This is a genomic window from Nonomuraea sp. CA-141351 (genome assembly GCF_050944675.1).
Classification (GTDB): domain Bacteria; phylum Actinomycetota; class Actinomycetes; order Streptosporangiales; family Streptosporangiaceae; genus Nonomuraea.
Genome location: NZ_CP191982.1, coordinates 3,029,663 through 3,144,478, shown reverse-complemented (window position 1 = coordinate 3,144,478; position 114,816 = coordinate 3,029,663). Strand labels below are relative to the sequence as shown.

Genomic DNA, 114,816 nt, shown 5'->3' with positions numbered 1-114,816 from the left:
GGACGACGTGACGATCACCGGTGCGGGGAACTGGTACACGATCATCAAGGGCCGTGAGGTCCCGCTCGACAGCCCGGCGCCGGACGGCTCGGTGCACACCGGCGTCGGCTTCTACGGCAAGCCCGGTGGCAGCACGAACGTGCACCTGTCGGGATTCGCGATCGAGGGCGACGTGCGGGAGCGCGTCGACACCGACCAGGTGAACGGCATCGGCGGCGCGATGAGCGACTCCACCATCGAGGGCCTGCACATCCGGCACACCAAGGTCGGCATGTGGTTCGACGGCCCGATGACGAACGTCCGGATCACCGGCAACGTCATCGTCGACCAGATCGCCGACGCCATCAACTTCCACACCGGCGTCACCGGCTCGGTCGTGTCGGACAACTTCATCCGCAACAGCGGCGACGACGCGCTGGCCATGTGGTCGGAGAAGAGCGCCGACAGCGGGAACACGTTCGACCACAACACCGTGCAGACACCCGTGCTGGCCAACGGCATCGCCGTCTACGGCGGCAGGGACAACACGATCTCGAACAACCTCGTGGCCGACCCGATCAGGGAGGGCAGCGCCATCCAGATCGGCTCCCGCTTCGGCGCCGAGCCGTTCACGGGACGGCTGCTGATCACCGGCAACACCACGGTGAGGTCGGGGACGTACGAGCTGAACTGGAACATCGGGCTCGGGGCCATCTGGTTCTACGCGCTGGAGAAGGACATCTCCGCGGACGTCCAGGTGGTCGGCAACCACTTCCTGGACAACACCTACAACGCGATCATGCTGGTGAGCGAGTGGTCGGTGAAGGACCTGTACTCGATCACGAACGTGCACTTCAAGGACATCCGGGTCGACGGAACCGGCACGTCGGTGGTGAGCGCCAGGGCGAAGGGGTCGGCGACGTTCGAGAACGTGGACGCGCGCAACGTGGGGGCGGTCGGGGTGAACAACTGCGGGTCGTTCGGCTTCCCGCCCACGGGCTCGGAGTTCACGCTGACGGACCTCGGGGGCAACGACGGAGGCGGCACGACCGGGCCCTGGCTGGCGCCGTGGCTGCTGCCCAACACCATCACCTGCGACGACCGCCCGCCGGTCGTCGCACCCCCGTCCCCGTCGCCCTGGTGACCGGCGGCCCCGCGCCGCAGTCGTGCGGCGCGGGCCCGGTTCATACGGCGTTCACAGCGGCCTGCGCATCGGCTCCAGGCCCTTGACCACGGTGGTCGTGAGGGTGCCGACCTCGCCGATGCCGATCGTCACCGCGTCGCCGTCCTGCAGCGTGAACGGCAGGTCGGGGACCAGGCAGGTGCCGGTGGCCAGCACGGCGCCGTCAGGGAAGAGGTCGGCCCGGAAGAGGTAGCCCGCCAGGTCGTCGAGCCGGCGGTTCAGCTGGGAGGTGGACGCCTTGCCGTCCCACACCGTCTCCCCCGCCCTGGCGATGCTCAGCGTGATGTCCAGCGCGTACGGGTCGGACACCTCCCACGCGGGCCTGATCGCCGGGCCGACCGCGCACGCGCCCAGGTAGATCTTGGCCTGCGGCAGGTAGAGCGGGTTGACCCCCTCGATGGTGCGCGAGCTCACGTCGTCGACCACCGTGTACCCGGCGATCTCCCCGGCCGCGTTCAGCACCAGGCCGAGCTCCGGCTCCGGCACGTCGATCTCCGAGTCCGACCGAACCGCGATGCGCCCGCCGTCGCCCGAGACCTTCCAGGCCACCGACTTGAAGAACAGCTCGGGGCGCTCGGCCTCGTAGACCAGCTCGTACACGTCGGCGGCGCGCTCGCTCTCGAGCACCCGGGCCTCGCGCGAACGCCGGTACGTCACGCCCGCCGCCCAGACCTCCATCTGCCCATCAACCGGCGCGAGCCGCCGCACGGATCCGGAGGCGTGCTCCGGCCCGTCCGCCCCGGCCACCCGCTCCCGCAGCCCCTCGACCGGCAGCCGCAGCAGTTCGGCCACGGTGGTGACGCCGGACAGCTCCACCACCCGCCGGCCGTCGTCGACGCCGACGGCGGGGGCGTCGGTCAGGGGGCTGACGAACCGTACGATGTGCATTGCCTGCTCCTCATTCTCATCAGACGGGTCTGGTGAGAGTCTTCCCTACCCGGTCAGGCCGGCGACGGGCAGGGTTCAGGCCCCCGGTCCCGGCTCATCCGTTGATCGGCTTGCCGAGGGCGCTGCCCGCCAGCCACTCCTCCCACGACTTCGCCCAAGGCGTCGGCCCGTTGCCGAACTGGAGCTTCCGCGATGTCCCCGTGACCTCGATGATGTCCCCCCGCTGTGTGAACTCGTAGAACCAGCGGGCGTTGGCCGGACTGGCGTTCACACAGCCGTGGCTGACGTTGCGGCTGCCCTGGGCGCCGGTCGACCAGGGTGCGGCGTGGAAGAACGTACCGCTGTAGGTCATCCTGACGTTCCACTTGGTGTTGATGCGGTACTCGCCCGGCTTGCCGATGGTGGCCGAGTCCATGACGGTCTCCGCGGCCTTCTCCTGGGCGATCATGATACCGGAGTAGCTGTCGTCCCCCGGCTTCCCCAGACTGACCGGGATGGTCTTGACGACCTCGCCGTTCTCCCGCACGACCGCCTGGTGGTCCGCGTTGCTGACCTTCGTGATGTGCTCGGGCCCCACGGTGAACGTCAGGCTGCGGTCCTTGGTGCCCCACAGGTCACGTCCGGCACGCAGCCCGGACAGATGCGCGACCACCGTGACCTTCTCCCCGACCGGCCAGTACTCCCGCGGCCTGAACTGGACCTCCCGGTCGCTCACCCAGCTCCACGCGCCCTCGACCGGCTTGGACATCCGCACCGCCAGCGACCGCTCGACCGCGGCCCGGTCCTTCTGCTCGGTCACCGGCTGCGACAACAGGAGCTGGACCGGCATCCCGACGCCGACCTTCTCACCGTCCAGGGGCGACATTCCGCTCTCCAGCACCCGCTTCGGCTTGAGCGTGGTGAACTTGGCCTGTGCCGTGACCTGCTTTCCGTCCGTGCCGGTCGCCTGCGCGCTCACCGTGTACGCGGTCGACGGCTTCAACGGCCACCTGGGCCGCCAGGTCCCGTCCGCGCCCGCGCTCCCGCTCACCTCGTGTCCCTTGGCGTCCGCGACGGTCACCTTGGTGACCTTGCCATCGGTGACCTTGACGCCGATCCCGGTGTCCGGGGCGACCTTCTTCGTGCCGTCGGCAGGAGTGATCGACAGCTTGGCCACCGGAGCCTGCTCCTGCTGCTTCTCGGGCGGCGTGTTGGAGCCGCCCGAGCTGCAGCCCGCGGCAAGAAGCAGCACCACCGTGAACGTGCTGACGAATATGGTCCGGACGTTCCGCGTCACCAATGCCTCCCGTGCCTGACAAATTGGGGCATTTCACACTAGACCGCTCATCGATGATCCGGTGCACTTCTGCCCCCAATGACCGGAAGCATGCCGACTTCATTGACCCCGCTTTGACGGCCGTTTAACATCCGCTTTACCTGCCCTTCCGAAAGTTTCAACCTACGTGCGAAAGTTTCAAATGACGAAGCTTTCCAGGCTCCTGTTATCGGGTGGCGGTGGTGGCCGCCGCGACCGCCGCCGTCCTGCCACCCGTCCAGGCCGAGGCAGCGAAGCCGCCCGGCACGTACGTCTCCGGCTCCGGCGGCCCGGGACGGTTCCCCCTCGTGGCCGCCGGCCGGGCGGCGCCCATCGTGGTCAGCGCGAACGACCACGCCGGCGTCGTCCGCGTGGTGGGCGACCTGCAGGCCGACGTCGAGCGTGTCACCGGCGTGCGGCCGGCCGTGGCGAAGGACGAGGTCCCGAGACCGGACGACGTGGTGCTGGTGGGCACCATCGGCAGGAGCCCGCTCATCGACCGCCTGATCAGCGCCGGCAAACTCGACGTCTCGGGCATCGCGGGCAAGTGGGAGACGTCGCTGGAGCAGGTCGTCCAGAACCCGATGCCCGGAGTCCGGCGCGCGTTCGTGATCGCCGGGAGCGACCAGCGGGGCACGATCTACGGCGCGTACGACGTCTCCAAGGAGATCGGCGTCTCCCCGTGGTACTGGTGGGACGACGTGCCCGCCCGCCACCAGGACGCCCTGTACGTACTGCCGGGCCGGCACACCCAGGGCACGCCGAAGGTGAAGTACCGCGGCTTCTTCATCAACGACGAGAACCCCGACCTCGGCACCTGGGCGCCCGCCCACTTCGGCCCCGGCCTGGCCCAGGGCTTCCCCTCGGGGTTCAACAGCAAGTTCTACGCCAAGGTCTTCGAGGTCATGCTCAGGCTCAAGGCCAACTACCTGTGGCCGGCGGTCTGGGGGCGGGCGTTCGCCGAGGACGACCCGGACAACCACAAGGTCGCCTCCGAGTACGGCGTCGTCATGGGCACCTCCCACGAGGCCCCCATGATGCGGGGCATCGAGGAGTGGAACCGCCACGCCGTCGCCGCCGTACGCGATTCGCAGGGCAACATCGTCACCCCCGGTCACGACCCCTACGGCGGGACCGGCGAGTGGAGCTTCCGCCGCAACGGCGAGGCCATCAAGAAGTACTGGGCCGACGGCATCCGCAGGATGAAGGAGCAGGACTTCGAGGGCGTCGTCACGCTCGGCATGCGCGGCAACGGCGACGTGAGCCTGCCGGACGGCGACGGCATCGAGCTGATGCGGAGCATCCTGGCGAGCCAGCGCGAGATCCTCGCCCGCGAGAGCGGCGAGGACCTGGAGAGCATCCCGCAGGTGCAGACCCTCTACAAGGAGGTGCAGAGGTACTGGGAGCGCATCGTGGTCGACACCGGCGGCGTGCTCCCGAGCTATTTGGGACCTCCGGAGAGCCGCCGCATGTGACGTTGCCCAGCCACCTGCCCCGGACGATCACGGGGCGGGTGGACTACGTCATCATCGAACGCTTCGCCCGTTGTCACATTTCTTCCTCTTATTCCGTCTTGTCTGGTGACACACCAACCCAGTCATAGGCGGGGTGACATGAAGGTCAGCTCAATGGCCCAGGCGCTCGACGATCGGATCGGCGGGGCCGGGTTCCTGAAGAAGGCGATGCGGAAGGTCTTTCCTGATCATTGGACCTTCCTGCTGGGGGAGATCGCGTTGTACGCGTTCGTGGTCGTCCTGCTCACGGGCGTCTTCCTCACCTTCTTCTTCAAACCGACCATGGAAGAGGTGCTCTACAACGGCGCCTACGCGCCACTGCGCGGCGTCAAGATGAGCCAGGCGTACGCCTCCGCGCTGGACATCAGCTTCGAGGTGCGCGGCGGCCTGCTGATGCGGCAGATGCACCATTGGGCCACGCTCGTCTTCCTCGGCGCCATCGTCATCCACATGCTGCGTAACTTCTTCACCGGCGCCTTCCGCAAGCCGCGCGACCTGAACTGGCTGATCGGCGTGACACTGTTCGTGCTCGTGATGCTCAACGGGCTGTTCGGCTACTCGCTCCCCGACGACCTGCTGTCTGGCGCGGGGCTGCGCATCCTGCACGGCGTCACGCTGTCGATACCGCTGGTGGGGACGTACCTGGCGGCGTTCCTGTTCGGCGGCGAGTTCCCCGGCGAGGACATCATCTCCCGGCTGTTCAGCATCCACGTGCTGCTGATCCCGGGGCTGCTGCTCCTGCTCATCCCGCTGCACGCGGTGGTGCTGACCTGGCGGCAGACGCACACCCAGTTCAGGGCCAAGGGGCTGAACGACCGGGTGGTGCGCGGCGCGCCGTTCTTCCCCGCGTTCCTGGCCAAGACGACGGTCTTCTTCCTGTGGGTGCTGGCGACGGTGGCGCTGCTCGCGACGGTGTTCCAGATCAACCCCATCTGGTTGTACGGCCCGTACGCGCCCAGCACGGTCAGCGCGGGCTCACAACCCGACTGGTACATGGGCTTCCTCGAGGGCGCGCTGCGGATCATGCCACCGTGGGAGCTCACCGCCTTCGGGTACACGGTGACCATGAGCGTGCTGATCCCGGCCCTGGCGGCGCCGGGGCTGCTGTTCACCGCGATGGCCCTGTACCCGTTCCTGGAGCGGTGGATCACCCGGGACCACGCCGTGCACCATCTCCTGGACCGGCCGCGCGACGTGCCGTCACGGGTGGGCATCGGGGTCGCCGGGATCGTCTACTACGGCGTGCTCTGGATGGCGGGCGGCAACGACGTGATCGCCTCGAACTTCCACATCTCGCTGTACACGACCACCTGGATCTTCCGCGTCCTGTTCGTCGCCGGGCCCGTGATCGGGTACGTGATCGCCCGGCGGATCGCCCTCGGGCTGCAGGGCCGCGACCGCCACACGGTCGCCCACGGGGTGGAGACCGGTGTCATCGTGCGCAGCCCGGACGGCGCCTTCAGCGAGATCGAGCGGCCGGTGACCGAGGACGAGTCCGCCGTGCTCGTGCCATCCGCGCCGCCCGCCCTGCCGGTGGCCGCCAACGGCGACGTGCCGCCCCCGGCCCGGCACCGCGTGCGCGACGCCGTACAACGCTCCTGGTCGCGCTGAGGGTCAGACCCTCTCCACACCCCGGTCCAGCGGCAGGCCGCGGGTCTCCCTGAACGACCTCACCACCACGATCAGCGACACGGCCGCGATGCCCACCACGTAGTACGCGGGCGCGACGGCGCTGCCCGACGCGGAGACCAGCCCGGTCGCCACGAACGGCGCGGTGCCGCCGAACAGGACGTACGCGGCCGTGTACCCGATGGCCGAGCCGCTCGCCCGCACCTTCGCGGGGAACATCTCCACCAGTGCGGGCACGTTCGAGGTGCCGATCACCGACACCAGCATGGCCAGGAGCGACGTGCCGACCATCGCTCCGGCCAGGCTCGACCCCATCAGCCAGAACGCGGGCAGCGGCAGCAGCACGAAGCCCGCGCACGCCACGATCAGCATCGGCCGCCGCCCGAACCGGTCGCTGGCCGCGGCCGCGAACAGGCAGGCCACGCTGTAGGCGAGCATCGACACGACGTTCGTGAGCTGGGCCTCGGCCTTGGAGTAGCCGAGCTCCTCCGACATGTAGGCGATCATGTAGCTGCTCATCAGGTAGTACCCGACGGCGTTGGTGATGCTGTAGCCGAAGAGCGTGGCGATCTGCCGGCCGCAGCGGCGCACGGCCTCGCGCAGCGGCGCCGGCTCCACCGCGTCATGCTGCTCCAGCGACCGGAACACGGGCGTGTCCTCGACCCTGGAGCGCAGGTAGAGCCCGATGGCGCCGAGCGGCGCCGCCAGCAGGAACGGGATGCGCCAGCCCCAGCTCTGCAGCGCCTCGGCCGTGACCGTCGAGGTGATCAGGAAGCCGACGCCGGAGCCCGCCACGCTGGCCAGGCCCACGGTGACCGGCACGGCGGCGGCGAAGCGGGCCCGCCGCCCCTCCGGCGCGTACTCCACGATGAACGCCGACGCCCCCGTGTACTCGCCGCCGGTCGAGAAGCCCTGGGCGCTGCGCAGCAGGAACAGCAGGATCGGCGCCGCCATGCCCCAGGAGGCGTAGGTGGGCAGGAGGCCGATGAGGAACGTGGCGCCGCTCATGGTGAGGATGGTCAGCGCCAGCATCCTGTTGCGGCCGAGGCGGTCGCCGTACCTGCCGAAGAAGGCGGCGCCGAGCGGGCGGGCGACGAACCCGCCGGCGAAGATGGCCCAGGTGGCGAGGAGCGCGGCCGTCGTGTCGTACTCGGGGAAGAACAGCTTGGCGATCGTCGCGGACATCACCGCGTACGCCGCCGAGTCGAACCACTCGACGAAGTTGCCGATCGCGGAGGCCAGGGTGACCTTGCGCCGGACGGCCGCGGAGGCGTGGGGGGTCATTGCTTGCTCCCTATTTCTGGTGACGGAGTCGGAGCTGGGCGCGCTGGATCTTCCCGGTCGCCGATCGGGGGAGCTCGTCGACGAACTCGATCTCTCTGGGGTAGGCGAAGCGCGAGTGGGTGGTCTTGGCGAACTCGCGGATCTCCCGTGACAGCTCCTCACCCGGCCGGTAGCCGGGCGCCAGGAGGACCCACGCCTTGACGGCCTGGCCGCGTACGGGGTCGGGCACCCCGGCCACCCCCACGTCCGCGACGGCGGGGTGCGCGCGCAGCGCCGCCTCGATCTCGTCGGGGCCGACGCGGTAACCGGAGGTCTTGATCACGTCGTCGACGCGGCCGAGGAACCAGTAGTAGCCGTCCTCGTCCACGCGCGCGTGGTCCTTGGTGTGGAACCACTCCCCGCCGAAGACCTCCCTGGAGGCCTCGGGGCGGTTCCAGTAGCCGAGCGGGAACTGCGGGTTGCTCCGGGTCCGCAGGCAGATCTCGCCGACCTCACCCGCGGGCACCGGCCGCTCCTGCTCGTCCAGGAGCGCCACGTCCCAGCCGGGCAGCGGGCGGCCCATCGAGCCTTCCTTGACCGGCGTGCCGGGGAAGTTCCCGATCAGCGGGTACGACTCCGTGGAGCCGTAGTAGTCGAGCAGCGTGACGCCGAACTGGTCGCGGAACCAGCGGATCAGGTCGGGGGTGAGCGGCTCGTTGGCGCAGCAGATCGTGCGGAAGCGCTGCGGGTACCGGCGGCCCGCGTCGGGCACCTGCTCGCGCATCTTGCGCAGGAACGTGGGGTTGACCAGGCCGGTCGTCACCCCGTTGCGCGCCATGCTCGCGAGCAGCCCCTCCGGGTCGAACCCGGCCGCCGGGCGGTAGACCAGGTGTGTGGCGCCGGCTCTGAGCGGTCCCATGAGCTTGGCCATCGACCAGGCCCACTCCCCCGCGCCGTAGAAGACGTCGCCGGGGCGCAGGCCGTGGCAGTGCTCGAACTCGTTGTGGCCGAGCAGCGTGCGGTGCGCGTGCACGATGCCCTTGGCGGGGCCGGTCGTGCCGGAGGTGTAGAAGATCAGCGCCGGGTCGTCGGCCGCGGTGCCGGCGTCCTCGAACTCCGGCGTCAGCAGGCCGATCGCCGGGTCGTCCACGTCGACCACGATCCCGTCGTACCCGCTCGCCCGGCGGACCGCGCCCGCCTCGGTGACCAGCACGGACGCGCCCGAGTCGGCGAGCCGGTAGGCGATCTGGTCGTCGGCCCACAGCAGGGACATGGTCACGAGAACGGCGCCGGTACGCAGGACACCCAGGTAGGTGGCCGGGGTGTCGGTACGCTGCGGGAGCATGACCGCGACGCGGTCACCCGGGCGTACGCCGAGGCCGTGCAGGCAGGCGGCCACCTGTCGGGAGCGGTCCTGCACCGCGCCCCAGCGGATCTCCTCGTGCGCGCCCGTGTGGTCCTCGAAGATCAGCGCGACGTTCTCGCGGGGGTGGCGGTCGGCCACGTCCACGGCCATGTTGTACCGTTCAGGAACGCTCCATCCGGTCACTTGGCGCGTCCCTCCAGAAAACGGGCCATCTCCCGCTGCGGCTCGCCCGTGGCGTACGCGGCGGCGTGCACCTTCTTGGCCGCCGACACGGAGTCGGCCAGGGCCTCCCGCTCCAGCTCCCTGAGCCGTCCCTTCGTCAGCGCCACCGCGCCTGGCGGGAGCGTGGCCAGCTCCTTGGCCTGCGCCACCGAGGCGGCCAGCACGTCCTTCTCCCCCACGAGCCTGGTCAGCAGGCCGAGCCGCTCGGCCTCCGCCCCGTACACCAGCCGCCCGGTCAGCGCGAACTCGGTCGTCTTGGCGCGGCCCAGGACGTTCCACATGGCCCAGATGCCGGTGATGCTCGGAATGCCCGACAGAACCTCGGGCTGGCCCATCCTCGTGCCCGCGTGGCCGATGCGCAGGTCGGCCAGGAGCACGAACTGGAACCCCGACCCGGCCGCCACCCCGTTCACCGCGGCCACGACCGGCTTGTCCAGGTCGAGCACCGCGCGGTAGAGGCGGTCGAAGCCGTCGATCCAGGCGTCGGACGCGGCGTGGTCGTCGGGGTCGATCCCGGCCGTCTCGCCCAGGTCCTGGCCCGCGCAGAAGGCGCGACCCGCCCCGGTGAGGACGACGGCACCCACCTCGGGGTCGGCTCCCGCCTCGCGCAGCAGCTCGATCAGCCTCTCCCGCATCTCGGCGGTCCAGGCGTTCAGCTTCTCCGGGCGGTTCAGGGTGATCACCGCGACGGGTCCATCGCGGTCCAGCAACACACTCACAAGAGTCCCTCCGCAGGTCAACAGGCTTGCGGGGGATACAACCAGGTCTCGCGGGGCGCTGGCCAACATCAATGTGGACTCTTGGCGATATCAGAGCGATATGGTCGAGGTGATGGAGCTACGCCACCTGCGCTATTTCGTCATGGTCGCCGAGGAGCTGCACTTCGGCCGGGCCGCCGAGCGGCTGCACATGGCGCAGCCTCCGCTGTCCCAGCGCATCCGCGACCTGGAACGGGAGCTGGGCGTGCGGCTGTTCGACAGGAGCCCGCACCACGTCGCGCTCACCGAGGCGGGCGCCCTGCTGCTGGAGCACGCCCGCGGGGTGCTGGATCGGGCGGACGCGGCCAGGGAGGCCATGCGGCGCATCCGCCCGGGCGCGTCGGGCGTGCTCAGGGCCGGCGTGCCGCCGGACACGACGCCGATGGCGCTCAGGACGCTGGTCGCCACGTTCACGAAACGCATCCCCGACGTGCTGCTGGAGCTGCACGAGCTGACCACGGCCAGCCAGCTCGCCAGGCTGCGCGCGGAGGAGCTCGATGCGGGCCTCATCCGGCATCCCTGTGACACGGTGGGGCTGGAGTCGAGCGAGGTCGTCCACCGCCGGCTCGGCGTGGTGCTGCCTGCCGATCACCGCGCCGCCGAGCAGGATGTGGTACGCCTGCGCACGCTCGACGGGTCACCCCTGGTGATCTTCCCCAGGGAGATGGCGCCCCAGCTCTACGACCACATGCTGGAGGCGTGCCGGGACAACGGATTCCTGCCCAGCGGGATCAGGCACGCCCGCAACCCCCACTTCGTGCACGGCCTGGTCATGTCGGGGCTGGGGGCGCACCTGAACGAGGAGCCGTACGACGGGCTGCCCGCCGGGCTGGTGTGGCGGCCGATCGACGAGCCCCGGCTGACCTGGTCGACCTCGGCAGTGTGGCTGCCGGTGCAGGGCGGAGAGGTCGTCACCGCGTTCGCCGAGGCGGCCCTGGCGGGGCTGCGCGAGGTGGGGCACGTCTAGTTTTCCTCATCTGGAAAGCGGTTTTCCGTGAACCAGGTGCGCGCGGCGGTTGTCGTACTCAGTGGAACGGTCCCTGCCCGGGATCGTCACTCATGGGGAGACGCGCCGGGGGGATTGATGGACATCTGTGCGAGATCGCGCCCGCCGTTCCTGGCCGGGGCGAAGCGGGTGGCGGTGGGGGCGCTCGCCGCTGCCGTGCTCGTCACGCTGACCGCCGCCACGGGAGTTTCGCAGGCCGCCGCGCGGTCCGACCCCCGGCCGGCACCGTCCGATGGGTTGAGTGTGGCGCTGTTCGGGGCTTCGGAGGTCTCGCCGCCGGGCGCCTCTCTCGCGGTGCTGTCGGGGGCGCCGGAAGCGGCACTGCTGGAACCGGCGCTGCTCGACCCGGTGCTCTCCGCGCCCGGCGACACCGCCCCTGTGGCCCGGCCGCGGCCTCGGGTCGACTGCCGCCACGTCAAGTGCGTGGCGCTCACGTTCGACGACGGTCCCGGCCGCTACACCGACACCCTGCTGCGCCATCTCGCGAAGTATCACGCCCACGCCACGTTCTTCGTCGTGGGCAGCAACGTCGTGGTGTACCCTCGCGTCCTGCGCCGGACCGTCGCGGCCGGGCACGAGATCGGCAACCACACCTGGTCGCACCCCGTCCTGACCAGGCTGTCCGCCGCCGGAGTGCGCTCCCAGCTCGTCCGCACCGACCGGGCGGTCAAGGCGGCCGCCGGCGTCGTGCCCCAGCTGGTCCGCCCGCCGTACGGGGCTTTCAACAAAGCCGTAAGCAGGCAGATCGCCCGGCCCTTGGTGCTGTGGAACGTGGACACCCTGGACTGGCGCTACCGCAACAGCGCCACGGTGGCCCGCAGGGCGCTCAGGCCGGTACGCCCGGGCAGCATCATCCTCTTCCACGACATCCACCGCACGACGGTGGGGGCCATCCCGCACGTACTGAAGAGCCTGGCCAAGCGCGGCTACCGGTTCGTCACCGTCAGCGAGCTGTTCGGCGGCCACGTGCCGCACGTCGCCTTCGGCGCCGCCCCGCCAAAGCTCCTGTGATCTGAACCCTTCTCGCGTCCTGGGCGTATCTCCTGGTGTCAGCGGTGATCGCCGAGCAGAAAGGATGCGACACCGGCAGCAGGGACACCGCGCGGGCCGGCCGGGCTGCCGGCCTGCGCGGGCTGTAAGGGCTGGTCACCTGCTCGGGGCGAGGCTCCAGGTGCGGGCCGTCTGGTCGCGGCTGCCGCTGACGGCGATCGGCCGGCCGTCCAGCAGTCCGGTCGCCACCGACCACACGCAGTCCGTGTGCCCCGTGAACGGTGTGCCGAGCGGCTTTCTCGTATTCAGGTCCCACACCCGCACCGTTCTGTCCTCGCTGCCCGTGACCGCCACCGGGACGCCGCCCAGGTTGCTGATCGCGACCGACCAGACCCAGCCGGTGTGCCCGGCGAGCGGGGTGCCGAAGGGCTTCCTGGTGGTCAGGTCCCAGACCCGTACGGTCATGTCCTCGCCGCCGGTGATCGCCACGGGCGCGCCGCCGAGGGTGCCCATCGCGACGGAGCGCACCCATCCGGTGTGCTCGGTCATCGGCGCGCCGAGCGGCTTCCTCGTGGCCAGGTCCCACACCCGTACGGTCTGGTCGTCGCCGGTCGTGACGGCTACGGGCACGCCGCCGACCTGGCCGACGGCCACCGCCCACACCGCGCCCTCGTGACCCGTCAACGGGGCGCCGTACTGCGTGCCCGTCCGCAGGTCCCACACGCGGGCGGTGCCGTCGGCGGAGGCGGTGACGGCCACGTGCCTGCCGCCGATCCGGCCGGTCGCCACGGACTTGACGTCGCCGGTGTGCCCGGCCAGGATGCGGGACCGGCCGGTGGCGAGGTCCCAGACGCGGGCTGTGTCGTCGTCGCTCGCCGTGATGGCGATGGGCACGCCGTCGAGCTGATCGAGGGTGACCGATCTGACCCATTTCGTGTGGCCGGTGAGCGGTTGGCCGAGCTGCTGTGAGGTGCGGAGGTTCCAGAGGCGGGCGGTCTCGTCGTCCGAGCCGGTCAGGGTGACGGGGATGCCGTTGAGCGTGCCCAGCGCCACCGACCGTACGTCGTTGGTGTGCCCGGCCAGGGGTTTGCCGATCTCCGCGCCGAAGGGGAGGCCGGGCTCTGTCGTACGTACCGGGTCCGGGTTACGTACCCGGTCCGGGTCTCGCGGCCACATCGTCACGGCCACGGCCGCCGCCGCGGCGGCCACCCCGACGGCCAGCACCGCCCGGCGCGGCACCCGCCGTGCGGGCGTGAGACCCGGCGGCCGGGAGGGCGTGAGGTCGGACGGCGTTCCCCCCGGCGGTGTGGTTCCGGGCAGCACCCGCCGGGCAGGCGTGAGATCCGACGGCGCTCCCTCTGGCAGCGTGGCGCCGGGCGGCGCCGGCAGGGGCGGCGTGAGATCCCTGGTCGGCGCGGGCCGGGCCAGTGTGAGACCCCCCGGCGGCGTCGGCCGGGGCGGTGTGAGATCGGGCGTGGTCAGGGTGGCGCCGCCGGTCAAGGCACGGACCAGGTCGTCCGCCGTGAGCCTTCGCGCGGGGTTCTTGTCCAGGCAGACGGTCACCAGCGACCGCAGCGGCTCGGGCACTCCTGACAGGTCGGGCGGGTCGTACAGGAGCGCGTGCAGCACCGCCGCCACCGACTCCCCGGCGAACGCCCGGCGCCCCGTGGCCGCGAACACCATCGTGGCGGCCCAGCTGAACACGTCCGCCGACGGCCCGGCCTGCTCGCCGCTCAGCTGCTCGGGCGCCATGTAGCCGGGCGTGCCGAAGGCCCCGGACTGTGTGACCGCGTGGTCGAGCGCCCGCGAGATCCCGAAGTCGATCACCACGGGCCCCTCGGGGCCGAGTATGACGTTGCCGGGCTTCAGATCGCGATGGACGACCCCGGCGCGGTGGATCGCGGCCAGCGCCGTGGCCGTCGCCACCGCGAGCCGCTCCAACCCGCCGCCCGTTCGCGGGCCGTCGTGCCGGACGGCGCGTTCGAGGGACTCGCCGCGCACATATTCGCTCACGATGTACGGCCGGTCGTCCTGCATCCCCATGTCCAGGACCCTTGCGGTGCAGAAAGGGGCGACCCGGCGGGCGAGGTCCACCTGCCTGAAGAACCTCCGGCGCGCCTCGGGATCCTCAGACAGCCGCGCGTGCAGCACCTTGATGGCGACCTGGTCACCGGACGGGCTCAAGCCCACGTAGACGACACCTTGCCCGCCCTCGCCGAGGAACCCGGTGAGCCGGTAGGCGGCGATCCGCCCGAGGTCTTTTCCCGGTCGTGGACGCGACAATGTCCACCTCTTCACGTCGGCAGGAGTCCCCACACCGGATACTACGATTCGGCAGGCCCTGACGGATTATCCCGGAGGAGGTAGTCCTGGCACCACCTCTCAGACGGGCCGCAGCGCGATGGAGATCCGCCCGCGTGGACGCGAGCGTGGAAGGCATGAATCTCGCAGTGGTCAGCGCCCTGCTGGGCGCGCTCATCGTCGTCCCTCACTCCTCCGGCCTCGAGTGGCAAGCCTGTCAGGGGGCCGAAATGGAGTGCGCGTCCGTCGAGGTGCCGGTCGACTGGGCCGAGCCGGACGGCCGGACGATCAGCGTGCGGGTCGCCCGGCTGCCCGCGACCGGGCGCAGGACCGGCACGGTGTTCAGCATCCCGGGCGGGCCGGGCGGGTCCGGGATCGACGATCTCACGTACTACGGCAAGAGCTTCGCGGGGCTGCGGGAGCGGTTCGACGTGGTCAGCCTCGAGCCGCGGAACGCCACCTCGTTCGGGATCCTGCCGCAGGAGTGCTTCGCCACCGGGCCGTGGCTCACCCGGCCCGATAGCCGGCGGGAGTACGCCGAACTGGGGGCGACCGTCCGCCGGAGCGCGGAGGCATGCAGGAGACGCGACCCCGGGTTCTTCGACCACCTCGACTCGGCGTCCGTCGCGCGGGACATCGACGCGATCCGCGCCGCCCTCGGGGAGGAGCGGCTGAGCTTCGTCGCCACCTCGTACGGAGGCGTGCCCGCCGTCGCGTACGCCCGGCTGTTCCCCGGCAGGGTCAGGGCCATGTACCTGGACGGGGCGGTCAACCACCTCCGGGATCCCATGACGGAGGCGTCGGTGCGGTACCGGACGTACGAGGCGCAGTTCGGGCGGTTCGTGAAATGGTGCGAGGCCGCGGGTGTGTGCGAGCCGGGCGTGGGGGATCGGTGGCGGAAGGTCGTGGCGGCGGCCGACCGGGAGCCGATCCCCGTCAAGGGGCGAGCGGTCGCGTACAGCGGTTTCGACCTGCAGGTCGCCGCGATGCCGAACCTCGTCGGGCCGGGACCGGCGCCCGAGTACCCGCGGTGGCGGCAGCTCGCCCAGGCCATCCGGCAGGCCGAGGGCGGGGACGCCGCAGGGTTCGCCGCGTACGTCGAGGCGGGGGTCGGGAGCCTCAAGCCGCCGTCGTTCGTGGGCATGAACGCCACCCAGTGCGCCGACGGGCTGCGCTTCGGCGGCTACCGGGAGTACCGCGCGGTGCGGGCGCTGGGCGAGCGGGTCTCCCCTGACCTTGCCGGGATGGGGCTGTGGCACCGCCTCGGCTGCGTGGGCTGGCCGACGCCGGCGACGAATCCGCGCGCGCCCCTTCCCGAGGGCCTTCCGCCGTTCCTGGGTGCGGGCTCGTGGACCGACCACGACGACACCGCCGACATCGTGCGACGGGTGCCGGGGTCGGCGACGGTCCGGTACGACGGGCACGGCCACGGGCTCTACCTCACGGGCAACGCCTGCGTCATCGCGCATGCCAACGCGTACCTGAAGGACCTGCGCCTGCCCCCGGCCGGCACCGTCTGCCACCCCTGACCCCGGCCTGTGCCCATCGCGGTCTGCCACCCCGGGCCCCCGGCCCGCGCCCATCACCGTCCGCCACCCCGGGCCCGATGTGATCCACCGCCTCTGCCTCCGCCTCCCCGACGGCCACGGCCGGTGAGGGCGGCCCCCGTGTCCGCCACCCCCAACGGTCATGGCCGGGGAGGGGGCCGCCGGCAACGCAAAGCCGCAAGCCGGTCTGGCGCCGGTCGACCAAGCCAGGCCGGTCGACCAAGCCAGGCCAGGCCGAGGCCGGTCAGGCGAGCAGGCCCGCGACCGCCAGGGCGGGCTCCGGGTGGTCGCCCAGGAGGGCGTTCACCGCTCCGTGGTCCGCCCCGCCTGCCGCCGGAGCCTGCCACGAGCCCTCGCACCCGAGCAGCCCCGCCACCGCGTCGCACGCCGCCGGATGCCCCATGAGCAGTTCGGCCACCGGCCCCGAGGCCACAGGAGCGGCGGTCTCGGCCGCGACAGGGCGGGCCGACCAGGGCGGCACCCAGGTGTCCACGGCGCCCAGCGTGCCGGGGAACGTGCGCCCCGCCTCGCGTACGAGCACCGGCACCAGCTCCCCCGCCTGGTCCCGCAGCGCCGTGATCAGCTTCGGCAGCCACGGCAGCAGCACCCGGTCGGGCAGGCGCCCGAACGCCTTCGAGATCACCTCCACCACGAAGCCCGACAGAGCGGGGACGGGCTCCATGGCCTGGACGAACCCGATGATGTAGAGCGGGAACGACGGCACGACCAGCGGGTTGGCCAGCAGTTCGTCGCACCGCGCCCGCAGCTCGGCCTGCGACAGCAGCCCGAGGTGCGAGCGCGCGGCCCACAGCAGCGCCACCTTGGCCGGCGACTCCGGATGGGACTGCTGAACGGCCAGCTCCAGCTGGGCCCGGTCGCAGCCCAGCGAGATCGCGAGGCTCTCCATCGAGAACAGGAACCCCAGCATGGCCGCGACCTGCCGCACCCCGGTGTCGTCAGCCACGAAGGCGGTCGGCAGCAGGGTGCAGTAATGCGCGTATCCGGAGGTCGCGAACTCCTCGCACCAGGCCGGCAGCTCCGGCTCATGGGCGCGGTAGTGCGCCATCAGCCGCCGGATCCTGCGCAGCACCTCGGGGGCGTCGTCCACGCTCCGCTCGGAAGCGAGCAGCTCCACCGCCCGCGCGCCCAGCTCGTCGGCGAAGCGCCGGCTGCCGAGGAAGATGACCGCGTCCTCGACCGCCGCCAGCGCGACGGCCGCGGTGGCCTTCGGGTCCCATACGGAACGGCGCAGCCGCTGCTCCAGCACCTGCTCGATGGTGACGCCCTCGTAGCCCAGCTCGATGATCGAGCGCTGGTGCTTGCCGAACGCAACGTCCCAGCTCTCCTGGATCGAGCGCTCCCCCAGCCCGCGCTCGCCCATGATGGGGCGCACGGCGTCGGACGGCAGCAGGTAGCGCAGCATCCACAGCAGGTCGGAGCAGGGCACCAGATCGGGGTTGGCGTTGAGGTCGAGCAGCGCCCGCTGGATCGTGCGCTTCTCCAGATCGAGCCCGAGCGGCGCGAGCCGGTCGTACACGTCGCGGGCCAGCGGCGGCAGCGCGTCGTAGCCGACCTCGCCCACGCGGTCGCCGCCGAGCAGGATCTCGCACAGCCGCCGCACGTCGCGGCGGCCCGGCACGACGTCCTTCTCGATGCACGTGACGGCCGCGTCCTGGAAGTCGTACGGGGTGGGCCTGGCCCGGTTGCGCATGCCGGCGAGCAGGATCGAGGTCTCGAAGACGGCGATGGCGTCGGCGGTGCTGGCCAGGTAGCCGTTGCGGCGGGCCAGCCGGACGATGTCGACGCTCCAGCCGAGCAGTTCGGCCTCGTCCAGCTCGTCGAGCGCCGGCGGCTTCGACAGGAACCCGGTCAGCCGGTCGGCCACCTCGCCCGGCGGGACGGGCGCGGGCAGCTTGGCGGCGCGTTTGCGCGCGCCCTTCTGCCCGGCCAGCTGGAACGGGGTCAGCTTGCTGCGGGTCAGCGACTTGGCCCAGGACGCCGCCGCGATCGACACCGAGCCCGAGGCCAGCCCGAACTGGGCCTCGATGGCCGAGTGGCTGGACGGGATGAGCCCATACAGCCACTTCGTCCCGGTGCGTGGGCTGATCTCGAAGGTCGCCGTGGACTTCAGCCCGAACTGCTCGACGCGGCTGGCGGCGTGGAAGGCGCCGCACACGTAGAGGCAGTCGGCGGGATCGGCGCCCGAGGCGGCCAGGTGCTCGCGCATCCTGGTCCACATGTAGCGTTCGCGGTCCTCGTCCACGGTCGTCCTGTCGCCGCCCCGGTCGAGGCGGCGGAACAGGCTGCCGATCAGCACCATGACCTGCCGGTACGTCTCGTAGTCCGCTCCTGCGAGCGGCTGCTCGACGTACTGGTCCCACCACTCGGACCAGTGGCGCACCTTGCCGTGGTGCAGCAGGTGCTCCTCCAGCTCGGCGAAGCGGGGGCGCAGGTCGCCGATCTCCAGGCCCACCGCGTCGCCGTGCAGGCCACCCTCTTCCGTGTGCTCCTTCTTCTCGGGCTCCTCCTTGGGCGCCCATTGGAAGACGTGGTCGGTCGACCTGTCGACCAGCACCAGCTCGACGTCCGGGGTCTCCAGCGCGTACGAGATGGCCTGGTATTCGGCGGACGCCTCCGTGATGGGCGCCACCACGCTGAGCGGCGCCCACGACGCGGGGAAGCCGTCGATATCGGTCGCGAACGCCTGCACCGCCACCGGCAGCCGGCAGTTGCGCAGCTCGGTCAGCAGCGGCTGCAGGTCCTCGCAGAGCTCCAGGTAGATGACCTTCGGCTGCTTCTCCCGCAGTCTGCGGACCATGGCCAGCGCCGAGGCCGGCGAGTGGTGGCAGACCGGGAAGATCTCCAGCTCCTCGCGCAGCGCCCGGTCCACGTCGTCCACCAGCCCCGTCAGGACATCGGACACGACGTCGCCGCCGAACTCCCGCGCCGCCTGCGTCAGCTGCTCCCTCAGCGGTTCGAACGCGCTCATGACAGGGTGGCGATGGCCTCGCGGCCGCCCTCGAGGAACTCCGGCCACTCCCCGCCGTCCTTCTTGCTGCGGGGCTCGACCACGCCGTGCCAGTACTTGTTCAGGATCGCGAGATCCTCGGGGCTGCGCCTGGCCAGCGAGCCGACCAGGGAGCCGGCGAGCGTCTGCGCGCGCAGTGTGCGGTCGCCGAAGAACTGGCTGTGCAGGATGGCGTCCTCCAGCACGCCGATCTGCTCCGCCGTGGACAGCGCCGACTCCAGCTTCTCGTCGTCGCTGGTGGCCGAGGCGGCGGCCGAGCGCAGGTCGGCGAAGCTCTGCAGCAGGATGTCCAGCAGTGTGGGCGGGACGTCCAGCTCGATCTGGTGCCTGCGCAGCAGCTCTTCGGTGCGGAAGCGGACGATCTCGGCCTCGCTCTTCTTGTTCGTCACGACGGGGATGCGGACGAAGTTGAAGCGGCGCTTGAGCGCGGACGACAGGTCGTTGACGCCCCGGTCGCGGCTGTTGGCGGTGGCGATGATGGAGAAGCCCGGCTGGGCGAAGACGATGTTGTCGTCGTCGAGCTCGGGGATGGAGACGTACTTCTCGGACAGGATCGAGATGAGCGCGTCCTGCACGTCGCTGGTCGAGCGGGTCAGCTCCTCGAAGCGGCCGATCACACCCTGCTCCATCGCCGTCATGATCGGCGAGGGGATCATCGACTCGCGGGACTGGCCCTTGGCGATGACCATGGAGACGTTCCACGAGTATTTGATGTGGTCCTCGGTCGTGCCCGCCGTGCCCTGGACCACGAGCGTGGAGTTGCGGCAGATGGCCGCGGCCAGCAGCTCGGCCAGCCAGCTCTTGCCGGTGCCCGGGTCGCCGATCAGCAGCAGGCCCCGGTCGGAGGCCAGGGTCACGATGCTGCGCTCGACGAAGCTGCGGTCACCGAACCACTTCTGCGGGATCTCCCGGTCGAGCCCGTCGGAGCGCTCGGAGCCGAGGACGAACAGCCGGATCATGCGGGGGCTGAGCCGCCACGAGAACGGCTTGGGGCCGTCGTCGATCGACTCCAGATAGTCGAGCTCCTCGGCGTACTTCACCTCTGCGGGGGCGCGCAGCATATCGTCACTCATAAGAGGTCTCCTAAGCGAGGAAGTTCTTGAGCTCGAAGACGAGCTTGCGGATGTGGCCTGAGATCACCGGGGTGCCCAGATCCTTGAATTTCTTGCGGAACCACGGGTCCACGCTCTCCTGGCCCGAGCTGTTGACCGAGCCGACGGGGATGAACTTCACCCCCGAGCGGTAGACCGCCTCGATGCCGTCGTAGAGCGGCTGCGAACGGTCGAACTCGTAGAAGTCGGAGATCCACACCATCACGGTGTTACGCGGATCGGCGATCTTGGGGCGGGCCATGGCCATCGCGACCGGGCCGTCGTTGCCGCCGCCGAGCTTGGTACGCAGCAGCACCTCGAACGGGTCGTGCACCCACGGGGTCAGGTCGATCGCCCGGGTGTCGTACGCGATGAGGTGCACGTCCACCTTCGGCAGCCCGGCGAAGATCGACGCCAGGATGGTGCAGTTGACCATCGAGTCCACCATCGAGCCCGACTGGTCGACGACCACGATCAGGCGGGCCGGGGTGGTGCGGCGGGCGGTCTGCCTGTAGTAGAGCCGGTCGACGTAGAGTCGCTGGTCCTCCGGGCTCCAGTTGGTGAGGTTCTTCCAGATGGTGCGCTCGATGTCGAGGTTGCGGAAGACTCGCTTCGGCGGCACCGACCGGTCGATGACGCCCGCGCTGGTCTGTTCGACCTGGGTACGCAGCACCTCGGCGACCTCGTCCACATATCTGCGGATCAGCGACTTGGCGTTGGCCAGGGCGACGCCCGACAGGTTGGACTTGTCTCTGAGCAGCTGCTCGATGAGCGACATGCTGGGCGTGAGCTGCCTGGCCAGTGCCGGGTCGGCGAGCACCTCGCGCAGGTGCATGCGCTTGACCAGGTCGCCCTCGAGCCCGGCGAGCAACTTGGCCAGCTCTTCGTTGCCGGGGCTGTGGCGCAGCCCGCCTGGCTCACAGCCCATGCCTCGCTCGAACCAGCCCGCGTCCTGCTTCCACGCCTCCAACTGGCCCGCGGTGACGTTGCCCGAGCCTGTGGCGAACACGTTGAGCAGCAGCTTGGAGACCAGTGCCGCCCGGCGGACCTCGTCTCCTTCCTCGTGGTCCTGCTCCGTCATCAGACCCTCGAACTCGGCGGCCAGGCCGGGGAAGCGCTGCACGAGGTTGTCGACCGAGATGCCGGGGTCGAGCAGGGCCGGCGGGAGGCCGAGGTCGTCGACGATGGCCACGCTCGCCCGCTCCAGGGTGGGCTGCTCGTCGGTGCCGAACAGGCGGGACAGCAGGCGCCAGTAGAGCACCTGGCGCCGGGTCTCGTCCGAGGCGGTCTGGGATTCGGTCATTTCCGCAGCAACCGCCCCGCTCGCTCGCGTAGCACGGCGACCACGTCGCCGGCCTTGGCCTCGGCCTTGACGACCTTGGGGTCGGTGGGGCCCATGGCCCAGTCGCCGGAGTGCGCGGCGACGGGCTTCTTCTTGACCGTGGCCTGCACGGCGAGCGGCTGCAGGAGCCATTGCCCACCGTCCCAGCGCATCAGGCCGATGCACGCGGAGGAGGCCGACACCAGCTCGGGCGTGAGCGGCCCGCAGGCCGGCAGCCGGTCGAGGGCCACCGGGAGCGTGTTGCCGCCCAGGTCGAGCGTGTCGTCCTGCATCGTGTAGCCCTCGAGGAACACCGGCTCCGCGATGCGTACGGGATGGCGGTCGAGCGGCGGGGTCGGCGGCGCCTCGGCCGCGGGGAGCTGGATGCGCGCGGTCGCGAACGGGTCGGCCGCCTCGCCGGACTTCGCCCTGTCGTCCTGCCACAGCAGGTCGCCGCCCGGGAGCAGCGGCATGCCGGTGATCTCCAGGCTGAGGTGCCCGGCCAGCGCGCCCATGAGCACGGAGTGGTCGCTCATCAGCCGCCACACCGAGGGACCGGAGATCGTGTCCACCTTGGCGGCCGCCACGCTCGTGCGTACGAGCCTGGAAGGGGCGCCGCCCGCGGGCTCGAGTATGCCGTGGACCTGCACCCGCACCACGGTGGCGTGCTCATGCACGTCGGCACCGAGGATCAGCAGCCGCCCCGAGACCGGCTCGGCGGCGCCGTTCCACGTGCCCTTCTGGGACAGCAGCAGGGCGCGCGTCCACAGGTCGGCCCAGCGGCGCGCGGGCAGCAGGTCCATCGTGGCGACCGGGCTCGACGCCCGCAGCTCCGCCGCCAGGCCGTCGAGCAGCACCGCCAGCCCGCGCAGCTCGGGCGCGGCCAGCAACGCCTCGATCGCCGGGTCGGAGGAGGAGACGAGGTCGTGGTCGACGCCACGCCAGCCGGTGATGGCCAGCTCGCGCAGCCAGCCCCGGCATCCGGCGAGCACGTTGTCCGGCCGCATCTCGCCTTCCGCGGGCTCCCAGGCCGCGCGGGTGCGGCCCAGCGCCGCGTCGAGCCGGGCGAGCAGGGCGTCGTGCACCGCTCCGAACAGCGCCGCCCGCCCGCCGGCCAGCACCGCGAGGTGCTCGTCGCCGATCGATCCCGCGGCCACTTTCTCCGCTGCCTCGCCGATCCGGTCACCGAGCGGGCTGGCGGCCAGCGCGCCCGCAAGGGCGGCCAGCGCTCCGGACGCCTGCTCGCCGAGCCGGGCGAACCCGTGGGTGAGCGCGTCGTCGAACCCCGCCACCAGGTCGAGCGCCTCGCCGACCCCTGTGGGTGCGTCGCCGAGCAGCTCACCGAGCTGTACGTCCAGCATCACCGCACCGCCTTCCCTGCATGGAGCTCGTCCGCCTTTACCGCCGGAAGCCTGGGCATCAGCGCATCGCCCCCATGGCCGGGAACCAGTGCAGCTCGGCCAGCGGCTCCGTGCTGCCGGGCACCTCGAGGTAGCCCAGGTGGCGCAGGAACCGGCTGAACACCACGGCCGCGGGGGTGCGCTCGACCGGCCCGTTGACGCAGGACATCAGGAAGCGGCCCTCCGGCACCTCCACCCCCAGGTAGCGGGCCACCCGGTCGAGGCCGTACTGCAGGACCGCCTCGTCGGCCAGCTGATGAATGTGCTTGCAGGCGTAGCCGTGCAGCGCGCCGCACGGCCGGTTGTTGTTGGTGCTGCAGCTCAGCGCGTGGGTGCCGGCGGTGATCGACGAGACGTAGACCCGCTCGATGTCGGACCCGCTCGACACGACCCCCTGCAACCGCCCGTCGGCCAGCTCGACGAAGGGCACCTTCGCCAGTTTGCGCGGCTCGACAGGCGGCACCACTCGCACCACGCTGCGCTGCTCCCACGCGGCTCTGTCCGCGTCCACGACCTCAGAACCTCCCGCCCCGGCCGGCTCGCGAGCGCAGGCGGAAGTGCCCGCGTCTGCGCGACCGGCTGATCAATTGATCCGGGAACTTACCCGACCCCACCGACAGAACGGGCTCAAATGATCAAAGCCCGTGGTGCGGGCTCACGGCTCGAGGCGCGGGTCGCCGTTGAGTGCTTCGAGCACCGGCTCCCTCGCACTGCTGGATTGTCGATAATATTGTCAACCAGGCTTGGTCTGACGAATTGGGGAGGATCCCGTGGCGCCTGGTTCCCCGCTGGAGGAGACGCTGACCGACCGGCTCAGGGCGGCCGTGCTCGGCGGGGACTTCGTGCCCAACCAGCGGCTGGTCGAGGCGGACGTGTGCGAGCAGTTCGGGGCCACCCGGACGGCCGTGCGCGAGACGTTCAAAGAACTGGCCGGGGAGGGCCTGGTCGAGATCCTACGGAACAAGGGGGCCCGTGTCCGCGCGGTCTCCAAGGCCGAGGCCATCGAGATCACGGAGGTGCGGATGGTGCTGGAGGGCCTGTCCGCCGCCAAGGCCGCCGAACGGGTCACCCCCGAACAGGCCGCGCAGTTGCGGGAGATCGTCGCCGACATGCGCACCGCCGTGGAGTCGAACGATCTCGACCGATATTCCGAGCTGAACGCGTCCCTGCACGCCAAGGTCCGCGAGATCGCCGACCACCGCACGTCGGCGTCGATCATCGAACGTCTCGGGGCGCAGGTGGTGCGGCACAAGTTCCGCCTGGCCCGGCAGCCGGGGCGGGCGGCGGTGTCGTTGCCTCAGCACGAGCTGATCGTGGCGGCCATCGTCGCCCACGACCCCGAGGCGGCGCAGACGGCCATGCAGCAGCATCTACGCAGCGTCGCCAAGGCCCTGGAGGCGACCGACTGACTGACCGCCATCACGCCCCACCGGCATCGGGAGGGTCGCCGACCTCCCGCCCCGCACCCCCACTGACGGCGCCGTCCCTATCGGCCGCACCCACACCGGCCACGCCGTCTCCACCGGCTGCACCCACACCCACCGCGCCCTGTCCATCTGCGGCACTCGTGGGACCTGGGCCGTCGCCCTCTTGACCCGTCCGACCACGCTGGACGCGCCGTTCTCCCGCCCGGCCGTGGTGCCGCCGACGCGGAACTCGTGCCCCGTGTTCACGCCCCTCGGCCCGAACTCGCGTCCTCAGCCGGAGCGCCGGCGTCCATGACGCGGGCGTCACCGGCATCGTCGCCGATGCCCGGGATGGGCTGGATGCCGGTGCGGCTCACCCGTTCCAAGGTGGCGGCCGTGGCGGCGGTCATGGCGTGAGGCACCCCGAGCGACTCCAGCATCCGGGTGGCGGCGTGCATCTCGTGCACCCGCCGCAGGCTGTGCTGCCCCGCGCCTTCCAGCAGTCGTTGCACGAACCGCTCGTCGGCCCCGGTCACCGTCTCCAGCAGGTGATCCCAGAACCACTCCCCCAGCCCGGCCGCCTCGGCAGCGCGCCGAGACTCCATGATCAGCGCGCTCAGCCCCTTCACCAGCACGCTCCGCAGCAGCTTGCGCGCGGCCGCGTCCCCGGGTGAGCCATCGATCGGCGTCACGTCCATGCCACAGGGGCCGGCGAAGGCGGCGAACCGTTCCGAGCCAGGCCCGCTGGCCAGGATCGGGGTCGCGAGCCCCCGCAACGGGATGGGCGCCATGATCGCACCGTCCACCGCCGTGGCACCCGCCGACTCCACGAGCTCGGCGATCCGCCGCTTGTCACCCGGTGCGCTGGTGGAAAGGTCGGCGTAGAGCGCACCGGGCTTGAGGTGCGGGCGGGCCTCCTCACACGCGGCCACGCTGTCGGCGCCGGTGGTCACAGCGATCACGATGTCGGCCCCGCGAACGGCGTCAGCGTTGCACGCCACCAAGAACGGTCCTCCGCCGGACGCCTGCCCCATCACCTGCGCCAGGCCGGGCAGGTGCACCGCGCCGGCCTCGGTCACCCGGTCCTCCGGCACGGACGCCGAAGCCACCCCGCGCACCTTGCCGCCCGGACCAGCCAGGCGCCCCGGCCCGCCTGCGTGGCTAGAGCCTTGCCCGTGCTCACGGCCGGATGCGTGCTCCGAGTAGGGTGCAGGACTCGCGTCGGGTACGGACCCCGAACCGGGAGCACTCTCCGAACCCGGCGCCTCCCCCGACCCGGACGCGCCACCCGACCCCCGCACAGCACCCGAGCCCGGCCCCTCCCCCGACCTGGACACGCCGCCCCATCCCGGCACAGGACCCGACCCGGACCGTCCACCACCGCGTCCTGACGCGGGACCCGGATCCGACGTGAGGGAAAGACCAGGGGCGCGTCCTGCGGCGGGCGCGGGAGAAGGCGTCGGCGAGCGTCCCGCGGCAAGCGAGACCGGCGGCGCCGGAGGGTAGGCGGGGTCATAGACGCGCAGGCGCACTCGCGGGGCGAGGCCGTGGGCGAGGATGCGGCCGACTTCGCCGTAGCCGAGCAGCGCCACCTCGGGTCCGTCCATTGGGCATCCTCTCCACTTCCAGCCGGCCGTATCGTTGACAATATTGTCGTGTAGCCCCCTCCGCCAACCCGAAACCGGAGCTGGGAGCGGATTGCCGATGAAACTGTTGACAATCAGTCCGCCCGGCTCGTAACGTCAGCGCGTGACCTCGGCAAAGACCCGCACCCTCCTGGTGATCAGCGCCCACGCGGGCGACTTCGTCTGGCGCGCCGGCGGCGCGATAGCGCTCGCGGCCGACCGCGGCGAGCGCGCCAAGGTGGTCTGCCTCAGCTTCGGCGAGCGTGGCGAGTCGGCGAAGGCGTGGCGGGCCGGCCGCACGCTCGACGAGATCAAGGCGATCCGCCGCGAGGAGGCGCAGAACGCCGCGGCGACGCTGGGCGCCGAGATCGAGTTCTTCGACGCGGGCGACTACCCCCTGGTGGAGAGCCCGGAGCTGGTCGACCGGCTGGTGCGCGTCTACCGGGAGCTGGAGCCCGACGTGGTGCTGACCCATCCGCCGGCCGACCCGTACAACGGCGACCACCCGGCGGCGGCCCGCATGGCGTTGCAGGCACGCGTGCTGGCGCAGGCCGCGGGCTACGACGCGCCCGGCGAGCCGCTCGGCGCGCCTCCCGTGTTCTTCTTCGAGCCACATCAGCCAGAGCAGTGCGACTTCAAGCCCGACGTGCTGCTCGACATCACTCCCGCCTTCGACAGAAAGCGCAAGGCCATGGAGTGCCTGCCGGCCCAGCAGCACATGTGGGACTACTACACCGACCTGGCCAAGCGTCGCGGGGTGCAGCTACGCCGCAACGCGGGCCCCAACCTGGGCCTGCCGCACTACACCATGGGCGAGGCCTACATGCGGCTGTATCCGCAGGTTACGGACGTGCTCGCGTGAGGCACGTAGTCGTCACCGGCACTCCGCGGGCGAGCCTCGAGCGGATCGACACCCTGGCCGCGTACGGCGTGGCGACCGTGCACGAGGCGCTCGGCCGCACCGGCTGCCTGGGGCCGGGGCTGCGTCCCGCGTGGCCCGGGTCCAGGACGGGCGGCAACGCGGTCACCGTGCTGTGCTGGCCGGGCGACAACCTGATGATCCACGTGGCGGTCGAGCAGTGCCAGGAGGGCGACATCCTGGTCGTCACCACGACCTCGCCGTCCACCGACGGGATGTTCGGGGAGCTGCTCGCCACGTCGCTGCGATCTCGCGGGGTGCGCGGGCTGGTGATCAACGCGGGCGTGCGCGACGTCGCCGAGCTGCGGGCCATGGGCTTTCCCGTGTGGAGCGCGGCCGTCAGCGCCCAGGGCACCGTGAAGGCGACCCCGGGTGCGGTCAACGTGCCCATCACGGTGGGCGGGCAGCTCGTACGGCCCGGCGACACGATCATCGCCGATGACGACGGGGTGCTGGTGGTCCCGCGCGCCGACCTGGAGCGGGGCATCGCCGCGGCCTCCGTCCGGGCCGCCAAGGAGGCCGCCGCACGCGAGGCGTTCGCCAAGGGCGAGCTGGGTCTCGACCGGTACGGCCTGCGCGAACGACTGCCCGCCCTCGGCATCTCGTACGTGACGGCCGACCAGTACGACGGATCGGGGGCGGCGGGACGGGAAGACGCGGGCGAGCAGGAGCACGGTGACCATGGCTCGAGGTGACGGCGACGGAACTCATGCGAACGGCCCCGACGTGACAGCGACGCGTAGAGGCGAAGGGCTCGACGCGACGGTGGCGGGCATGAGGCGGTTGGCTCGCCGCGGTGCTGGCGGGCATGACGCGGTTGGCTCGCCACGGTCCTGGCGGGCATGAGGCGAAGGGCTCGGCGCGGCGGTGGCGGCATGAGGCGGATGGCTCGGCGTGATGGTGGTGGCGGGCATGGGTGGGTTTGACGATGGCGTGCGGTGCATGCTGATGCGTGGCGGCACCTCCAAAGGCGCCTACTTCCTGGCCGACGACCTCCCCGGCGACCCCGGGGAGCGGGACGATCTGCTCCTGCGCATCCTGGGCAGCCCCGACCCGCGCCAGATCGACGGCATCGGCGGCGCGCACTCGCTCACCAGCAAGGTGGCCGTGGTGTCGGCCGGCCCCGAGCCGGGAGTCGACCTCGGCTACCTCTTCCTGCAGGTCGGCGTGGACGAGCCGATCGTGTCCGCAAGGCAGAACTGCGGCAACCTGCTCGCCGGAGTGGGCCCGTTCGCCGTCGAGCGCGGCCTCGTCCGCGCGGGACGCGGCGACACCGAGCTACGCATCCGCCTCCTGAACACCGGCGGCCTCGCCACCGCCCGCTTCCCCACCCCCGGCGGCCGGGTCGACTACCGCGGCGGCACCGCTATCTCCGGCGTCCCCGGCACCGCGGCGGCCGTGGTGCTCGGGTTCGAGAACACCGCGGGCTCCGGCACGGGCCGGCTGCTGCCCACCGGTCGCGAGGTCGATGTGATCGACGGGATCGAGGTGACCTGCGTCGACAACGGCATGCCGGTCGTCGTGGCGGCGGCGGAGGACTTCGGCATCACCGGCTACGAACCCCACGAGACGCTCGCGGCCGACGAGGAGCTGCGCGAGCGCGTGCAGTCGCTGCGCATTCAGGCCGGAAAGCTCATGGGGCTGGGCGACGTCGCCGAGGACGCCGTGCCCAAGACCACGTTGGTGGCCCCGCCCAGGGACGGCGGCGCGCTGTGCACCCGTACGTTCATCCCGGTCAGGCCGCACACCGCGATCGGGGTGCTGGGCGCGATCAGTGTGGTCACCGCCGCGCTGCTGGAGCACGGCGTGGCCGGGCGCTACGCCCGGCTGCCCGAGGGCCCTCGTGTGGACGTCGAGCACCCCACCGGGCACCTGCAGGTCGAGGTGGAGCTCGACCTGTCCACCAGCCCGCCGACCGCGCTGAGGGCGGCGAACGTACGGACCGCGCGCAAGCTCTTCGACGGCACGGTCTTCCCACGCCCCCGGGCGGTCCCTGCCCCCGCGCACTCGCCGCACCCTGGGCCTTACTCGAGCACACGAGTCGACGGAGGATCGCATTTGTGAACGCACTGCTGCACGACATCGCCCACATCGGCCACGTCGAACTGCTCACCCCCGAGCCGGAGCGGAGCCTGTGGTTCTTCACCGAGATCCTCGGGATGACGGCCAACGGCCAGGACGGCGACTCGGTCTACCTGCGCACGTATGACGACTACGAGCACCACAGCGTGACCCTGACGGCGCACCACGCGTCGGGCATCCGCGTGACCGCGCTGCGGGCGAGCAGCCAGGAGGCGCTCGAGCGCAGGGTGCTCGCGATCAAGGACGCCGGCCGCGGCATCGGCTGGCGCGACGGCGAGCCCGGCCGCGGCCCGACATACGCCTTCCACGACCCCGACGGCCACGAGCTGCGTATCTACTGGGAGTCGCAGTGGTACGAGGCGCCCGAGGAGCTGCGTCCCGCGCTGAAGAACCAGCCGCAGGCGTTCCCCGGCCGCGGGGTGGGCGTGCGCCGCCTCGACCACGTCAACTTCCTGGCCGCCGAGGCCGCGGCCAGCGGCGCCTTCGTGCGCGACGTGCTCGGCGCCCGCGTGACCGAGCAGATCATGCTGGACAGCGGCCGGATCTCCGCCCAGTGGCTGCACTTCGCGAACAAGTCCTACGACCTCGTCTACACCGACGACTGGTCAGGCGCCTCCGGCCGGCTGCACCACCTCGCGTTCGCCACGAACACCCGCGAGGACATCCTCAGGGCCGCCGACATCTGCCTGGAGAACGGCGTGTTCATCGAGACCGGCCCGCACAAGCACGCCATCCAGCAGACCTTCTTCCTGTACGTCTACGAGCCCGGCGGCAACCGCATCGAGCTGTGCAACCCGCTGACCCGGCTCATCCTGGCGCCGGACTGGCGGACGATCACGTGGACGGAGGCCGAGCGCGCCAAGGGCCAGGCGTGGGGGCTGAAGACCATCGCGTCCTTCCACACACACGGCACCCCGCCCCTCGCCGCCGAGTGACGACCAGCCGCACTCAAGGGACCACAACGCCCTCGGTCAGGGGCCGGACCGCCGCATGACAGCCGCGCGGCCCGCCGGCTCGCCGCAAGTCGCCGTCAACCGAGCGAGGCGGGTGGCGGGCCGATTTCACTCATTGACGCCCCCGCAGGCAGAGGCTAACGTCGTCTCATAACTTAAAGGAAACTTTCCTAATAGTTTCCTGGCATCCCACCCCCCATAAACCCCCAACGGATGTCGGAGAGCCATGAGACACAGCACCCTGAGCAAGATCCTGGTGGCGTTATTGCTGCCCCTCAGCGCCGTGGCCGTCGCCCCGCCGCAGGCCTCGGCCTCGGTGTACGCCGCCGTGGCCCAGTGGGCGCCGTGGACGGCCTACACGGCCGGCACGCACGTCACGTACAACGGCGTCGAGTACGAGTGCATCCAGAGCCACACCTCCCAGCCCGGCTGGGAGCCCCCGAACGTGCCCGCCCTGTGGAAGGTCTTGACCGGCGGCGGCACCGACACCACGGCCCCGTCGGTGCCCGGCAACCTGCGCTCGACCGGCGTCACCAGCAACAGCGTCTCCCTGGCCTGGGACGCCTCCACCGACAACGTCGCCGTCACCGGCTACGAGATCTACCGAGGCGGCACCCTCATCACCACCGTCACCGGCACCACCCACACCGACACCGGACTGAACGCCAACACCGCCTACACCTACACCGTCCGCTCCCGCGACGCCGCCGGCAACCGCTCCGCCAACAGCAACACGGTCACAGCCACCACGACGGGCGGCGGCGGCACCGACACCACGGCCCCGTCGGTGCCCGGCAACCTGCGCTCGACCGGCGTCACCAGCAGCAGCGTCTCCCTCGCCTGGGACGCCTCCACCGACAACGTCGCCGTCACCGGCTACGAGATCTACCGAGGCGGCACCCTCATCACCACCGTCACCGGCACCACCCACACCGACACCGGACTGAACGCCAACACCGCCTACACCTACACCGTCCGCTCCCGCGACGCCGCCGGCAACCGCTCCGCCAACAGCAATTCCATCACCGCCACGACCACGGGCGGCGGCGGAGGCGGCGGGAACAAGGTGCTCGGCTACTTCGTGCAGTGGGGCGTCTACCAGCGCGGATACCATGTCAAGAACATCGACACGAGCGGCTCGGCGGCCAAGCTGACCCACATCAACTACGCGTTCGGCAACGTGCAGAACGGCCAGTGCACGATCGGCGACAGCTACGCCGACTACGACCGCTTCTACCAGGCGAGCGAGAGCGTGGACGGCGTGGCCGACACGTGGGACGCCGGCGCGCTGCGCGGCAGCTTCAACCAGCTGCGCAAGCTCAAGAAGAAGTACCCGAACCTGAAGGTGCTGTTCTCCTTCGGCGGCTGGACCTGGTCCGGCGGCTTCACCCAGGCCGCGCAGAACCCGACCGCCTTCGCCAACTCCTGCTACAACCTGGTCGAGGACCCGCGCTGGGCGGACGTGTTCGACGGCATCGACATCGACTGGGAGTACCCGAACGCCTGCGGCCTCACCTGCGACACCAGCGGCGCGGCCGCGTTCAAGAACGTCATGTCGGCGCTGCGCTCCCGCTTCGGCTCCGGCAACCTGGTCACCGCGGCCATCACCGCCGACGGCACCAACGGCGGCAAGATCGACGCGGCCGACTACGGCGGCGCCGCGCAGTACGTCGACTGGTACAACGTCATGACGTACGACTACTTCGGCGCCTTCGCGCCGCAGGGACCGACGGCCCCGCACTCACCGCTCACCTCCTACACCGGTATCCCGACCCCGGGCTTCTACTCCGACGCCGCGATCCAGAAGCTCAAGAGCAAGGGCGTGCCGTCGAGCAAGCTGCTGCTCGGCATCGGCTTCTACGGCCGCGGCTGGACCGGGGTCACGCAGGCCGCACCCGGCGGCACGGCGACGGGGCCCGCGCCGGGCACGTACGAGCAGGGCATCGAGGACTACAAGGTGCTCAAGACCCGCTGCCCGGCCACCGGCACGGTGGCGGGCACGGCGTACGCGTACTGCGGCGGTCAGTGGTGGAGCTATGACACGCCGAGCACGATCGGCGGCAAGATGAGCTACTCGAAGAACCAAGGCCTCGGCGGCGCGTTCTTCTGGGAGCTCAGCGGCGACACCACCAGCGGCGAGCTGATCACGGCCATGAGGAACGGCCTGGGCTGACCTACAAGGGGGCCGGCCCGGTCACGGGCCGGCCCTTCTCAGCGCGCGGCGGTCAGCTCGCTCACCTGCTCGGCCGTCAGCTCCACGGTGGAGGCGGCGAGGTTCTCCTCCAGGTGGGCCACTGTGGAGGTGCCGGGAATCGGCATCGTCACCGGCGAGCGGGCCAGCAGCCAGGCCAGGCTGACCTGCGCGGACGTGGCCCCGACGGCCTTGGCGACATGGTCCACGGGACTGCCGGGCGCCGCCAGCGCGCCCTTGGCGATGGGGCTGTAGGGGATAAACCCGATCCCCTGCTCCTCGCAGTGCTCCAGCACGCCTTCGGAGAACCGGTTGGTGAGGTTGTAGCGGTTCTGCACGGTGACGATCTCGACGATGCGCCGCGACCGCTCGAGCTCCTCGACGCTCACCTCCGACAGGCCGACACTGCCGATCTTGCCTTCGTCCTGGAGCGCCTTGAGCTCACCGAGCTGCTCCTCCAGCGGCACCTCCGGATCGATGCGGTGCAGCTGGAGCAGGTCGATCCGCTCCAGTTGCAGCCGGCGCAGGCTCATCTCGACCTCCTGCCGCAGGTACGCGGGCCGGCCCACGACCACCCACTGCGCCGGCCCCGGCCGCACGAACCCGGCCTTGGTCGCGATCAGGAGCTGCTCAGGGTACGGGTACAGCGCCTCCCGGATGATCTCCTCACTGATGTACGGCCCGTACGAGTCGGCGGTGTCGATGAAGTCGACGCCCAGCTCGACGGCCCGGCGCAGCACCCGGACGGCCTCGTCGTGGTCGCGGGGCGGCCCCCAGACCCCGGGCCCGGTGAGACTCATGGCGCCGAAGCCGAGGCGGTGCACGCTCTTGTCACCAATGGCGAACGTGCCGGTGGACTGGAGCTCAATAGACATGCGCAGCACTCCGTCAAGGTCGAAACTTACTCTCCCACCAGCATGCCGGACTCCGTGGCGCCGATCGCCCGGCCCTCCGGCAGGACGAGGAAGCGGAGGAGGCCGGTGTCACCTGCGCTGGTGGCCGAAGCGGGCCGGCTTGACGCCGCGGAGCCGCACCTCCGGGTCGGTCATCGCCTGCGGCGGCGCGGGGCGCTCGATGGCCGGCTCGATCGACGGCTCGGACCCCTCGGCCTCCACGATCCGCCGCACGAGCCGCCCCCGGAGCTGTGCCGCCACCTCCACGTGCGACGGGAAACCCGCCAGGTTCACCAGCTCGTGCGGGTCGTTCTCCAGGTCGTACAGCGCCTGCTCGCGATAGACGGAGGCGGCCGGGTCGTCCCACGGGTGGGCGTCCTCGGCGACGGCGTAGTACTTCCAGCGGGACGTGCGGATCCCGCGCCCCACCTCCGACTCGCTCACCTGGAAGAACACCTCCTCCGGCCACGGAGCCCGGGAGTCGCGGACCAGCGGGAGGAACGAACGCCCCTGGATCTCAGCGGGCACGGGCAGCCCGGCGGCCTCCAGGAGCGTGGGCGGGAGGTCCAGCGTGCTGAGCGGGCGGGACACGGCGCCGCCGCCGTCGAAGCCGGGGCCGCGCAGGGCCAGGGGCACGCGGAGCGAGGCGTCGTGGCAGGAGCGCTTGTACTCGCCGTTGCGGGTCTTGAAGTGGTTGCCGTGGTCCGAGGTGTACGCCACGATCGTGTCGTCCAGCAGGTCCATGCTGCGCAGCGCGTCGAGCAGCCGCCCCAGCCCCTCGTCCAGGCGCTTGACCTGCCCCAGGTACCCGCCCATGTGCTGGTGGGCGGTCCCGCCGAGCGCGGCCAGGTCCGGGGGCATCCAGCGGCCCTGGTGACGCTCCTCGTACCCGTCGGGTGCGGGGTAGTTGTCCACCTCGTTCTGGTGGTGCGGCTCCAGGAAGGACAGGAAGAGGAAGAACGGCTCGTCGTGGTGGTCGGCCACGAATCGGATGGCGGCGTCCACGAGGGCGTCGGAGCGGTAGCCGGGCAGCATCACGGGGTCGTTCGCCTCGTCGTAGACGATCGTGCGGTACGCGTCCGAGGTGTGCTCGAGGGCGTTGGCCGCCAGCCACGACCGGTAGCCGCCGCGCTGGTCCGCGGGCACGGGCTCGCTGCCGGCCAGGTGCCACTTGCCGATGTAGCCGGTGGCGTAACCGGCCGCGCCGAAGTGGTGCGCCAGCGTGCGCTCCTCGGACGGCAGCGGGCGGCCGTTGCGGTAGACGCCGGTCGTGGTCGGATAGCGGCCCGTCTGCAGGGCGGCGCGGGCCGGCGCGCACACCGGCTGCGGGGTGAGCGCGACCGTGGCCTGGGTGCCGTGCCTGGCCATCCGGTCGAGGTTCGGGGTGAAGGGGCCGACGGTGTCCCATCGCTGCTGGTCGGTGAAGAAGACGATCACATTCGGACGCAAGAAAAGGGCTCCTAACGAACTGCTATTTGAGACCGGTCAGCGCGATGCCGCGGACGAAGTATCGCTGGGTGAGGACGAACAGGACGGCGGTGGGGACGAAGAGGATCACCGAGCCGGCCGCCGTGAGGTGCCACAGGGTGAAGTACTCCTGGTTGAACAGGGTGAGCCCGACCGGGATGGTGCGCATCTCGGGTGTCGTGGTGGCGACCAGCGGCCAGAGGAACTCGTTCCACTGGAAGACGAACGTGAACAGCCCGAGCACGGCCAGCGCGGGCCGCGTCTGCGGCAGGATGATCCGCCGGTAGATGCCCAGCTCGGAGGCGCCGTCGATGCGGGCCGCGCTGATCAGGTCGTCGGGGATGGGCTGGATGAACTGCCGCATGAGGAAGATCCCGAACGCGTCCATGAGGAACGGCGTGATCAACCCCTGGTACGTGTTGAGCCACCCCAAGTTGGCCATCAGCACGTACAGCGGGATCATCCGCACGAAGAACGGCACCATGAGCGTGGCCAGCAGCGCCACGAAGAGCGTGTTGCGCAGCGGGAAGCGGAACTTGGCGAACACGTACCCGACGAGCGGGTCGAAGATCAGGTGCGCCAGCGTGATGGCGCCGGCCACGACGAGGCTGTTGACGATGAAGTTGCCGAAGGGCGCGCGGGCGAACAGCTCGGCGTAGTTCCCCCACTGCGGCGAGTCCGGCCAGAGCACGGCGTTCGCCGACAACGTCTCGGCCTCGGTCTGGAGCGAGAGCGAGAGCATGTAGAGCAGGGGGAGCACCGTCACCAGCGAGGCGAGCCCGAGCAGGATGTAGAGCAGCGTACGGCGCATCAGTACACGACCTCTCCGCGCCGCCCCGCCCGGAGCTGGACCAGCGTGAACGTCACGATCACGATCAGCAGCAGCACCGACTGCGCCGAGGAGTAGCCGAAGTCCCTCGTGCGGAAGGCCACGTTGAAGATGTGGAAGACGGACAGGTCGGTGGCGTCACCCGGGCCGCCGCCGGTGATGATGTACGCCTGCCCGAACGCCTGCAGCCCCGAGATCACCGCCATGACGGAGACGAACAGCGTGGTGGGCGCGAGCAGTGGCAGCGTGATGCGCCAGAACCGGCGCCACGCGTCCGCCCCGTCGATCTTGGCGGCCTCGTGGTACGTCTCGGGGATGCCCTGCAGCCCGGCCAGGAAGAGCACCATCGTGTAGCCCACGCTCTGCCAGAGCGTCACGGCGGCGATGGTGAGCAGCGGCGAGGTGTTGAGCCACTGCTGGGCGGGCAGCCCGGCCGCGAGCAGCGCCCGGTTCAGCACGCCCAGCTCAGGGTCGAGGATGTTGCGCCACAGCAGACCGACGATCGCCACGGAGGTCAGGTACGGCACCAGCAGCAGCACCCGGAACACCACCCGGCCCTTGAGCGGCTGGTCGAGCGCCATCGCCAGGGCCAGCCCGAGCACGATCGAGCCCACGACCACCGCCACCGCGAAGGCCACGGTGACCAGGAAAGAGTGCCGCACCGCCGGGTCGGCCAGCGCCTGCGCGTAGTTGCCCAGCCCGGCCCACTGGTCGGCCTGCGGCCCGGTACGCAGGCTGGTGGCCACCACGTTGCCGATCGGCAGGTAGAAGAATGCCGCGAAGAACAGGATGGCGGGGGTGAGGAACAGGTAGGCGGTCCTGGCGTAACGCCCCGCGAGGGTCCGGGGTCTCACCGCAGGAAGCCCTCGGCCGACTTGGTGAACGTCGCGAGCGCCTCGGCGGCCGGCTGGTTCTGGATGAGCACCTGCTGGTACATGACCTTGAGCTGCTCCTCCCACTTGCCGAGCTGCCCGGTGAGCCGCACCTGCTGCGAGGAGTCCTTCGCGTACGGGAGGGCGTCGGCGAAGACCTTGGTGACCTCGTTCGACTGCACCTCGGGCAGCTTCGTCCACGACACGCGCGGCATCAGCATGCCGGTCTCCTTGGTGGCGGCCCGCTCCACGTCGACGGCGGTGACGCGCTTGATGAAGTCCCACGACAGGTCAGGTCTGGTGGCCTTCGAGGGCACGAACATGCTGACCCCGGCCGCCTGCGTGGCCTGCGTCTTGTGCTTGAGCGGCGGCGCGACGCCCAGCTCGATGTCGGGGCTGGTCTTCCTGATCGGATCGAGGTCCCACGGACCGGTGAGGATCATCGCGGCGCGCTTGGCCGAGAACAGCTTCTGCGGGCCCGAGTAGTCCGTGCTCGACACCGGCACCGGGGCCACCTTGTGCTTGTGGACCAGGTCGGCCTGGAACTGCAGCGCGGCGACCGCGTCCTCGACCGGCGTCATGACCTTGCCGGTCGCCGGGTCGTAGGGGGTGACACCGGCCTGGGTCAGCCAGGGCCAGACGTAGGTGTAGTCCTGGTTGAGCGCGACGCCGTACACGCCGTCCTTGGTGAGCTTCTTGGCGGCGGCGAGGAACTCCTCCCAGGTGGTCGGCACCTCCACCCCGGCGTCCCTGAGCATGGCCTTGTTGTAGAAGAGCGTGTTGCAGGTCAGGTGGAGCTGCACGCCGTACACCTTGCCCTGGTACGAGTTGCGCTCGACCGTGACGGGCTGCCAGTCGGAGGGGAAGCCCATCGCCTGGCCGTCGCGGTCGACGTAGTCCTGCAGCGAGCGGGCGTTGCCGGAGACGGCGAACTCCTGCACCCACCCGCCGGGCTCCTCGACCAGGTCGGGCACGGTCCCGGAGGCGAAGTCCGCGAGCAGCCTGGTGCGCAGGTCGGGCCACTGGTACTTCTGCAGGTTGACCTTGACCTTGTTGGCCTGCTCGAACTCGGCGATGACCTTCCGGTAGGCCTGGTAGTCGTGGCCGGCGTTCCAGTAGATGGTGAACGTCCCGGGCGCGGCGGCCTGCGTGGTGGGAGCTCCCGCGCAGGAGGACAGGACGGGCACGGCGGCGGCGGCGCCGGCGAGGCGGAGTAGGTCACGGCGGGAGACAGAGGAGGACATCTCGGAGGTTTCCCTTCTAGGAAGAGCCCCGCCGCAGGAAGGTCCAGGAGCGGACGATCTCGCGGGCGGGTGGCGGCTCCTCGGCCTGGAGGCGGTCGAAGAGCAGGCGTACGACGTCGGTGTAGTCGTGCCTGAGCGGGCCGATGGTGCTGAGCTGCGGATTGCTGATGAGACCCTCGTCGATGTTGCCGGCGCCGACGATCGCGACGTCGCCGGGCACGTTCAGCCCGGCGTCCCTGGCGGCCCAGATCGCGCTGATGGCGGCCCTGTCGGAGGCCGCGAAGATCGCATCGGGGCGGTCCGGTGAGCGCAGCAGCTCGGCGGCGGTCTGGTAGGCCTCCACGCGGTCGTCCGCGCCCGAGGTGATGATCCGCTCGGTCACGCCGTGCCGGTCCAGGGCCGTCGTGTAACCGAGCAGCCGTCCGGCGGGCTTCTCCCGGTAGAGCTCGTGGCGGTGCGCCATGAACGCGATGCGCCGCCTGCCCTGGGCCAGCAGGTGCTCGACCGCCTCCGCGCATGCCTCCGTCTCAGGAGTGCGTACGACGTCGCAGCCCTCCAGCCCGCTCTCGTTGCTCAGCACCACCATCGGCAGCCCGGTGGCGGCGAGCCCGGTGAGCAGGTCGCGGGTGAGGTGGTCGCCGACGACGTTGATCAGAGCGCCGTCGGCGATCCCGCCGCGCAGCACGTCGATGGCGGCCTTCGCACGGGCCTCGGAGTAGACGGCGAGCGTCACCACGGAGTAGCCCCGCGCGTCGGCCATCTCGTGCAGGTCGGTGGCCAGGCGCTCGTCGCTCGGCACGCCGCCGAGCGAGCTCAGCACCAGGCAGACCCGCTGGGTGCGGCGCTTGCGCAGGCTTCTGGCGGCCTGGTTGGGGGTGTAGCCGAGTTGCCTGGCGGCGTCGAGCACCCGCTGCCTCGTCTCGGCGGCCACGGGGCGGTCCCGGCCGCTGAGCACGTAGGAGACGGTCGCCACTGACACGTTCGCCAGCTCGGCCACTTGTCGCGCTGTCGGTCTCATGTTAGTCGAATAACCTAGCATTCCCTATGGGGATAACGGGAAATTGTCTGCCTCTGATGTCGATGGAGAGGCCGAGAGGGGCGATGGTCCTCACACCCCGGCTTCATGGCGTGTTAATCGTTTAGCACCGTATTCCTCGGGCGCCTGCCAGATCAACCCCGTCGCTCCGGGTTCTCCCCAGGGCGTTCCCGGCGGGTGCGGCACGTCGTCGCTGACGGCCGCCATGCCGCAGCGTGGATCGACGACTTCTTGCACAACCAGACGTTCCAGCCGCGCCTGCGCGACGGGCGCATCGGCCTCGGGCATGACATACATTGGCGGTTCGGCGTGCGCATGTGCGCACGATGTGCGCTACGGTAGGTGTCATGCCGTCAGACGAACAGCCCATCCCCTCCGTGTGGGCGAGACCGCGCCGTGAGCGGGAGCAGCCCGCGCTGAGCCGTGAGCAGATCGTGGCCGAGGCCGTCCGGCTGCTCGACGAGGAGGGCATCGACGCCCTGAGCATGCGCCGCCTGGGCAGCAGGCTCAACGCCGGGGCCACCTCGCTCTACCGCCATGTCGCCAACAAGGACGAGCTGTTCGAGCTGGCCGTGGACGAGGTCTACGGCGAGCTGCCCCTGCCGGAGCAGGCCGGCGCCGCCGGGTGGCGGGCGAGCATCGAGGACGTCGCCCGCGCCCTGCGCGCCACGATCCTGCGCCATCCCTGGATCGCCGCCAAGCTCGGCGAGGTGGGCCTGGCCTACCTCGGCCCCAACATGCTCCGGCAGACCGAGCACCTGCTCGGCATCTTCGAGGCCGCCGGCTTCTCGCCCGACGAGGCCGACCAGGCGATGAACACGGTCGTCGCGTACGTGCTCGGCGTGTCCACCGGCGAGGCCGCGATGCTGTCCATGATCGCCCGCAGCGGCCAGACCGAGCAGGAGTGGGTGGAGCGCCTGTGGCCGGCGGCCGAGCGGGCCGTCCAGGACTACCCGCGTCTGCGCGCCCGCTACGCCGCCCAGCGCGGCCAGGACGCCGGCAAGTCCAACCAGGACAACTTCGAGTACGGCCTCCAGCGGGTCCTCGACGGCCTCCAGAGCCGCCTCGGCTGACACCCGTTCCAGCAGCACGAGATCGCCGCTGAATTGTGGATGGACGCTGCCCAGATGGCGAGTTACGCTCCGCTCGCCACAAGATGGGGGGCAATCCATGTCTTACACGCTCTTACGCGGCAATTTCGTGATCCGGTACGCGGATCTCCCGCGACAGGGCCCCGAGCCCGACGGCGACACCGTGAAGTTCCTGCCCGACTCGCCCGCGCTGGTGGAGACGCTGCCACGGACCTCGGGCCGGCCACCGAAGATCAACGCTCGCGGCGTCTCCGTACGCCTGGAGGCCATCGACGCGCTCGAGACCCACTTCGAGGAGACACACCAGGAGCTCGCCGGCGCCAACGCGGCGCGGGACGAGCTGCTGCGCCTGCTCGGCTTCACCAACGTGCGTTACTGGGAGGACCTGCCGAACAAGGTGCAGTCCGCGGATCAGGACTCCATCCGCGGTCACGTGCTCACGAACGGAGTCGACGCGAACGGCCGGCTGATCGGCTTCGTCTACGCGGGCGACCATCCGGGGGCCGACGGATCGTCGGTGTTCCTGGACCCGGCGCTGGTGGACGCGTCCATGAACGGCACGCTGCTGGCCGCCGGGCTGGTCTATCCGGCGTTCTACGCGACGCTGCCCGCGGAGCTGCGTACGCACCTGGCGGAGGTGTCGCAGGCCGCCAGGCGCAAGGCCATCGGCATCTGGCCCCGCTCCGCCGCCGACCCGAACGGCGCCGCCACGATCAGCGGCTTGGCCGACGCGGAACGCCTGGTGATGTGGCCGAAGCTGTTCCGCCGCATCGTGCCGTACCTGGCGGCCGGGTTCACGGACTTCGACGGCTTCGACGCGTGGCTGCGGGCGGACCGGGTCAACCGGGACGACGAGGTGTTCCTGCTGGGCAAGCTCGAACGCGGCAACCTGCACGATGTGTTCAAGGGGGCCGGTCAGCAGATCCAGCTCACGGTCTGGCCCGAGGACTTCATCATCGCCCCGGACCCGGCCGCGCCGGGAACCTCCGTCCAGCCGCCGCTCGTCGCAGCCGGGGACCTCCTGATCATGGCGGCACTCCCCGACCCGGCCGGCGCCGACCTCGGGAACGAGACGGTCACGCTGCTGAACCTCACGCCGGGCCCGATCGACCTCACGGGCTGGGCCCTGTCGGACACCGCCGGCGGCCGCAAGGCGCTGACCGGCACGGTCGAGGGCGGGGCCGCACTGAGGGTGACGCTGGACGGGGCCGTACGCCTGGGCAACCAAGGGGACACCATCGTCCTGGTGGACCCCAAGGGCACCTCGATCGACCAGGTGACGTACAAGGCGGACCGGGTCAAGGCCGGCCGCACGATCGCCTTCGGCCGCTGACACTCACGGCCAGGGCCCACTTCACGGGCCCTGGCCCCACACCCACCCACGCGTCATGCGCGCGCCACTGCAGTGCGCCTCCGGCCCGCCACTCTCGCCGGCCGCCCCATCTTGACGCACCGTGCCACAGTGCGCCTTCCGCTCTCCGCGCCGACCGGCCCTCTGGACGCGTCGCCCAACCGGCCCTCACCGGCTGCGGGCTCGGGCGGGAAGCAAGCGCGACGGCCGTTTGAGCCGCGTCCATGATCCGTGACCGGTCCGGCTCGGCCGGAAGCCGCACGTTCGCGTGGTCCTCCCGCGCCCGTGTTCACGCCGCACGCGAGCTCTTGTGAAGATCCTCGGCCGGACGGTTGACGCCATGCCTCTCCACCACTTACGGTTCCGGCGATCGATGAAATATATCGATATATTTCCGAAAACTTTCGGAGGCGTCATGTTAAGAGGAGTTGTCGCGGTCGCCCTGCTCGGCCTCCCCGCGGTGAACCCGTCCCAGCCACCGGCCATCACCGTGAACGAGCACGTCAGGCACCAGGAGATCGACGGCTTCGGCATCTCCCAGGCGTTCCGGCGCAACGAGCTGCTCAAGGCACTGACGGAGTCACAGCAGCGGGAGGTCCTCGACCTGTGGTTCGACCGCGACAAGGGAGCCGGGCTCAGCATCCTGCGGCTCGGCATCGGCTCGTCCCCCACCGGCAGCCCGTACGACCAGATGGTGTCGATCCAGCCCGATGACCCGGGAGGCCCTGACGCCCCGCCCAAGTACGTCTGGGACGGCGACGACAACAGCCAGGTATGGGTGGCCAAGGCGGCCAAGGCGTACGGGGTGAAGCGCTTCTACGCCGACGCCTGGAGCGCCCCCGGCTACATGAAGGACAACGGCACCGACAAGAACGGCGGCACGCTGAAGCCGGAGTGGCAGCAGGCCTACGCCAACTACCTGGTGCAGTACACGAAGTTCTACGCCAAGGAAGGCATCAAGATCACCGACCTCGGGTTCACGAACGAGCCCGACTGGACGGCCACGTATGCCTCCATGCGCTTCACCCCCGAGCAGGCCGCCCAGTTCGCCAAGGTGCTCGGCCCGGTCGCCAAGGGCGTGAACGTGGTCTGCTGCGACTCGTTCGGCTGGAACCAGGCGAAGGCGTACACGGCCGCGATCGAGGCCGACCCCGAGGCCCGCCGCTGGGTGAAGACCCACACCGGGCACACCTACGCCAGCCCCGTGGACGCCCCGCTCCCGACGAGCAGGAACACCTGGATGTCGGAGTGGAACCCGAACGGCAGCACCTGGAACGAGAACTGGGACGACGGCAGCGGCTCCGACGGCTTCGCGATCGCGCAGGCCGTGCACGACGCGCTCACGCTCGGCAACGTCAGCGGCTACGTCTACTGGCTGGGCGGATCGCGCGGCGCGACCAGGGCGCTGCTGCAGATCGACGACACGGCGAAGACGTACAAGGTGTCCAAGCGGCTGTGGGCGCTGGCGGCGTACAGCAGGTTCATCCGTCCGGGCGCGGTCCGGCTGGACGCGCAGACGGCGGATCCGGCGCTGAAGGTCTCCGCGTTCCGCAACGCCGACGGCTCCCGCGTCATCGAGGTGCTCAACACCGGCACCGCGCCCCTCACGTGGCAGGACGTGCGCGGCCGGGCGACCGCGTACCTCACGGACGGCGCCAACTCGCTCACCCCGTCCCCGGTGACGGGCCGCACGGTGACGCTCCAGCCGCGAGCACTCACCACGATCGTCATCCGCTGACGGACGCCGAGCCGCCCCTCCCACGGCCCCCGACCGACCCGACCGCCGCCGGCGGTTACGGTCCTCCGGGGAAGGACGGGAGGGGCAGCGACCAAGCGTGGGATGCCCGGAGGCCGGGATGGGCGGTCAGCCCCACACCTCCTGCGCCGTCTCGACGATCAGGCGGAGCTTGGCGAACTGCTGGTCGGCCGTGAGCTCGTTGCCCTCCACCGTGGACGAGAAGCCGCACTGCGGTGACAGGCAGAGCTGGTCGAGGTCGATGAACTTGGCGGCCTCGTCGATCCGCCGCTTGAGCGTGTCCTTCGACTCCAGTTCGCCCCGTTTGGTGGTGACCAGCCCCAGCACCACCATCTTCCCGGGCGGCACGAAGCGCAGCGGCTCGAAGCCCCCGGAGCGCTCGTCGTCGTACTCCAGGAAGAACCCGTCCACCTTCAGCTCGCTGAACAGCGCCTCCGCCACGAAGTCATAACTGCCCGAGGCGGCCCACGAGGACCGGAAGTTCCCCCGGCACATGTGCGTGGTGATCGTCATTCCGGCGGGCTTGGCGGCGAGAGCGGCGTTGATCTGCTTGATGTAGCGCAGATGCATGTGCTCGGCGTCGTCGCCCCGGGAGGCCAGCTCCGCCCGCTGGGCAGGGTCGTTCAAGTACGCCAGGCTCGTGTCGTCGAACTGCAGGTACGTGCACCCGAGCGCGCCGATCCTGCGCACCTGCTCGGCGTAGGCCGTGCTGAGGTCGCGCCAGAACTCCTCGACATCGGGGTAGACCTTGGGGTCGATGGCCGCCGGCCCGCCCCGGTAGTGGACCATGCTCGGCGAGGGGATGGTCAGCTTGGGCACCACCGTGGTCGCCGTGTCACGCAGGAACGTGAAGTCGTCGGCGAAGATGGGCTCGTTCAGCCTGATCCGGTCGTGCACACGCAGCGCGGCCGGGGTGAACTCGATGTCGCCCTGCTCGTTGTGGAAGCGGACGGTGATGTTCTCGTCGGCGGCCTGGCCGACCCCGCCCAGCCGGTAGATGAAGTCCATGTGCCACGACGCCCGCCGGAACTCCCCGTCGGTGGCGCTCTGCAGCCCGATCTCCTCCTGCCTGCGTACCACCTCCCGGATGGCCTCGTCCTCGGCCTCCCGCAGCGCGTCGCCCGTGAGGGTCTCGCGGGCGCGGAGCAGCGCGGGCGGGCGGAGCAGGCTGCCGACGTGGTCCGCGCGGAACGGCGGCGAGGTGCGCATTGAACATCATCTCCTGTGATCGTGGAGGTCGGTCCCGTAGAGCTTTCTGAGTGGGGCTTTGAGCAGCTTGCCTGCCGCATTCTTGGGTAATTCGGGCACGAATTGCAGATATTTCGGGATTTTGAAGCGCGCCAGGCGGCCGTCCAGATACGCCAGCAGTTCCCCCGCCTCGACTTCCGAACCATCCCGCACGACGACCAGGGCCTTGCCCACCTCGCCCCACTTCTCGTCCGGCACGCCGATCACCGCGCACTCGGCGATCGCCGCATGTTCGTACAGCACGCTCTCCACCTCGGCGGGATAGATGTTCTCGCCACCGGAGATGATCACGTCCTTGAGCCGGTCGGAGATGCGCACGTAGCCGTCATCGCCGGCGACGCCGATGTCCCCCGAGCGGAACCAGCCGTCCGCCGACAGCACCTTCGCCGTCTCCTCCGGCCGCCGCCAGTAGCCGGGCATGACGTTGGGGCCCTGTACGTACACCTCCCCCGGCTCGCCGGGGCCCGCGGCGGACCCGTCGGGCGTGACCAGCCGGACGTCGGAGAAGAAGCACGGCACCCCGGCCGAGCCCGCCTTGGTGATCGAGTGCTCCGCGCCGAGGAAAAGGGCGCCGGGGGCCGTCTCGGTCATGCCGTACCCCTGGAGGAACGTCAGGCCCCGATCCTGATATATCCGGATCAGCGGCTCGGGTACCGGCGCGCCCCCGCACAGCAGGTGCCGCAGGCTCGACAGGTCGGCCTCCGCCCAGCGCGGCGACCGCGCGAGGAAGCCGAACATCGACGGCACCCCGAACATCACCGTCACCCGCTCCGCCTCGATCAGGTCGAACGTCCTGTCCACGTCGAACGAGGGCTCCAGGATGACACGGCCGCCCTTGAGCACGGTCGGGATCAGTGTCTGGGCCAGCGCCGCGATGTGGAACAGCGGCGCGCTGACCAGCGTGACCTCGTCGTGCGCGAGCGGCACGTCGACCAGCAGGTTGAAGGTGTTCCAGGTCAGGTTGGCGTGGGTCAGCATGGCGCCCTTGGGCTGTCCGGTCGTCCCGGACGTGTACATGATCAGGCACACGTCGTCCTGACGCACCGGCTCGTCGATCGGCTCGGGCGAGCCGGACGCGACCAGCGCCTCATAGCTGGCTGCCGTGATGTGACGCCCCGGGAGCCCGTCGCCGTCCTGCTCCTCGCCCAGCACGAGGACCGAGGCCTGCGCGTCCTCCAGGATGAAGCGCAGCTCGGGCCTGGCCAGCCTGGCGTTCAGCGGGACGAACACCGCCCCCAGCAGCCCCGCCGCGAAGAACGTCTCCACCAGCGCCGGCTGGTTGACCCCGAGGAAGGCGATCCGTTCGCCGCGCCCCACGCCCAGCGCGGACGCCAGCCGGTACGTCCGTTCGCGCAGCTCACCGTAGGTGTGGTCGCGTCCCCGGTACGTCAGCGCAACGCGCTCGGGCGTCATGCGAGCCCTGCGTGCCGGCCACGAGCCAATCCCCTGATTCCGCATCGGCACTCCTTGACGCTCAAGCCATCAAGTTAGGCCACTATGCGATTGCTGTCACCATTCTGCCCAAGTTTCATCGGGTACGCCGTCGAGAAGCCGCTCCGCGATCCGCACCGCCTCCGGCCTGAACCGCTCGTGCAGCGCGTGGCAGACCCGCTGCGCCTTCTCCGCCGGCCAGTCGTGCGGCAGGTACCGCAGCGGCAGGCGCGGGTCGGTCCTGATGATCTGGAGCCAGCCGGTCAGCAGCGTCAGCGAGCGCGCCAGGTCGTCGGGCGCGTCCGGCGCGGGATCGGCCTGGTCCCAGCGCCGCAGGAACTCGCGGTAGCGCTCGCCCAGGCCCGCCAGGTCGTACGCGTCCCTGACCAGCGCCTGCATGTCGGTCGGGTGCCTGGGCTCGGCGGAGAAGACCTTCACGTTCGCGCCGAGGTCCTCGATCACGTGGGCGGCGTCCACGTCGCCGGGCGCGATCCACAGGCCGTTCTGCAGCGGCCCGAACCCGGCCCAGACCAGCCGCGAGCGCAGCTCGTGCCGCTGCCGCTGCCACGACTCGGGCAGCGAGAAGCCGATCAGCGTCCAGCGGTCCTCGTCCGCGTCGTTGACGACGCCGCTGTGCCAGATGCGGCGCTCGCCGTCCTTGAGCACCTCGGTGCTCGTCGGGGTGAGACCGAAGTACATGCGGCGGCCCGAGCGCTGGCGGCGCAGCAGGCCACGGCGGACCATCCGGGTCAGCGTCGAGCGCGTCGCCTCCTCCGAGATGCCGACCTTCGCGAACGCCTCGATGAAGCTCCCCGAGGACACGCAGATGCCGCGGCCGTATACGTGATCTCCGAGGAACGTCAGAATCACCGACTGTGGCCGCATGTGAACCTTCCCCCGAATATTGGGCATTCCATTGACAGCCGTAATATAGCTGCCTACATTCAGGGCCACATCCCAGCTTGGAGGGTCCTGATGCGCAGGCTGCTCCCGTCCCTGGTTTGTCTCGCGTTAGCCGTGGCCGCGTGTGGAGGCGGCGGCTCAAGCGCCGCAGGCTCGATCAAGGTGGGCCTCATCGTCTCCCTGACCGGCAACTACACCCCGCTGGGCAGCGAGGACAAGAAGGCCGTCGAGCTGGCGGTCGAGCAGGTCAACGCGCAGGGCGGGCTGCTGGGCCGCAAGGTGGAGCTGGTCGCGCGCGACGACAAGACCGCTCCTGACCAGGGCATCGTGGCCTACAACCAGATCAAGGGCGAGATCGACGCGCTGATCGGCCCGGTGTTCTCCAACTCGGCGCTCGCGGTCGAGCCGCTCGCCCAGCGCGACAAGATGCCGTACCTGTCGCTGGCCCCGGCGCAGGAGCAGGTGGAGCCGATCAAGTCGTACGTCTTCGTCACCCCCGCCCTGTCCAGCATGTACGCCGAGCGCTACCTGCAGTACATCCAGGCCAAGGGCATCAAGACGGTCGCGGTGGCCTGGGACTCCAAGAGCGCCTACTCGGTCTCCGGCCACAAGTCCATGGTCGCCCTCGCGTCCAAGTACGGGGTGAAGATCGCCGTGGACGAGCCGTACGAGACCACGACCTCCGACTTCAGCCCGCTCTTCACCCACGTGCGCGACTCCGCCGCCGAGGCGCTGGTGTTCTGGGGCTCGGGCGCGCCGGGCGTGACGGCGGCCAAGCAGTACGTGGCCTCGGGGCTCAAGACGCCGCTGTTCCTGACCGCGTCGCAGGCCAGCAAGTTGTGGCTGGAGCCGATGGGCGGCGCGGCCGAGGGCATGACCGTGCAGAGCGCCATCGGCGTCGTCGGCGAGCACCTGCCCGACGGCAAGCAGAAGCAGGTCATCGAGCAGATGGCCGAGCCGTACCAGCAGAAGCACGGCTACCCGCCGCCGCAGTTCGCGCAGGACGGCTACAGCGCGAGCCTGCTGCTCTTCGAGGCGATCAGGAAGGCGAACAGCACCGACAAGGCCAAGGTGCAGCAGGCGCTGGAGAGCATGGACCTGGTCACGCCGAACGGCCGATTCCGCTACTCCCCCACCGACCATTCCGGGCTCTCCCCCGAGTTCATCTCGGTCAACACGGTGCAGAACGGGAAGTTCGTTCCCACCGACTGGGCCAAGGAGCAGCTCGCCAAGACCGTCGGCGCGGGGTAGCGCGTGCTGACGGTCACCGGCCTCTCCCGCTCCTTCGGGGGCGTCTACGCCGTCCGCGACGTCTCGCTGGCCGTCGCGGACGGCGAGGTCTGCGGCGTCATCGGGCCGAACGGGGCGGGTAAGTCCACGCTGTTCAACCTGATCACCGGCCATCTGACGGCCGACCACGGCCAGATCTCGTTCCTCGGGCACCGCGTGGACCGGCTCGCGCCGCACCGGCGGGCCCGGCTCGGCATGTCGATCGTGTTCCAGGCGGCCAGGGTGTTCCGCGGCATGACGGTCAGGGAGAACGTCATGGTCGGGATGCACGGGCGTACCGGTGCCGGGTTCGTGTCGGCGGCGCTGCGGCTGCCGCGGCACCGGCGCGACGAGCGGGAGATCACCGCCGAGACGGACGCCGTGCTGAGCCGGGTGGGGCTGACCGAGTGGGCCGACCGGCCCGCCGGCCTGCTGCCCATCGGGCAGCAGCGGGCGCTCCAGCTCGCCCGCGCCCTGTGCGCGCGGCCCCGGCTGCTGCTGCTCGACGAGCCCGCCTCCGGGCTGCGCGGCCAGGAGCGCGAGCGGCTCGCCACGCTGGTGGAGGAGCTGCGCGCGGACGGCCTGACGATCCTGCTCATCGAGCACGACGTGGCGTTCGTGACCCGGCTGGCCGACCGCGTCGTGGTGCTCGACCTGGGCCGGGTCATCGCGGACGGCTCGCCCGCCGAGGTGCGGGCCGATCCGCTGGTGCTGGCCGCCTATCTCGGACAGGCCTCATGATCGACGTCAGGGACCTGGTCGTCTCGTACGGCACCGCGACCGCGCTCGAACACGTCACGCTCACGGTACGGCGGGGCGAGATGGTCGCCCTGCTCGGCCCGAACGGCGCGGGCAAGTCGACGCTGGCCAACACCCTGGCGGGGGTCCTCCAGCCCACCTCGGGCACGGTCGGGATCGGGGGCAGGCTGGCGCTCATCCCGGAAGGCCGCCAGCTGTTTCCGGATTTGTCGGTCGCGGACAACCTGGTGCTGGGCGGCTGGCGGTCAGGCGAGCGCGACCCCTCGTACGTCTACGACCTGCTCCCCCGGCTGGCCGAGCTGGCCGGGCGGCGAGCGGGGGTGCTGTCGGGGGGCGAGCAGCAGATGGTGGCGTTCGGGCGCGCCATGATGTCGCGTCCTTCAGTGCTGGTGGTGGACGAGCTCTCCTTGGGGCTCGCGCCCACCGTGACCGCCGACCTGGCCGAGCACCTCGCCGAGCTGAACCGGGAGCAGGGGCTGACCGTGCTGCTCATCGAGCAGAACGCGCGGCTGGCGTTCGAGCTGTGCGGGCGGGCGTACGTGCTGGAGTCAGGGCGGGTGGTGACCGAGGGCGAGTGCGCCGAGCTGGCCGACGACCCCCGGGTGGCCGGCGCGTACCTGGGCGGGGCGATCACATGAGCGCCTTCCTCACGTACTTGCTGAACGGGCTCGCCGTCGGGTGCGCGATCGCGCTCATCGCGAGCGGCCTGGTCGTGATCCACCGGGTCACGGGGGTGGTGAACTTCGCGCAGGGCACGTTCGCGGTCGTGGCGGGGCTGTGCACGTCCTCGCTGCTCGGGCTCGGGCTCCCGCACGGGCTGAGCGAGGTGGCCGCCGCCCTGGTCGCGGCGCTCGCGGGCCTGCTGACCGGGCTGGCCGCCATCGGCAGGCGGGGCACCACGCCGCTGTCGTCCCTGATCGTCACGCTCGGCGTGGGCGTGCTCGCGTACGCCGTCGAGATCGTCCTTTGGGGCGACCAGCCGCGTTCGGCGGCCGGGCTCGCGGGTTCGGTGACGGTGGCGGGCGCGCGGATCCAGACGCAGCACCTGCTGGTCATCGGCGTGACGGCGGCCGCGTTCGTCCTGCTCGCGCTCTTCTTCGGGCGCACCTACCTGGGCAAGGCGCTGACGGCGTGCGCGTCCAACCCGTACGCCGCCCGCGTCGTCGGCATCGACACGCGACTGATGGGGCTGCTGGCGTTCGCGCTGGGCGGGCTGCTCGGCGGGATCGCCGGGGTGCTGGTGACGCCGCTGCGGCCGATCTCGTTCGACACCGACGTCACGCTCATCGTGAACGCCTTCGCCGCGGCCGTCTTCGGCGCGCTCACCCGGCCTGTGATCACGCTGGCCGGCGCGCTGCTGCTGGGCGTGGCCGAGACCATGGCCGCGGGGTACGGCTACGGGTCGCACCAGCTGGAGGTGGCGCTGGGTCTCATGATCGTCGTGATGATCGTTCAGGCGAGCCGGCGCTCGGCCCTCTCACAGGAGCCGACATGATGCGACTGGGGGCCGGGCTGCTGGTCGCCGCCGTGACGCTGGCGCTGCCCGCGGTGCTCGACGACAGCGCGCTGGCCGTGTACATCCTGCTCGGCCTGGCCGCGATGGTCACGGTCGGGGTGTCGCTGCTCATGGGGTACGCCGGGCAGGTCTCCCTGGGCCAGGGCGCCTTCTACGCCGTCGGCGCCTACACCGCCGCGCTGCCGGCGCTTCACGGCGCGCCGCCCCTGGCCGGGCTGGTCGCCGCGCCCGTCGTGGCGGCCGCCTCGGCGCTGGTGATCGGCGTGCCGCTGCTGCGGCTGCGCGGACACCATCTGGCATTCGCCACGCTGGCCATGCAGCTCATCCTGCTCTCGCTGGCCGGGCAGCTGGAGATCACCGGCGGGGACATCGGGCTGCAGGCGATCCCGCAGTTCGCGGCCGGGTCGTTCGAGGCGGGCTCCGCGGCCGCGTACGCGTACATGACCTGGGCGGGGCTGGCGCTGGTGATGCTGGTGACGCGCAACGTCATCCACTCCCGGCCGGGCCGCGCCCTGCGCGCGCTGGCCACCAGCGAGACCGCCGCCGCGTCCTCGGGGATCCCCGTCGGGCGGTACAAGCTGGTCGTGTTCGCGCTGTCGGCGGCGTTCGCGGGGCTCGCGGGCGGGATCTACTGCTTCTACACCGGGTACGTGGCGCCGGGGTCGTTCCCGGTGCTCATCTCGATCCAGTACATCGTGATGGCCGTCGTCGGGGGGCTGGGCACGATCTGGGGCGCCGTGGTCGGGGCGGCCGCGATCACGCTGCTCGTGCAGGGGCTGAACAGCCTGGCCGCGCTGCCGGGCATGCCGTCGTACGCGCCCAGCGTGCTGTCGTACGCCGTGTACGCGCTCGTTCTCATCCTGGTCGTGCTCTTCCTGCCGCACGGCCTGCTGCCCGCCCTTTCGGGCCGCCTGTCGCGGAAGCGGGATGCCCTGTAAGGTGCCGATCATGGCTTGTCGCATTTCCGAGCTGGTGATCGGTTGCCGGGATCCGCAACGGCTGGCGGCGTTCTGGTGCGAGGTGCTGGACTTCATCGTGCTCGACACCGAGGACGACGGCGCGGTGGAGATCGGACCACGGGAAGGGTTCGGCGGATTGCAGCCGACTCTGATCTTCAGCCCCACTACCGAGCCCAAGGCGGGCAACCCGCGGCTGCACTTCGACGTCAACGCCACCGACCGCGATCAGGACGCCGAGCTCGAACGCCTCCTGAAGCTCGGGGCGCGCCCGGCCGACGTCGGCCAGACCGGCGAGGAGCCCTGGCACGTCCTGGCCGACCCGGAAGGCAACGAATTCTGCCTCCTGCGAGCCCGCCTGACCTGAGCATCGTCCCGCACCGGCAAACTTTGGCCGCCGTGGGCTCAGGCCCACGGCGGCGGCGGCTCATAGCAGGACGAACGAGAAGTCCCTGTGAGTTCTGCGGTTCAGCGGAATGTCGATCTTGACGCGGCGAGCGATCTCCCCGCGGCTGATGCCCAGTCCCTGGGCGATGAGCCGTTCGGGGCGAAGGGGCACGGGGTCGTCGAAGATGACCGAAACCTGGACGGGCCAGGGGCTTTCAGGAGGGGACGGGGCGAGCAGTTCCCAGCAGGAGTCCCACTCCAGGGCGAACCGGTTGCGCCGGGCGATCAGCGGGTCGAGTAGGACGCGGGCGACGAGGGCAGAGGAGTTGCCGAAGTAGCCCTCCAACAGGATCGGATCCACGTACCGGACCGGGACGCGATCGTGGACGGTGATTTTGCTGGTGCGGTCGCAGGAAACGCAGGCGACCAGGAGCCAGACGTCGAGGAGTTTGCCGTTGGCATTGACGCGGAACTTCCCGTCGCCGGTGCTAGCGAGGCCGGAACGGCAGTCGACGCAGCGGAGCGCGAGCAGGGGGAGGCGCGTGCGCCGAACGGTCCAGGGCAGCACGATATGAGGACGCGTAGACATGATCTCTCTGAAGACCTGACGGAAGGCATGGGGAAAAGAGCCGACGGCGACGTCGGCGACCGATGCACGGGGAAGGTGTCAGGTCTAAAGAGCAGGCGGCGTCACGCGGGGTGAAGTCCTCTCGTGGGTGGGTCGCGAAGAAGGTCCGGTTGCACGGTAGGGGGGACGGGCCGGCGAGGCCACCCATTTCCTGGGGGCAGTATCCTCATTCGCCATGCCTTTGACCCTCTATCCATCGCATTTGCGATAGGCAAGGAGACATGGGCCTGCAAATGAGTGTGCCCCTCTCGTAGTGTGGGCATGCGGAAACCAGGCGGTCTATGGCGAGGAGGGGCCGGTGCAGCCCAAGTCGATCGATCTTCGTACGGATGGCCTGACGACGCTCTCAGGGGAGGTGCGCACGCCGACCACGCTGAGCGTGGCCACGCTGCGGTCGATGCCGCAGCGGGAGACGACGGTGAGCTTCGAATGCCGCACCTCCGGGCTGCGGCGCCACCACTTCACCGGGCCGCTGCTCGTCGACGTCCTCCAGGCCGCCGGGCCGCTGTTCGATCAGGACGAGCGCAAGGACCGGCTGCGCTTCCTCATCTCGGTGCTGGGACGTGACGGCCACCGCGCGGTGCTCTCGTGGGGCGAGATCGACCCCGAGTTCGGCAACACCGCGGCGCTGCTTGCCGTCGCCATGGACTGCCTGGATCTCGATGAGCAGGGCCCGCACCTGGTGATGCCCGGGGACCGCTGCGGCGGCCGGCACATCAGCCAGGTCGTGGAGATCAAGCTCTGCGCCGACGACCGGTTATGGGGATGAGCAGCCGCAGGTGCCAGGTTCACCGGCCCAGTGCAGGGCGATGTACGGTTCGTGCTGACCGTGATAGCAGACCCGCTCGCGGGTGACGCGGTAGTCGGCACTCAGCTCGGGCTCCTCGGGTGACCGACGCGGGACGGGAATGGCCAGGATGCCGATGTCCTGGTCGATGCGGGTGAGCAGGCCGTGGCACGGCCCGCCGAGGCAGATGGCGTTGTGCGTCGCCGCTCGGGAGGTCATGCCGGGTACGCATGGGTCTCGGTCGCCTTGACCGACGCCCAGATCGTCTGGCCGGGGGTCAGGTCGAGGTCGGCGAGGGCGGCGGGGGTGATGTCGGCGAAGGCGGTGATGGGGCCGTCGAGGTGGACGCGTACGTTGTCGCCGTGCCGTTCGATGCCCTCGATGCGGGCCTGCCACAGGTTGCGTGGGCTGCCGTCGGGGCGAGAGCGGTAAAGGGCGACGGCGGCGGGCGGAAAGGCGACGAACGCGGGCCCTTCCAGGTGTTCGGAGGTGTTGAACAGGAGTTCGCCGATCTTGACCCGCGCCCCGTCGGCCCGGCCGCGATACAGGTTGAGGCCGACGAGGCGGGCGACGTAGTCGGTGCGCGGATGGCGGGCCACCTCGGCCGGGGTGCCCTCCTGGACGATGGCGCCGTGCTCGATGACGATCAGCCGGTCGGCCAGCACCATGGCGTCCAGCGGGTCATGGGTCACCAGCAGGGTGGCGCCGTCGAAGTCGGACAGGTGGCGGCGCAGCTGGGAGCGCACTTCCAGCCGGGTGTGCGCGTCCAGAGCGGCCAGCGGCTCGTCGAGCAGCAGCAGGCGGGGCCGTACGGCCAGGGCGCGGGCGAGCGCGACGCGCTGGGCCTGACCGCCGGACAGGTGCCGGGGCTTGGCGCCGGCGCGGTCCGCGAGGCCGACGCGCTCCAGCAGGGCGGCGGCGACACGGCGGGCCTCGGCCTTGGACACGCCCTGACAGCGCGGCCCGAAGGCCACGTTGTCGAGGGCGGAAAGGTGGGGGAAGAGCAGGTATTCCTGGAAGACCATGCCGATCGGGCGGCTCTCCGCGGGCAGGGTGTGCAACGACCGCCCATCCAGGCTGATCTCGCCCTCCGTCAGAGCGGTGAGCCCGGCCAGGGCTCGCAGGGCCGTGGTCTTGCCCGCGCCGTTGGGGCCGAGCAGCGCCACCACCTCGCCCGGGGCGACCTCCAGGGCGATGTCGAGGGTGAAGGCGGGCCGGGTGACGGCCAGGCGGGCGCGCAGCGTCATGGCGAGTTCACCCACCGATCACGCAGGCTGGCCAGGATGATCGCCGAGACGGCCAGCAGGACCAGGCTGAGTACGATGGCCGCTTCCGGCTCGGTCTCCAGCGCCAAGTAGACGGCCAGCGGCATCGTACGGGTCGTGCCGGGGAAGTTCCCGGCGAACGTGATCGTGGCCCCGAACTCGCCCAGCGCCCGCGCCCAGCACAGCACCGCCCCGGCCACCACACCCGGCATGATCAGCGGCAGCGTGACCCGGCGGAAGACCGTCCAGCGCGAGGCACCCAGCGTGGCGGCTGCCTCCTCGAAGCGCTGGTCGGCGCCGCGCAACGCCCCCTCCACGCTGATCACCAGGAACGGCATCGCCACGAACGCCTCCGCGATGACGACGCCGGCCGTGGTGAACGGCAGCGTGATCCCGAACGTGGCCTCCAGCCACTGCCCGACCAGCCCGCGCCGCCCCAGCACCAGCAGCAACGCCACGCCGCCCACCACCGGCGGCAGCACCAGCGGCACGGTGACCAGAGCCCGGACCACCCGGCGCCCGGGAAACGAGACCCGGGCCAGCAGCCAGGCCAGCGGCACGCCGAGGAGCAGGCACACGGCCGTGGCGACAGTGGCGCACACCAACGACAGCCGCAACGCCTCCAGCACATGCGGCTCGGCCAGCCGCTGGAGCAGCGTGGACCAGGGCGCGCGGATCAGCAGCCCGGCCAGCGGCAACACCAGGAAGGCCAGCCCGACCATGGCGGGCAGCACCAGCATCCACGGCAGCCGGCCGGAAACCTGACGGGACGAGTCCCGGGTGGACCCGCCCGGCGGGTTCACCCGGTCAACGCGCTCGGAAGTGGCCATTCCGCTCAGGGTGCCTCGAACCCGGCCTTGATCAGCACGTCCTTGCCCTGCTGCGACAGCACCAGGTCGGCGAACTGCTTGGCCAGATCGCCGGCAGGGGCCTTGGAGAGGGTGGCGATCGGGTAGTCGTTGATCGCCTTGTCCGCCTCGGGGAAGGCGATGCCCTGCACCTTGCCCGCCGAGGCGATCACGTCGGTCTTGTAGACCAGCGCCGCGTCCACCTCGCCCAGCTCCACCTTGGTGAGGGTGGCCTTGACGTCCTGCTCCAGCGTGACCGGCTTGACCGTCAGCCCGGCCGCCTCCAGCGCCTTGACCGCCGCCGCGCCACACGGAACCTGCTCGGCGCACAGCGCGACCTTCACCTTGGGATCGGCCAGGTCCTTCAACTCGTCCACCTTGGCCGGGTTGTCCTTCGGCACGGCGATCTGCAGCTTGTTGCGCACGAAGGTCGTCGGCGCACCGGCCAGCGAGGCGTCCGTGACGGTCTTCATGGTGGCCGGGCTGGCCGCGGCGAACACGTCGGCCGGCGCCCCCTGGGTGATCTGCTGGGCCAAAGTGGCGCTGGAGCCGAAGTTGAACTTCACCGTCGTACCCGGATGGGCGGCTTCGAAGGTCTTGCCGAGCTCGGTGAACGTGCCGGTCAGCGACGCCGCCGCGAACACCGTCACCTCCTTGGCCCCGCCGGCGGCGGACGCCGGGGCGGAGGCCGCGGATGTGGCCGGTTCGCCGGAGCCGCAACCGGACAGCCCGGCGATCGCGAGCGCGACGGGCAGGGCGATCGCCCATCGGGAAAGACGCCTGAACACCAAGGGGGGCTCCTCACAAGCTACTGGCCACGCGCTCGTGGCCGGGAATCTCGACGACGACGTTGGTGGACTTGATCACGGCGACCGCCACCACCCCCACCTCCAGACCGAGCTCGTCGGCGGCCTGGCGGCTCATCAGCGACACCACCCGGAACGGCCCGGCGGCGATCTCCACCTGCGCCATCACCGCGTCCCTGATCACCTCGGTCACGATCCCGCGAAAGCGGTTACGCGCCGAGGAGCGGCCGCCATCGTCGACCGTCTCGATCTGGGAGCGGGCGAAGGCGGCCAGGTCGGCGCCGTTCACCTGCCGATGGCCGTGCTCGTCCCGCTCGGCCGCCAGCCGGCCCGCGTCCACCCACCGGCGGACAGTGTCGGAGCTGACCCCGAGCAACGCGGCGGCCTCGCTGATCCGAAACGTCGTCACAAGCCTCACCTTACCCTTCGCACATTCCAGCCTGAATACCCGACTGCCACTGCAACAGCGGCATGATCTACGGCTCTGCCATGGCATTCACGAGATCAAAGAGCGCCTCATGAGCACCCCACACCGCGCCGGTCAAAGGTACGCGGCCTGACCGCGCGCCCACACATGACGACGCCCCCGGCACGGCGGGCCGGGGGGCGCAATACGTTTGCGTCAGGCAGTCAGCGAGCGGTGTCGAGAAGCCGGGATCGGATGAGCGCGACCAGGAGGTCGGCGGCCGGGGTCAGCACGGCCTCGTCCAGGTCGAAGGTCGGCGAGTGATGTGGTCCGTATGTCCCGGCGCCCACGAGAAGGTATCCGGCGAGTCCGCCGCGCTCCTGGACGTGCCGCATGAACAGCGTCGCGTCGTCGCTCGCACGCAAGGGACGCGGCGGCAGAAGACGCAGACCGCAGCTCGGGGCGAGGGTTTCGATCCCGCTGAGGATCGCGCCGTCGGTGGTCGCGCTGGTCGCCCAGCCGGTTCTGGCGATGTCCACGGTGACACCGTGCATGGCGGCCGCGCCGTGGAGGACGTCGCGGGCGCGCTGCTCCAGGTCGTCGTGTTCGGCGGCGGCGTCGGCCCGGACCTCGGCGCCGAGGACGGCATGGGCGTTGACGATGTTCGCCACACCGGGTGCGTACAGCGTCCCGACGTTGACGCGGGTCGTCGCCGTCGCGTAGCGGGGCAGAGCATGCAGGCCCAGAACGGCGGACGCCGCCGCCAGCAGGGCGCTGCGGCCCTGTTCTGGCGCTCCGCTGGCGTGGGCGGCGACCCCGGTGAACTCCGCGCGCAGCTTCGAGGTCCCGTACAGCTCGGTCGCGGCCGCGACGCACCCGTCCGGGGTGCCGAAGCCGAGGTGGACGGCCAGCAGGACGTCGACGTCGTCGGCAAGCCCGGCGGCGACCATGGGAGCAGCCCCGCGGACACCCTCCTCGGCGGGCTGGAACAGCAGCCGTACGGTGCCGGGGAACCGCCTGTCGGACAGCAGGGCCGCTGCCCGCAGCGCGATGGCCACGTGCCCGTCGTGTCCGCAGGCGTGCATCGCGCCGTCGATGCTCGAGCCGAAGCTCTGGGTTGCGGGGTGGTGACTGCTGGAGCGGCTCTCCTGGATCGGCAGGGCGTCCATGTCCACCCGCAGGGCGACCAGCGGACCCGGGCGGGCGCCCCTCAGTTCCGCGACGAAGGCGGTGTTCCCGTCACGGAAACGGTGCACCGACGCCGCCGGCACACCCTGCGCGGCGGCCCGCTGGACGGCGGCGTCGAGCTCGTCGCGGCCCGGCATACCGGGATGATCGTGTACGTCGACGAGGTCGCCGCCGCCGCGTAGCTGCCAGCCCAGGTCGGCGAGGAGGCCCCAGACCAGGTCCGCGGTCTCGATCTCAAGGAAGCCGATCTCGGGCCGCCCGTGCAGATGACGCCGTACGGCGGTCGCGTCCAGTGGATCAGGCCGGGCCCCGGATCGCGGTCGTGTGCTCACGACGTTCCCCCGGCGAGGGCGTGGACGACAGCGGTCGTGAACTGATCGGTGCTCGCCGTGCCGCCGAGATCGGGCGTGGCGGTCCCCGCACGGAGGACGTGCTCGAAGGCGGACACGAGGCTGGCCGCGGCCGCGGCTTCGCCGAGATGGTCCAGCATCATGGCCGCCGCCCAGAGAGTGCCGACCGGATTGGCGATGCCCATCCCGGTGATGTCGGGTGCCGATCCGTGCACCGGCTCGAACATCGACGGGTACGTCTTGGTGGGGTCGAGGTTGGCGCTGGGCGCGACCCCGATCGATCCGGCCAGGGCACCGGCGAGGTCGGAGAGGATGTCGCCGAACAGGTTGGAGGCGACGATGACGTCGACGCCCTCCGGCCGCAGCACGAGGCGTGCGGCCAGGGCGTCGATGAGGACCTTCTCCAGCTCCACCCCGCTGCCGGCGACCACCTCGGCCACCACTTCGTCCCAGAACGGCATCGTGTGGATGATGCCGTTCGACTTCGTCGCCGAGATCAGCCGGCCCGAGCGTCGCCGGGCCAGGTCGGAGGCGAAGCGTGCGACCCGTTCGATGCCGGCCCGGGTGAACACCGCCTCCTGGACCGCGAGCTCGCCGGGCCGGCCGCGGTTGACCCGGCCGCCGACCTCGCTGTACTCGCCTTCGACGTTCTCGCGTACGACGACCAGGTCGATCGGCGCATCCGAGCGCAACGGCGAGCGGATCCCGGGCAGCGATCGGACCGGCCGGAGGTTGACGTACTGCACGAACTCCCGGCGGATGGGGATGAGCAGACCCCACAAGGTGATGTCATCGGGGATGTCCGGCGCTCCGACGGCGCCCAGCAGGATGGCGTCGGCGGAGGCCAGCTGTTCGAGGCCGTCGACGGGCATCATGCGCCCGTGCGCCCGGTGGTGGTCGCACCCCCACGCGCGGTCGCGCCACTCGATGGTGAACCCGAAGGTTTTAGCCAGGTGGTCGACGCAGCGGACGGCGGCGGGGACGACCTCGGTGCCGATGCCGTCACCCGGGATGACATCGACGACGTAGCGCCGTGTCGCGCCGGTGCCGGTGTGTTCTGGGGAAGTCGTGGTCACGACAGCTTCGTGTCCTTCGTCAGCAGGGTTCGCTCCAGCGGGTCGGTCGGCAGGCCCTGGACGGTGTCCGCCACGCCCATGGTGAGGCTCTCGTGGACGAGCGGGATGAACGCCACGTCGGTGGCCAGGTGGGTGGCGATCTGACCGTAGAGGGCGTGGCGCTTGGTCGTGTCCGCCGTGGTCCCCGCCTTCTTGACGAGCGCATCGACCTGAGGGTTGCAGTATCCGGCGAGGTTGAAGCCGCCCTTGCAGGTCTCGTCCGAGCGCAGAATGCTGATGGGCTCGGGCAGGTCGATGAGGTGGTTGCGGGACAGCAGGGTCGCCTGGAACTTGCCGCCCATGAGATCGTCCTCGACTGAGGCGTAGTCCCCGGTGCGGATCTTCACGGTTATGCCGGCCTCGGCGAGTTGCGCCTGGATCACCTGGGCGAGGTCGGCGAACTCGGGCCGGTCGGAGTAGGCGATGAGCTCGAAGCCGAGGGAGCCGGGGTCGATACCGGCGGCGGCCATGACGGCCTTGGCGGCTGAGGCGTCTCCCTGCACAGGCTGCAGTCCGTCCGGCGTCCAGGGCTCGTCGGGGGTGAACGGTCCGGCCGCCGCGGTGGCGGTGCCCTCGTAGACCCCCTTGACAATGGCGTCGAGTCCGATGGCCTTCTGGATCGCGCGGCGGGCCTCGACGTTGTCGAAGGGGGCTTTGCGGGTGTTGAGGTAGAGGCCGGTGGTGCGGGGCAGCGAAGCCTGCTGCAGAGTGATGCTGTCGTCGCCCTTCAAGGTGGTAAGGCTGGTGACGGGGAGATTGGCGGCCACCGAGACCTCACCGGTACGCAGCTGCGTGACGCGGGTGGAGTCGCTCTCGGTGTAGCGGATCTCGGCGCTGCCGAGGGCGACGTCCCCGCCCCAGTAGTCGTCGTTGGCGGTCAGCGACAGCGACTGGCCCGTTCCGGTGCTGGTGATCTCGAACGGCCCGGTGCAGGTGCCGACCGGGTTCGTGGTGGTGCCGGAGAACGCCTCGGGGGCGAGGATCCCGGTGTTGGGAACGCTGACCCGTAGCGGCAGGAAGAGGTCCTCGTCCGGCGTGTCGATCCGTACGGTCCGGTCGTCGGCGGCGGTGACCGTGGAGATGACGCTGGGAGAGAAACTGCGCGGTGGCGCCGTGGCCTTCAGCAGCCGGTTGAGATCGTCGGCGACGACCTTGGCGGTGAGCGCGGTGCCGTTCTGGAACTTGGTCTCACGGATGGTGAACGTCCAGGACTTGGGCGCCGTCTGCTTCCATTCCGTCGCCAGAGCGGGCTGAGCCTGGTTGTTCTTGTCCACGGCCACCAAGGTCTCCAGGCAGCCGGCGCGGGTGAGGGTGAAGGCGTCGTCGGTCTCCAGGGCGTACCCGGAGTCGGGCGCCCACAGGTCGGCGACCACCAGCTTGGATTTGCCGCCCGCAGGGGCGTCGGCGCTTCCGGAGTCGAACGAGCAACCGGTGAGCACGACGAGAGCTGTCGACAGGCCGGCGAGGGTATTCAGGGGGCGAGCCATGCTGGTGTTCCTCCGGAACGTCGTTGGGGGGAGAGCAAGGGGAGATGGGCACCACGGCATGACCGGCTGACGTCCGTTCGTCCCGGTCGGGGCGGCAGGGCCGATGGATATTTGCAGGTGAGGAAACTCAGCCGGCGGCGGTCAGCCGGGCTGCGATGACCTTGGGTGCGGTCATCGCCACGACGGCGCTGGTGACGCCTTCCCGGCCGATGCCGCTGCGGTGGAAACCGCCGAACGGCATGGCGTCGATGCGGAAGTCGGACGTGTCGTTGATCATTACTGCGCCGGCCCGCAGACGGCGGGCCGTGCGCAGGGCTGCGGTGGTGTCGCGGGTGAAGACCCCGGCCTGCAGACCGGTGGCCGCGCGGTTGGCCTGGTTCACGGCGTCGTCGAGGTCGGCCACGGGCAGCACGCTGACCACGGGGCCGAAGATCTCGTCGGTGACGATGGGGTCGTCGGGGGCGAGGTCGGTGAGGATGGTCGGCTGGTACGTGGCTTCCTGACGGACCGCTCCCGCGCGTACGACCGCGCCGCGGGCGACGGCCTCCTCGACGCGGCGCTCCACGCGCCGCGCGGCTGCCGTGTCGATCAGAGGCCCGACGTCGGTGGTCTCGTCGTGCTTGCTGCCGACGTTCAGGTGAGCGGTCGCATGGGTCAAGTGGCTGAGCAGTTCGTCGTAGTGCTCAGCGACCACGTAGACACGCTGCACCGACAGGCAGTTCTGCCCCGCGCACCCGAACGCCCCTTCGGCTATGGCCTGCGCGGCTGCCACCAGGTCCACGCCGTGGTCGACGATGACCGGGTTGGACCCGCCCAGCTCCATCAGCAGGGTCCGGGCGCCGCCCAGGCGGGCCACCTCGTCAGCGGTGCGGACCCCGCCGGTGAAGGAGATGACGTCGACGCCGGGGTGCGACACCAGCTCGCGCCCGGCGATCGGGCCGCCTGGCAGCACGGCGATCCGGTCGCCGGGAACACCGGCCTCAAGGAGCAACTCGGCGAGGGCAAGTGCGGACAGCGGCGTCGCCTCGTGCGGCTTGACCGCGATGACGTTGCCGGACAGCAGCGCCGGGCCGACCTTGTGCGCCACGAGGTTCAGCGGGTCGTTGAACGGGGTGATGGCAGCGACCACCCCGAGCGGTTCCCTGCTGCTCCACCCGAGCCGGTCCGCGCCACGCGAGGTGTCCTCGAACGGCACGCTGGTGCCCTGCAGGGCGTGTCCCGCACCGGCGGACAGCTGCAGGGTCTCCGCTGCCCGGGCCACCTCCCGGCGGGCATCTCTGATGGTCTTGCATCCCTCGGAGCCCACGATGGCGGTGAACCGTTCGGCGTGCTGCCTCAGCAGTTCGGCAGCGCCGTGCAGGGCCTCCCTGCGTCGCCACAGCGGCCAGTGGTCGGCAGCGGTGCCGGCCCGAAAGGTGTCCACGAGCGCGTCGACGGCTGTGCGTACCTCTGTGGCGGTGCTGTCGGCGACCTCGCCGAGGAAAGCGCCGGTTTCGGGGTCGGTGATGGCGGTGTGCCGCTCCGTTTCCTGCCAGCGTCCGCCGGCGTACGCCTTACCGGGCGGGGTCCAGCGGGTGGTGGCGGGCGGCGTGGCGGCGCGTTCGGTCATGAGGCTCATGCGGGGATCTCCTCAACGGCCAGCCGGCTCCTGCTCTCCGCCGAGCGGTGACAGCGGACGTGGTGGCCGTTTCCGATGTCGACGAGGTCGGGCTGCTCAGTGCGGCAATGGTCGGTGGCCAGCGGACAGCGGGTGTTGAAGCGGCAGCCGGAAGGCGGGGAGACGGGGCTGGGCGGTTCACCCTTCAGCTGATCCGGCGTGCCGGCGTCGACGCGGTGTCCGTGGCCGGAATGCAAAAGCGCCAGGGTGTAGGGGTGCAGGGCGCCCGTGAAGATGCCGTCGTGCGTGGCTGTCTCCACGACCTGCCCGAGGTAGAGGACCGCCACCCGGTCGGCGAGGAATTTGACCACCCTCAGGTCGTGGGAGATGAACAGCATGCTCAGCCCCCGTGAGCGACGCAGATCGACCAGCAGGTTCAGGATGGTCGCCTGCACCGAGGCGTCCAGGGCCGACACGGGCTCGTCGCAGACGAGCAGCTTGGGTTCCAGCAGGAGGGCTCTGGCGATGACCACCCGCTGCAGTTGCCCGCCGGAGCAGTCGCCCGGCCGGCGCTCCAGAAAGCTGTCGTCCAGGCCCACCTCCGCCAGCGCGGTGGCGACCCCGCGCAGGCGCTCCTGCGGCGTACCGATGCGGTGTTGTTGGAGTGGGGCGAGCAGTGATTCCCGCAGCGTCATACGTGGGTCCAGCGCGGCGTGCGGGTCCTGGAAGACCAGCTGCGCCGACCGGCGCAGCTGACGCAGTTGGGCGCCGCGCAGCTTGCCGACCCTCAGTCGATCGACGTCGATCAGTCCGGAGTCGGCTGGTACGAGGCCGAGCAGGAGCCGAGCCAGAGTGCTCTTGCCCGAGCCGGACTCACCGACCAGCCCCAGCACCTCCCCTGCACGGACGCGCAGGGACACGTCGTCAACGGAGTGCACGTGCGGCCGGCGCCCGAAACCGTGTCGCGACAACGGATAGTGCTTGGTGACATGGTCGATGATGGCGATGTCGGAGTTCTGTGCGGGGTCGTTCATGCCGGAACCTGTCCTCGGGCGTCGATGGTGACCCAGCAGCGTGAGTTGCGATGCGTGCCGCAGCACGCGAGATCGGGTTCCTCACTGTCACAGTGGGAGCCCAGTTCCGCGTCGCCGGCCGCGACGGCGCAGCGCGGGCGGAATCGGCAGCCGCGACTGACGGCGCGTGCCGAGATGGCGTTGCCGGGGATGGCGTGCAGATGGCCGGTGTCGTCGGTCTGCAGGGTCGAGCAGCGCAACAAGGCCTGGGTATAGGGGTGCTCGGCGGCGGTGATGACCTCGGCGGCCGGTCCGTCCTCCACGATGCGGCCCGCGTACATGACGGCGATGCGGTCGGCGATGGAGGCGACGGTGGTGACGTCGTGGGAGATGAACAGGACCGACATTCCGGTCTCGGCCTGCAGGGCGGCGATAAGACGGAGAATCTGCGCTTCGACGGTGACGTCCAGGGCGGTGGTGGGCTCGTCGGCGATGAGGACATCCGGGTGGGTGGCCAGCGCCATGGCGATCATGACGCGCTGGGCCATGCCGCCGGACATCTGGTGTGGATGGTCACCGGCGCGGCGTTCGGGATCGGGGATCCCGACGGCGGCGAGCAACTCCACGACCCGGCGGCGGGCGGCCTGCCGGCTCATGCCGAGATGCCGGCGCAGCGGCTCGGCGACCTGGCTGCCGACCGTCGCGGTCGGATCGAGCATGTGCTTGGGCTGCTGGTAGAGCATGGAGATACGCCGGCCGCGGACACCGTCCAACGCCCGCGAGGAGGCGGCGAGCAGGTCCAGCTCGCCCAGCCGCAGGGCCTCGGCGTGCATGTGCAACCCGGTCGGCAGCATGCGCAGCACCGAGTGGGCGGTCATGCTCTTGCCCGACCCTGACTCACCGACCAGGGCCAGCACCTCGCCGGGGTCCAGGGTCAGGCTGACGCGGTCGAGGATGGGCGGGGCCTGTCCGGGCCGACCAGCGTGAACGGTCAGGTCACGGACCTCCAGACGTGCGCTCATGGCTGCTCCGGGGGATGCGGTGGGGCCTCTTGGTCGTCGCCGTGGCGGTAGCCGTCGGCGTGTTCGTGAAAGATCTGGTCGTCCGCCAGCGGACCATGGTGGTGATGCGGGTGAGGGTGAAGGTGGTGCTCGCGCGGTCGGCCCGATGCCGCTGCCTGGAGGTCGTCGGCCTCGGCGAAGTGACGGTCCAGAAGCGCCAGGGCGGCGGACTTGTCACCGCTGGCGATGACGTGCAGCAGTTGCTCGTGTTCGGCCGACAGCTCGGAGCGATCGCTGTAGCTGTCGACGATCATCCGGAAACACAGCTGCATCTCGTTGGCGAGGAGTCCGTACAGCCGATCCAGCCGGGTGCTGCCGGCAGCCTTGACCAGGCGGCGATGAAAAGCGAGGTCCTGGGCGGCCAGTGTGCTCTTGTCCCCGCGGCCGGCGGCGTCCTTCATACGCGCGACGATCACTTCGAGGTCGGCGACCAGGCCCGCGGAGACCCCTCGGGCGGTGACCCGGCGCAGCGCCTCGCGCTCGATCGCTCGGCGGGCGACGAAGATGTCCTCCAGATCCTCGCTGGTCAAGGTGGGGACGAAGACCCCGTGGCGGGGGTAGCTGACCAGCAGACCTTCCTGCACCAGACGCTGCATCGCCTCGCGCAAGGGGCCGCGGGAGACCTCGAAGTACGCCGCGAGCTCGACTTCGTTCATCTGGGTTCCGGGCGGGAACTCCCCGCCGAGGATGCGGTCGCGCAGCAGCCCGGTGACCACCTCCGTCAGCGTGCGCTTCGGGGTCTTGGCCGCCGGGGCCGGGGTCTGAGGGCTCATGGGTCTGCTTCTCCGGGTTTGTGTGCTGTTGCCGCCACTCACGGTGCGCAGTCGCAGGAGCGCGTGAGCGTTTCCAGTCTGACCCCTGCGGGCGTGCAGCGGGGCTCCGCGGATCACGAGGCCCGGCCTGTCCGGGCCCGGCGCGTCTCCAGGCCGCGGCCGGTGAGTGTGACGCTGAGAGCGGCCAGGAAGATCGCGGCACCGGGCGCCAGGACCAGCAGCGGCGAGCGGTCGAGGTACGGGGTGGCCTCGGACAACATCGAACCCCAGTCGGAGGACGGCGGCTGGACGCCGAGTCCCAGGAAGGACAGGGCGCCGACGGTGATGAGCTTGTGGCCGAAGCGCAGCGCCGCGTGGGCCAGCAACGGGGGCAGGGCGTTGGGTAGCAGGTGGCGACGGATGATGAACCACCCCGAGCAACCCAGAGCCTGAGCCGCTTCGATGAAGTCACGGCCGTTGAGTTCCAGCGCGACACCACGGGCCAGCCGGCAGAACGGGGTCCACCCGCCGATGGTCAGGGCGAGCACCAGCGTCAGGTCACCGGTGCCGAGGACCGCGACGAGGAAGAGCGCGACCACCATCTCGGGGAAGGCCAGCAGGATGTCGGTGACGCGCATGACGACGGTGTCGAGCAGGCCACCCCGCCGTGCGGCGAGGAACCCCACGAGAGTGCCGGTGACGGCGCAGATCACCAGCGTGACCGAGGCCACGGCGAGAGAGAACCGGCCCCCGTCCAGCAGCCTGCTGAGCACGTCACGGCCCAGGTGGTCGGTGCCCAGCAGGTGGGCCGCGGAGGCGCCTTCCAGACGGGCGACGAGGTCCTGCTGAGCCGGTGGATAGGGCGCCAGCCACGGTGCCAGCAGCAGGAGCGTGGCGATCACACCGAACAGGATGGACCCGGCCAGCAACGCCGGTGGCCAGGTTCCGCGCCCGCGGCGGGCCGGGGCGGCGGCGGTTTCGGCCGGTGACGGCGCAGCGCCGGATTCGTCGCGACGGGTGTCGTCTCCGAAGACGTCAAGCACGGACACGGCTCGTCCTCGCAGTCGGGTTGATGACGGTGTAGAGAACATCGGTGAGGGTGGTGATGAGCACGGCCAGGCCGACGACCGCCACGACCGCACCCTGAATGAGCGGGACGTCGTTGTTGATGACCGCGTCGTACATCAGCCGCCCCACCCCGGGCACAGCGAAGATCACCTCGACGACGACAGACCCGCCGAGCAGGCCGGCCAGCCAGACCGCGAACAGGGTCAGGACCGGCAGGACGGAATTGCGCAGCCCGTGACGGAGCATGGTCTGGGCGAAGCTCAGCCCGCGGCTGCGGGCGGCGGTGATGTAGGGCGCCTCGAGGACCTCGATCATCGACGAGCGGGCGACCTGGGTGAATACGCTCATCGGCCGTAGTGCCAGGGTCAGGCAGGGAAGCACCATCGACGCCGGCCCGTTCCAGCCGGAGGAGGGCAGCGCGCCGAGCTGCAGGGCGAACACCAGCACCAGGACCGGGGCGAGCCAGTACTCCGGGACGGCCACGAATGCCTGGGTGATGCCGGTGATCGCCCCGTCGAGCGTGGTGCCGCGCCGTACCGCGCAGACGGCTCCCAGCGGGACCGCGACCAACAGGGCGAGCAGAAGGGCGAGCAGGGCGATCGAGGCGGTGACCGACAACGCCCGCATCAGCTGGTGGAGGACCTCCGTGCCGTTGGTGAACGACCGGCCGAGGTCACCCTGCAGCGCCGAGCCAAGCCAGGACAGGTACTGCTGGAGCAGCGGCCGGTCCAGCCCGTACTCGACCCGGAGGCGGGCCAGCGTCTCGGGGTCCTGGACCAGGTCACCCACCCGGGCCCGCAGGATCCGTGCGGTCGGGTCACCGGGCGTGACGTAGGGGATGAGGAACACCAGGAAAGAGGCGACCAGCAGGGTCGTCACGAGGACGGCGAACCGTCTTAGCACGTACAACACTCGGGGACCTCCGGGTCGTCACACGTTCTCGGATCGATCAGCGCACGGCGTCGAGTGCACGGAAGAACGCCCCGGCGGCCGGCAGGAACCACGGCGGGCCGAAGTGACCGGGAACCGGCGGGAACGCCAGACCCTGCCACGGGTTGGCCGTGGGGTCGCCGCCGATGACGTCGGCCATGACCTTGCCCATGTGGGTGGCCATCTGGACCCCGTGGCCGCTGTAGCCGACGGAGTAGTGCATCCCGTCCCGTACGCCGGCGTGGACCATCTGATCCATCGTCATGTCGACCAGCCCGCCCCAGCAGTAGTCCAGCCGGACGTCACGCAGCTGCGGGAACACCTCGATGATGGCCTTGCGCAGGATCTCTCCGCTTTTGAGGTCCGACTGGGCGTCCGACAGAGCGAACCGGGCCCGCCCGCCGAACAGCAACCGGTTGTCCGGCGTGGGACGGAAGTAATACAGCAGGTTCTTGGTGTCAGACGCCATGCGCCGGTGTGGCATGAGCTGGGCGACGAGGTCGTCCGGCAGGGGTTCGGTGACGACGATGAAACTGCCCACCGGCACGATGCGGCGGCGCAGCCACGGGGTCAGCGACCCCGTGTACCCGCTGGTGGCGATGAGCACCTCGGAGGCGGTCAGGGCGCCGCGCGCGGTCTGCACCCGGTGCCCATGGCCCGGGCCGGTGCGGCGGACGCCGGTTACCGCGGCGTTCTCCGCCACCAGGGCCCCGTGACCGACCGCGGCGCGGGCAAGCCCCATGACCAGCTTCCCGACGTGGGCGCCCGCCCCGCTCGGGTCGACCTGCGCACCGTGATAGCGGTCGCTGCCGAGCTCGTCCCGCATGCGGCCGCGAGGGACCAGCTGAACCGAGCGGCCGACGAGTTTCTCGATCATCTGCGCCGAACGCTCCAGAGCGGCGTAGTGCGCCGGTTTGGCGGCCAGCGTGAGCTTGCCGGAGCGCTCGAAGTGGCAGTCGATCTCCTCGTCGGTGACGACCTTCTCGACGGTGTCGATCGCGTCGTCGTAGGCGGTGAACATCTCTGCCGCACGCTCCGGGCCGTACCGCTTGACCGCGGCCGGAAAGGAGACGGCCAGGCCGGTCGTGGCCATGCCGCCGTTGCGGCCGGAGGCCCCCCAGCCCACGGTGTGGGACTCCAGCACGGCGACACTGGCACCGCGGCGAGCAAGATGGAGCGCGGCCGACAGCCCGGTCAACCCGGCACCGATGACCGCGACATCGACGTGCCCGGGGAGCTCGGTGCGGCGGAAGTCGCCGGCCGGTTCGGCGGTGTCGAGCCAGTAGCTGGTCAGTTTCACGACGTCCTCCTCGCGGACCTCAGAGACCAAGCACGGCGGGGACGCCGGACAGGTCGGCGGTTTCGGCGTACTGGTAGAAGGGCGTGGAGGGGTCGTAGCCGCGGTTGACGTAGATCTTGTGCGGGATCCGCAGCTCGTGGGCGGGGATCAGGTCGTACCAGATGTGCGAGGAGACGTGGACGATCTCGTCGCGTTCGCAGCCGAGCTGGTCGAGCATGTACTCGAATGCCTGGTAGCGCGGCTTGTACGCCCTGGCCTGCTCGGCGGTGAACACCTTGTGAAAGGGGGCGCCGAGCTTCTCGACATTGTGCTTCAGCGTCTCGTCGACGGCATTGGAGAAGATCACCAGAGGGTAGGCGTCAGCGAGCTTGGCCAGGGCCGCGGGCACGTCGGCGTGGGGGCCCCAGGTCGGCACGCAGTCCACGATGGCCTCGCCGTCGGAGGGGCGGTAGCCGATGCCCCAGCGTTCGCAGGCGCGCTTGAAGGAGTCCTTGAGCACGTCGGGGTAGAGCTTGAACTCGCCGAGCACCTCGTCCATCCGGTATGCGCGGTAGTCCTTGAGGAAGACCGGCATGTCCTCCTCGGAGATCCGGTCGGCGACCAGCGGCTTGACGGTGAGGTTGAGGTCAAAGCTGGTCAGCGTGCCATAGCAGTCGAAAGTGATGTATTTCGGGCGAACGCTGGTCAGGTCCACGAGCAGTTCCTCCGGTGGGGGTCGGTCCGGTGGGAGTAGGAGCGTCGGTGGTCGGTCCAGTGAGGGCCGGAGCCCGTCGGTGCGACCGGGCCGCCGGCGAAGCGGCGAGACATCACGTCTGGTGCGAGCCGCCCGAGGCAGCTGACCAGCGTGGTGTCTGGAACGCTAAGGACCTAGGTACCCGTTGTCAACAATCAAAGGTTGCCTGCTTGTAACGAGTACGTTTCCTGGCGTTCGTCGATCTTCTGGAGTGCCAGTTGCGCGACTATTTCCTGGTCTTGGCTCTGGCCTTCACTGTTCGTACGTCCTTCAGCGACTCAGAAAGATTGTTGACAACAGTTGACCACCGCTCGCGGTTGTGGACAAGATGTCATTACGCGACAGGCGCCACTCGGCAGCCGGCCGACGCTCTCCCGGCCCCGCGACTCCCTCCCCGCCGGCACGAACGGACTCTCGATGCGAGCTTCCACGACCGCAGACGATCACGGCCACGGCCACTCACACGACGACGCTCCCGCCACCGTGAACGACCACGGGCATGACCACTCCGATCACGATCACGATCACCACTCGGCCGAGGAGTCGGCCACCACCGACCACGGCCACAATCACGGCGACCACGGCCATGGGCACGGCCATGGCCACGGGCACGACCACGGGCATGGCCACGATCACGGGACCGGCCTGTGGGCGCGGATCAAGCACACGGTGGTCCCGCATGCGCACGACGCCAACGAGGCGATCCAGACCGCCGAGGAGTCGGCCAAGGACGGGATCCGCACGGCCTGGATCGGGCTGGCCGGCATGATGGCCACCGCGATCGGGCAGATGGTCATCGTCGCGATGTCCGGGTCGATCGCCCTGCTGGCCGACACCATCCACAATCTGGGGCACGCGGCGACCACGATCCCGCTGATCATGGCCTTCCGGCTGGGCCGGCGCGCGGCGTCGAAGAAGTTCTCCTACGGTTACCGGCGCGCCGAGGACCTGGTCGGGTTGTTCATCTCCCTGGTCATCGTCGCCTCGATCGCGCTGATCATCTGGGAGTCGATCGACGCGCTGGTCAACCCGCACCCGCTGACCAACCTGTGGTGGGTCTTCGCCGCGGGGGTCGTCGGCTTCCTCGGTAACGAGATAGTGGCCGTGTACCGCATCCGGGCCGGCCGTCGTATCGGATCCGCGGCGCTGATCGCCGAGGGCCAGCACGCCCGCGCCGACGGATACACCTCGATCGCCGTCATCGCCGGCGTGGTCGGCGTGTGGCTCGGGTTCGACCGCGCGGACGCCATCGTCGGCCTGCTCATCGCCCTGGCGATCACCGGCATCCTGATCAACTCCCTGGTCATTATCATCCGCCGTCTCATGGACGGTGTGGAGCCGGCGACGATCGACCGGATGCGCACCACCATCGCCGGCGTCGTCGGCGTCGAGACCGTCGGCGACGTCCGCGCCCGCTGGTCCGGTCACCGCATGGAGGGAGACGCCGAGATCGGCGTCGACTCCCGGCTGAGCGTGACCGAGGCCCACGACGTGGCCGAGGACGTGCAGCACTCCCTGATGCACGCGGTCGGCAACCTCGACCGGGTCACCGTCCACATCCACCCCACCGTCGACGGCGTGATGCCCGACGGCCTCCACGAGTTGTCCGGCCACCACGCCTCGAAGGAAGCCCGGGAGGCATACCGGGCCAGGCTCGCCGCGCAGGGCGCGGGCGCACGGTGACACCCATGGACGGCTCGACGGGATGGTCGATCCACCCGCTGGGTGAGCTCACCCTGCCCGGCGCGCAGTCAGTGATGCGGCGCAGCATCGCCGAGGACTTCGGCGACGCCTACGACCCACGGATCCACGCCGACGTCGACGACCCGATGACCCACTACGCCCCGGGAGCCGGCCCCTTCCTCCTGGTGGTGACCGACGACGGCACGGGCGAGGTCCTGGCCACGGGCGGGATCCGCAGCGGGCGGCTGAAGCCCGGCCTCACTCCGCAACACGTCGTCGACCGGTACGAGGACGGCCGGCACGGCCAGCTCGTACGCGTCTACGTCCGCAAGGACGCCCGCCGCCGCGGCATCGCCAGGGCCCTGGTCCGCGCGGTTCTCGACCGTGCGGACCGGGAGGGGCACTACCAGGCCATCGCCCTGCACACCTACCGCCACTCCCCCGGCGCCGTCGCCTTCTGGGAGTCCTTCGGCGCCCTGCTCATCCATGACGACACGCGGGGAGCCACCGGCGCGGTCTTCTACGACCTGCCGCGCTCCCCCCAATGACTTCTGCGCAGTCCCCGTACCCATCCCGACCGCACTGGCCAGACAGGAGAACACCATGTCCAAGCGTCGTGACGTCTTCATCTTCGTTGCCGAGCCCACCAAGATCGAGGAGGCCCGCACCAGCCTCATCGACTGGCTGCGCAGCCTCGAGGGCCACCCCGGGTACCTCGGGGGCTCGGTTCTGCGCGAGTGCGCCGGAGAGCTCATTCCGAACACGCTGGTGATGACGCTGGAGTTCGAGAGCACCGAGGCCGCCCGGGCCCTTTGGCCGAAGATCGAGAACACGATCAACCCGCTCTACCCCGATGACAAGTCCGACAAGTCGATGGACCAGGGTGCCGCGTTCTTCACCGGCGCGGACGACGCAGTGGCGCCGGAGGACCTGAGGTTCACCCGCGGCAACGGCCTGGTGGCCCGGATGCTGCACATCCACGCCGAGGTCGTCGAGGACGTCGTGGCCGCCGCCTGACCTGCACCGTTCCTGCCACCGACCGCAGCCCCCTCCCCGACGTGATGAGGAGCCTTTCTTGACCAGCACCAGCCTGTGGCATCCGCAGACCGCGATGTCCACCATCGAGGAGACCCTCACGGTCATCGCGTCGGGGCAGGGGGCCTCGGTGCGTACCGAGGACGGCCAGGACCTGCTCGACCTGCCGGCCGGTCTGTGGCACGCCAATGTCGGACACGGCCGCACCCGCATCGCCGACGCCGTTCGTCAGCAGATGAGCGTCCTGGAGACGTACCACCTGTTCCAGGGCATGGCCAACCGCCCGGCCATCCGGCTCGCCGAGCGCCTCGCCGGGCTGAGCCCCATCCCCGACGCGAAGGTCTTCCTCACCAGCGGCGGCTCCGACTCCGTCGACACCGCCTGCAAGCTCGCGCGCCGGCACTGGCAGGTGGCCGGGCGGCCCGCCAAGCGCATCATCGTCTCCCGCCGGCACGCCTACCACGGCCTGCACGGGTTCGGTACGAGCATCACGGGCATCCAGAGCAACCGCGACGGGTACGGCAGCGACTCGCTGATCCCCGAGACCGCCCGCGTGCCATGGGACGACCTGGCCGCCACCGAGGCGGAGCTCCTCCGGCTCGGACCCGACAACATCGCCGCTTTCATCGCCGAACCGATCATCGGCACCGGAGGAGTGCTGCTGCCTCCGCCCGGCTACCTCACCGGGCTGGCCGAGATGTGCCGCCGCCTGGACATCCTGCTCATCGCCGACGAAGTCATCACCGGCTTCGGGCGTACCGGGCAGTGGTTCGCCTGTCAGCGCTTCGGCATCGAGCCGGACCTCCTCACCATGGCCAAAGGCATCACCTCCGGCTACCTGCCGCTGGGCGGCGTGCTGGTGTCCCGGCGCATCTGGGAGCCCTTCTTCGCCGAAACCCCCGACGCCCCGACCTTCCGCCACGGCCTGACGTACTCGGGCCACGCCGCGGCCTGCGTCGCCGCCGAGGTGAACCTGAGCATCCTTGAGGAGGAAGGCCTGCTGGCGCGCGTCCTGGACCTCGAGCCCGTCCTGGCTCAGGCCCTCACCCCGCTGCGCGACCACGAAGCCGTCGTCGACGTCCGGGCCGGGGTCGGTCTGCTCGCGGCCGTCCAGCTCGCCCCCGACGTCGACGCACGCCCCGTGCTGCGCGCCGCGCGGGAGCAGGGCGTCCTGACCCGGCTGCTGGCCGACAACTCCCTGCACGTCAGTCCCCCGTTCGTCATCACCGCCGAGGAGATCTCCCGTGCCGCTGACGTCCTCAAGTCCGCTCTCGACCGAGCCCGTACCCTCGAATCCGCCTGAGCCCGCGCAGGCGCCGGCGCTGCGGCCGGCCGACATCGCCCGGCACCGGGACCTCACCGAGACCGCAGCCGCGTCGCTGCCCGACGGCTTCCTGACCGCCGAGTGGACGGCGCCGCGCTCCGGGCGGACCTTCGCCGTCGCCGATCCAGCGCTCGGCCGGCCGGTCGCCGCCGTCGCCGACTGCGAACCGGATGACGCCCTGCTCGCGCTCACCGCGGCGAGTGACGCGTTCCCCGCCTGGGCGGCCACCCCGACACGGCGGCGAGCGGACATCCTGCACCGGCTCTACCAGGCGATGCTCGCCGACGAGGAGCGCCTGGCGGCCCTCATCACCCTCGAGGTCGGCAAGACCCTCGCCGAGGCCCGCGGCGAGGTCCGTTACGCCGCCGAGTACATCCGCTGGTACGCCGAGGAGGCGGTCCGCAGCTCCGGCCGTAGCACCCCGACCCCCGACGGCGGCTGGCACATCGTCACCGTCCCGCGCCCGGTCGGCCCCTGCCTGCTCATCACCCCGTGGAACGTGCCGCTGGCGATGGCCACCCGCAAGGTCGCGCCCGCCCTGGCCGCCGGCTGCACGGTCGTGCTGAAACCGGCCGAGCTCACCCCGCTCACCACGCTGGCCTTCGCGCGACTCGCCCAGGACGCGGGGGTCCCGGCAGGAGTCCTCACCGTGGTCACCACCACGGATCCGGCGGCGGTCTGCAGCACCCTCATCGCCGACCCACGACTGCGGAAGGTGTCCTTCACCGGGTCCACCCCCGTCGGGAAACTGCTGCTGCGGCAGGCCGGCGCGCACGTGCTGCGTACGTCGATGGAACTCGGCGGCAACGCCCCGTTCCTGGTCTTCGACGACGCCGACCTCGACGTCGCGGTCCGTGAGGCGGTCATCGCCAAGATGCGCCTCGGGGGTCAGTCATGCGTGGCAGCCAACCGGTTCCTCGTCCAGGAACCGGTGGCCGACGAGTTCGCGGCCCGTCTCACCGAGGCCCTCACCGCGATCAGGGTCGGGCTGGGAACCTCGGACGTCGACCTCGGCCCGCTCATCGATGACCGCGCGGTCGCCAAGGCCGACCGGCTGGTCGACGACGCCGTCGCGAAAGGGGCGACGCTCCTGGGGCATGCCGGCGTACCCGGCGGGCCCGGCAGCTGGTTCGCCCCGGTGGTGCTGGACCACCTCAGCGCCGACGCTCTCCTGCAGCAGGAGGAGGTCTTCGCCCCGGTCGCGGGCATCCGCCGGTTCCGGACGGAGGACGAGGGGGTGGCACTGGCCAACGACACCCCGTTCGGGCTCGCGGCCTACCTGGTGGCGCGCGACAGCGACCGGATCGCCCGGGTCGCAGGCCGGTTGGACAGTGGCATGGTCGGCATCAATCGAGGGCTGCTGTCCCACGTGGCCGCGCCGTTCGGCGGGATCAAGGAGTCCGGGCTCGGCCGGGAAGGCGGCGCCGAAGGGCTCACCGAGTACCAGAGCCTCAAGTACCTCGCAGCCCCGGCGCTGGCCTCATGAGGCTCGCCGGAACCGCTCGAAGGAGGGCGGCGGTCATCGGGGCCGGAGCGGTGGGGAGCATGGCCGCCTGGCAGCTGGCCGAGCGCGGCCTGGAGGTGCATGCCTTCGACCGCTGGGGCGTCCCGCACCACCGCGGGGCCTCCGGCGGGCAGAGCCGCCGGTTCGCGGTCATCAGCATGGCGGACCAAGACCTGCCGCCGCTGGTTCTCCGGGCCGAGCAGCTGTGGCGCCGGTTGGAGGAAACAACCGGACGACGTCTGCTCGAGCAGACCGGAGGACTGATCCTCGGCCCCACCGGCAGCACCCCCATCCGGCAGGCCATTGCCAGCTGCGAGAACTGGGGGCTGGCTCACCGCATCCTCGACGCACAGGATTTGCGGCAGCGCTTCCCCCAGCACGCCGTCGACGACGAGGACATCGCTGTCCATGACTCCGCGACCGGCTTTCTCCGTCCCGAGCCGGCGATCCTCGCCGCGATCGAACAGTCCGCGACGCTCGGGGCGACGGTGCACCATGACACCGAGATCCTCGACATCGACGTAAGATCCGACACTGTCGGGCTGACCTACCGAAGAAGTGCGGATAGACCTCACAGCGAGACGTTCGACGCGGTGGTCCTCGCCCCCGGCGCCTGGGCGGCCACACTGCTGCCGGACGGACTGCGGGAGGCGATCGGGGTGGCCGGGCTGACCGCCCGTCGGCTGGCGCAGACCTGGTTCGTGCCGGACGACCCGTCGCTGTACGGCGCGGAAGGCTTTCCGGTCTTCGAACGGGTCGCCATGCCGGGCGGTGCCTCCATCTACGGCTTTCCCAGCCTGGACGGCGCCACGGTCAAGATCGGCGTGAAGACCCGCCCGCACCCGGAGGTGGCCGACCCGGCGCGACCGGATCCCCACCTCACCGCCGACCACATGGCGGAGGTCCGCGATGTCGTCGCGCGCTGGCTGCCCCGGCTCAACCCGCGTCCTGTGCAGACCTCGGTACACGTGGAGTCGTACACGAAGGATGGCCGGCCCGTCGTCGGGCTGCTCCCGGGCGCCGCGCACGTCGCGGTCGCCGTCGGATTCTCCGGCGGAGGATTCAAGTACGCACCGGCGATTGGCGAGGCCCTGGGCGACCTCCTTGTCGACGGTGTCACCCAGGCGAGCATCCGGCAGTTCGCCCCGGGCCGCTCCGCGACGGTGTGAGCAGATCTCTCATCACGTGGCAGGTCCCGCCAGGGCCTGCGCTGCGGATCAGGACTGGGACGCCGCGGTGAGCTTCGCGAAGTCGGGGGCGTAGACGGTCATCCAGTGCGGGTGCAGCCGGTAGTAAACCACGTCGTTGTCCCAGTCGAAGGCGTCGTCGCCGTAGAAGTCCTTGAAGTACGCGAGCAGGCCCGGCCAGTCCGCGGCCGGCTCGCCGCCCTGGGGGTTGAGGATCTCCACCGTGCCGTGCGTGAACACGCCCAGGTCCTCACCGCGCATGTGCGCGACGCTGGCGGCGGGGCGGGCGGCGAGGTGGCGGGCCTTGGCGGCGCCGCGCGCCGTGCCGAAGTGCCACTTTCCGTGCAGGAAGTGCCCGTCCACACCGCTGATCCGCGGCTCCCCCTTCGCCGTCACGGTGGACAGGGCGAGGGTGCACATGCCGGTGAGGACCTGGGTGAGCTGCTCCGCGGTCAGTGTGCGCTCGGCGTTGATGATCGAGCGGAGGTGCGAGGTGGAACGGGAGAGGGAGGCGTCGAGGAGAGCCTGGAGCTCTTTGAGGTCTTCTGACGTTTCGCGCATTGAGGTCCTTATCTGTCCGCAGGGCCCGGTCCACGTCCGCCATCGACGCCGACCGATGAAATCATGCTCGACCCAAAACCCGACACCTTGTGTCCTATTTCTTCACCCGTCTTGCGGACGTCACCGGGCTCGGAGTTGAAAGACCTGCGGACAGCCGTTGGCACTGAGAACGATCATGGAGCCTCGCCGGAGGTCAAGTACGGCACGGAGCCCGTGCCCGGAGCCACCCGCGTCCTTGATGTCGGGTCCTGGTAACGATCAGTAATATCGCCTACGCCGGACGCAAGGAGTCGATGGAATAGAGCCATGCCGTTACTCCGACCACGTCACACCAGCGCTGCCGACACAACCGCCTTGCCGTTGCGGACACCGTGGCCAGCAGCCGTGTGGATCCTGCTGATGTTTCTCCTGGTGGGCGGCGTGGTGGCCGGCACCATGTGGTGGTTGCTCGCTGATCTCGCCGCCACTTCGGTCCCCGCACCAACACCGTCCGGTATCCCCATGCCGCAGCCCGCCACGTCCAGCGGCGGGAGCACCGCACGTGGGGAAATCCTGCGCACTGCGCTGGCCGCCGGCGCAGGGGTAGGGGCCGCCATGACCTTGGCTCTGGCCTTCCGCCGTCAACGCCACCAGGAATTGGCGACCCTTGTTACCGCGCATGACGCCACCGAGCGCCGGATAACCGAGTTGTACACCAAGGCCGCTGAACAGCTTGGCAGCGACAAGGCTGCCGTCCGCCTAGCCGGCCTGTACGCCTTGGAACGCCTGGCGGAGGACAACCCTGGCCACCGGCAGACGATCGTCAACCTAATCTGCGCCTACCTACGCATGCCATACACTCCACCGCCCCTGGGGGACTCTGAGAGGGCACGCAAGGCCGCACTGCGTGAAACCCGGCACCGCTACCACGCTGCTCGCAACACCAGAAGAAACCCCGCCGGCACCACCGCAGGACCAGCTACCGACCGCGTAGAAACGGACTTGGAAGGTGAACGCCATGTGCGCCTCACGGCCCAGCAGATTCTGACCAATCGTCTGCGTGACGAACGCCCCGCCGACCGGCGCTGCGACACTCCTCCGGCCGATCCTTACTTCTGGCAAGACATGATCATAAACCTGAGTGGCGCCACCCTCATCGACTTCACTTTCATACAGGGTCACACCGCCGGCGCCAATTTCGAAGGAGCGACCTTCCTTGGGGAGACCTGGTTCAGCGACACCACTTTTCACACGTACGCCACGTTCGACAAGGCGATGTTCTCCGAAATGGTCTACTTCGACGAAGTGTCCTTCTCAGGGCGAGCCAACTTCAAGGGGGCGACTTTCGCCGGGGAAGCCGACTTCGATGAGGCGACATTCTCGGAGGTAGCTCACTTCGACGGAGCGACCTTCGCCGGGGAGACCGGCTTCAACGAGACGACATTCCTCGACGAGGCCTACTTCGACGAGGCGACATTCTCCTACATCGTAGCCTTCGAAAAGTCCAGGTTCCCCAAAACCGTCAGCTTCAAAAAGGCCAACTTCTCGGGCAGCCTCTTCCTCGGGACGACCTTCTCCTCGGACGCCTACTTTGAATCCGCGACCTTCTCCGACTTGACCGTGTACAACCAGGTGACGTTCGCCGGTGCCGCCCGGTTCGACAAGGCGACATTCTCTGAGCACACCAAGCTCACCGAGGTGGTGGTTCGTGATCCGGCTCTTGAACACAAATGGCCGATTGGGTGGCACGTGAAGATAGGGCCGGATACTACCGGACGCTTGATACTCGACGACGGCACCAAGTCGACGGAATCCTGATCGCTGTTCCATACCCACCACGCCCGCACCACCGCCGAACAGGGCGCAACTGGTACGAGGCGGCCGTTCTGGCCAAAGCACGCTACGCCGAGTACCGCGCCGCGAAGGCGGCTGAGATGACGAGGGAGGGCAAGCGATGAGCCCAGGACGCAATTGGCGTGAGGTCAAGGCGGAAGCGCACCGGTTGTACCCCGAGCTGGCCGACCCGCAGCGGCAGGCCGCCGCCGTTGCGCGGCTGGATGCCTACGTTGCCGGCCACCATCTGAAAGAACTGCGCAAGTCTGTCGGCAAGACGCAATCCGATGTTGCGGCTGCTCTCGGGATCTCTCAAGCACGCTTCTCTCACCAAAAGCCCGACCGCCGGTCTACGTGCGACGCCTTCCACAATCCGCCGGCGTGCTCGCCTGCCCGGTACCCTCGGGACTGCGGACGAACACTGGACGAGACGGTTCCGGAGCCATCGGACAGGCACGAGTCCCGCTCGTGTCGTCCCAAGGCCGACCAAGGTGACCCGTTCGTGCAGCGCACAAGACAGCGAACCCCGCCACCGAGGACAGGCACGCGGGGTTTTCGCGTGTCAGAGGTCAGCTGGCCAGGTGGCAGCTGATGACCAGGCGCTGGATCTGGTCGGTGCCCTCGAAGATCTGCATGGTCTCGGTGATGCTTCATCGTGAGCTGGGCGAAGAACGTCAAGGTCGGGACCCGATCCGGCCGTTGACGGAGGACACGCGATTTCGTACGTTTCGCGTGGGCCGTCTCCCGGGCGTCCCGGACCGGAAGGGGTTGCGATGACCGCCGAGCTGGATGCGAACGGGACTCCTCCGGATATCGTGCCCGGGCCGCTCGCCGCCCCGCCGGCGGAGTTCGCCCGCAGACACGAGTCGGCGCCGCTGGAACCGGCGACCATGCCCAGCGGCGATCGCGTCCCGGTGGTCGTCAGGTATGAGGACGTCCGCGCCGTGCTGGGCTCGCCCACCTCCAGCCGTAACCTGCGCCTGCCGGGCTTGCCGCGACTGGTGAGCGGCATCGGCATCGACGACGACCCGGACGCGCTGATCAACCAGGACCCGCCGGAGCACACGCGCTACCGCCGGATCATGCACGGCACCTTCACCCCGCGCCGGATCGAACCGTGGCGGCCCCGCATTGCGGAGATCGCCCGAGACCTCCTCGATGGCCTGGGCGACGATTTCGACCTGGTCCAGGGATACGCGCTGCGGTTACCCAGCCATGTCATCTGCGAGATGCTCGGCGTGCCGATGAGCGACTACGACCGGTTCGTCCGCTGGACAGACATGTTCCTGAGCACGTCCACGGCGACCGAGCAGGCGCGTTACCAAGGCCACACCGAGTTCATGGCCTACGCCGCCGAGCTCGTCGCCCGGCATCGCGCGGAGCCGGGCGCGGATCTCATCGATCTGCTGATCCAGGCCAGGGACGAGGAGGACCGGCTGTCCGAGGGCGAGCTGGTCCAAACCGTGTTCGCTCTCATCACGGCCGGCTACGAGACGACGGCTTCGATGATCGCTCGTGGTGTCTTCCGGCTGCTCCTGCACCCCGCGCAGTGGACCGAGCTGGTCACGGACCCGGACCTGGTGCCCACGGCGGTCGAGGAGGTCCTGCGCTTCGACGGGCCGCCCGCCAGCGCCTTCATGCGCCGGATGACGAAGGACACCGATCTGCCCAGTGGCCCGCTGCCCGCCGGGACGGTCGTCATGCCGAACCTGAACGCGGCCAACCACGACCCGCGGGCGTTTCCCGACCCCGGACGCTTCGACATTCACCGCTTCACCGACCATCCGCCGAACCCGCATCTGGCCTTCGGCTATGGCGCGCATCGGTGCCTGGCGGCCAGCCTCGCCAGGGTCGAGCTGACCGAGGCGGTCAAAGCCCTGGCGATCCAGCGGCCCGCCCTTCGCCTGACCGGCTCGCCCGAATCGGTGACCTGGACCGACGGCCTGGTCTACCGGCCTGCCGTCATGCACGTCACCACGGGCGGATGACAGAACACACCAGCTCTGGGCCTCCATCAGAGAACTCGCCGAGTATCCCGGCCACACCGACCTGGCCTTCACTCTCCGCCGCTACGTACACATGCTGCCGGGATCTCACGAACGTGCCCGAACGGTGATCAGGAACAGGCTCGTCCTGCGCCGCGTCTCACGGAACAATGATCATTCAAGCCCGACGCGCAAACAGCGAACCCCGCCTCCAAGGACAGGCAGCATGTCAGGGGTCAGCTGGCCAGGTGGCGGCTGATGACCATCCTCTGGATCTGGTTGGTGCCCTCGAAGATCTGCATGATCTTGGCCTCGCGCATGTACCGCTCGACCCGGAACTCCCGCGTGTACCCGTACCCGCCGAAGACCTGCACCGCGTCCGTCGTGACCTTCATCGCCGCGTCCGTGGCGACCAGCTTCGCGATGCTGGCCTGCTTGCTGTACGGCAGCCCTGCGTCCCGGCGGCGGGCGGCGTCGAGGTAGGTGGCCCGGGCGCTGTCCACCCCGGCCGCCATGTCCGCCAGCAGGAACCCGATCCCCTGATGGTCGATGATGCGCTTGCCGAACGTCTGCCGCTGCTTCGCGTACGCCACCGCCTCGTCGAGGGCGGCCTGCGCGAGGCCGGTGGCGCAGGCGGCGATGCCGAGCCGGCCCGAGTCGAGGGCGCTGAAGGCGATCTGGAGCCCCTGGCCCTCCTCGCCGATCAGCCGGTCCTCCTCCAGGATCACGCCGTCATAGTGTGCGCTGGTGGTCGGCACGGCGTGCAGCCCCATCTTCTCCTCCGGCCGGCCGAAGGTCAGCCCGTCGGCCGCCCCCGGCGCGACGAAGCAGGAGATGCCCCGCAGGCCCTCGCTCGTGCGGACGAACAGCGCGTAGAAGTCGGCGATGCCGCCGTGGGTGATCCACGCCTTGTTGCCGGTGATCCGGTAGCCGGTCTCGACCCGCTCCGCCTTGCAGGTCAGGGCCCCGGCGTCGGACCCGGCCTGCGGCTCGGACAGGCTGTAGCCGCCGATCAGGCGCCCGGCCAGCATGTCGGGCAGCCACCGCTCCCGCTGCGACTCGGTGCCGTAGGTGGCGACGGGGAAGCAGGCGAGGGTGTGCACGCTGGTGGCGACCGCCACGGACGCCCAGCGCATGGCCAGCTCCTCGACCACCTGCAGGTACACCTCGTACGGCTGCCCGCCACCCCCGAACTCCTCCGGGTACGGCAGCCCGAGCAGTCCCGCCGCGCCCAGCGTGGCGAACAGCCCCTCTGGGTACGTCTCGGCGCGCTCGTGCTCGTCGACCCGGCGCGCGAGCTCCTTGTCGGCGATCTCGCGGGTCAGTTCGATGAGGTCTTTGGCGTCCTGGTCGGGCAGCAGCCGTTCGACGGTCACGATCACTCCTCCCTCAGGCGTGGTGCGGGGCGGGCTCGTCGAGTCGCGCGAGCGCCGCCCCGGCGCGCTCACGGAACTCGGCCACCCGGGCGAGCTTGATGTCCTCGTACCCCCGGATCAGCGCGGGCAGGCCCGCGATCTCCGCGACGGCCTCGGCGGTCGAGGGGGTCAGCCGGGTCAGGGCGGTACGGATGAGGTCACGGTATTCGCTGACCAGCTCGCGCTCGACGCGCCGCACTTGTGCGTAGCCGAAGACGTCGAACGCCGTGCCGCGCAGCACCTTGGCGGCCCGCAGCCCGCGGAACAGGACTCCGGCGGAGCGGCGTACCTTGATCTTGCGCTTGAGGCCCATGGCGCGCAGCAGCGGCGGGTGCAGCAGCACCGACACGACCGCGTCCGCGCCGAACTCGCGCTCCCTTCGCCCCTTCTCCGCCGGGTCGAGGTGCAGGCGGGCGACCTCGTACTCGTCCTTGTAGGCCATGAGCTTGTGCAGGGCGCGGGCGTACGCGAGCCCGATCGCCGTCCCCGCCTCCTCGCCGGCGCGCTCGACCGCGGCGGCCGCCACCCGGCGCACGTCCTCCTCGTACGTACGGGCGTAGGCCGCGTTCTGGTAGCCGGTCAGGTCGGCGACCCGCGTGGCCACCACCTCGTCCAGTCCTTCCGCGGAGGAGACGACCGGCTCCTCCGCGGAAGGGCCGGCCACGGCGGCGCGGCCCCAGCGGAAGGCGGCGAGGTTCTGCTCGACGGCGGCCCCGTTGAGCGTGATGGCCCGCTCGATGGACTCGGCGGAGACCGGCAGGCAGCCGTGCTGGTAGGCGGCGCCGAGGAGGATCAGGTTCGCCGGCATGTGGTCGCCGAACAGCGACTCCGACAGCCCCTGGGCGTCCAGGCACTCGACGCGCTTGGCCGCGGAGGCGACGCGCGCGACCGCGTCTGCGTGGCCGGGCACAGCCACCCGGCCGGTCACCATGGCGGCGGTCGGCACGACGGAGGTGTTCAGGATGGCGACGGTGCGTTCCGGCGCGGCGACGGCGAGGTTCGCCTCGGCCGCCGCTCCCAGCAGGTCGAACCCGATGAGCACGTCGGCGCTCCCCTGCGAGGCACGCAGGGAGCCGTCCACGGGGCGCGCCGAGATCCGCACGTCGCTGACCACGGGGCCGCCCTTCTGCGCCAGCCCGGTCTGCTCGAGCCCGGCCGCGTAGAGCCCGTCGAGGTGGGCCGCCATCTGCAGGATCTGCGAGACGGTGACGACGCCGGTGCCGCCGATGCCGGGCATCCTGATCAGGGCCTCGCTCGGCCTGCTCGCGGGCTCGGGCGCCCCGGCGGGTGGCGGCGTCTCCCTTCGCGGCTTGGTGCCCGGCTCGACCAGCAGGAACGACGGGCAGTCGCCCTTGAGACAGCTCAGGTCGGTGTTGCACGAGGCCTGGTGGATGCGCGTCTTGCGGCCGTACTCGGTCTCGACCGGCTGCACGGACAGGCACGTCGACACCTCACCGCAGTCGCCGCAGCCCTCGCAGACCCGCTCGTTGATCACGACCTTCTGCGTGGGCACGGGCAGCTTGCCGCGCTTGCGCAGCCGCCGCTCCTCGGCCGCGCAGCGGTCGTCGTGGATCAGCACGGTCACGCCGTCGAGCTCGGCCAGCTCCCTCTCCACCGCGGGCAGGTCGTCGCGGTGGCGCACGGACGCGATCCCCGCCAGCCGAACGCCCCGGTACGTCTCGGGCTCCGGCGTGGTGACCACGATGCGCCGCACGCCCTCGAGGGCCAGCTCATGCGTCAGCGCGGGCACGTCGAGCCTGCCCTCGGCGCGCTGCCCGCCGGTCATGGCCACGGCGTCGTTGTAGAGCAGCTTGTACGTCATCCGCACCCCGGCGGCGACGGCGGCCCTGATCGCCAGGGAGCCGGAGTGGTGGAAGGTGCCGTCGCCGAGGTTCTGCACGAAGTGCCGGTCACCGGTGAACGGCGCCAGCCCGATCCACTGCGCGCCCTCGCCGCCCATCTGGGTGATGCCCACCTGGGTGCCGCGGCCGTGGCCGTCCAGGGCGATCATGGCGTGGCAGCCGATGCCGACGCCGACCAGCGTGCCCTCGGCGGTGCGGGTGGAGGTGTTGTGGGGGCAGCCGGAGCAGAAGTAGGGGGTGCGCGCGGCCACCAGGGGCAGCATCACGCGGCCCTTCTTACGGGCCTTCTCACTGGGCCGGGGGGCGAGGTCCTTGCCCAAGCAGGTGGCGACGGCCTTGGCCACGTCCTCGGCGCCCAGGGTGCCGCGGGCGGTGAGCAGCTCCCGGCCCACGACGGCCGGTGCGTGCTCGCTCCCGTACAGGGCCTGCTTGAGCTGCCCCTCCAGGAACGGCACCTTGTCCTCGACCACCAGCACCTTGTCCAGGTCTGACGTCATGGCGGCCAGGTCGTCGTAGGCGAGCGGGAACGGCATCGCGAGCCTGATCAGCCGTAGCCCGTGCTCGTTCATCGCCGCCTCGTCGAGGCCGAGGTCCGCCAGCGCCCGTAGCACCACCGCGTACGTGGTGCCGGAGGCCAGGATGCCGAGCTTGGTATTGCCTTCTCCGGACATCACCCGGTTCAGGCCGTGCGTACGGGCGTACTCGCGGGCCAGGTCGAGGCGGCGGGTGAGCATGTCGTGCTCGGCGTCCAGCGCGGCCGGGCCGAGCAGGATGGGAGCGGGGCCGCGCTCGCGCTTGTCGGGCACCGGGATGCCGGCCCGCAGCGGGCCGAGGTCGACGGTGGCGGACGCGTCGGCGATGTCCGCGACGATCTTCAGCCCGGCCCAGAGCCCGGTGGCGCGCGACAGGGCCACCGCGTGCAGCCCGAACTCGATGATCTCGGCCACCGAGCCGGGCGCGAGCAGCGGCATGGACAGGCTCTGGCACATAGGCTCGCACGAGCTGGGCAGCGTGGACGACTTGCAGCCGGGGTCGTCGCCGATCCAGGCCACCGCGCCGCCCAGGGGCGCCGTGCCGGACACGTTCGCGTGCCTGATGGCGTCGGCGGCCCGGTCGAGACCGGGGTTCTTGCCGTACCAGAAGCCCGTCACGCCGTCGTGCCGCCTGCCCGGCACCTGGTCGAGCAGCTGGGTGCCGGCCACCGACGTGGCGGCCAGCTCCTCGTTCAGGCCCGGCTGGAACACCACGCCCGCCGGCTCCAGGAGCCGCGCCGCCCGCGCCATCTCCAGGTCCACGCCCGCCAGCGGCGAGCCCTGGTAGCCGGAGACGAACACCCGCGTGTCCAGCCCGCGCTCCTCGTCCAGGCGGCGCTGCTCCAGCGTCAGGCGGATCAGGGCCTGGATGCCGGAGATCAGCACCCGGCCGTCGGCCGCCGTGTACTTGTCGTCGAGCGACACGGGAGTCTCGCTCACGCTCACGCGAACCTCCTGGCTTCGTAACTCGCGCGGGGATTGCCCGCTGATTCCCAGCACAGCAATGTGGACATGACATGCGCAAGTATTAGATGAGAAAGTGTGCCGAAGACGCAAACTATGTGAGGGCTTGAGCCTTGATGGCTGATGTTCTTTGCGCCTGATGAAGGGGTTCTCGCATGGCTGACGTAGACGACGTCGACCACCGGGTGCTGCGGCTGCTGCGTGAGGACGGACGCAGGACGTTCTCGGAGATGGCGCAGCTGGTAGGGCTGTCGGTGGCGGCGGTGAAACGACGGGTCGACCGGCTCAGGGAGCTCGGGGTGATCACCGGGTTCACCGTGCAGATCGACTACTCCAAGCTGGGGTGGGGCATCGAGGCGTTCACGGAGCTACGGTATCCGGGCACGACTCCGGTGAGCGAGATCATCCGCACCGCCGGCGACGTGCCCGAGGTGCAGGCGGTGTTCACCATCGCGGGCGATCCCGACGCCCTGATCCATGTGCGGGTACGGGATCTCGGGCATCTGCAGCAGGTCATCGACCGGTTGCGCCGGGCCGGCAATGTGACCGGGACCAAGACGCTCCTGGTGCTCGGCTCGTGGACCCGGGACGCGCTGGCCCCGCGCTGAGCTCAGGACGCCTTGCCGGGCAGGTCGGGTCGGCCAGGGCGGCCAGGGCGATCGGTTCCGCCGGGGCGGTCGGGGCGGGAGAAGTGCCAGACGAGCAGGCCGATGGCGGCGAGCATGGGGACGCCCAGGCCGACCAGCCACACCCACACCCCGGTCAGCGGAAGAACGGCGCCGTCGTCGCCCCTTGTCTCCGCTTCCCCGGACGTCGGCCGGGGGCGGCGCTGGCCCGGGCCCGCCTCGGCACCGGACTGCTCGTACGGTCCGTGCCCCGCGCCGTGACGGCCGCGGTGCGGCCCTCCGGTGGGACCGCCCTTGATGATGCCCCCGCCGGGAATGACATGGAGCACGGGAGCCTGGCTCTCACCGGGGGCGGGCGGCTGCCCGGCCCCCGGCCCGGCGCCGGCGCCTGCCGGGGAGCCGGTGGACGGTGCCGGCTTCGTCGGGGCCGTCGTCGCCGGATCGGTGGCGGGAGGCGTGGCCGGGCCGGGGTTCGGCGGCTGGGCCGGCCCGGGGCCGGCGGACGCGCAGGGACGGTCGTTGCCACCGTTCTGAACGGTGGCGCACTCGTCGGAGCCGCCGGTGTCCGGGGCGGCGGGCGGACCGCCCTTGACCCGCGCCCGTGCCGGGTTGATCATCCGCGTCGAACGGTCGTCCGTTCCCGTGGCCGAGACCTCCACCCTGTTGGTGACGCGCGTGCCGTCGGGAAGTGCCGGGTCGATCGTGACCGGGATCTCATAGGTCACGCTCGACCCCGGCGGGATCGCCAGCCCGGCTCCGCCGCAGACGACGGTGGCGCCTCGGTTGACGAGGGCGCAGTCGTCGGACAGGAGACCGGGAGTCGTGTTCGGATCGAGGTTGTTGATGATCGTCACGTTTTTGGCGTCGCTGCGTCCGGCGTTCTCGACGGTCACCATGTAGACGGACTCCGCGCCGATGACCATCGGCTGCGGGGTGACGGTCCCGCTGATCCGCAGTTGCGCGCCGACCGCGGCCGGAGAGGTTCCCCCGCCCAACGCGGCGAGCGCGATGACCCCCGCGATCCCCCGAATGATCATCTCGTCCCCTCCATCCCAACCTGCCGCCCTGCCTGAGCAGGGACGATCCTGCTCCCACCCGCGGAACCCATGGGGACGCCCCAACCGGAACCATGCACCACCAAGACGAAGCCTTTACCTGGGACGCGGCGCGCCGTCGGATGCGGCGGCGCTCCGCGGTGGGGTGCGACGCGTTCCGTGGTGAGGTGCCGCGCGTTCCACGCTCGCGTGCGGCGGGGTTCCGCGCTCGACGAACACCGGCCGTCTCCGGATCCCGGGCGCGTATTGTCGCGATCATGCCAGGGGTTGCCCGTTACGACGACATCGCCGACTTCTACGCGGAAGGCTGGACCGACGTCATCGACGACCCCGCCTCCGTCCGCCTGCTCGACCTGCTGCGACCGGTCGCGGAGCTGCAAGTGCTGGACATCGCCTGCGGCCACGGCCGCATCAGCCGCGAGCTGGCCCGCCGCGGCGCCACCGTCGTCGGCGCCGACATCTCGGAGGCGCTGATCGCCAAGGCGAGGGCCGCCGAACACGACACCCCGCTGGGCATCCGCTACCTCCACGCCGACGTGACCCAGGCCCTGGAGACGGACCTTCCCGCGTTCGACGCAGTGGTCTGCAGCTTCGGCCTCTCCGACATCGACGACCTCGAAGGCGCCATCGCGACCGCCGCCGGCGCTCTCCGGCCGGGAGGCGTCTTCGCCTGCTCGATCCTGCACCCGTGCTTCCCCGGTGGCCGGGGTGTCTCCGGCTCCTGGCCAGGCGACGCGCGCTACCACGCGGAAGGCTGGTGGCGCGCCGACGGCGAGCTCTCCTCCCTACGCCGCCAGGTCGGCGCCAACCACCGCACGCTCTCGACGTACGTCAACACGTTCCGCCGCCACGGCCTGTGGCTGGACGAACTGTACGAGCCCGAACCGGCCCCCGCGTGGGCGGCCGACCGGCCGGACGCCGCGAAGTTCCCTGTGTTCCTCGTCATGAAATGGGTCAAGCACTGATGCCACGCCGAGCACGGCCGCAGTCGTCGGTGGCGCCTGACATCTCCAGGTTCGCGCGGATAGGGATGGGCGCCTTTACGAGCTGAGCCCCAGGGGAGGTGTGTGGTGTGGCGGCACCCGGAGCACGCCACACCACACACGTACGGGGTCAGCCCACCCGGCAGGAGGCCGCGGGCCGGTTGTAGTTGCCGTTGTGCTGGACAGTGAAACCGAACGTGTTCCCGTTGCAGTTGGCGGCCACGGCGGTGCCGAAGTAGCGGCCCTTCTCCGCGGCGGCGGCGCCGGCCGCGGTCGCCATGGACATCACCAAGGTCACGCCGAGTACGCCTGCGACGAGCGCGGGCTCGAGACTCATGTTTCCTCCGGAACCCTGGGGGCGGACAGCCGTACGGGGAACTCACCTTGGAAGGCCAGTCTGAGGAGGTTCCCGAAATGTGTCAATACCGGTCAGAAATATTTCGGGCTGCCTGTCGAGAGTTGTATGCCATTACCCGCTTCAACGTGCGGAGACCAGCTCCGAAATATTTCAGGATCCATGAAAATAGCGCAAGTTAGGTCGATACGTAGATTTCCGGATGCTTTGCATGCCGGTTGTGCCTAATGTCAGCCGCGACAATTGCCTTCCGAGAAGGTGGGTTCATGCGTGCGCTGACCGTCTTCCTGTCCAGCCTCCTGCTGGTCACGACCGTCTCCGCCCCCGCGGGTGCGGAGACGAAGCCCGCCGCCGTCACACCTGACGTCGTCTTCCAGCGGGCCGACTTCACCTCCGGCACGTACGAGGGCACGGCGGCCGGCGACGGCCTGACGTTCGGCCAAGCCGCCGGTACCGTCTCCTACACCGACGCGCTCGGCACCAAGAGCTGGGAGTACGCCCGCTGGACCGGCCCCGAGCGGGCCATCGGCTTCGCGGCCACCGAGCTGATCGCCTCCTGGACCGCCGACGTGCCCTCGGGCAGCTGGATGCAGGTCGAGGCCCGGGCCAGGAACGCCGCAGGACTGACCAAGTGGTACTCGCTGGGCCGCTGGGCGTACGCGGAAGGCGACATCCGCCGCACCTCCGTATCGGGGCAGGGGGACGCGGACGCCGGCGTCGCGGTGGACACGCTGGTCGCGGCGGCGGGCAAGCCCATCAGCGCCTACCAGTTGCGCCTCACCCTCTACCGCGTGCCCGGCTCCTCGGTGACGCCCCGCGTGCGCACCTCCGGCGTCATGGCCTCCAACGTGCTGGAACGCAAGACCGTACCGGTCAGCCCGGGCGGCGGCGCGTGGGGGACCGAGCTGGCCGTACCGCGCCGCTCCCAGAACGTTCACCAGGGCCACTACCCCGAGTGGGACGGCGGCGGCGAGGCATGGTGCAGCCCGACCTCGACCACCATGATCCTCGGCTACTGGGGCAAGTGGCCGAGCGCCGAGGACACCTCCTGGGTCGATCCCTCCGACCCGAACCCCGAGGTCGACTATGCCGCCCGGTACACCTACGACCACGCTTACCAGGGGACGGGCAACTGGCCGTTCAACACGGCTTATGCGGGGCGGTACGGGATGGACGGGTTCGTCACGCGGCTGCGGTCGCTGACGGAGCTCGAGCTGCTGATCAAGGCGGGCATCCCGGTCGTCACGTCGCAGTCGTTCAAGAAGGGCGAACTGCCGGGCGCCGGGTACGGCACCAACGGGCACCTCATGGCGATCGTCGGCTTCACCGCCTCGGGCGACGTGATCGCCAACGACCCCGCGTCGTCCGGCAACGACGCCGTGCGGCACGTGTATCCACGGGCCGACTTCGAGAACGTCTGGCTGCGCAGCTCCAGCAGTGGCGGGATCGCGTACATCATCCACCCTGCCGGGCACGCGCTGCCCGCCACGACGCCTGGCCTGCCCGCCAACTGGTAGCCCGGCCACACCCCCAGGTGCCACCTCGCACGAGCGGCCCGGCTACGCCGCGACCACGCTCTCGCGAAGGTGCGCTGGTTACGCGCGGCCAGGTCCTCCCGGGGCCGGCCTGGGCGCGGGCCTCTTCCACGGGGTTCTGCGTGTCGCCGAGGACGGCGACCGCGTGGAGGAGCCCGCGCTCGTTCCCGGCGGCGACGTCCGTGGCGGTGAGGCTGAACGTGGTGTGGCACCGGCGGGCTGCCTCGCGGACACAGAGGACGACGCAGACCCGTCGGTGCCAGGGCGGTCAGTGGCTGCGGTCGTTGTGAGGGCGGTCGAACAGCAGGTCGGCGGCGCGGGCGAGGATCTGGGCCCGGGTGCGGTCGGCGTGGTCGGCGGCGAGGAAGTGCCTGCCGATCGCCAGGCAGAAGGCGAGCATGCTGCGGGCCTCGACCTCGTCGGGGTCGGAGCAGAAGGTGCCAATCATCTCACGCAGCAGCGCCATGCGCCTGTTGTCCACTCGTCTCAAGTGCTCGGCGACCGCCTCGTCGCGCCTGGCCCAGTCTCGGATGGCGAGGTCGATGGGCAGCAGGCGGTCGCTGGAGAAGGTGAGCACGCCTGCGCGCTGAATTTTGCTCCTCGGGTCGCCGCCCTCGCGCTCGATGTGGTCGATCACCTCATCGACGCTCTCCCGCTCCCAGGCGTCCAGCATCGCCTTCAGCAGCGCGTCGCGGTCGGCGAAGTATCCGTAGAACCCGCCTTTCGTGACGCCGAGCTTCTTGGCCAGCGCCTCGACGCGGACGGCGTCCGGGCCACCGGCGGCCAGCGCCTGTAGCCCCTCTTCGATCCACCTCTCACGCTGCGTGCGGATCACGCCCACAATGTGTCCCACCTCACCTCTCCACCCTATATACGCCACCGTATATAAGGCCTACTCTCAGTCTATACGGCGGCGTATACACGAACGGAGACAGCGAGATGAACGGCGTTCTTGTCACCTTCCACCCTCCGCGGCCCGAGCACACCGAACGAAAGCCTTGCCAGAGGCGGTCGCTGCCATGAAACCCTCGAGCGGCCACCTCTGGCGGATCCACGAGATCGCCGGCGGCCTCCTACGTCCGGAGGGCAGCAGCGCGGCCACCGTGGACCGTGCCGTGGGTGTGCACAACATCCCCGAGTCCGTTCGCGCTCTCAGCTCGTTGTCCCGCATCGACTACGTCGACCACTTCACCCTCTCCACTGACGCGGACGCAACACCGGAACTCTGGGCACGGGCGATGTTCGGCGACGTCCCCAGTGCCGCCGAACAGCTCATCTGGCGCGGTCTCCTCGGGCTGCGGCTCAGCCGAGGGCGATCGCCGGACACCGTGGCCGGATGGCAGATCGCCGCACGTGGCCACGACTGGATCCGGCTCGAGGCCGCTTCCTGGTTCCTGACCGCCAACCTCGTCGTACAGGCGACCGACGGGCGGGTGTCGCTGAGCACCTTCCTGCGCTATGACCAGCCCCTGGGCCAGACGGTGTGGACTCCGTTGTCCGCGCTCCACCGTCAGCTGGTACCCGGGCTGCTCCGCGCCGCCGCGGCAAGGACAAACGATCACAAGCGGCGACCGTGATCCGTCAGAAGGCCACGGACGCGGGATACGCGAGTGGTGCCTGCAAAGCGCCCACGCGGCTGCCTGGGCGCGCCTGACCCCGAGGATCTTTGCCTGCTCCACGCCGGCCGCAACCACCGGTGGCCATCCAAACGACGCCGGCAACCCCACCAGGTCCAACGCGTCGTGATCAGGCGCTACCTCGCGCAATGGCGTTCTCGTGGAAGGGCTGGGTCAGGCCGGGCGTGGGGGCGCGGTGGACTCGCGGACGATGAGGCGCGGCGGGACCAGGGAGATGCCCGGTTGCGGGTGGCCGCCCAGTTCGGCCAGCGCCGCGTGGAAGCACGCCCGCCCCAACCCCACGAAGTCCATCCGTACCGTGGTCAGTGCCGGGGTCCAGAAGGCCGAGCCCGGGATGTCGTCGAAGCCGACGATGCTGACATCCCCGGGAACGTCCTTGCCCGCGTCATAGAGCGCCCGCCGCACCCCCTGCGCGATGTCGTCGTTCCCGCACAGGATCGCCGTCACGTCCGGCGACCGGGCCAGCCGCTCCCCCGCCGCGTACGCCGACTCGAGGTCCCACCCGCACGCCAGCACGGAGGGGATCTCCGCGCCCGCGCGGCGCAGCGCGTCGCGCCAGCCCGCGTGCCGTCCCCCGGCGCGGCCCTCGGACGGGATGGCCACGTGGTGGACGGTCCGATGCCCCAGGTCGAGCAGGTGCTGGGTGGCGTCGGCGGCGGCCCGGCGCTCGTCGAGCGCGATCGCCACCCGTCCCAGGTCCGGCGCGACCGGCTCGGTGGCCACGATGGCGGGGATGTGCGGCGGCAGCGCCTCCGCGACCGCCGTGCCCAGCGGGTCGAACGCGATCACCACCAGCCCGCCCGCGCTCGGATCGCTCACGTAGTCGACCGTCTGCCGGACCTCGGCGGACTCCACGACCCTGATCCCCAGGGCCACGCCCTCGGTCCTGGCCGCCTCCTCGATGCCCTGGAGCGTGGCGGCGTAGCCGTACAGCATGGTGTTGGAGGTCACGACGGTGACGCCGCTGGCCCGGCCGAGGCCGAGCGTCCGGGCGGCCCGGTTGGGGCGGAACCCCAGCCGCTCGATCGCGGCCAGCACCGCGGCACGGGTGTCGGGCCGCACCCGGGGTGAGTCGTTCAGCACGCGCGAGACGGTCTGGTGCGAGACGCCGGCCGCGGCGGCGACGTCTCGGATACTCGGGACGGCCCCTTTTCGGACATGTCGGGGGCTCATGTTCACGGTCACATGGTAGTCGGGCCAAAGAGCGGAGGTGAGGAACGCCTCGGGTAGCTCGACACAGCGAAAGCACACTGAAGCGCTGGTAAGGCGGCCGACACCCACCCGGTAACCGGGCAAGGGGTGGGCTCGGGGCGGGTGTCAGCAGGCCCACCATCCAGCAGGGCAATGGGGGGGTGGCCCTGGCTCTCACCTACCCCTGGGCCAATCGGAGAACGCCCCAGTGGCTGGTGTCCAGGTAGGCGCGGCCCGTGCTGTCGTTCCAGGTGACCGCGCTCGTGCGGGCCGCGCCCGTCGCGTCGTTCACCTGTACGTCGAAGCCCAGCAGCGTGCCCGGCGCGAGCGTGATCGTGGGCAGCTCGACGGCCGCCTCCACGACGTATCCGCCGGGCACCACCTTGGTCACCGCCTTAACGTGGTCCTTGACGCCCGCCGCGTCGAACGTCCCGCCGACCGTGACCCGGCCCGAGAAACTGACGCGGTACTGACCGTCGTCGTCCTCGTAGCCCTTCGTCTTGCCGTTGCCCGGGTCCACGAAGATCTCGACGGAGTCCTGCTCCCACGCGTTCGGGGACTCCTCACTCAGTGCCGGGTCGGCGACCTGGGCGAGGACGTACAGCGTGGACCCGCTCCACAGCGACCGTACCTTGGCGGTCGCGCCGGACGTGCCCTGGATCCAGGTCCCGGTGCGGATCTCCGGCGCGGCCGACCAGGCCCGGTCCACGACGCCGTCGAGCACGGGCGCGCGGTGGGCGGCCGAGGTGAGCTTGACCGCGGGTACCGGTGTCACCTTCCCGTTCCAGACGGTCTCGCCGGAGGAGTCGTGCACGGTCACGTTCACGTCCGTGCCCATACCGACCAGTGCCTCGACGCGGTACCCGGTCGCGGTCCGCCGCACCGCCGCCTTCGGACCCCCGCTCCGCCGGACGACGTACGGCGTGCCGTCCACGGTGAACGTCACCCGGTCATCCTTGCCGACGGTCGGATCGGTGACCTCGGCGAGCAGGTAGAGCCCCTTTGCGGACGAGCGCGCCTGGAACCCGGCGGACACGTCGCCCACGCGCGCGATCGGCGAGTCGGGCAGCAGGTCCCACTCGAGGTCCCGCTTGCCGTCCACCTTGGGCGTCCCGGCCGGCGCCTCCAGCCTCCGTACCAGTGGCGCCAGCCGGGACGGGTCCACGATCCCCCAGTAAGCCGGCTTGGCCTGCAGGTCGTCGTCGAACGGCAGCGGCGCGTTCAGCCGCGGGATCGGCCACGACCGCAGCCAGCTCACGTCGTCCGACTCGCCCCACACCGTCACCGAGCTGAGCTTCGCGGCCTGCCGCCGGAAGACGTCGAACAACTCCTTGTAGCGGTGCCCCTGCTGGACGAGCAGCTCGGGCGGGATCGTGTCGTACGAGGAGGAGAAGTCCGTATAAATGCTGACATCTAGTTCGGTGACCTGCTGGTCCACGCCGAGCGTGGCGAAGCGCTCGATCGTGGCCTCGACGGAGGAGGCGGGCGGCTGCTCGATGTTCAGGTGGAGCTGGTGGCCCACGCCGTCGATCGGCACGCCCTCCTCCTTGAGCCGCTTGACCAGCGCGTACAGGGCCTCCCGCTTGCGGGGGAACTCGGTGTTGTAGTCGTTGATGAAGAGCCTGGCGTCCGGGTCGGCCTCGTGCGCGACGCGGAAGGCCGTGCGGATGAAGTCGAGGCCGGCGATCTCGTACCACTTGGAGCGGCGCAGGCCGTCGGGCTGGTTCTCGTCCACGACCTCGTTGACCACGTCCCAGACCTTGATCTTGCCCTTGTACCTGGTCACGAGCGTGCGCACGTGCGTCTCCAGGCGCTTGAGCAGCAGCTCCTTGTCGGCGTCCTGGAAGACCCAGTCGGGGGTCTGGCTGTGCCAGGCGAGCGTGTGGCCGCGGATCATCATGCCGTGCCGGGTGGCGAAGTCCACGAGGTAGTCGCCGTCGGCGAAGTCGAACTCGCCCTCCCTCGGCTCGGTGGCGTCCCACTTGAGCTCGTTGCCGGGCGTGACGCCGTTGAAGTGCCTGGCCAGCAGCTCCCCGTGCACGCCGAGCGTGTCGGGCCTGGTGAACGCCGACCCCATGACGAACGGCACCTCGTCCTTGAGCGCGGGGATGTCGGTCTGGATCGGCTTGGGCTGGACGTACGTCATGGAGAAGTCGTCCAGGTAGAAGGGGAACGTGCCGCCGTCGGACTCGATGTACAGGCTGAGGAAGTCGACGTCGTACGCGAGCGTGTACGTGCCGGACAACCGCACCCACTCCCCGGCCGGCACGTCCTTCGGCGAGACGACGCGCTCGTAGCTCGGGGTGCCGCCGCTCCTGCGCTCGATCGACAGCCCGAGCTTGCCCGCCGCGGTGTCCGGCCCGAGCCGCACCCACACCGACAGGGCGTACTTCTCGCCCTTGGCCATCCGGCCGAGCACGTTCAGCGCGGGGCCGTCCCAGGAGGCCGACCGGCCGCTCACCGCCAGCGCGCGGCTGCCCGCGTGGGCGGCCGCCGTACTGGACTCGAGGACGGCGGCGGCCCTGGACGCCCAGTCCTGCGCGGTGCCGTCCTCGAAGTCGCTGCTGATCGGCTCGCGCGTGGGATCGCCGAGCGGGGTGATGACGATGTCGTCCAGGTAGAACTGGCCGGTGGGGTCGGAGCTCTCGGCGTAGAGCTGCAGGCCGGTGGACTCGGCGGTGAAGAGGTAGTTGCCCGAGAGCCGCACCCATCCGCCGTCGGTCACGGTGGCCGCCGCGACCCGCTCGTACGTGGTGTCGCCTCCGGCGGGGGTCCGCTGCACGGTCAGCGCGATCGTGCTCGACGGCTGGCCGCTCACCAGCCGGGCGTACGCGGTCACGGTGTAGCCGGCGCCCCTGACGAACGGCGCGTCGATCGACGCGCCGTGCCACGTGGCGGTCCTGCCGGTGGTCAGGAGGCTGCTCGTCCCGCCGTGGGCCGCGTCCGCCGTCACCGCGACGGAGACGCCGCCGCCGCGCGGACCCCACCCCTGGGTGGTGCCGTCCTCGAAGTCGTACGTGAAGTCCGCCGCGGCGTGCGCGGAGACCGCGGGCACGAGGCATAACAGGGCGGCGGCCACCAGGGCTCGAAGGATGCGCACGATGCTCCCGATGAAAGTTTCAGGGAAACGCCGATAAATATCAGGCGGACTGTAGACGCGGCGCGCTTCGACGGTCAAGATCGCTCTTGTTTCTGCAATCGATTGTTGCTATTTCACCGCAGATCATCGAGGAAGTGAAAAGGGATATGTCAGCATTTCATGCAACCGATCGTCACACCTCGTCCCGGCGGGAGCCGGAGCGGGGCACCTTCACTGACCTCCGAAGGGGGGAGTAGCGCGGCCACCTTGAGCCGCCCTGCTGCCCGCCCTCTTCGCCTAGCCTCGAAGACATGGACAGGGAGAACCCGCTCGGCCAGTTCCTGCGCGCCCGCCGCGAACTGCTCCAGCCGGAGGACGTCGGCGTCGCGGTCGGCGTCCGGCGCCGCGTGGCGGGGCTGCGCAGGGAAGAGGTCGCGCAGCTCGCGGGCGTGAGCACCGACTACTACGTACGGCTGGAGCAGGGACGCGAACGCCACCCCTCCGCCCAGGTGGTCGACGCGCTCGCTCAGGCCCTGGCCTTGGAGGAGGACGCGGCCGCGCACCTCCACCAACTGGCCCGCCCGGTCCGGCGGAGGCGGCCGTCCACCAGGCGGGAGAAGGTCAGCCTCAACCTGCTGCGCATGATGGAGCGCTGGCCGCACACCCCGGCCGTGGTCCTGGGCCGCTGTCTGACCGTGCTGGCCTCCAACGCGCTCGGCAGGGCCCTGTTCGACGGCCACACCTACAGCGGGGACCTGGTCCGGCTGGTGTTCCTCGATCCGGACGCGCGGGAGTTCTACCCCGACTGGAACCGGGTGGCGGTCAACACCGTCGCCGGGCTCCGGGCGGCGGCGGGCGCCGACCAGGACGACGCGCTGCTGATCGAGGTGGTCGGCGAGCTGTCGGTCAAGAGCGAGCACTTCCGCAGGCTCTGGGCCCGCCACGACATCCGCCAGAAGACCCACGAGACCAAGCGCTTCCGTCATCCCCTGGTGGGCGAGCTGACCCTGCACTACGAGTCGCTGACCATCAACAGCGCACCCGGCCAGCAACTCGTCGTCTACCAGGCCGACCCGGGCAGCCCGTCGGAAGAGGCGCTGTCCCTGCTGGGTTCCCTGACCGCCGTCTGAACAGCTGTCCGCTGATCGCCCCTGGCCGAATGCCGGCCGGGGCGCTATTTCGCCATGCCCATCTACCTGGAGATATACAATTCATGTCCGTTTGGTTCATCACCGGCTGCTCCACCGGCCTGGGCCGCGCGCTGGCCACCGCCGTGCTGGAACGCGGCTGGCGCGCGGCGGTCACCGCCCGCGACCCCCGTCAGGTGGCCGACCTCGTCGCCGAGTACGGCGACCAGGCCGTGGCCCTGCCGCTCGACGTCACCGACAAGGCCCAGATCGCGGAGGCGGTCAAGCAGGCGGACTCCGCCTTCGGCCGCATCGACGTGCTGGTCAACAACGCCGGTTACGGCTACCTGGCGGCCGTCGAGGAAGGCCAGGACGACGAGGTCCGCGCTTTGTTCGACACCAACGTGTTCGGCCTGATCGACGTCACCAAGGCCGTCCTGCCGGGCATGCGCGCCCGCGGGAGCGGTCACGTCGTGAACGTCTCCTCGCTCGGCGGCCTGGCGGCGTTCGGGGCGACCGGGTACTACCACGCCACCAAGTTCGCCGTGGAGGGCATCTCCGAATCGCTGGCGGCCGAGGTCGCGCCGCTGGGCATCAAGGTCACGATCGTCGAGCCGGCGGCGTTCCGTACGAACTGGTCCGGCCCTTCCATGCGCGAGTCCCCGGTCCGCATCGACGACTACGCGGAGACCGCGGGCGTGCGCCGCACCTCCACCCTGGCCACCTACGGGCACCAGCTGGGAGACCCGGAGCGGGCGGCGGAGGCGATCATCGCCGCGGTCCAGGCCGGCGAGCCGCCGCTGCGCCTGCTGCTCGGCCAGGCCGCATACGACATCGCCTGTGCCCGCCTCGACGCGCTCAGGACCGGGTTCGAGGCGTGGCGCGACGTCACGCTCAGCACCGACTACCAGAGGAACTGACCCCCATGACGAAGATCGTTCTGGTCACCGGCGCCAGCAGCGGCATCGGACAGGCCACCGCGCTGCGCCTCGCCCGCGAGGGACACCACCTGGTCATCGGCGCCCGCCGCGAGGACCGGCTGACCGCCGTCGCCGAGGCCATCCGCGAGGACGGCGGCAGTGTGGACGTGCACGGCCTCGACGTGACCTCTCGTGAGGACGTCGTGAACTTCGTCGACATGGCCGCCAAGCAGCACGGCCGGGTCGACGTCCTGGTCAGCAACGCGGGCGTGATGCCCCTGTCGCGGCTGGACTCACTGCTGGTCGAGGAGTGGGAGCGGATGATCGACGTGAACGTCCGCGGCCTGCTGTACGGCATCGCCGCGGCGCTCCCCCACTTCCAGCGGCAGGGCGGCGGTCACTTCGTCACGATCGCCTCGATCGGCGCCCACCAGGTGGTGCCGACGGGCGCGGTCTACTGCGCCACGAAGTACGCCGCCTGGGCGATCACCGAGGGCCTGCGCCAGGAGCTCGACCCCAGCATCCGGGTCACCACCGTCTCCCCGGGCGTCGTGGAGTCGGAGCTCGCCGACACCATCACCGAGCCGGGCGCGCAGGAGGCGATGCGCGTGTACCGCGCGGCGGCCATCCCGCCGGACGCCATCGCCGACGCCATCTCGTACGCGATCAACCAGCCGCCGGAGGTGGACGTCAACGAGCTGATCATCCGCCCGGCCAGGCAGCGCTGAGCGGCAGGCAGAGGGCGTGCCATAGGAAGCACGCCCTCTGCCGCGGCGTCAGCTGTCGTAGGCCTTGACCTCCAGGAGGCCTACGGAGTTGCTGCCGTTACCCGTGAGCAGCACCCGCAGGCGGGTGGTGCTCGTGGCGGTGAAGGTGACGCTGTTGTAGGCGTTCTTGGTCAGCGTGTACGCCGACGCGCCCGGCACGTCCACGTACGCGCTGCCGTTCCAGTACTGCAGCTTCCACGACGCGGGCATGTCGATCCCCTCGTCGTCGTCGAAGAAGTACACCTCGGCGCGCTTCAGGTTCTGCGCCGAGGACCAGGTCAGGTCCACCCACTGCTGCCCGGTCTCCGGCCAGCAGCCCCAGCGCGGGTTGACGGTGTCGTTGGACGACGGCGGGTCGATCCCGTCGTTGACCGCGGCCACGCTCTCCCACGACGAGGTGTACGACGCCGACGGCGTGGCCGACGACGCCAGGTTGGTGGGATTGGGCTGCTGCACCCCGCCCCGGTTGAAGACCTTGACCTCGGTGAGCCCCGTCCTGGCCCCGGAGGCGGCCGTGGCCAGCACCCGCACGCGCTGCGCACTGATCGCGGGGAACTGCACCACGTTGTAGTTGGCCCGCGGCGCCGACGGCGTCTTGGCCTGGCTGGGCACGCTCACCCAGGCACTGCCGTTGTAGTACTGGATGTCGTACGACGCCGGCGCCCGGTAGGTGGCGCTGGCCGGACGGCTGTCCTTGAAGTAGAGCCGCACCTCGTTGAGCGTCTTGGCGGAGCCGAGGTTCAGCTCGTACCAGTCCTGCCCAGCGGTCGTGCCGCCCCAGAACGGCTCGTTGATCGGGAACCCGTCCACGGCGCCCGCGGTGGAGCTGCCCGAGGCGGTGGTGGAGGCCGTGACGGTGGCGCCCGCGGCGAGGTTGGTGAGGTCGGCGGTCAGGTCGACGCCCGCCTTGGCCAGCATGTCGACCATGCGGGTGCTGGACTGGACGACCTGCGTGGGCGACTGGAGACCGGGCACGGCCACGTGGTAGGTGACGGTCCCGCTGGTGGTGACGTTACCCGTGGCCGGGTCCCACGTGAACGGCACGAGCGACGACACCGTGGCCGCCCGGCTGCCGTTGATGTAGATCGAGTAGCCCTCGGGCACGCCCGGGTAGCGCACGACGCCGTCGGCCGGGTCGTCCCAGACGATGGTCAGGTCGGCGTTGCGGTAGCGCAGGTTGTTGACGGTGAAGTTGGGCCAGCCGATGTTGATCGGCGAGAGCTCCACCTTGGCGTCGTTGCGCGGCCGCAGCCCGGCGACGTCCTCGATCACGGTCCAGTTGCTGCTGCCCAGGATGTTGTGGTGGATCCACGAGCGGTAGGTGATGGAGGAGCCGTTCCAGTCGGCCCAGAACTCGTTGGCGTCCGGATACTGGGTGTTGCCGTTGATGTACTGCGCCCAGGCGTTCCAGTAGAGCAGCTTCTTGTACCAGGTCGAGTCGATCCACTGGTTGGGGTAGTTCCGCAGCACCGAGGAGAGCAGGCGGAACTGCACGGTGGAGTTGATCGTGGAGAAGTTGTTGCTGCCGGTGCCCGAGGCCGCCTTGTCGGCCTGGTTGGCGGTGTAGAAGGGGAAGATCGGATACTGCGCCGGATCGTTGAACAGGCGCAGGGCCTGCTTGTACGTGTCCGTGTTCGGGATCGCGCCGACCGAGAACGGGTAGTAGTTGTTGATCTCCTTCCACGGCACCCACTCGTTCGTGGACTTCAGCCGGTGCTCGAACAGCTGCCTGTTCGGGTTCCACAGCACGTTGACGATGGCGTTCTGGATCTGCGTGGCCAGCGTGCGCATCTCGGTCGCCTTGGCCGTGTTGCCGATCGCCTCGTACGCCTGCGCCGCGGCCAGCGCCCCGCTGTACTGGTAGGCGGCCTCGGCGCGGTCCATGTTGCCGCTCTTCCAGTGGAAGGAGACGGCGTCTGCGTCGTTGCCCGTCAGGGCGCCCCAGTCGTACTCGATGAGCTTGTTGTTGTCGTGGTCGTAGTAGGAGAGCTGGCCCTTGACGTCCTGCTCGGCGTAGCGGGCCAGGTTCGCGGCGATGGCGGGCTGGCCGCCGTGGATCTGGTAGCTCTTCCAGGCCGCCTCGCCGATGTACTGCGTGTAGCTGTTCGACCAGTTCTCCGGGTCGCCCGGGTTGTCCAGGAAGCGGCCGTTCTTGGAGACCTGGCCGACGCTCAGCCAGTCGCCGTACGAGTAGATCGGGTTACGCAGGTACTTGAGGTCGTCGATGTGCATGGGCTGGGTCAGCACGATGGCGTTGTTGTAGCCCAGCGCGCCCTCGACGGAGGTCGGGAACTGGAACGTCTGCCCGGGGATGTCGGCGTCGAGGTTGTTGAAGCGCATCAGCCACCAGCGGTAGTAGATGTTCTTCTTGATCGCCGGCTCGGGCACGTCGATGTAGGGGATGTTGTCGGCCCACCACTTGTTGTAGGCGCGCACGTGCGTGGCGAACGCCGTGTCGGGCGTGTAGCCCGCGTAGGCGTCGTAGTCGGTGCGGGAGGCGGGGATCTCGTTCGTGACGAAGCCCATGACGACCTTGACGGTGACCGTCGCCCCCGCCGCGATCGTGACGGACCTGTTGAGCCCGCCGCCGGAGACCGTGAACCCGTCACCGGTGAGTCTGGGGTAGATCGTGGTGAGGTTGTTGTAGGCGTTCACCTGGCCGGTCAGCTCGCTGCCGCTGCCGGTGGTGGCGTACGGCGAGGTGGCCCGCAGCTGCAGCGTCGTCGAGGCGGAGCCGCCGTTGGTGATGGCCAGGTTGGCCACGGCCACGTTGTTCTCGGTGATGAACTTCGTCTGGTTGACCGTGATGGAGCCGCTGGTGTGCCGGCTCTTCCAGTAGCTGGGCGCCTGCCAGCGCGAGCTCACCTGCTCGGTGAAGGTGCCAGGGGTGATGGCGACGGTGAAGGCGTTGTTGTTGCTGATGCTCTCCCAGTACGCCACCTGACCGGCGAAGCCGAGCGTGCCGGGCGTGTGGGTCTTCATGAACAGCGCCCGCCCGCGCGACATGAGCCACGTGCCGGCCGGGTCGTCGCCCGAGCGGGCCAGCAGCCGGTCCATCCAGAAATCGGTGCCGGAGCTCTCGGCGTTGTAGATCGCCTGCATCGTGTTGCCGGGCGTGTACGACCCCGGCGGAGCGGGGATGGACGGCCCGTTGAACGTCGGATAGCCGATGGTCTGGTCCGCCTGCGCAGGCAACCCGGCGATGAGTAAGCCCGCCACGAGCAGCAGGGCGAGTAGGACACGCCTCATGAGAAGGCCCTCCATTCGAGCACGCCGGTCGAGTAGCCAGACTTGGAGGTGATGTTCAGCCGCAGCCGGGTCGTGTTGACCGAGGTGAACGTCGTGGTGTTGAAGGTGTTGCCCGCCACGCCGCAGGACGACTGGCCGGGCACGTTGACGTACGCGCTGCCGTTCCAGTACTGCACCTGGCAGGAGGCCGGCAGGTCGATGCCCAGGTCGTCGTCGAACCAGTAGGTTTCGATCTTGGAGATGTTCTGGGCGCTGGGCCAGCGGTACTCGATCCACTCGGTGCCCTGGTGGTCCCAGTTGCCGTAGGCGCCGTGGCTGTGGTCGGCCGAGTTCGCCGGGGTGTAACCGTCGTTGATCGCCGCGAGGGTCTCCCACGACGACACGTAGGAGGTGTACGGGGTGGCGCCGGCCGCCAGGTTGCCCGGAGTGGTCGGTCCGCCGGTCTGGACGACCTTCTGCATGGTGCCGTCGGCGTTGAAGTAGAGCTTGTCGATGGTCACCGAGCGGCGGAAGTTACCTCCGCCCGGGGCGCCGGCGTTGTGGTAGACCATGTACCACTGGCCCTTGTACTCGATGATCGCCGGATGGTTGGTGGTCGAGCTGACCTGGTCGAGCACGACGCCCCGGTGCGTCCACGGGCCCAGCGGGTTGCTCGCGGTGGCGTAGCGGATGCAGGCGTAGCCCGGCGCCGAGCAGGCCGAGTCGTTGGCCGAGTAGGCGAGGTAGTAGACGCCGTTGCGCTTGAACATCCAGGGCGCCTCCCAGAAGTTCGTCACGCCGCTCGGGGTGACCACCGAGCCGTTGAGCGAGGTCATGTTGGAGTTGAGCTTGGCCGCGCGCAGGCCGTAGTAGGAGCCCCAGTACATGTAGACCTGGCCGTCGTCGTCGGTGAAGACGGTCGGGTCGATGTTGAGCGGCGAGGAGTTGGGGGTGTTGTCGCTGATCAGCGGGCCGCCCTTGGCGTCGTGGAACGGGCCGAGCGGGGTGTCGCCGACGGCCACGCCGATGTCCATCCAGCCGGCGCCGTTGCCGTTGACCGGGACGTACCAGTAGTACTTGCCGTCGGCGCCGCGCTCGACCTCGCCCGCCCAGGCGTCGGCGCCCGCCCAGGAGAAGTTCGAGATCGAGAGCTTGGCTCCCTGGTCGGTGAAGTTGGTGGCGTCGGTGGAGGTGAAGACGTGCCAGTCGCGCATGACGAAGTTCGTGCCGCCCGCCGGGGCCTCGTCGTGGCCGGTGTAGAGGTACAAGGTGTCGCCCGCGACCAGCGCGGCCGGGTCGGCCGTGTAGATCGCGGTGGTGATCGGCGCGCCCGCGTTCGCGGGCGTCGCGTTGCCGAGGATGAGCACGAGTGCCGCGGTGAGGGCCGCTGCCCAGCGTCGTCTCATGAGTTCGCCCCTTACAATCCAGCGATTGCTCGTGTTAGCGCTAACAGGGATCGAAGCGGTCAACCTAAAAGGTTTTCGGGAACGTAGAACGGCCGGGCGAGGCTGTCAATCGGCCGTCACAGCCGCACACACATGCCATGAACTGCGGATGTCTGGTGCAGCCTTCGCTGATCAGCCAAGGAGCAGCCCAGTCACAGTTTCATATCGCCGAAAAGGCTTTCGGTGAACTCATGAAACGTTCATCCAGCACAAAGGGCACGCCAAGGACCCGCCACTTACCGTGAGGCTCCGACACATCGGACACCCCCAGAAGGAAACGCAGTGGGACACGATCACGAAGGCCAGCGGGTCAGCCGCCGGAGGCTGTTCGCGGGCATCAGCTCGCTCGGGCTCGGCAGCCTGCTGGCGGCCTGCTCCAGCGCCGAGGGCACGGCGACCGTCACCACGTCCACAGGAGCGAGCGTGACGCCCACGGCGACCACGGCCAAGGACCTCACCTCACTGTTCGCCGGAGCCGGCACCTGCAAGCTGACCAGCACCACGACGCAGGGCCCCTACTACTTCGACGCCGACAAGATCCGCAGCGACATCCGCGAGGACAAGCAGGGCGTGCGGCTGCGGGTGGCCGTCAAGGTGCAGGACAGCGAGACGTGCAAGCCGCTGGGTAACGCGGTGGTGGAGATCTGGCACTGCGACGCGGCCGGGCTCTACTCGGGAGCCGAGGCTCAGTCGACGGGCGGGGGCGGCGGCAACCCGCCCAACGGGAACCCGCCCGGCAATCCCCCGAGCGGCGCTCCCACCGGCGCCCCGCCGAGCGGCGGCCCGGGCGGCGGGCCGGGCAACGGCGGCGGCGACATGGCGGACCTCACGCCCACCGACGACAAGCGCTACCTGCGCGGCGCCCAGGTCACCAACGGCGACGGCATCGTGGAGTTCACCACGATCTGGCCGGGCTGGTACCGGGGGCGCACGATCCACATCCACGCCATGGTCCACTTCAGCAACCAGCGCGTGCTGACCACGCAGATGATGTTCGACGAGTCGCTCAACAGCAAGGTCATGGCGGCGTCGCCGTACTCCGAGCACACGGGACGCGACACGTTCAACGACAAGGACACCATTTACGACGACAGTATGCTCATGAAGATCACCAAGGAGGACGACGGCTACCTCGGCGTCATCGTCTTCTCCGCCGACTCCGACAAGGACGGCGCCTAGACCCTGCGCACCACGTGCAGCAGATACTCCTTCCTGTTGAGCGGATTGTGGTCGGTACGCGGGCGCTCCGGGGCCGGGCCCCGTACGGGCTGGTAACGGTGGAACTCGCACTCCAGCACGCCCTCGCCGCGGCTCAGCCCAGGGAGTTGCCGCTCCAGCTCGTGCACCCGGGCCGCCGGGATCTCCCCCTCCACCAGACCCGGCGCCCGGGTCAGGGGGACCGCGCCGAGGCCGGCCAGCACGGGCAGCACCGGGCCGAGCGTGTCGGAGGGCAGCTCGAGCCGGAAGCGATGCAGCGGCTCGAACACCCTGGTCCCGGCCCGCTTCAGCGCGCTCATCAGGACCAGCGGGGTGAGGTTGCGGAAGTCGCCGGCGGTGCTGGACATGCTCTTGTCGAACACGCCGCCCGAGTGGCTCTGCCTGGCCCAGTAACCGGAGTGGGTCAGGGTGACCACGCAGTCCTCGACCTGCCAGCCGTGCAGGCCCTGCCGGAGCGTCTCGCGTACCGTCTCCTCGATCGTCTTCATGAACGAGTACGGCAGCGAGCCCAGCTCGACCCCCAGCCGGAAATCCACCCCGTCGCCCGCCGGGCCCGGCTCGACGCGCAGGCCGACGGTCGCGAGGAACGGGTTGGGGTCCTTGCCGATCAGCTCGAACGCCTCGCCGCTGCCGATCGGGCGTTCGACGCAGATCGTGGTCGTCTCGCGGAAGGCGACCACGAGGCCGAAGTCGTTCATGAGCGTGGCCTGGATGACCTCCTTCTGCACCTCGCCGTAGAGGGAGACGGAGACCTCCTGCCGTAGGTCGTCCTGGCGCAGGCCGATCAGCGGGTCCTGCTCGGCGAGCTGGGCGAGCGCGAGGTGGAGAGCGCCCCTGTCGGTGGGGTGGCGCGGGAGCACGACCGTCTCCAGGGTCGGCGGCGCGAAATGGCCCTGTGGCTCGCCCTTCCCGGGCAATCCGATCGCGTCGCCGATCCGGACGTCGGCCAGGCCCCAGAGGCGCGCGATCCGGCCGGCGGCGACCTCCGGCCCGCGCACCGCCGTGCCCTTGTCGAACACGCTGATCGCCGTGACTTTTCCCTCGCGCCCGTCCTCGAACCGCAGGCGGTCGCGCGTGCGTATCGTGCCCGAGAACATCCGCACGTACGCGATCTTCTCCCCCGCGTCGCCGCGCTCGACCTTGAAGACGGTGCCCGAGACCGGCCCGCAGGGATCGCCCTGGGCGGCGGGGAGCAACTCCTCGATCCCGGCCATGAGCTCGTCCACGCCCGCGCCCGTGATCGCAGAGCCGAAGAACACCGGGTGCGCCAGCGCCTGCCCCGTCTGCGCCACCAACTCGGCGCGGAGCCTGGTGTACGAGATCGGCTCGACGTCGTGCACGTACGCGGCCAGCAGCGCGTCACTGTGCTCGGCCAGCACGTCCAGGAGGTTCGCCTCCCCGTCGAACGGCGTGAAGGAGGCGGCGCCCGTGCCCAGCCCGGCGGTGGACCCCATGGCGACGGCCGTAATGGAGAGCTTCTCCGAAATCTCGTGCAGCATCCCGTCATAGCGGGCTCCGCGCCGGTCGATCTTGTTCACGAAGACGAGCGTGGGGATGCCGAGCCGGCGCAGCGTGCGCATGAGCACGCGGGTCTGGGCCTGCACGCCCTCCACGGCCGAGACGACCAGCACGGCGCCGTCGAGCACACTCAGCACCCGCTCCACCTCGGCGATGAAGTCGGGGTGGCCGGGCGTGTCGATCAGGTTGACCGTGGTGTCACCGATGGCGAACGAGACGACCGCCGACTTGATCGTGATGCCGCGCTGGCGCTCCAGGGCCAGGGAGTCGGTCTGGGTGCTGCCGTCGTCGACGCTGCCGACCTCGTCGATCGCTCCTGCGGCGTACAGCAGCCGCTCGGTCAGGCTGGTCTTACCGGCGTCTACATGCGCCAATATCCCCAAATTGAGCATACGCAACGAACGTCATGTCCTCTGAATAGACGGGTGTTCCTTTCTCGTGGGACATGACAGTCGCTCGCATTTCCTGCTCCTCTGCTCGTCCTGACTCCAGGCCAGCACACCAGAGCGCTCTCGGCTCGGGCAACCGATTTACCGGCGCCCGGGTCCCTGCTCGTCGGTGGGAATGACGAGCGTCGACACGAGGACGTAGTCAACGCGGACATGCCGATAGGTCACGCCCTCCTCGACTCGATCCGGCAGATTGGTCCGGTCGCTGCCGGAGCCGGAGTCGTGATCGGGGTAGCCGGTGAATTCGACGTTCGTCCGCGGCGCCTCCTCGAAGCGGAGCTCGTCCGCCTTCACCGTGGCGGTGAGAGCGATGTCCGCCGGCTCCCGGGGGGCCGCGCCGTCCGCGTTCATGAGGGGCTCTCCGGGCGCCGGATCCGGCGCCTGGGCCGCTCGTGAGACCCGGTCTCCTCCTCGGGGCGGCGCCGGACGGGCCTGCCTTCGCGTCCGGCGCGCTTGGGCGTCGTCTTCGCCGCCCGATCAGGATCGTCGTCCGTTCCGCCTGCCGTGCGCCTGACCGTGTCACCGACGGATCCGGCCGTCTCGCCGGCCTCCCGGCCGACGTCCTCGACAGTCTCCCCGGCCCCGCGACCGACCCTGTCGACGGCCTCCCCGGCTCCACGCCCGAGATCCTCCACGGCCTCCCCGGCTCCACGCCCGAGATCCTCCACGGCGCCACCGGCTCCATGGCCGACGTCCTCGACGGCTTGCCCGGCGCCCCGGCCGAGGTCCCGCACCGCGCCCTCGGCGCCCACGCCCACGTGCTCCACGGCCTCCCCCGCTCCTCGGCCGAGGTCGCCGACGGCCCGGCCCGCGCCGCCTCCGACCTCACGAAGAGCCGAGTCCAGGCCGCGCGTAACGTGCTCGAGGATCTGCGGGTTCCGGTCGATGGTCCTCAGCACCCTGTCGAGAATCAGCGCGACGTTGTGGAGCCGCACCTTGAGCAGCGCCTGCGCCTCGACGCCCTTGATGTCCAGCGCCACCCGTCCGAGCTCCACGTCCGCGCCGACATTGAGCCGGAGCAGGTCGAGAACTTCGGCGCTCAGCGACACCCGCGCCCTGAGATCGTTCACCTCGAGGTGGATCTCCTCAACCTTGACGACGGGAACGTTGAGGAAGACGTCCGGCTCGCCGCTCAGCGACTCCTCGCTCAGCGCCATCTCGTCCTGCCGTTCCGGAGCGCCGGTCCTACGGTTGCGGTCCCGCTCATCGCGCCGGCCGCGATACCGGTACCGACGGGGTTTCTTCCACATACGGGCAGACATGAGACCGCCTCGGCTTCCTTACGGATCCCTCCTCGCAGGATATCGAAACCGCCCAAAGCGCTACAAAAGGGACCATGCATGGGTTGTGCCACTTTCCCATGTGCGGCATCCGCACTGATGCGGCCGGAAATGCCGCGCCACCCACCTGCTTCCACGCGGGACGCCCTAGGGTGGGGTGCGTTCTTTGGGAGAGAGGAAGATCCGGTGAGCGGTACCGGTGGGCTTACGGTCCCGGCGGTCGTGGACAGCCCGACCCGTCCAGCGCCTCCGTCCAGCGCCCTGGCCCGCTGGCTGCTGCAGCTTCGCGTGCAGCCGGTGGGCCCCGAGGCGACCGAGGGGCACTCCGAGCCGCAGGCCTGGTGGAAGGTCATGTGCCTGACCGGCGTCGACTACTTCTCGACGCTGGCCTACCTCCCCGGCATCGCCGCGCTGGCGGCCGGGGCGCTGTCGCCGCTGGCCACGCTGCTCATCGTGGCGCTGACGCTGCTCGGCATGCTGCCGATGTACCGGAGGGTGGCGCGGGAGAGCCCGCACGGGCAGGGGTCCGTGGCGATGCTGGAGCGGCTGCTGCCGTTCTGGCGGGGCAAGCTGTTCGTGCTCGTGCTGCTGGGGTTCGTGGCCACGTCGTGGATCATCACGATCACGCTGTCGGCGGCGGACGCGTCCGTGCACGTCGTGGAGAACCCGTACTTCCCGAGCTTCCTGCACGGTCACGAGGTCATCCTGACCGTGGTGCTGCTGCTGATCCTGGGCGGGGTGTTCCTGCTCGGCTTCAGCGAGGCGGTCGGCGTGGCGATCCCGCTCGTCGCGATCTTCCTGATCATGAACGCCGTCGTCGTCGCCGTCGGGCTGACAGACGTCATCTCCTCCCCCGACGCGATCTCCCGGTGGACCGACGCGCTGACCAGCGGGACGGGCGGCTTCGGCGGTCTCATCGGGCCGGCCGTCCTCGCCTTCCCGCTGCTGGTGCTGGGGCTGTCCGGGTTCGAGACGGGCGTCAGCATGATGCCGCTCGTGGCCGCCGAGGGCGAGACCGCCGAGCGGCGGCTGGCGTCGCGCATCGGCAACACGCGCAAGCTGCTGACCTCGGCCGCGCTCGTCATGAGCGTCTACCTGATCGCGACCAGCTTCGTGACCACGGTGCTCATCCCGGCCGACAAGTTCAGGCCGGGCGGCGAGGCCAACGGCAGGGCGCTGGCGTACCTCGCGCACGAGCGGCTCGGCGAGGTGTTCGGCACGGCGTACGACATCAGCACGATCCTCATCCTGTGGTTCGCCGGGGCGTCCGCGATGGCCGGTCTGATCAACATCGTGCCGCGCTACCTGCCCTCGTACGGCATGGCGCCCGACTGGGGCCGCGCGGTCCGGCCCGTGGTGGCCGTCTACACCGGCATCTGCGTGGTGCTCACCATCGCCTTCGACGCCGACGTGGACGCCCAGGCCGGCGCGTACGCCACAGGCATCCTGGCCATGATGGTCTCCGGCGCGGTCGCGGTGACGATCTCGGCCATCCGCAAGCGCCAGCGGGCGGCCACCACGGGCTTCGCCGCGCTCACCCTGGTGCTGCTCTACGCGCTGGTGGAGAACATCAGGGAGAAGCCGGACGGCATCGCCATCTCCGCGCTGTTCATCCTGGGCATCGTCGCCATCTCGCTGATCTCGCGTGTCTCCCGTACGACCGAGCTGCGGGCCGACCGGATCGAGTTCGACGAGGCGGCGCGGCGGTTCATCGCCGACTCGATCGAGTACGACGGCGCGCTCAACATCATCGCCAACCGCCGCCAGTCCGGCGACAAGGCCGAGTACGAGACCAAGGAGACCGAACAGCGCGGCATGAACCCGGTCCCCGGGCGGGCCGACGTGCTCTTCCTCGAGATCGACGTCATCGACCCGTCCGACTTCAGCGACGCGCTCCACGTGCGCGGCGTCGAGGTGGACGGGCACCGTGTGCTGCGCGCGGAGAGCCCGGCCGTGCCCAACGCCATCGCCGCCGTCCTGCTGGCCCTGCGCGACGCCACCGGCGTCCGGCCGCACTGCTACTTCGAGTGGGCGGAGGGCTCGCCGCTGATGCACCTCTTCCGCTATCTCATCCTCGGACGCGGCGACACGGCGCCGGTCGTACGCGAGATCATCCGCAAGGGCGAGCCCGAGCCGGCCAAGCGGCCGGGCGTCCACGTCGGCGGCTGACGGAGCCCGCTCCCCACGGCGGCCAGGGGATGTACAATTTGGGCAAGTGTCCAAGGCGACCGTCCAGAAAGGCCCCGGCCAATGGCTCACGTATCCGGCGAGCGCGGCCAGGCGACCAGGCAGCGGCTGCTCGACGCGGCCGTGGCGCTCGTGCCCGAGGTCGGGTGGGGCGGCGTCACGACACGGCTGATCGCCGAGCGGGCCGGGGTGGCGCCCGGCGTCGTGCACTACCACTTCCCCTCGGTGACCGACCTGCTCGTCACGGCCGGGCTCGGCGTCACCGGTGCCCTGCTCGACCGGCTCGCCGAGGAGCTGTCCGCGAGCCCCGGCATCGAGGAGAGCGTGGACTGGCTGGTGGGCGAGCTGTCCCGCTACAGCGGCACGGATCCCGCCTCACTGCTGCTGACGGAGATGTTCCTGGCCGCGACGCGACTGCCCCAGCTGCGCGAGCGGCTGTTCGAGCAGCTCGCCGCCTTCCGTTCGCGCGTGGCGGCGTGGCTGGTGCGGCGGGGCCACGGAGGCGACGACGCGTACGCCACGGCCGTGATGCTGGCGGCGGCCGTGGACGGCGTGATGCTCCACCGCGCGCTCGACCCCGACTTCGACCTGGCGGCGATAGCGGGCCCGCTGCGGGCCCTGCTCGGCCACGGAGAGGACTGACCGCATGGAGATCGTCAATCAACCCGGCCCGCCGACCGGGGTCAGCCGCCTGCTGTGGCGGCTGCCCATCCATCTCTACCGGCTGGGGCTCGGCAGGCTGATGGGCGGGCGAGTCATGCTGCTCAACCACGTCGGCCGCGTCTCCGGCAGGCCGCGCCAGGCCGTCGTCGAGGTCGTCGAGCACGGCGAACGCGGCTACGTCGCGGCCTCCGGCTTCGGGACGCGGGCCGACTGGTACCGGAACGTCATGAAGGCCCCCGACGTCACCATCCAGGTCGGCGGCCGGACCCTGCCGGTGAGGGCCGTACCGCTCCAGCGCGAGGAGGGCGCCGAGCTCATGACCAGGTACGCGCCGCGCCACCCCGCCGCCGCCCGACGGCTCTGCAAGATCATGGGCTTCGCGGTCGACGGCAGTGTGGCCGACTATCGCGAGGTCGGCCGCCACATCCCGTTCGTGCTCTTCACCCCCAGCGGGAGCTGAGCCAGGCCAGGGTGGCGCGGCGGGAGTGCTCGCGCCGGTCCCGCAGGTGCGGGGCGTGCGAGGGCCCGGGGATGGCGGCGGTACGCGTCCAGTAGCCGAGGAGGGCCACCAGCAGGGCGTCCACGTGCTCGGGCACCGCCTGCTCCCCGAGCGGGTGCCCGGCGAAGACCTCTTCGGGATCGGGCTCCCCGAGGTCCGACTCCAGCAGCAGGCAGACCAGGTCCACCCAGGCGGGGCCCACGCAGGCCCGTCCCCAGTCCACCAGCCTGGCCGTGCCGTGCTCGTCGATGACGACGTTGTCGAAACGCGGATCGAAGTGGAGCATCGTGTCACCGGTGACCAGCGATTCCAATGCCCGCTCTGTCTCGGCGAGCCTGGGCAGGTGGTCGCGTTCCCACTCGCCGACACTCGCGGTGCCCGGGTCCTGCCAGATCTCGCAACGACCCGCCATGCGTGCGGCCACGGTGGGGAGGCCGTCAAGCGGGGCCGGGGTCAGCTCCCTGGCGCAGGCAGTGAGCAGGTCCAGCGCCGCCGACAGCTCCTCCGGGCGCCACGGCTCGTGCGGCACCCGCCCGGGCGCCACCTCCGAGCAGAGCAGCACCCAGCCGCCCTTCTCGCACGTGAACAGCAGCCGCGGCGCCGGCACCGCGGGCGGCAGCGCCGCGCTGACGACCGCCTCCTCGCGGTAGCCGTCAGCGTCGGCGCCGTCCGCCGGCACGGCCTTGACGAACACCCGCTGCCCGCCGGCGAGCGTGGCCACGCCGAGCACGCCGTCCGAGAAACCACCCCGGCGCTCCTCGAACCGCAGCACGGCGCCCACCCGGCGCTCCACTTCAGCGACGAGGGACGGCGGCAGCTCGGCGAAGTCACGCCGCCGAATCGGCCTCATCCTCCCTGTCCATCTCGCCGTCGCCGCGATCGAGCGCCAGCTTGGCGATCCTGAATCGGGCGCAGCGCGCCTCGAGCTCGCGTTCGTCCTCTGGGGTCCACCATTCGATCATGGGGATCAAGGTCATCGCATGCCACCCGTCGAAGCGATCGACTTGGCGGAGTCTTTTCACCTCAGCAACTCGACCGTGCCCCGCTCGCCGTCCACCCTGACGCGGTCGCCGTCGCGCAGGCGCATGGTGGCGTTGCCGGTGCCCACCACGGCGGGGATGCCCAGCTCACGCGCCACGATCGAGGCGTGCGACAGCGGTGCCCCCATGTCGGTCACCACGGCGGCGGCACGCGGGAACATCGGGGTCCAGCCCACGTTCGTCAGCGTCGTGACGAGGATCTCGCCCGGCTTGAGCCGATCGCCCTCCTCAGGTCCTGAGATCACGCGGGCGATGCCCTCCACGATGCCCGGTGCGCCGGGGAAGCCTTTCACGGTGTCGCTCACGGGCACGCCGGTGCCGCGCGCGTCGTAGACGTCGGCCCGCCGGTCGGGGTCGGCGGCCCAGCGCACGGGGTCGAAGTGGCCGACGATCAGCGCGGGGTAGACCGGCAGGGCGGCGTACTGCTCGTAGGTGGCCCGCCGTACCGGCACCTTCTCCAGCGGGGACGGGTCACCGCGCAGCAGGGCCAGCAGCTCGTCGAGGTAGAGGAAGAACACGTCGTCGCCGTGGCCCGACAGGTCCCCCGCCCGTACGGCGAACGCGCGCAGCACCCAGAACGCCCGCATGTTCTCCGAGCGCGTGGACTCGCGGTCGCGCACCACCGCGTTCCAGCGCCGGACCCTGGCGCGCATCTTGGCCTCCTGGCGCGGATAGCGCTCGGCGAAACGCGTCCACGCCTCCTCCCTGGCCTTCTCCTGCCGCGCGAGCAGCGCCTCGGTGTCGGCCCGCAGGTCTCGCAGGCCCGCGAGCTGGGCGTCGATCCAGCCGGAGTCCTCGCCGGGCCGCGGGATCGACACCTCGAACTCGTGGGGGCCGCGATGCCCGTACGTGCGGGCGAACTCCTCCCTGGTGATCTCCCCGCGAGCCAGCCTGGACAGGCCCATGACCGGGCCCAGGCTGGCCAGCTCGCCCTCGGCGTTCACACCGGTCAGCATGGCCTCGGCATCGACGTCGCCCATCATCTTGCGCAGCCGGTCGCGGGTCCAGACCAGGGTGGCGCCGCCCTGGCGGCCGGCGGCCTCCAGCATGCGGCAGGAGGTGACCATGTGCGGCCTGATCTCGCGTTCCCACAGGTCGGCCAGCTGCGGACCGGAGCCGGTGGCGGCGATCGTGGCGCGCAACTCCTCGCACCGCCGCCGCGAGGTGGCCAGGAACGCACGCAGTCCCTTGAGGTTGTGGCGCACGCGGCGCTGGATGTTGATCGCCAGGGGAAGGGTGCGCTTGATGATCTCCCAGCGCGACACCGGCACCATCGGCACGTCGAGGCCCGCCGGGAGCTTGCCGAAGACCTGCTCGACCGCGCTTAACCTGCTGCGCATGCCCAAGGCCCCGGCGATGGAGTGGACGATGCTCAGGTTCATGTAGAAGCGGCCGCCGATGTTGCCGACCATGTCGAAGCCGGGCAGGGCCGAGGCGGACATCGCCTCCTTGATGAACAGGCGCACGAGCGACCAGGTGATCGGCGTCATCACGTCGGGGATGGCCTCGCCCAGGTTGCCGGCGGTCCACAGGTAGTCGCCCTTGAGGCTGTCGTTCCACTCCTCGACCTGCGGCTTGATGCCGGTGATCGGGCGGGCCTGGACGATGGCGAACTCGCTGCCGCGCCTGGCCCACTCGACGTCCATCGGGGTGCCGTACAGGGCCTGGATGCGCGCGCCGATCGCGGCGAGCTCCACGGCCTGCGCCGCGTCGAGCACGGACCTGCCGCGCAGCTCCTCCGGCACGGGCTGCTCGTGAGTGCCGTCGGGGGTGCGGACGGTCATGACCGTCTTGTCGCCGACCTGCGACCGGGTGACGGCGCCGCCGGACACCACGATCGTGTCGGGGGTGACCTGGCCGCCGACGACCGCCTCGCCGAGCCCCCATGAGGCGTTGATGACGGTCTCGTCGCGGGCGCCGCTCATCGGGTTAGCGGTGAACATGACGCCGGCCGCGTCCGCGTCCACCAGCTCCTGGACCACCACGGCCAGCGCCACGTCGTCGTGGGGGACGCCGTTCTGCTCGCGGTAGGCGATGGCGCGTGGGTTCCACAGCGAGGCCCAGCAGCGCTTGACCGCGTCGAGCAGGGCGTCGCCTGTGATGTTGAGATAGGTGTCCTGCTGACCGGCGAACGACATGTCCGGCAGGTCCTCGGCGGTGGCCGACGAGCGCACCGCCACCGCCACGTCGTCGCCGAGAGCCTCGTACGCCCGGCTGATGTCCGCGGCGATCCCGGCGGGCATGTCGTGCTCGGCGAACAGCCTCCGCACGTCCTCGGCCTGCGGGATCTCGTCGCGGAACGCCGACACGAACGCCCGGTAGGCCTCGGTCGTGATGTGGAAACCACCGGGAACGGGCAGCCCCGCCCTGGTCAGTCTGGCCAGCGATGCGCCCTTTCCGCCCACGGTCGCGAGATCGGCCGCCGCGTCGTCGAGGGGAAGTACGGCCTTCACGTCATACGCTCCTTGAGCTTTTCGAACCGCCCATGGAGGCCGCCAGCCTCTGCTGGGCGATCTCCTCCACCGCGTCGAGGAAGTCGAGGGTGGCCCGGGCGACGGCGCCCGCGTCGTCGCCGGACAGGGGGCGGCCCGTGGTCAGGGTCCGCTCGATGGTGTCGGCGACCAGCTCCGCGATCCGGTCGTCGGACGGCCGCGGCTCGCCGGGGCTGCTGTCCGGCAGGAGCAGGAACCCGTACAGGACGGCGTTGGCCACCAGGACGTGGTCCCCCACCTCCTCGCGCACCGCGCCGCGCTTGACCAGCTCCGCCACGTAGGTGTCCAGAGCCTCGCCCGCCACCGGCGGCCTCCCGGAGTGCTGCTTCTGGCGGGCGAACTTGCCGAGCACCTCGGAGTCGCCCCGCATGAACGCGCTGAGCAGCGGGCGGCCGAGCAGGGCGCGGGCGAACTCGCCGTACAGCCCGCTCAGCGTGGCGGGGCCGCGGCCGCGGACGTCGGCGAGCATGCGCACCCGTTCGCGGCGCAGCAACGCGGCGAAGAGGTCGTCGCGCGTCTTCCAGTGCAGGTAGATGGTGCCCTTGGCGACACCTGCCCGCTTGGACACGTCGTCGATCGTGGTCTTGTCGTAGCCCCAGCGCAGGACCAGCTCGGCGGCGGCGTCGAGGATCCGGTGCGCCCGCTCCAGCTGGCGCACCGGATCCTGTGGTGGTCGTCCTGCCCTGACCATCCCGTCTCACCTCATTTGTTTGACTAGATGAGACTAGATGGTCATTTAATTAAGGACAAGTTCAGCCGAGCTTCGCCAGCAGCGACTCCGCCGACGGGGCGAACGAAGCATCCCCCGTGGACACGGCGGTCATCAGCAGTTGCCGGGCCAGTTCCAGGTCGCCCCGCTCGTAGCGGATCTCACCCAGCCGGCAGGCGGCCTCGGCCACCAGGTCGGCCTGCTCGGTCAGTCCCAGCGTCAGCTCGTAGTACCGCAGGGCCCCGTCGCGGTCGCCGAGCCAGTAGCACAGCTCGCCGAGGTGCGCCGCGGCCATCCCCGACTCCGTGTCCCCCGCGTCGATGACCTGCTGATACCAGGTGAGCGCCTCCGGGAAGTCCCGGTCCCGCTTGGCCAGCGCGCCCAGGTACATCGCCGCGACCGCGCTGTTGTGCCCCTCGCCCTCCTCGACGCCCCTCAGGTACCAGTGCCGGGCCCGCTCCTCGTCCTCGTCGTGATACGTCTGCCCAAGCGCGATCATGGCCCGGGCGGCGAGGCCGGCGTCATCGGCGTCGAGCACCCGCAGGTACGCCTCCCGGCCCTCGTCCACCATCCCGGCCCCGACCAGCGTCTGGGCGAGCGTGACCAGCGCGATGGGCTCGCCGCCCGCGGCCGCCTCCCGGAGCGTGTCCA

Annotated in this window: 99 protein-coding genes (2 of these 99 only partly in view); 41 read left to right on the top strand and 58 right to left on the bottom strand. The window is 70.3% G+C overall.

Annotated elements, in window-relative coordinates:
* A protein-coding gene (locus ACQPWU_RS15220; RefSeq protein WP_433440385.1) for a glycosyl hydrolase family 28-related protein crosses the window boundary here: on the top strand, positions 1–1,123 show its 3' portion. Its footprint begins 863 nt before the window's first position; only the last 1,123 of its 1,986 coding nucleotides appear in the window; its start codon lies beyond the left edge, outside the window; the stop codon is at positions 1,121–1,123.
* A gap of 51 nt (positions 1,124–1,174) precedes the next feature.
* Here ACQPWU_RS15220 and ACQPWU_RS15215 read toward each other — a convergent pair whose 3' ends face one another.
* Both ACQPWU_RS15215 and ACQPWU_RS15210 read right to left on the bottom strand, forming a co-directional pair.
* Positions 1,175–2,050: a fumarylacetoacetate hydrolase family protein gene (locus ACQPWU_RS15215; RefSeq protein WP_433440383.1), complete on the bottom strand. Its 876-nt coding sequence runs from the start codon at positions 2,048–2,050 to the stop codon at positions 1,175–1,177.
* Positions 2,051–2,144: 94 nt separating this feature from the next.
* Entirely contained in the window at positions 2,145–3,326 is a 1,182-nt protein-coding gene (locus tag ACQPWU_RS15210; protein WP_433440381.1) for a L,D-transpeptidase, read from the bottom strand.
* Between the two features lie 221 nt (positions 3,327–3,547).
* Here ACQPWU_RS15210 and ACQPWU_RS15205 point away from each other — a divergent pair, with 221 nt between their 5' ends.
* The gene (locus ACQPWU_RS15205; protein ID WP_433440379.1) at positions 3,548–4,819 is read left to right on the top strand and encodes a glycosyl hydrolase 115 family protein; all 1,272 of its coding nucleotides are present in this window, start codon (positions 3,548–3,550) and stop codon (positions 4,817–4,819) included.
* Positions 4,820–4,957: 138 nt separating this feature from the next.
* Positions 4,958–6,469, top strand: a complete 1,512-nt coding sequence (gene qcrB / locus ACQPWU_RS15200) for a cytochrome bc1 complex cytochrome b subunit (protein WP_433440377.1) — start codon at positions 4,958–4,960, stop codon at positions 6,467–6,469.
* A gap of 3 nt (positions 6,470–6,472) precedes the next feature.
* Here qcrB and ACQPWU_RS15195 read toward each other — a convergent pair whose 3' ends face one another.
* From ACQPWU_RS15195 to ACQPWU_RS15185, 3 genes are read right to left on the bottom strand one after another with little or no spacing between them, the layout of a single operon-like run.
* The gene (locus ACQPWU_RS15195; protein ID WP_433440375.1) at positions 6,473–7,771 is read right to left on the bottom strand and encodes an MFS transporter; all 1,299 of its coding nucleotides are present in this window, start codon (positions 7,769–7,771) and stop codon (positions 6,473–6,475) included.
* Between the two features lie 10 nt (positions 7,772–7,781).
* The gene (locus tag ACQPWU_RS15190) at positions 7,782–9,299 is read right to left on the bottom strand and encodes an acyl-CoA synthetase (RefSeq protein ID WP_433440373.1); all 1,518 of its coding nucleotides are present in this window, start codon (positions 9,297–9,299) and stop codon (positions 7,782–7,784) included.
* A complete protein-coding gene (locus ACQPWU_RS15185; RefSeq protein ID WP_433440371.1) occupies positions 9,296–10,057 on the bottom strand; it encodes an enoyl-CoA hydratase/isomerase family protein in 762 nt (253 codons plus the stop codon). The genes ACQPWU_RS15190 and ACQPWU_RS15185 overlap by 4 nt, the downstream gene beginning before the upstream one ends.
* Positions 10,058–10,169: 112 nt before the next feature.
* Here ACQPWU_RS15185 and ACQPWU_RS15180 point away from each other — a divergent pair, with 112 nt between their 5' ends.
* Both ACQPWU_RS15180 and ACQPWU_RS15175 read left to right on the top strand, forming a co-directional pair.
* Positions 10,170–11,063 (top strand): LysR substrate-binding domain-containing protein, encoded by an 894-nt coding sequence (locus tag ACQPWU_RS15180; RefSeq protein WP_433440369.1) that lies wholly within the window; start codon positions 10,170–10,172, stop codon positions 11,061–11,063.
* Positions 11,064–11,180: 117 nt separating this feature from the next.
* A complete protein-coding gene (locus ACQPWU_RS15175; RefSeq protein WP_433440367.1) occupies positions 11,181–12,113 on the top strand; it encodes a polysaccharide deacetylase family protein in 933 nt (310 codons plus the stop codon).
* A gap of 135 nt (positions 12,114–12,248) precedes the next feature.
* On the opposite strand, the gene ACQPWU_RS15170 is transcribed toward ACQPWU_RS15175, so the two are convergent.
* Positions 12,249–14,375, bottom strand: coding sequence for a serine/threonine-protein kinase (locus ACQPWU_RS15170; protein ID WP_433440365.1), 2,127 nt, complete (start codon positions 14,373–14,375; stop codon positions 12,249–12,251).
* Positions 14,376–14,530: 155 nt separating this feature from the next.
* On the opposite strand from ACQPWU_RS15170, the gene ACQPWU_RS15165 reads away from it, so the two are divergent.
* On the top strand, positions 14,531–15,922 hold the full coding sequence (locus ACQPWU_RS15165; RefSeq protein ID WP_433440363.1) for an alpha/beta hydrolase: 1,392 nt from the start codon (positions 14,531–14,533) through the stop codon (positions 15,920–15,922).
* A 262-nt stretch (positions 15,923–16,184) separates the two neighbouring features.
* Here ACQPWU_RS15165 and ACQPWU_RS15160 read toward each other — a convergent pair whose 3' ends face one another.
* The 5 genes from ACQPWU_RS15160 to ACQPWU_RS15140 are packed head-to-tail and all read right to left on the bottom strand — an operon-like array spanning position 16,185 to position 23,291.
* Positions 16,185–18,929 (bottom strand): DUF5682 family protein, encoded by a 2,745-nt coding sequence (locus tag ACQPWU_RS15160; protein WP_433440361.1) that lies wholly within the window; start codon positions 18,927–18,929, stop codon positions 16,185–16,187.
* Complete coding sequence (locus ACQPWU_RS15155; RefSeq protein ID WP_360699633.1) at positions 18,926–20,041, bottom strand: ATP-binding protein; 1,116 nt, start codon at positions 20,039–20,041, stop codon at positions 18,926–18,928. Before ACQPWU_RS15155 ends, ACQPWU_RS15160 begins: the two co-directional genes overlap by 4 nt.
* 10 nt (positions 20,042–20,051) lie before the next feature.
* The gene (locus ACQPWU_RS15150) at positions 20,052–21,362 is read right to left on the bottom strand and encodes a VWA domain-containing protein (protein ID WP_433440359.1); all 1,311 of its coding nucleotides are present in this window, start codon (positions 21,360–21,362) and stop codon (positions 20,052–20,054) included.
* Entirely contained in the window at positions 21,359–22,741 is a 1,383-nt protein-coding gene (locus ACQPWU_RS15145; RefSeq protein WP_433440357.1) for a hypothetical protein, read from the bottom strand. Before ACQPWU_RS15145 ends, ACQPWU_RS15150 begins: the two co-directional genes overlap by 4 nt.
* Positions 22,742–22,799: 58 nt before the next feature.
* Positions 22,800–23,291, bottom strand: a complete 492-nt coding sequence (locus ACQPWU_RS15140; protein WP_433440355.1) for a hypothetical protein — start codon at positions 23,289–23,291, stop codon at positions 22,800–22,802.
* Positions 23,292–23,550: 259 nt separating this feature from the next.
* Between ACQPWU_RS15140 and ACQPWU_RS15135 the strand changes: the two genes are divergently transcribed.
* Positions 23,551–24,189, top strand: coding sequence for a GntR family transcriptional regulator (locus tag ACQPWU_RS15135; RefSeq protein ID WP_433440353.1), 639 nt, complete (start codon positions 23,551–23,553; stop codon positions 24,187–24,189).
* 260 nt (positions 24,190–24,449) lie between these two features.
* Here the strand turns inward: ACQPWU_RS15135 and ACQPWU_RS15130 are convergent, their stop codons facing one another.
* Positions 24,450–25,295 (bottom strand): DUF1932 domain-containing protein, encoded by an 846-nt coding sequence (locus ACQPWU_RS15130; protein WP_433440351.1) that lies wholly within the window; start codon positions 25,293–25,295, stop codon positions 24,450–24,452.
* 640 nt (positions 25,296–25,935) lie between these two features.
* Here ACQPWU_RS15130 and ACQPWU_RS15125 point away from each other — a divergent pair.
* The 5 genes from ACQPWU_RS15125 (at position 25,936) to ACQPWU_RS15105 (ending at position 31,938) form a co-directional block, all read left to right on the top strand.
* On the top strand, positions 25,936–26,673 hold the full coding sequence (locus ACQPWU_RS15125) for a PIG-L deacetylase family protein (RefSeq protein ID WP_433440349.1): 738 nt from the start codon (positions 25,936–25,938) through the stop codon (positions 26,671–26,673).
* On the top strand, positions 26,670–27,425 hold the full coding sequence (locus tag ACQPWU_RS15120) for a 4-carboxy-4-hydroxy-2-oxoadipate aldolase/oxaloacetate decarboxylase (RefSeq protein WP_433440347.1): 756 nt from the start codon (positions 26,670–26,672) through the stop codon (positions 27,423–27,425). The genes ACQPWU_RS15125 and ACQPWU_RS15120 overlap by 4 nt, the downstream gene beginning before the upstream one ends.
* A gap of 217 nt (positions 27,426–27,642) precedes the next feature.
* Positions 27,643–28,794, top strand: a complete 1,152-nt coding sequence (locus ACQPWU_RS15115; RefSeq protein WP_433440345.1) for a 4-oxalomesaconate tautomerase — start codon at positions 27,643–27,645, stop codon at positions 28,792–28,794.
* Positions 28,791–29,747 carry a catechol 2,3-dioxygenase gene (locus ACQPWU_RS15110; protein ID WP_433440343.1) on the top strand — a complete coding sequence of 319 codons (957 nt, stop codon included), beginning with the start codon at positions 28,791–28,793 and terminating at the stop codon, positions 29,745–29,747. The genes ACQPWU_RS15115 and ACQPWU_RS15110 overlap by 4 nt, the downstream gene beginning before the upstream one ends.
* Before the next feature lie 244 nt (positions 29,748–29,991).
* Positions 29,992–31,938, top strand: a complete 1,947-nt coding sequence (locus tag ACQPWU_RS15105; protein WP_433440341.1) for a glycosyl hydrolase family 18 protein — start codon at positions 29,992–29,994, stop codon at positions 31,936–31,938.
* Between the two features lie 38 nt (positions 31,939–31,976).
* Here ACQPWU_RS15105 and ACQPWU_RS15100 read toward each other — a convergent pair whose 3' ends face one another.
* The 7 genes from ACQPWU_RS15100 to ACQPWU_RS15070 all read right to left on the bottom strand — a co-directional run bounded on the left by ACQPWU_RS15100 (position 31,977) and on the right by ACQPWU_RS15070 (position 38,585).
* A complete protein-coding gene (locus ACQPWU_RS15100) occupies positions 31,977–32,831 on the bottom strand; it encodes an aldo/keto reductase (RefSeq protein ID WP_433440339.1) in 855 nt (284 codons plus the stop codon).
* A 108-nt stretch (positions 32,832–32,939) separates the two neighbouring features.
* On the bottom strand, positions 32,940–34,298 hold the full coding sequence (locus ACQPWU_RS15095; protein ID WP_433440337.1) for a sulfatase-like hydrolase/transferase: 1,359 nt from the start codon (positions 34,296–34,298) through the stop codon (positions 32,940–32,942).
* Between the two features lie 22 nt (positions 34,299–34,320).
* Entirely contained in the window at positions 34,321–35,127 is an 807-nt protein-coding gene (locus tag ACQPWU_RS15090) for a carbohydrate ABC transporter permease (protein WP_433440335.1), read from the bottom strand.
* Positions 35,127–35,999 (bottom strand): carbohydrate ABC transporter permease, encoded by an 873-nt coding sequence (locus tag ACQPWU_RS15085; RefSeq protein WP_433440333.1) that lies wholly within the window; start codon positions 35,997–35,999, stop codon positions 35,127–35,129. The genes ACQPWU_RS15090 and ACQPWU_RS15085 overlap by 1 nt, the downstream gene beginning before the upstream one ends.
* The gene (locus ACQPWU_RS15080; RefSeq protein ID WP_433440331.1) at positions 35,996–37,261 is read right to left on the bottom strand and encodes a sugar ABC transporter substrate-binding protein; all 1,266 of its coding nucleotides are present in this window, start codon (positions 37,259–37,261) and stop codon (positions 35,996–35,998) included. The genes ACQPWU_RS15085 and ACQPWU_RS15080 overlap by 4 nt, the downstream gene beginning before the upstream one ends.
* A gap of 16 nt (positions 37,262–37,277) precedes the next feature.
* Positions 37,278–38,279 carry a LacI family DNA-binding transcriptional regulator gene (locus ACQPWU_RS15075; protein ID WP_433440329.1) on the bottom strand — a complete coding sequence of 334 codons (1,002 nt, stop codon included), beginning with the start codon at positions 38,277–38,279 and terminating at the stop codon, positions 37,278–37,280.
* A 90-nt stretch (positions 38,280–38,369) separates the two neighbouring features.
* Positions 38,370–38,585: a hypothetical protein gene (locus ACQPWU_RS15070; protein ID WP_433440327.1), complete on the bottom strand. Its 216-nt coding sequence runs from the start codon at positions 38,583–38,585 to the stop codon at positions 38,370–38,372.
* A gap of 59 nt (positions 38,586–38,644) precedes the next feature.
* Here ACQPWU_RS15070 and ACQPWU_RS15065 point away from each other — a divergent pair, with 59 nt between their 5' ends.
* The 3 genes from ACQPWU_RS15065 (at position 38,645) to ACQPWU_RS15055 (ending at position 42,477) form a co-directional block, all read left to right on the top strand.
* Positions 38,645–39,370: a TetR/AcrR family transcriptional regulator gene (locus ACQPWU_RS15065; RefSeq protein WP_433440325.1), complete on the top strand. Its 726-nt coding sequence runs from the start codon at positions 38,645–38,647 to the stop codon at positions 39,368–39,370.
* 97 nt (positions 39,371–39,467) lie between these two features.
* Positions 39,468–40,721, top strand: a complete 1,254-nt coding sequence (locus tag ACQPWU_RS15060; protein WP_433440323.1) for a lamin tail domain-containing protein — start codon at positions 39,468–39,470, stop codon at positions 40,719–40,721.
* Positions 40,722–41,154: 433 nt separating this feature from the next.
* The gene (locus ACQPWU_RS15055; RefSeq protein WP_433440321.1) at positions 41,155–42,477 is read left to right on the top strand and encodes a glycoside hydrolase family 30 protein; all 1,323 of its coding nucleotides are present in this window, start codon (positions 41,155–41,157) and stop codon (positions 42,475–42,477) included.
* 126 nt (positions 42,478–42,603) lie between these two features.
* Here the strand turns inward: ACQPWU_RS15055 and ACQPWU_RS15050 are convergent, their stop codons facing one another.
* The 3 genes from ACQPWU_RS15050 to ACQPWU_RS15040 form a co-directional block, all read right to left on the bottom strand.
* Positions 42,604–43,704 (bottom strand): 5-methyltetrahydropteroyltriglutamate--homocysteine S-methyltransferase, encoded by a 1,101-nt coding sequence (locus tag ACQPWU_RS15050; RefSeq protein WP_360702674.1) that lies wholly within the window; start codon positions 43,702–43,704, stop codon positions 42,604–42,606.
* A gap of 6 nt (positions 43,705–43,710) precedes the next feature.
* Positions 43,711–45,156 (bottom strand): acyl-CoA synthetase, encoded by a 1,446-nt coding sequence (locus ACQPWU_RS15045; protein ID WP_433440319.1) that lies wholly within the window; start codon positions 45,154–45,156, stop codon positions 43,711–43,713.
* Between the two features lie 96 nt (positions 45,157–45,252).
* Positions 45,253–46,059 (bottom strand): PaaX family transcriptional regulator, encoded by an 807-nt coding sequence (locus ACQPWU_RS15040; protein WP_433440317.1) that lies wholly within the window; start codon positions 46,057–46,059, stop codon positions 45,253–45,255.
* A gap of 90 nt (positions 46,060–46,149) precedes the next feature.
* On the opposite strand from ACQPWU_RS15040, the gene ACQPWU_RS15035 reads away from it, so the two are divergent.
* Genes ACQPWU_RS15035 through ACQPWU_RS15010 form a run of 6 tightly spaced genes read left to right on the top strand, consistent with a single transcriptional unit; the run spans position 46,150 to position 50,944 of the window.
* Positions 46,150–47,328 (top strand): ABC transporter substrate-binding protein, encoded by a 1,179-nt coding sequence (locus ACQPWU_RS15035; RefSeq protein WP_433440315.1) that lies wholly within the window; start codon positions 46,150–46,152, stop codon positions 47,326–47,328.
* A 3-nt stretch (positions 47,329–47,331) separates the two neighbouring features.
* Positions 47,332–48,087 carry an ABC transporter ATP-binding protein gene (locus ACQPWU_RS15030; RefSeq protein WP_433440313.1) on the top strand — a complete coding sequence of 252 codons (756 nt, stop codon included), beginning with the start codon at positions 47,332–47,334 and terminating at the stop codon, positions 48,085–48,087.
* Positions 48,084–48,743, top strand: coding sequence for an ABC transporter ATP-binding protein (locus ACQPWU_RS15025; RefSeq protein ID WP_433440311.1), 660 nt, complete (start codon positions 48,084–48,086; stop codon positions 48,741–48,743). The genes ACQPWU_RS15030 and ACQPWU_RS15025 overlap by 4 nt, the downstream gene beginning before the upstream one ends.
* Positions 48,740–49,600, top strand: coding sequence for a branched-chain amino acid ABC transporter permease (locus ACQPWU_RS15020; RefSeq protein WP_433440309.1), 861 nt, complete (start codon positions 48,740–48,742; stop codon positions 49,598–49,600). The genes ACQPWU_RS15025 and ACQPWU_RS15020 overlap by 4 nt, the downstream gene beginning before the upstream one ends.
* On the top strand, positions 49,597–50,559 hold the full coding sequence (locus ACQPWU_RS15015) for a branched-chain amino acid ABC transporter permease (protein WP_433440307.1): 963 nt from the start codon (positions 49,597–49,599) through the stop codon (positions 50,557–50,559). Before ACQPWU_RS15020 ends, ACQPWU_RS15015 begins: the two co-directional genes overlap by 4 nt.
* A 10-nt stretch (positions 50,560–50,569) precedes the next feature.
* Positions 50,570–50,944 (top strand): VOC family protein, encoded by a 375-nt coding sequence (locus tag ACQPWU_RS15010; RefSeq protein WP_433440305.1) that lies wholly within the window; start codon positions 50,570–50,572, stop codon positions 50,942–50,944.
* 60 nt (positions 50,945–51,004) lie between these two features.
* Here ACQPWU_RS15010 and ACQPWU_RS15005 read toward each other — a convergent pair whose 3' ends face one another.
* Complete coding sequence (locus ACQPWU_RS15005; RefSeq protein WP_433440303.1) at positions 51,005–51,553, bottom strand: DUF1062 domain-containing protein; 549 nt, start codon at positions 51,551–51,553, stop codon at positions 51,005–51,007.
* 337 nt (positions 51,554–51,890) lie between these two features.
* Between ACQPWU_RS15005 and ACQPWU_RS15000 the strand changes: the two genes are divergently transcribed.
* The gene (locus ACQPWU_RS15000) at positions 51,891–52,361 is read left to right on the top strand and encodes a molybdopterin-dependent oxidoreductase (protein ID WP_433440301.1); all 471 of its coding nucleotides are present in this window, start codon (positions 51,891–51,893) and stop codon (positions 52,359–52,361) included.
* Here the strand turns inward: ACQPWU_RS15000 and ACQPWU_RS14995 are convergent.
* The 16 genes from ACQPWU_RS14995 to ACQPWU_RS14920 all read right to left on the bottom strand — a co-directional run bounded on the left by ACQPWU_RS14995 (position 52,350) and on the right by ACQPWU_RS14920 (position 68,259).
* On the bottom strand, positions 52,350–52,598 hold the full coding sequence (locus ACQPWU_RS14995) for a hypothetical protein (RefSeq protein ID WP_433440299.1): 249 nt from the start codon (positions 52,596–52,598) through the stop codon (positions 52,350–52,352). The two genes, ACQPWU_RS15000 and ACQPWU_RS14995, sit on opposite strands and share 12 nt — an antisense overlap.
* Positions 52,595–53,626 (bottom strand): ABC transporter ATP-binding protein, encoded by a 1,032-nt coding sequence (locus ACQPWU_RS14990; protein WP_433445215.1) that lies wholly within the window; start codon positions 53,624–53,626, stop codon positions 52,595–52,597. The genes ACQPWU_RS14995 and ACQPWU_RS14990 overlap by 4 nt, the downstream gene beginning before the upstream one ends.
* Positions 53,623–54,474 (bottom strand): ABC transporter permease, encoded by an 852-nt coding sequence (locus ACQPWU_RS14985; RefSeq protein WP_433440297.1) that lies wholly within the window; start codon positions 54,472–54,474, stop codon positions 53,623–53,625. The genes ACQPWU_RS14990 and ACQPWU_RS14985 overlap by 4 nt, the downstream gene beginning before the upstream one ends.
* 5 nt (positions 54,475–54,479) lie before the next feature.
* Positions 54,480–55,283, bottom strand: a complete 804-nt coding sequence (modA, locus tag ACQPWU_RS14980; RefSeq protein WP_433440295.1) for a molybdate ABC transporter substrate-binding protein — start codon at positions 55,281–55,283, stop codon at positions 54,480–54,482.
* 10 nt (positions 55,284–55,293) lie between these two features.
* Positions 55,294–55,707 (bottom strand): TOBE domain-containing protein, encoded by a 414-nt coding sequence (locus tag ACQPWU_RS14975; protein WP_433440293.1) that lies wholly within the window; start codon positions 55,705–55,707, stop codon positions 55,294–55,296.
* A gap of 221 nt (positions 55,708–55,928) precedes the next feature.
* Entirely contained in the window at positions 55,929–57,224 is a 1,296-nt protein-coding gene (locus tag ACQPWU_RS14970) for an amidohydrolase (protein WP_433440291.1), read from the bottom strand.
* On the bottom strand, positions 57,221–58,318 hold the full coding sequence (locus ACQPWU_RS14965) for a tartrate dehydrogenase (RefSeq protein WP_433440289.1): 1,098 nt from the start codon (positions 58,316–58,318) through the stop codon (positions 57,221–57,223). Before ACQPWU_RS14965 ends, ACQPWU_RS14970 begins: the two co-directional genes overlap by 4 nt.
* Positions 58,315–59,844, bottom strand: a complete 1,530-nt coding sequence (locus ACQPWU_RS14960) for an ABC transporter substrate-binding protein (protein WP_433440287.1) — start codon at positions 59,842–59,844, stop codon at positions 58,315–58,317. The genes ACQPWU_RS14965 and ACQPWU_RS14960 overlap by 4 nt, the downstream gene beginning before the upstream one ends.
* Positions 59,845–59,971: 127 nt before the next feature.
* Positions 59,972–61,462 carry an aldehyde dehydrogenase family protein gene (locus tag ACQPWU_RS14955; RefSeq protein ID WP_433440285.1) on the bottom strand — a complete coding sequence of 497 codons (1,491 nt, stop codon included), beginning with the start codon at positions 61,460–61,462 and terminating at the stop codon, positions 59,972–59,974.
* A complete protein-coding gene (locus ACQPWU_RS14950; RefSeq protein WP_433440283.1) occupies positions 61,459–62,475 on the bottom strand; it encodes an oligopeptide/dipeptide ABC transporter ATP-binding protein in 1,017 nt (338 codons plus the stop codon). Before ACQPWU_RS14950 ends, ACQPWU_RS14955 begins: the two co-directional genes overlap by 4 nt.
* Positions 62,472–63,476 (bottom strand): ABC transporter ATP-binding protein, encoded by a 1,005-nt coding sequence (locus ACQPWU_RS14945; RefSeq protein WP_433440281.1) that lies wholly within the window; start codon positions 63,474–63,476, stop codon positions 62,472–62,474. The genes ACQPWU_RS14950 and ACQPWU_RS14945 overlap by 4 nt, the downstream gene beginning before the upstream one ends.
* Entirely contained in the window at positions 63,473–64,231 is a 759-nt protein-coding gene (locus ACQPWU_RS14940; protein WP_433440279.1) for a GntR family transcriptional regulator, read from the bottom strand. Before ACQPWU_RS14940 ends, ACQPWU_RS14945 begins: the two co-directional genes overlap by 4 nt.
* A gap of 170 nt (positions 64,232–64,401) precedes the next feature.
* Positions 64,402–65,316 carry an ABC transporter permease gene (locus ACQPWU_RS14935; protein ID WP_433440277.1) on the bottom strand — a complete coding sequence of 305 codons (915 nt, stop codon included), beginning with the start codon at positions 65,314–65,316 and terminating at the stop codon, positions 64,402–64,404.
* Positions 65,303–66,247: an ABC transporter permease gene (locus ACQPWU_RS14930; RefSeq protein ID WP_433440275.1), complete on the bottom strand. Its 945-nt coding sequence runs from the start codon at positions 66,245–66,247 to the stop codon at positions 65,303–65,305. Before ACQPWU_RS14930 ends, ACQPWU_RS14935 begins: the two co-directional genes overlap by 14 nt.
* A gap of 37 nt (positions 66,248–66,284) precedes the next feature.
* Positions 66,285–67,565, bottom strand: a complete 1,281-nt coding sequence (locus ACQPWU_RS14925; RefSeq protein ID WP_433440273.1) for an NAD(P)/FAD-dependent oxidoreductase — start codon at positions 67,563–67,565, stop codon at positions 66,285–66,287.
* Positions 67,566–67,584: 19 nt separating this feature from the next.
* On the bottom strand, positions 67,585–68,259 hold the full coding sequence (locus tag ACQPWU_RS14920; protein WP_433440271.1) for a haloacid dehalogenase type II: 675 nt from the start codon (positions 68,257–68,259) through the stop codon (positions 67,585–67,587).
* 456 nt (positions 68,260–68,715) lie between these two features.
* Between ACQPWU_RS14920 and ACQPWU_RS14915 the strand changes: the two genes are divergently transcribed.
* The 6 genes from ACQPWU_RS14915 to solA are packed head-to-tail and all read left to right on the top strand — an operon-like array spanning position 68,716 to position 75,013.
* Positions 68,716–69,981, top strand: a complete 1,266-nt coding sequence (locus ACQPWU_RS14915) for a cation diffusion facilitator family transporter (protein ID WP_433440269.1) — start codon at positions 68,716–68,718, stop codon at positions 69,979–69,981.
* A gap of 5 nt (positions 69,982–69,986) precedes the next feature.
* A complete protein-coding gene (locus tag ACQPWU_RS14910; protein WP_433440267.1) occupies positions 69,987–70,529 on the top strand; it encodes a GNAT family N-acetyltransferase in 543 nt (180 codons plus the stop codon).
* A 55-nt stretch (positions 70,530–70,584) separates the two neighbouring features.
* Positions 70,585–70,998 (top strand): hypothetical protein, encoded by a 414-nt coding sequence (locus ACQPWU_RS14905; RefSeq protein ID WP_433440265.1) that lies wholly within the window; start codon positions 70,585–70,587, stop codon positions 70,996–70,998.
* A gap of 58 nt (positions 70,999–71,056) precedes the next feature.
* A complete protein-coding gene (locus ACQPWU_RS14900) occupies positions 71,057–72,319 on the top strand; it encodes an aspartate aminotransferase family protein (RefSeq protein WP_433440263.1) in 1,263 nt (420 codons plus the stop codon).
* Positions 72,261–73,826, top strand: a complete 1,566-nt coding sequence (locus ACQPWU_RS14895) for an NAD-dependent succinate-semialdehyde dehydrogenase (RefSeq protein ID WP_433440261.1) — start codon at positions 72,261–72,263, stop codon at positions 73,824–73,826. Before ACQPWU_RS14900 ends, ACQPWU_RS14895 begins: the two co-directional genes overlap by 59 nt.
* Complete coding sequence (gene solA, locus ACQPWU_RS14890; RefSeq protein ID WP_433440259.1) at positions 73,823–75,013, top strand: N-methyl-L-tryptophan oxidase; 1,191 nt, start codon at positions 73,823–73,825, stop codon at positions 75,011–75,013. Before ACQPWU_RS14895 ends, solA begins: the two co-directional genes overlap by 4 nt.
* 48 nt (positions 75,014–75,061) lie before the next feature.
* Here solA and ACQPWU_RS14885 read toward each other — a convergent pair whose 3' ends face one another.
* A complete protein-coding gene (locus tag ACQPWU_RS14885) occupies positions 75,062–75,592 on the bottom strand; it encodes a pyridoxamine 5'-phosphate oxidase family protein (RefSeq protein ID WP_433440257.1) in 531 nt (176 codons plus the stop codon).
* 384 nt (positions 75,593–75,976) lie between these two features.
* On the opposite strand from ACQPWU_RS14885, the gene ACQPWU_RS14880 reads away from it, so the two are divergent.
* The gene (locus tag ACQPWU_RS14880) at positions 75,977–77,389 is read left to right on the top strand and encodes a pentapeptide repeat-containing protein (RefSeq protein ID WP_433440255.1); all 1,413 of its coding nucleotides are present in this window, start codon (positions 75,977–75,979) and stop codon (positions 77,387–77,389) included.
* Positions 77,390–77,471: 82 nt separating this feature from the next.
* Here the strand turns inward: ACQPWU_RS14880 and ACQPWU_RS14875 are convergent, their stop codons facing one another.
* Positions 77,472–77,720 carry a hypothetical protein gene (locus tag ACQPWU_RS14875; protein WP_433440253.1) on the bottom strand — a complete coding sequence of 83 codons (249 nt, stop codon included), beginning with the start codon at positions 77,718–77,720 and terminating at the stop codon, positions 77,472–77,474.
* A 457-nt stretch (positions 77,721–78,177) separates the two neighbouring features.
* Here ACQPWU_RS14875 and ACQPWU_RS14870 point away from each other — a divergent pair, with 457 nt between their 5' ends.
* Positions 78,178–79,392: a cytochrome P450 gene (locus ACQPWU_RS14870; RefSeq protein WP_433440251.1), complete on the top strand. Its 1,215-nt coding sequence runs from the start codon at positions 78,178–78,180 to the stop codon at positions 79,390–79,392.
* A gap of 233 nt (positions 79,393–79,625) precedes the next feature.
* Here ACQPWU_RS14870 and ACQPWU_RS14865 read toward each other — a convergent pair whose 3' ends face one another.
* Positions 79,626–80,765, bottom strand: a complete 1,140-nt coding sequence (locus ACQPWU_RS14865) for an acyl-CoA dehydrogenase family protein (protein WP_433440249.1) — start codon at positions 80,763–80,765, stop codon at positions 79,626–79,628.
* Between the two features lie 13 nt (positions 80,766–80,778).
* Entirely contained in the window at positions 80,779–84,144 is a 3,366-nt protein-coding gene (locus ACQPWU_RS14860; protein WP_433440247.1) for an indolepyruvate ferredoxin oxidoreductase family protein, read from the bottom strand.
* Between the two features lie 173 nt (positions 84,145–84,317).
* Between ACQPWU_RS14860 and ACQPWU_RS14855 the strand changes: the two genes are divergently transcribed.
* Positions 84,318–84,770 (top strand): Lrp/AsnC family transcriptional regulator, encoded by a 453-nt coding sequence (locus tag ACQPWU_RS14855; protein ID WP_360706080.1) that lies wholly within the window; start codon positions 84,318–84,320, stop codon positions 84,768–84,770.
* A gap of 2 nt (positions 84,771–84,772) precedes the next feature.
* On the opposite strand, the gene ACQPWU_RS14850 is transcribed toward ACQPWU_RS14855, so the two are convergent.
* Positions 84,773–85,825, bottom strand: coding sequence for a hypothetical protein (locus tag ACQPWU_RS14850; protein WP_433440244.1), 1,053 nt, complete (start codon positions 85,823–85,825; stop codon positions 84,773–84,775).
* 275 nt (positions 85,826–86,100) lie between these two features.
* Between ACQPWU_RS14850 and ACQPWU_RS14845 the strand changes: the two genes are divergently transcribed.
* Positions 86,101–86,808, top strand: coding sequence for a class I SAM-dependent methyltransferase (locus ACQPWU_RS14845; protein WP_433440242.1), 708 nt, complete (start codon positions 86,101–86,103; stop codon positions 86,806–86,808).
* 148 nt (positions 86,809–86,956) lie between these two features.
* On the opposite strand, the gene ACQPWU_RS14840 is transcribed toward ACQPWU_RS14845, so the two are convergent.
* Positions 86,957–87,163 carry a hypothetical protein gene (locus ACQPWU_RS14840; RefSeq protein ID WP_433440240.1) on the bottom strand — a complete coding sequence of 69 codons (207 nt, stop codon included), beginning with the start codon at positions 87,161–87,163 and terminating at the stop codon, positions 86,957–86,959.
* 284 nt (positions 87,164–87,447) lie between these two features.
* Between ACQPWU_RS14840 and ACQPWU_RS14835 the strand changes: the two genes are divergently transcribed.
* Entirely contained in the window at positions 87,448–88,698 is a 1,251-nt protein-coding gene (locus tag ACQPWU_RS14835) for a C39 family peptidase (RefSeq protein ID WP_433440238.1), read from the top strand.
* A gap of 286 nt (positions 88,699–88,984) precedes the next feature.
* Here ACQPWU_RS14835 and ACQPWU_RS14830 read toward each other — a convergent pair whose 3' ends face one another.
* Positions 88,985–89,569, bottom strand: a complete 585-nt coding sequence (locus ACQPWU_RS14830) for a TetR/AcrR family transcriptional regulator (protein ID WP_433440236.1) — start codon at positions 89,567–89,569, stop codon at positions 88,985–88,987.
* A 166-nt stretch (positions 89,570–89,735) separates the two neighbouring features.
* On the opposite strand from ACQPWU_RS14830, the gene ACQPWU_RS14825 reads away from it, so the two are divergent.
* The gene (locus tag ACQPWU_RS14825; protein WP_433440235.1) at positions 89,736–90,293 is read left to right on the top strand and encodes a hypothetical protein; all 558 of its coding nucleotides are present in this window, start codon (positions 89,736–89,738) and stop codon (positions 90,291–90,293) included.
* 213 nt (positions 90,294–90,506) lie between these two features.
* On the opposite strand, the gene ACQPWU_RS14820 is transcribed toward ACQPWU_RS14825, so the two are convergent.
* On the bottom strand, positions 90,507–91,526 hold the full coding sequence (locus tag ACQPWU_RS14820; protein WP_360706101.1) for a LacI family DNA-binding transcriptional regulator: 1,020 nt from the start codon (positions 91,524–91,526) through the stop codon (positions 90,507–90,509).
* Positions 91,527–91,722: 196 nt separating this feature from the next.
* Positions 91,723–94,644, bottom strand: a complete 2,922-nt coding sequence (locus tag ACQPWU_RS14815) for an endo-1,4-beta-xylanase (protein WP_433440233.1) — start codon at positions 94,642–94,644, stop codon at positions 91,723–91,725.
* A 290-nt stretch (positions 94,645–94,934) separates the two neighbouring features.
* Between ACQPWU_RS14815 and ACQPWU_RS14810 the strand changes: the two genes are divergently transcribed.
* The 3 genes from ACQPWU_RS14810 to ACQPWU_RS14800 all read left to right on the top strand — a co-directional run bounded on the left by ACQPWU_RS14810 (position 94,935) and on the right by ACQPWU_RS14800 (position 97,398).
* On the top strand, positions 94,935–95,753 hold the full coding sequence (locus ACQPWU_RS14810; protein WP_433440231.1) for a helix-turn-helix domain-containing protein: 819 nt from the start codon (positions 94,935–94,937) through the stop codon (positions 95,751–95,753).
* Positions 95,754–95,836: 83 nt separating this feature from the next.
* Positions 95,837–96,670 (top strand): oxidoreductase, encoded by an 834-nt coding sequence (locus ACQPWU_RS14805; protein WP_433440230.1) that lies wholly within the window; start codon positions 95,837–95,839, stop codon positions 96,668–96,670.
* Between the two features lie 5 nt (positions 96,671–96,675).
* Positions 96,676–97,398 carry an SDR family oxidoreductase gene (locus ACQPWU_RS14800; RefSeq protein ID WP_433440228.1) on the top strand — a complete coding sequence of 241 codons (723 nt, stop codon included), beginning with the start codon at positions 96,676–96,678 and terminating at the stop codon, positions 97,396–97,398.
* Positions 97,399–97,446: 48 nt separating this feature from the next.
* Here the strand turns inward: ACQPWU_RS14800 and ACQPWU_RS14795 are convergent, their stop codons facing one another.
* Complete coding sequence (locus ACQPWU_RS14795; RefSeq protein WP_433440226.1) at positions 97,447–100,686, bottom strand: discoidin domain-containing protein; 3,240 nt, start codon at positions 100,684–100,686, stop codon at positions 97,447–97,449.
* Complete coding sequence (locus ACQPWU_RS14790; protein WP_433440224.1) at positions 100,683–102,071, bottom strand: glycoside hydrolase family 43 protein; 1,389 nt, start codon at positions 102,069–102,071, stop codon at positions 100,683–100,685. The genes ACQPWU_RS14795 and ACQPWU_RS14790 overlap by 4 nt, the downstream gene beginning before the upstream one ends.
* A gap of 321 nt (positions 102,072–102,392) precedes the next feature.
* Between ACQPWU_RS14790 and ACQPWU_RS14785 the strand changes: the two genes are divergently transcribed.
* Positions 102,393–103,289 carry an intradiol ring-cleavage dioxygenase gene (locus ACQPWU_RS14785; protein WP_433440222.1) on the top strand — a complete coding sequence of 299 codons (897 nt, stop codon included), beginning with the start codon at positions 102,393–102,395 and terminating at the stop codon, positions 103,287–103,289.
* Here the strand turns inward: ACQPWU_RS14785 and ACQPWU_RS14780 are convergent.
* The 3 genes from ACQPWU_RS14780 to ACQPWU_RS14770 form a co-directional block, all read right to left on the bottom strand.
* Positions 103,286–105,238 (bottom strand): GTP-binding protein, encoded by a 1,953-nt coding sequence (locus tag ACQPWU_RS14780; protein ID WP_433440220.1) that lies wholly within the window; start codon positions 105,236–105,238, stop codon positions 103,286–103,288. The genes ACQPWU_RS14785 and ACQPWU_RS14780 overlap by 4 nt on opposite strands.
* 138 nt (positions 105,239–105,376) lie before the next feature.
* Positions 105,377–105,646 (bottom strand): hypothetical protein, encoded by a 270-nt coding sequence (locus tag ACQPWU_RS14775; protein WP_433440218.1) that lies wholly within the window; start codon positions 105,644–105,646, stop codon positions 105,377–105,379.
* The gene (locus ACQPWU_RS14770) at positions 105,643–106,557 is read right to left on the bottom strand and encodes a hypothetical protein (protein ID WP_433440216.1); all 915 of its coding nucleotides are present in this window, start codon (positions 106,555–106,557) and stop codon (positions 105,643–105,645) included. The genes ACQPWU_RS14775 and ACQPWU_RS14770 overlap by 4 nt, the downstream gene beginning before the upstream one ends.
* Before the next feature lie 204 nt (positions 106,558–106,761).
* Here ACQPWU_RS14770 and ACQPWU_RS14765 point away from each other — a divergent pair, with 204 nt between their 5' ends.
* From ACQPWU_RS14765 to ACQPWU_RS14755, 3 genes are all read left to right on the top strand, one after another.
* On the top strand, positions 106,762–108,744 hold the full coding sequence (locus ACQPWU_RS14765) for an amino acid transporter (protein ID WP_433440215.1): 1,983 nt from the start codon (positions 106,762–106,764) through the stop codon (positions 108,742–108,744).
* A gap of 81 nt (positions 108,745–108,825) precedes the next feature.
* Positions 108,826–109,404: a TetR/AcrR family transcriptional regulator gene (locus ACQPWU_RS14760; RefSeq protein WP_433440213.1), complete on the top strand. Its 579-nt coding sequence runs from the start codon at positions 108,826–108,828 to the stop codon at positions 109,402–109,404.
* 4 nt (positions 109,405–109,408) lie between these two features.
* Positions 109,409–109,885, top strand: coding sequence for a nitroreductase family deazaflavin-dependent oxidoreductase (locus ACQPWU_RS14755; RefSeq protein WP_433440211.1), 477 nt, complete (start codon positions 109,409–109,411; stop codon positions 109,883–109,885).
* Here the strand turns inward: ACQPWU_RS14755 and ACQPWU_RS14750 are convergent.
* The 5 genes from ACQPWU_RS14750 to ACQPWU_RS14730 all read right to left on the bottom strand — a co-directional run.
* On the bottom strand, positions 109,866–110,774 hold the full coding sequence (locus ACQPWU_RS14750; protein ID WP_433440209.1) for a phosphotransferase family protein: 909 nt from the start codon (positions 110,772–110,774) through the stop codon (positions 109,866–109,868). The two genes, ACQPWU_RS14755 and ACQPWU_RS14750, sit on opposite strands and share 20 nt — an antisense overlap.
* The gene (locus ACQPWU_RS14745) at positions 110,752–110,901 is read right to left on the bottom strand and encodes a hypothetical protein (RefSeq protein WP_433440207.1); all 150 of its coding nucleotides are present in this window, start codon (positions 110,899–110,901) and stop codon (positions 110,752–110,754) included. Before ACQPWU_RS14745 ends, ACQPWU_RS14750 begins: the two co-directional genes overlap by 23 nt.
* Positions 110,902–110,942: 41 nt before the next feature.
* The gene (locus ACQPWU_RS14740) at positions 110,943–113,417 is read right to left on the bottom strand and encodes a PEP/pyruvate-binding domain-containing protein (protein ID WP_433440205.1); all 2,475 of its coding nucleotides are present in this window, start codon (positions 113,415–113,417) and stop codon (positions 110,943–110,945) included.
* Between the two features lies 1 nt (position 113,418).
* Complete coding sequence (locus ACQPWU_RS14735) at positions 113,419–114,147, bottom strand: TetR/AcrR family transcriptional regulator (protein WP_433440203.1); 729 nt, start codon at positions 114,145–114,147, stop codon at positions 113,419–113,421.
* 61 nt (positions 114,148–114,208) lie between these two features.
* A protein-coding gene (locus tag ACQPWU_RS14730; protein ID WP_433440201.1) for a tetratricopeptide repeat protein crosses the window boundary here: on the bottom strand, positions 114,209–114,816 show its end. Its footprint extends 4,345 nt past the window's final position; only the last 608 of its 4,953 coding nucleotides appear in the window; the start codon falls outside the window, past its right edge — the gene reads right to left on this strand; the stop codon is at positions 114,209–114,211.

Coding starts and splice junctions, on each gene's coding strand:
- ACQPWU_RS14915 (WP_433440269.1), top strand. CDS start 68,716: ATGCGAGCTTCCACGACCGCAGACGATCACGGCCACGGCCACTCACAC.
- ACQPWU_RS15010 (WP_433440305.1), top strand. CDS start 50,570: ATGGCTTGTCGCATTTCCGAGCTGGTGATCGGTTGCCGGGATCCGCAA.
- ACQPWU_RS14905 (WP_433440265.1), top strand. CDS start 70,585: ATGTCCAAGCGTCGTGACGTCTTCATCTTCGTTGCCGAGCCCACCAAG.
- qcrB (WP_433440377.1), top strand. CDS start 4,958: ATGAAGGTCAGCTCAATGGCCCAGGCGCTCGACGATCGGATCGGCGGG.
- ACQPWU_RS14770 (WP_433440216.1), bottom strand. CDS start 106,557: ATGTCTGCCCGTATGTGGAAGAAACCCCGTCGGTACCGGTATCGCGGC.
- ACQPWU_RS14850 (WP_433440244.1), bottom strand. CDS start 85,825: ATGATCATTCGGGGGATCGCGGGGGTCATCGCGCTCGCCGCGTTGGGC.
- ACQPWU_RS15025 (WP_433440311.1), top strand. CDS start 48,084: ATGATCGACGTCAGGGACCTGGTCGTCTCGTACGGCACCGCGACCGCG.
- ACQPWU_RS15035 (WP_433440315.1), top strand. CDS start 46,150: ATGCGCAGGCTGCTCCCGTCCCTGGTTTGTCTCGCGTTAGCCGTGGCC.
- ACQPWU_RS15065 (WP_433440325.1), top strand. CDS start 38,645: ATGCCGTCAGACGAACAGCCCATCCCCTCCGTGTGGGCGAGACCGCGC.
- ACQPWU_RS15090 (WP_433440335.1), bottom strand. CDS start 35,127: ATGCGCCGTACGCTGCTCTACATCCTGCTCGGGCTCGCCTCGCTGGTG.
- ACQPWU_RS14910 (WP_433440267.1), top strand. CDS start 69,987: ATGGACGGCTCGACGGGATGGTCGATCCACCCGCTGGGTGAGCTCACC.
- ACQPWU_RS15175 (WP_433440367.1), top strand. CDS start 11,181: ATGGACATCTGTGCGAGATCGCGCCCGCCGTTCCTGGCCGGGGCGAAG.
- ACQPWU_RS15165 (WP_433440363.1), top strand. CDS start 14,531: ATGAATCTCGCAGTGGTCAGCGCCCTGCTGGGCGCGCTCATCGTCGTC.
- ACQPWU_RS15080 (WP_433440331.1), bottom strand. CDS start 37,261: ATGTCCTCCTCTGTCTCCCGCCGTGACCTACTCCGCCTCGCCGGCGCC.
- ACQPWU_RS15050 (WP_360702674.1), bottom strand. CDS start 43,704: ATGCGCACCTCGCCGCCGTTCCGCGCGGACCACGTCGGCAGCCTGCTC.
- ACQPWU_RS15070 (WP_433440327.1), bottom strand. CDS start 38,585: ATGCCCGAGGCCGATGCGCCCGTCGCGCAGGCGCGGCTGGAACGTCTG.
- ACQPWU_RS14795 (WP_433440226.1), bottom strand. CDS start 100,686: ATGAGGCGTGTCCTACTCGCCCTGCTGCTCGTGGCGGGCTTACTCATC.
- ACQPWU_RS15155 (WP_360699633.1), bottom strand. CDS start 20,041: ATGAGTGACGATATGCTGCGCGCCCCCGCAGAGGTGAAGTACGCCGAG.
- ACQPWU_RS14960 (WP_433440287.1), bottom strand. CDS start 59,844: ATGGCTCGCCCCCTGAATACCCTCGCCGGCCTGTCGACAGCTCTCGTC.
- ACQPWU_RS14855 (WP_360706080.1), top strand. CDS start 84,318: ATGGCTGACGTAGACGACGTCGACCACCGGGTGCTGCGGCTGCTGCGT.
- ACQPWU_RS14990 (WP_433445215.1), bottom strand. CDS start 53,626: ATGACGCTGCGCGCCCGCCTGGCCGTCACCCGGCCCGCCTTCACCCTC.
- ACQPWU_RS14950 (WP_433440283.1), bottom strand. CDS start 62,475: ATGAACGACCCCGCACAGAACTCCGACATCGCCATCATCGACCATGTC.
- ACQPWU_RS14760 (WP_433440213.1), top strand. CDS start 108,826: ATGGCTCACGTATCCGGCGAGCGCGGCCAGGCGACCAGGCAGCGGCTG.
- ACQPWU_RS14845 (WP_433440242.1), top strand. CDS start 86,101: ATGCCAGGGGTTGCCCGTTACGACGACATCGCCGACTTCTACGCGGAA.
- ACQPWU_RS15075 (WP_433440329.1), bottom strand. CDS start 38,279: ATGAGACCGACAGCGCGACAAGTGGCCGAGCTGGCGAACGTGTCAGTG.
- ACQPWU_RS14810 (WP_433440231.1), top strand. CDS start 94,935: ATGGACAGGGAGAACCCGCTCGGCCAGTTCCTGCGCGCCCGCCGCGAA.
- ACQPWU_RS15180 (WP_433440369.1), top strand. CDS start 10,170: ATGGAGCTACGCCACCTGCGCTATTTCGTCATGGTCGCCGAGGAGCTG.
- ACQPWU_RS15160 (WP_433440361.1), bottom strand. CDS start 18,929: ATGAGCGCGTTCGAACCGCTGAGGGAGCAGCTGACGCAGGCGGCGCGG.
- ACQPWU_RS14735 (WP_433440203.1), bottom strand. CDS start 114,147: ATGGTCAGGGCAGGACGACCACCACAGGATCCGGTGCGCCAGCTGGAG.
- ACQPWU_RS14775 (WP_433440218.1), bottom strand. CDS start 105,646: ATGAACGCGGACGGCGCGGCCCCCCGGGAGCCGGCGGACATCGCTCTC.
- ACQPWU_RS14780 (WP_433440220.1), bottom strand. CDS start 105,238: ATGCTCAATTTGGGGATATTGGCGCATGTAGACGCCGGTAAGACCAGC.
- ACQPWU_RS14755 (WP_433440211.1), top strand. CDS start 109,409: ATGGAGATCGTCAATCAACCCGGCCCGCCGACCGGGGTCAGCCGCCTG.
- ACQPWU_RS14885 (WP_433440257.1), bottom strand. CDS start 75,592: ATGCGCGAAACGTCAGAAGACCTCAAAGAGCTCCAGGCTCTCCTCGAC.
- ACQPWU_RS14745 (WP_433440207.1), bottom strand. CDS start 110,901: ATGACCTTGATCCCCATGATCGAATGGTGGACCCCAGAGGACGAACGC.
- ACQPWU_RS14820 (WP_360706101.1), bottom strand. CDS start 91,526: ATGAGCCCCCGACATGTCCGAAAAGGGGCCGTCCCGAGTATCCGAGAC.
- ACQPWU_RS14985 (WP_433440297.1), bottom strand. CDS start 54,474: ATGGCCACTTCCGAGCGCGTTGACCGGGTGAACCCGCCGGGCGGGTCC.
- ACQPWU_RS14750 (WP_433440209.1), bottom strand. CDS start 110,774: ATGAGGCCGATTCGGCGGCGTGACTTCGCCGAGCTGCCGCCGTCCCTC.
- ACQPWU_RS15145 (WP_433440357.1), bottom strand. CDS start 22,741: ATGCTGGACGTACAGCTCGGTGAGCTGCTCGGCGACGCACCCACAGGG.
- ACQPWU_RS15055 (WP_433440321.1), top strand. CDS start 41,155: ATGTTAAGAGGAGTTGTCGCGGTCGCCCTGCTCGGCCTCCCCGCGGTG.
- ACQPWU_RS14955 (WP_433440285.1), bottom strand. CDS start 61,462: ATGAGCCTCATGACCGAACGCGCCGCCACGCCGCCCGCCACCACCCGC.
- ACQPWU_RS15115 (WP_433440345.1), top strand. CDS start 27,643: ATGGGTGGGTTTGACGATGGCGTGCGGTGCATGCTGATGCGTGGCGGC.
- ACQPWU_RS15195 (WP_433440375.1), bottom strand. CDS start 7,771: ATGACCCCCCACGCCTCCGCGGCCGTCCGGCGCAAGGTCACCCTGGCC.
- ACQPWU_RS15105 (WP_433440341.1), top strand. CDS start 29,992: ATGAGACACAGCACCCTGAGCAAGATCCTGGTGGCGTTATTGCTGCCC.
- ACQPWU_RS15040 (WP_433440317.1), bottom strand. CDS start 46,059: ATGCGGCCACAGTCGGTGATTCTGACGTTCCTCGGAGATCACGTATAC.
- ACQPWU_RS15100 (WP_433440339.1), bottom strand. CDS start 32,831: ATGTCTATTGAGCTCCAGTCCACCGGCACGTTCGCCATTGGTGACAAG.
- ACQPWU_RS14800 (WP_433440228.1), top strand. CDS start 96,676: ATGACGAAGATCGTTCTGGTCACCGGCGCCAGCAGCGGCATCGGACAG.
- ACQPWU_RS15215 (WP_433440383.1), bottom strand. CDS start 2,050: ATGCACATCGTACGGTTCGTCAGCCCCCTGACCGACGCCCCCGCCGTC.
- ACQPWU_RS15005 (WP_433440303.1), bottom strand. CDS start 51,553: ATGTCTACGCGTCCTCATATCGTGCTGCCCTGGACCGTTCGGCGCACG.
- ACQPWU_RS14945 (WP_433440281.1), bottom strand. CDS start 63,476: ATGAGCGCACGTCTGGAGGTCCGTGACCTGACCGTTCACGCTGGTCGG.
- ACQPWU_RS15020 (WP_433440309.1), top strand. CDS start 48,740: ATGAGCGCCTTCCTCACGTACTTGCTGAACGGGCTCGCCGTCGGGTGC.
- ACQPWU_RS14790 (WP_433440224.1), bottom strand. CDS start 102,071: ATGAGACGACGCTGGGCAGCGGCCCTCACCGCGGCACTCGTGCTCATC.
- ACQPWU_RS15060 (WP_433440323.1), top strand. CDS start 39,468: ATGTCTTACACGCTCTTACGCGGCAATTTCGTGATCCGGTACGCGGAT.
- ACQPWU_RS14840 (WP_433440240.1), bottom strand. CDS start 87,163: ATGAGTCTCGAGCCCGCGCTCGTCGCAGGCGTACTCGGCGTGACCTTG.
- ACQPWU_RS14995 (WP_433440299.1), bottom strand. CDS start 52,598: ATGACCTCCCGAGCGGCGACGCACAACGCCATCTGCCTCGGCGGGCCG.
- ACQPWU_RS15045 (WP_433440319.1), bottom strand. CDS start 45,156: ATGACGCCCGAGCGCGTTGCGCTGACGTACCGGGGACGCGACCACACC.
- ACQPWU_RS14870 (WP_433440251.1), top strand. CDS start 78,178: ATGACCGCCGAGCTGGATGCGAACGGGACTCCTCCGGATATCGTGCCC.
- ACQPWU_RS15015 (WP_433440307.1), top strand. CDS start 49,597: ATGATGCGACTGGGGGCCGGGCTGCTGGTCGCCGCCGTGACGCTGGCG.
- ACQPWU_RS15150 (WP_433440359.1), bottom strand. CDS start 21,362: ATGACCGAATCCCAGACCGCCTCGGACGAGACCCGGCGCCAGGTGCTC.
- solA (WP_433440259.1), top strand. CDS start 73,823: ATGAGGCTCGCCGGAACCGCTCGAAGGAGGGCGGCGGTCATCGGGGCC.
- ACQPWU_RS14825 (WP_433440235.1), top strand. CDS start 89,736: ATGAAACCCTCGAGCGGCCACCTCTGGCGGATCCACGAGATCGCCGGC.
- ACQPWU_RS14805 (WP_433440230.1), top strand. CDS start 95,837: ATGTCCGTTTGGTTCATCACCGGCTGCTCCACCGGCCTGGGCCGCGCG.
- ACQPWU_RS14835 (WP_433440238.1), top strand. CDS start 87,448: ATGCGTGCGCTGACCGTCTTCCTGTCCAGCCTCCTGCTGGTCACGACC.